This is a genomic window from Olsenella intestinalis (assembly GCF_023276655.1).
GTDB lineage: Bacteria > Actinomycetota > Coriobacteriia > Coriobacteriales > Atopobiaceae > Olsenella_J > Olsenella_J intestinalis.
Genome location: NZ_JALGRK010000002.1, coordinates 57,672 through 173,014, shown reverse-complemented (window position 1 = coordinate 173,014; position 115,343 = coordinate 57,672). Strand labels below are relative to the sequence as shown.

General features: G+C 68.8%; 37 protein-coding genes and 7 tRNA genes (2 of these 44 cut by a window edge). 13 read left to right on the top strand and 31 right to left on the bottom strand.

The annotated features are described in order from the left end of the window. From M5D76_RS05675 to M5D76_RS05660, 4 genes are all read right to left on the bottom strand, one after another. Positions 1-3,367: the start of an InlB B-repeat-containing protein gene (locus M5D76_RS05675; protein ID WP_248922423.1), read on the bottom strand. It extends 3,470 nt beyond the left edge of the window; only the first 3,367 of its 6,837 coding nucleotides appear in the window; the start codon lies at positions 3,365-3,367; its stop codon lies beyond the left edge, outside the window. A gap of 154 nt (positions 3,368-3,521) precedes the next feature. Then, a complete protein-coding gene (locus M5D76_RS05670) occupies positions 3,522-10,484 on the bottom strand; it encodes an InlB B-repeat-containing protein (RefSeq protein WP_248922422.1) in 6,963 nt (2,320 codons plus the stop codon). Positions 10,485-10,743: 259 nt separating this feature from the next. Next, entirely contained in the window at positions 10,744-12,903 is a 2,160-nt protein-coding gene (locus M5D76_RS05665) for a hypothetical protein (RefSeq protein WP_248922421.1), read from the bottom strand. Positions 12,904-13,127: 224 nt separating this feature from the next. Beyond that, positions 13,128-15,815, bottom strand: coding sequence for a valine--tRNA ligase (locus M5D76_RS05660; RefSeq protein WP_248922420.1), 2,688 nt, complete (start codon positions 15,813-15,815; stop codon positions 13,128-13,130). Positions 15,816-16,045: 230 nt separating this feature from the next. Here M5D76_RS05660 and M5D76_RS09275 point away from each other — a divergent pair, with 230 nt between their 5' ends. After that, the gene (locus M5D76_RS09275) at positions 16,046-17,800 is read left to right on the top strand and encodes a TatD family hydrolase (protein ID WP_346348399.1); all 1,755 of its coding nucleotides are present in this window, start codon (positions 16,046-16,048) and stop codon (positions 17,798-17,800) included. A 116-nt stretch (positions 17,801-17,916) separates the two neighbouring features. On the opposite strand, the gene M5D76_RS05645 is transcribed toward M5D76_RS09275, so the two are convergent. From M5D76_RS05645 to gdhA, 10 genes are all read right to left on the bottom strand, one after another. Then, positions 17,917-24,882: an InlB B-repeat-containing protein gene (locus M5D76_RS05645; RefSeq protein WP_248922419.1), complete on the bottom strand. Its 6,966-nt coding sequence runs from the start codon at positions 24,880-24,882 to the stop codon at positions 17,917-17,919. A 294-nt stretch (positions 24,883-25,176) separates the two neighbouring features. Further along, positions 25,177-31,956 (bottom strand): InlB B-repeat-containing protein, encoded by a 6,780-nt coding sequence (locus M5D76_RS05640; RefSeq protein ID WP_248922418.1) that lies wholly within the window; start codon positions 31,954-31,956, stop codon positions 25,177-25,179. A 368-nt stretch (positions 31,957-32,324) separates the two neighbouring features. After that, positions 32,325-32,903: a DNA-3-methyladenine glycosylase I gene (locus M5D76_RS05635; RefSeq protein ID WP_248922417.1), complete on the bottom strand. Its 579-nt coding sequence runs from the start codon at positions 32,901-32,903 to the stop codon at positions 32,325-32,327. Between the two features lie 198 nt (positions 32,904-33,101). Then, positions 33,102-34,388 (bottom strand): ATP-dependent Clp protease ATP-binding subunit ClpX, encoded by a 1,287-nt coding sequence (clpX, locus tag M5D76_RS05630; protein WP_248922416.1) that lies wholly within the window; start codon positions 34,386-34,388, stop codon positions 33,102-33,104. A gap of 22 nt (positions 34,389-34,410) precedes the next feature. Continuing rightward, positions 34,411-35,025 (bottom strand): ATP-dependent Clp protease proteolytic subunit, encoded by a 615-nt coding sequence (locus tag M5D76_RS05625; RefSeq protein WP_248922415.1) that lies wholly within the window; start codon positions 35,023-35,025, stop codon positions 34,411-34,413. 82 nt (positions 35,026-35,107) lie between these two features. Next, positions 35,108-36,427 carry a trigger factor gene (gene tig / locus M5D76_RS05620; RefSeq protein ID WP_248922414.1) on the bottom strand — a complete coding sequence of 440 codons (1,320 nt, stop codon included), beginning with the start codon at positions 36,425-36,427 and terminating at the stop codon, positions 35,108-35,110. Positions 36,428-36,492: 65 nt separating this feature from the next. Then, positions 36,493-36,579 (bottom strand) — tRNA-Leu (locus M5D76_RS05615). 551 nt (positions 36,580-37,130) lie between these two features. Then, a complete protein-coding gene (gene carB / locus M5D76_RS05610; RefSeq protein ID WP_248922413.1) occupies positions 37,131-40,346 on the bottom strand; it encodes a carbamoyl-phosphate synthase large subunit in 3,216 nt (1,071 codons plus the stop codon). Further along, the gene (gene carA, locus M5D76_RS05605; protein WP_248922412.1) at positions 40,346-41,602 is read right to left on the bottom strand and encodes a glutamine-hydrolyzing carbamoyl-phosphate synthase small subunit; all 1,257 of its coding nucleotides are present in this window, start codon (positions 41,600-41,602) and stop codon (positions 40,346-40,348) included. The genes carB and carA overlap by 1 nt, the downstream gene beginning before the upstream one ends. A 380-nt stretch (positions 41,603-41,982) precedes the next feature. After that, positions 41,983-43,314: an NADP-specific glutamate dehydrogenase gene (gene gdhA, locus M5D76_RS05600; RefSeq protein ID WP_248922411.1), complete on the bottom strand. Its 1,332-nt coding sequence runs from the start codon at positions 43,312-43,314 to the stop codon at positions 41,983-41,985. A 233-nt stretch (positions 43,315-43,547) separates the two neighbouring features. Between gdhA and M5D76_RS05595 the strand changes: the two genes are divergently transcribed. The 3 genes from M5D76_RS05595 to M5D76_RS05585 all read left to right on the top strand — a co-directional run bounded on the left by M5D76_RS05595 (position 43,548) and on the right by M5D76_RS05585 (position 44,865). Beyond that, a tRNA-Pro gene (locus M5D76_RS05595) sits at positions 43,548-43,624 on the top strand. Between the two features lies 1 nt (position 43,625). After that, a tRNA-Gly gene (locus tag M5D76_RS05590) sits at positions 43,626-43,701 on the top strand. Positions 43,702-43,905: 204 nt separating this feature from the next. Next, positions 43,906-44,865: a diacylglycerol/lipid kinase family protein gene (locus M5D76_RS05585; RefSeq protein ID WP_248922410.1), complete on the top strand. Its 960-nt coding sequence runs from the start codon at positions 43,906-43,908 to the stop codon at positions 44,863-44,865. 142 nt (positions 44,866-45,007) lie between these two features. Here M5D76_RS05585 and M5D76_RS05580 read toward each other — a convergent pair whose 3' ends face one another. The 10 genes from M5D76_RS05580 to M5D76_RS05530 form a co-directional block, all read right to left on the bottom strand. Continuing rightward, positions 45,008-50,602 carry an InlB B-repeat-containing protein gene (locus M5D76_RS05580; protein ID WP_248922409.1) on the bottom strand — a complete coding sequence of 1,865 codons (5,595 nt, stop codon included), beginning with the start codon at positions 50,600-50,602 and terminating at the stop codon, positions 45,008-45,010. Positions 50,603-50,875: 273 nt separating this feature from the next. Then, positions 50,876-56,512: an InlB B-repeat-containing protein gene (locus M5D76_RS05575; protein WP_248922408.1), complete on the bottom strand. Its 5,637-nt coding sequence runs from the start codon at positions 56,510-56,512 to the stop codon at positions 50,876-50,878. Between the two features lie 282 nt (positions 56,513-56,794). Next, positions 56,795-64,246 carry a glycine-rich protein gene (locus tag M5D76_RS05570; RefSeq protein WP_248922407.1) on the bottom strand — a complete coding sequence of 2,484 codons (7,452 nt, stop codon included), beginning with the start codon at positions 64,244-64,246 and terminating at the stop codon, positions 56,795-56,797. A gap of 450 nt (positions 64,247-64,696) precedes the next feature. Beyond that, positions 64,697-74,458: a BspA family leucine-rich repeat surface protein gene (locus M5D76_RS09155; protein WP_283102112.1), complete on the bottom strand. Its 9,762-nt coding sequence runs from the start codon at positions 74,456-74,458 to the stop codon at positions 64,697-64,699. Positions 74,459-74,638: 180 nt separating this feature from the next. Then, positions 74,639-81,238, bottom strand: coding sequence for an autotransporter outer membrane beta-barrel domain-containing protein (locus M5D76_RS05555; RefSeq protein WP_248922406.1), 6,600 nt, complete (start codon positions 81,236-81,238; stop codon positions 74,639-74,641). A gap of 111 nt (positions 81,239-81,349) precedes the next feature. Continuing rightward, positions 81,350-86,425 (bottom strand): hypothetical protein, encoded by a 5,076-nt coding sequence (locus tag M5D76_RS05550; RefSeq protein ID WP_248922405.1) that lies wholly within the window; start codon positions 86,423-86,425, stop codon positions 81,350-81,352. Between the two features lie 315 nt (positions 86,426-86,740). Then, the gene (gene ptsP / locus M5D76_RS05545; protein ID WP_248922404.1) at positions 86,741-88,444 is read right to left on the bottom strand and encodes a phosphoenolpyruvate--protein phosphotransferase; all 1,704 of its coding nucleotides are present in this window, start codon (positions 88,442-88,444) and stop codon (positions 86,741-86,743) included. Positions 88,445-88,576: 132 nt separating this feature from the next. Then, positions 88,577-89,503 (bottom strand): 1-phosphofructokinase, encoded by a 927-nt coding sequence (pfkB, locus tag M5D76_RS05540; protein ID WP_248922403.1) that lies wholly within the window; start codon positions 89,501-89,503, stop codon positions 88,577-88,579. 241 nt (positions 89,504-89,744) lie between these two features. Beyond that, positions 89,745-89,821 (bottom strand) — tRNA-Arg (locus tag M5D76_RS05535). A 6-nt stretch (positions 89,822-89,827) separates the two neighbouring features. Continuing rightward, positions 89,828-90,454 carry an NUDIX hydrolase gene (locus tag M5D76_RS05530; protein WP_248922402.1) on the bottom strand — a complete coding sequence of 209 codons (627 nt, stop codon included), beginning with the start codon at positions 90,452-90,454 and terminating at the stop codon, positions 89,828-89,830. Between the two features lie 283 nt (positions 90,455-90,737). On the opposite strand from M5D76_RS05530, the gene M5D76_RS05525 reads away from it, so the two are divergent. Further along, positions 90,738-92,534 carry a DEAD/DEAH box helicase gene (locus tag M5D76_RS05525; protein ID WP_248922401.1) on the top strand — a complete coding sequence of 599 codons (1,797 nt, stop codon included), beginning with the start codon at positions 90,738-90,740 and terminating at the stop codon, positions 92,532-92,534. Between the two features lie 229 nt (positions 92,535-92,763). Then, positions 92,764-95,571: a clostripain-related cysteine peptidase gene (locus tag M5D76_RS05520; RefSeq protein WP_248922400.1), complete on the top strand. Its 2,808-nt coding sequence runs from the start codon at positions 92,764-92,766 to the stop codon at positions 95,569-95,571. Positions 95,572-95,648: 77 nt separating this feature from the next. Here the strand turns inward: M5D76_RS05520 and M5D76_RS05515 are convergent. The 3 genes from M5D76_RS05515 to M5D76_RS05505 form a co-directional block, all read right to left on the bottom strand. Next, positions 95,649-95,724, bottom strand: a tRNA-Lys gene (locus M5D76_RS05515). An 89-nt stretch (positions 95,725-95,813) separates the two neighbouring features. After that, positions 95,814-95,889 (bottom strand) — tRNA-Lys (locus tag M5D76_RS05510). A 13-nt stretch (positions 95,890-95,902) separates the two neighbouring features. After that, positions 95,903-95,978 (bottom strand) — tRNA-His (locus tag M5D76_RS05505). Positions 95,979-96,283: 305 nt separating this feature from the next. Here M5D76_RS05505 and M5D76_RS05500 point away from each other — a divergent pair. The 5 genes from M5D76_RS05500 to M5D76_RS05480 all read left to right on the top strand — a co-directional run bounded on the left by M5D76_RS05500 (position 96,284) and on the right by M5D76_RS05480 (position 103,770). Continuing rightward, complete coding sequence (locus M5D76_RS05500; RefSeq protein WP_248922399.1) at positions 96,284-100,573, top strand: VaFE repeat-containing surface-anchored protein; 4,290 nt, start codon at positions 96,284-96,286, stop codon at positions 100,571-100,573. Between the two features lie 103 nt (positions 100,574-100,676). Beyond that, positions 100,677-101,348, top strand: coding sequence for a sortase family protein (locus M5D76_RS05495; protein ID WP_248922398.1), 672 nt, complete (start codon positions 100,677-100,679; stop codon positions 101,346-101,348). An 89-nt stretch (positions 101,349-101,437) separates the two neighbouring features. Next, entirely contained in the window at positions 101,438-102,304 is an 867-nt protein-coding gene (locus M5D76_RS05490) for a transporter substrate-binding domain-containing protein (RefSeq protein WP_248922397.1), read from the top strand. 52 nt (positions 102,305-102,356) lie between these two features. Continuing rightward, a complete protein-coding gene (locus M5D76_RS05485) occupies positions 102,357-103,001 on the top strand; it encodes an amino acid ABC transporter permease (RefSeq protein ID WP_248923059.1) in 645 nt (214 codons plus the stop codon). Next, positions 102,994-103,770: an amino acid ABC transporter ATP-binding protein gene (locus M5D76_RS05480; protein ID WP_248922396.1), complete on the top strand. Its 777-nt coding sequence runs from the start codon at positions 102,994-102,996 to the stop codon at positions 103,768-103,770. Before M5D76_RS05485 ends, M5D76_RS05480 begins: the two co-directional genes overlap by 8 nt. A 112-nt stretch (positions 103,771-103,882) precedes the next feature. Here M5D76_RS05480 and M5D76_RS05475 read toward each other — a convergent pair whose 3' ends face one another. From M5D76_RS05475 to M5D76_RS05465, 3 genes are all read right to left on the bottom strand, one after another. After that, complete coding sequence (locus M5D76_RS05475) at positions 103,883-104,896, bottom strand: aspartate-semialdehyde dehydrogenase (RefSeq protein ID WP_248922395.1); 1,014 nt, start codon at positions 104,894-104,896, stop codon at positions 103,883-103,885. An 82-nt stretch (positions 104,897-104,978) separates the two neighbouring features. Continuing rightward, positions 104,979-106,322 carry an aspartate kinase gene (locus M5D76_RS05470; RefSeq protein ID WP_248922394.1) on the bottom strand — a complete coding sequence of 448 codons (1,344 nt, stop codon included), beginning with the start codon at positions 106,320-106,322 and terminating at the stop codon, positions 104,979-104,981. Positions 106,323-106,325: 3 nt separating this feature from the next. Further along, positions 106,326-107,456 carry a homoserine dehydrogenase gene (locus tag M5D76_RS05465; protein WP_248922393.1) on the bottom strand — a complete coding sequence of 377 codons (1,131 nt, stop codon included), beginning with the start codon at positions 107,454-107,456 and terminating at the stop codon, positions 106,326-106,328. A 103-nt stretch (positions 107,457-107,559) separates the two neighbouring features. Here M5D76_RS05465 and thrC point away from each other — a divergent pair, with 103 nt between their 5' ends. Then, positions 107,560-109,044 carry a threonine synthase gene (gene thrC, locus M5D76_RS05460; RefSeq protein WP_248922392.1) on the top strand — a complete coding sequence of 495 codons (1,485 nt, stop codon included), beginning with the start codon at positions 107,560-107,562 and terminating at the stop codon, positions 109,042-109,044. Beyond that, positions 109,041-109,949 carry a homoserine kinase gene (gene thrB, locus M5D76_RS05455; protein WP_248922391.1) on the top strand — a complete coding sequence of 303 codons (909 nt, stop codon included), beginning with the start codon at positions 109,041-109,043 and terminating at the stop codon, positions 109,947-109,949. Before thrC ends, thrB begins: the two co-directional genes overlap by 4 nt. 133 nt (positions 109,950-110,082) lie before the next feature. Here the strand turns inward: thrB and M5D76_RS05450 are convergent, their stop codons facing one another. After that, a protein-coding gene (locus tag M5D76_RS05450; RefSeq protein WP_248922390.1) for an InlB B-repeat-containing protein crosses the window boundary here: on the bottom strand, positions 110,083-115,343 show its 3' end. It continues 9,886 nt past the right edge of the window; the window shows 5,261 of its 15,147 coding nt (coding positions 9,887-15,147); its start codon lies off the right edge, out of view — the gene reads right to left on this strand; the stop codon is at positions 110,083-110,085.

The following is a 115,343-nucleotide window of genomic DNA, read 5'->3' as shown; positions in this document are numbered from 1 at the left end:
CGGCGCCCGGCAGCGCGCTGCCGTAGACCGCAAAGAGGTCGACCTGCGAGTTGACGGTGACGGACTGCCCCACGAGGTAGGAGGCGTTGCCCCTGACCGTCGACCAGCCCAGGAAGGGCTCGTCGCGGGGCTCGCCGGTCGGCTGCTCGGGGGCGACCCTAGCGCGGGCGCCGTAGCGGTAGAGGGTGTCGTCGACGCCCTCGATCTCGGTGCCGTCGGAGTCGTGGTAGGCGATGCGGTAGGAGCGCCCCTTGACCCACTTGGCGTAGAGGGTGGTGGGGCCCTGCACCGTGGAGCTCGAGAACGTCCAGGGCTCGACATAGTCGGGGTCCTTGTACCAGCCGACGAAGGTGTAGTCGACGCCGCCGACGTTCTTGGACGGCGTGGCGGGCTTGGCGAGTCGCTCCCCCGACTCGATACCAGCAAAGGTGAGTACGCTCTTATCGCCAGAGAGCGTCGCGCCCTGTTCGGGTGCCATGACGCCGCCGCAGGAGTCGAAGCAGACGCTGAACGACAGAGGTACCCACCCTGCGTAGATCTCGGTATTGCCGCCAGGCATAACCCAGGCGGAGGGGTCTATGCGGTAGTCCGTGGAGCCTGGCGAGGTCGGGTCCTGCGCCGCAACCACGTTCGAAAACCAGCCCGCAAACGAGTACTGACGTCCTGCCGCGCTGCGCCGAGACCCATCGAGGTTCGGCAGGTAGCTCGAGACGGGAGCATTGTAGAGGACGCTGGCGGAGGTGGGCACGGAGCCCCCATCGGGCAGTGTCACGTTCTCAACGTTCCTGAACGTGAGCATGAAGGGCTTGCGGACCTCGTAGCGATTGACGTAGTAGACGCCGTCGTCCTCTCGCTTTGCGGTGAGGCCTCCCGTGTGGGCCCCAGGACTCATGCCGGTAGCGTCGTGGTAATTGCCGTTGTTGGTGTAACCGACCGTCCTGCTTCCCGCCGTCGTGTCCGAGATGTTGAAGTTGATGCTAGTACCGTTGCTGACCCACTTCTCGACATAATTCTCGGAAAAGCTGTAGTCGACTCCGTCGACCGTTCGTCTGTAGGCGCTGCTCGGGTCATATTCAAGATCGTTGATGAGCATGCGCAGGCCGAGCGTGTAGTTGTTATTGGTCTGTCGCAAGGAAAACGTAACGGTCGAGTTGTTCAGCGCGGAGACAGTCGGAGCGGGGTCCTCGCAGCCGCTCGTGACAACGTTGCCGGGCCTGCAGCCCCATGTTTCGTTGCCGCCGGAAATCCAGAACCTGCGATTGGTCGACGCGTTGTTGTAGGTCAGGGCTGAAAGGACACCGCCAGGATCCCAGGTCCGATAGGCCTGTCCGCCCTTGACGCCGCTCACCGTAAGGACGCGAGTGTCACTCATGTTGTTGAACCGATAGGTGTGCGTGTTTCTGGGCCAGAAGACGTACACGTAACTCGTTCCGTCGGCCTTGATAGTATCCGCGGAGACCGGAACGTCGGCACGGGCGGTAATCTTCTCCATCTCGGAGGCCGAGGCCCTGTGATGGTAGTAGGCGGACGGGTTGCTCTCCGACGAAGAGGACTCGGGCACCGCGCCCGATCGACCAGCGGCAGCGACCATGGAGTAGGTCGAGAAGGAGCCCTCGCATGTCAGGCCTTCGGGCCCCTCGACCATGTTGACGATCGTGTACGGGGTGTCGTCGCGCGGCACCCACTTTGCGTAGAGCGTGAGGTCGGACGAGACGTCCAGGTCCCCCTCCACCTTGTCGGAGTACTCGTAGCCCTCGTCGGCGCTCCCCGTTCGCGTCCGGTACCAGCCCTCGAGGGTCCAGCCCTGGTGCCAGCCGCGGTAGCCCTCGGCGTAGGAGCCGGTCGCGGGGTCGTAGGAGTCGCCCGCGAGGGACTGCTCGGTGGGAAGGCGGCCGAACTCCAGGGTGCCCGATCCCGACTCCGCCTCCTGAACGAAGAGGGACTCGAGGACCGAGGCCCCCGTGGTGTCGAGCTCGACGAAGAAGCCGGTGGAGAGGACCGGGTAAAGGTCGAGGTCGGAGTCGACGCCCGCGATGGCGCCGTCGGTCCCGTAGGCGGTCGGCCCGGCCGAGGCGTCCGCGTAGGAGGCCCAGCCCACGAGGTGGGCGTCGACGCCCTCGACGACGGGCGTGAACGAGAGGCTCGCGCCGGAGAGGGCGATCGAGCCGGAGGCGTCCGTGAGCGAGGAGAACGCGAGGGTCGAGTCGAGGGACGGGTCGACCCCGCACTCCTCCCGCGTGTACTGGTGGAAGCGGACCGTGTGGGCCGGCGCGAAGGCGGCGGTCGCGGTGACGTCGTAGAGGTTGGACGCGGGGTCGAGCGTGGAGTCGGCGGCCCTCGCGAGGGAGGCGATGTCGTCGTTGCTGAGCTCGCGGCCGAGGAAGTCGGAGAGGTCGGCGTCCTCGCCGACCGTCCAGTGGCTGAACACGCTCCCCTCGGCGGCCGCGGCGGGAGGGGCCGGGGCCTCGAGGGAGTCGCCCGCGCGGACGATCTGGGTCGAGAGCGTCGCGCCGGCGACGGCGCCGGAATCCGTGGCGGAGACGAAGGCGACGCGGGCGCGGACCTGGGCGTCCGCCCCGACGATGGCGTAGACGGAGAACGAGTCCGAGGCGAACTCGGCGTGGGTGGGGGTGGCGGTGGCCACGACCTCGGCCGACCCGTCGTCGGCGACGTGGACGCAGGAGAAGCGCGTGCCCGAGACGGGGGCGATGGAGCGGATCGTGACCTCGACGGCCGAGCCGGGCGCGGGCTCGACCTCGGCGCCGCCGCGAGAAAAGGAGACGTCGACGGCGAGCGCGTCGACGGGCTCGCCGTCGAGGAGCGCGGAGGAGGCGTCGAGCGCGGCGCGGGCCTGCTCGGGCGTGGCCGAGACGACGGACGGGACCGTGCCCTCGGGCAGGGCGCCCTCCGGGGCGTGGACGGAGACGATCGCGCCGTTGGTCGCCGATCCGACCCAGTCGAGGGCGGGGCGGGAGTCGAGCGCCACCGAGGCGTCGGAGGACGTGCCGGGATCCTCCCCTGCGGGGTCGGGGACGGCCGCGTCGGCAAACGCCTCGCCACCCGGCGAGGCCGGAACGGCAGCGTCGGCGGCCTCGTCGACAGGGAACGGCGCGTCGGGCGCGGAGGCGGTTGCCGCGGCGGGCCCCTCACGGAATGCGTCCGCGCTCTCCCCCACGCCGTCGCCGGTCGCGGCGGACCCAGCCGAGGTGTCGGAGGGGCTCTCGGGTTCCACGGCCCGCGTCGGGCCGGCGGGCGCGCCCTCCCCTGCCGCCCGGGCATGCGCGACGGGCGCCAGGCCGGGGCCCAGCGCGAGGACGCCCGACAGGGCGAGCGACAACGCGGCGCGAGCGATGTTTCGAGGGGACATCCGGACCTCCCCCATTGGCACGCTGAACTGGCAGAAATGCAATCACATTATATTTGAGGCGCGGGCGCACGGGAGGCATCGCCGCAGCATTCGGGCAGCGACCGCTCGAAGTTCGCCCGCGAGCGTCGCCGCGCGGCGGCGCGCCGGCGGAGGGCTACCTCGGCGACCTCCTGCGGCGGCGAAGCGACGCGGCGACGGCGGCGAGGCCCGCCGCGGCGAGGGCCGGCGCCGCGAGCGTCGAGGGGTCGTCGGTGACGGGCGTCGTCGGGTCCGTCGGGACCGCCGCGGGCCCGCCTGGGGCCGCCTCGGGCGCCGCCTCGGGCGCGGCGGCCGCCACGACGTCGAACTCGATCGTCACCGGGCGCGCGAGGGCGTGCTCGGTGCCGGGCAGAGGCGTCACCGTGACCGTCGCGCGGGGGCCTCCCGCGGTGGGCGCGAGGTTGTCCGCCCAGGAGAGCTCGTAGTCGACGCCCTCGGAGAGGACGCGGCCGTCCCAGCCCAGGACGGTCGGCCTCGGGCGGGCGCCGGACCCGTCGGCGGGGAGCGCGAAGGGGCCTCCCGCGAGCGCGGCGGAGATCTCGTTGACCTCCCATTGGGCGAAGAGGCGCTGGCCTCCCGCCACGAGCGTCACCGCGTCGCCGGGCATGACCCGCTCGCCGGAGCCGTCGGCGGAGCCGCTCCAGCCGGCGAAGCGACACCCGACGCGCGAGAACCCGCACGCGGCGGCGCGCACGACTTCGCCGGCATTGCCCAGGTTCGGGGGCGTCTCGCCCGAGTCGGCGCCGTTGCCCTCGTAGCGCAGCTCGCCGGCGGGCAGCCACTGCGCGTAGAGCACGTCGGGGCCGCCGGTGAGGGTGAAGGGGTCGCCGGGCAGGTACGCGTCGCCCGATCCGTCGGGCGCGGCGTTCCAGCCCAGGAAGGAGTGGCCGGGCCACGCGAGGCCGCCCGCGCCGGCGACCTCGACGGACTCGCCGACCGCGCCCTCGGCGGGCGGGACGGAGCCCTCGGCCAGGGGGCTGTTGGCGTCGTAGAAGAGCGTCGCCGCCGAGACGGAGAAGGGCACCTCGGCCGAGAGGCCGGTGTAGTTGGGCGTCTCGGCCACCTCGGCGCGCATCACGTAGGAGCCGGGCGCCGTCGGGAGGTCGGGCGACCATGCGTCCCCCTCGTCCTGCGCGGAGAGGGCGGGCGCGAAGGAGAGGGAGGCCTCGCCGAAAGCGGCCTGCGCCACGGGCGCAGGCACCGGCTCGCCGAGGGTCCAGGAGGCCATCGAGGGCCCGGCGACCCAGCGGTTCCCCGCGCGGGCGACGGAGAGCGCGCCGGGCACGAGGTCGAGCTCGTAGTTGGCGGTGGCGGTCACGCCGGTGGGCACGACCTCGTACTCGCCCACGTCCGACCAACGCGCGTAGGCGCAGGATAGCGAGAGCGTCCCCACCGCGGCGTCGGCGGGGCCCTCGCCGGGGGCGAGGTTCTCCCAGTCGGCCTCGTAGGCGGGCGGCTCGTCGCCGTAGGAGGCCGCGCAGGGGCGTGCGACGACCCTTGCGGGGCGCCTCAGTATGTCGGCCGCAGACGGCACGGGCTGGGCCTGGAGGAGGTAGTTGCCGCCAGTGACGCCGGAGAGCGACCAGCCGGAGAACGTCACGGCCCTGCCCGACCCCACCGAGGCGTTCTCGAACGAGGCCGTGCCGGGGGCCGCGGCGACGTCGTCGCCCGCGACGGGCCCCGAGGCGGGCACGCCCGGCACGCGCACGACGGCGGGCGTGCCCGTCACCGCGGCCAACGTCGTGCCGTCGTAGACCTTGTCGGCGGTGGCGACGCCCTCTATCAGGACGGGCCTGCGGGCGACCTCGAAGGCCTTGGCCGGGCTCTCGGCGCCCGCGTAGTCGGGCGTGCCCTCGATGAGGGCACACACCCAGTGGGTGCCGGCCGAAACGGGCGGATCTGGCGTGAACGGCCCCTCCTCGGAGTCCGCGTACACGAACGTCGCCGTTGCGGCGCCGAAGCCGGCGACGGCCGTGGGTACCGCGCGGCTCGTGCCGTCGTAGGTCCAGTCGTCGATCTGCGCCGTCGCGGAGTTGGCCGCCTGGGTGACCGACCAGGGGTGCGAGAGCCCCTCGCCGGGAAGGCTGTAGCTCGAGGACTTCGTGCCGGTGAGGCCCGTGACGGTCGCGACGTACTCGCCGGCGTGGGTCTCGGACGCACCCGAGAGGTCGCAGCTCACGACGTCGCCATCCCGGACGCCCGAGAGGGTCGCACCCGCGTAGGTGCGCGCCGAGCCCGTGTAGGGCATGGAGTCGGCGGCGGACCACTCGAGCGAGAGCTCCCTCCTCGCGACCGTGAGCACGCCCGGGACGTAGGAGATCTCGTAGTCGTCGGAACGGGCGCCCGAGACGGAGATGTGGTAGCTTCCCGCGGGGCTGCCGGCCACGTACTCCGACCCCTCGCCGCCGCCCAGCGAGGCATACGAATAGGAGAGCCCGGAGAGGTCGAGGTTCGACTCCGACTCCCCCGGCACGAAGCCCTCCCAGGAGACGCCGCCGTTGGCGGGCCCCTCGCCGTAGGTGATCGTGCGAGGCAGCGCCGTGGCGACGAGCGGGGCCGCGGCCACGGCAAGCTCGAGCGAACCCGCGCGGTCATCGTCATCGGGCTTGTAGCTCTCCGTCCCCTTGACGTAGTAGTAGACGGTCGTTGTGCCGGCGTGAGTGCGAGAGGGCACGTCAGTGGAGCCAGACGTGGAGTAGTTCGAGTCGGTGAGCGGCGTGGTCGTCGAGTAGTAGACGCAAGCTCCGTCGCGGACGGCCTCCTCGGGCGCAAGCGCGACCCGTGCCTGATGGCCCACGCCGTCGTAGGTGCCCGACCAGCCCTGGGCCGTGACGAGGAGGCTCGCCTCACTCACGCGGTAGGTGCCGGGCACGACGGTGACCTCGTAGTCGGGGTTCGCGACGTAGGAAACGAGGATCTCGTAGGTGCGGGCCCTCGTGGTGTCGATTTCGCCCGACACGTGGGCGGAGACCGTTCCGAGGTCACCCTCTCTGACGAGCGACCCCGCGGTGACCGAGGCGGTGAGGGGCTCCACCGGCTCTTTGACCCTGCTCGACTTGTTGTCGGCCGTGACCGTGACGGGTCGCCTCGTGATCGCAAAGTTCAGGGAAACGGGACCGGAGCGCCCGTAGTCGCCGACGCCCGAGACCGTCACGGTCGGGGCGTCCTCGCCCGACGCCGCGTGCGCGCGGACGTTATTTGACCAGGAGAGCTCGTAGTCGGTCCCGCGGGAAAGCGTCGAGCCGTCCCAGCCGGTCACGGTGGGCTCGGGCTCGCGCTCGGTGCCGTCGTAGACGAAGCTCACCGACAGGCCCGCGGAAAGCTGGTTGGCCTCCCAGACAGCGAAGAGGTCGGTGTCGGAGGAGACGGCGACCGCCTCGCCCGTGCCGTAGGTGTCGCCCGACCCGTCGGGCGACGAGCTCCAGCCGGAGACGTGGTAGCCCGTGGCATCTGCGCCGGCGATGCCGGAGGGCAGTGTGACCGCGGCGTTGGCGCGCTCGGCCTGGATGGTCGACTCGACCTCCGCGCCGGGGCGGTCGGCCTCGGGGAGGCTGGCGTAGTTGGAGTGCAGGGTCACCCTCGGCGCGCCCTCCTCGACGTCGCCGGCCGCGGCTCCCGGCAGCGCGCTGCCGTAGATGGCGAAGAGGTCGGTGTGCGAGTTGACGGTGACGGACTGCCCCACGAGGTAGGAGGCGTTGCCCCTGACCGTAGACCAGCCGAGGAAGGGCTCGTCGTGGGGCTCGCCCGGCTGCTCGGGGGCGACCCTCGCGCGGGCGCCGAAGCGGTAGAGGGTGTCATCGACGCCCGCGATCTCTGCGCCCTCGGACGTATGGTAGGTAACGTGGTAGGTGCGGCCCTTGACCCACTTGGCGTAGAGCGTGGTGGGGCCGTGCGGCGTGGAGCTGGAGAAGACCCACGGCTCGGTGTAGTCGGCATCCTTGTACCAGCCCGTGAAGGTGTAGTCGACGCCACCCACGGTCTTGGTGGGCGTCTCGGGCTTGGCAACGGTGGTACCACCCTCGACCTTGGGGAGGGTGAGCTTGGAGCCGTCCTCGGAGAGAACCGCGCCCTCCTGCTCGACCATCTGGCCGCCCACGGAGTCGAAGGTGACCTCGTAGGTCTTGGGCGTCCAGCCCGCGTAGAGAACGGTGTTGGCGTCCGGCATGGTCCAGGTGGCGGGGTCGATGCGGTAGTCGCCGCGATCTGGCTGGAGGTGGTTGGCCGCGGCCGAGGCGTCGACGTACCAGCCGTCGAAGACGTAGTCCCTGCCATTCGCCTCCCGCGTCGTCTCGCCGACGACGTACTTCGACACGGTCTCATTCAGGCTTGGGAGGGAGCCGAACTCGAGGCTGAGGCTCGTCTCCTCATTGTCGGTCCCATTGACCGATGACCCGACGGTATTGGCAAAGGAGAGCACATAGGAACTGGGCCAGTAGTACAGGCGACAGCCATACTTCCCGGTATTGCCAACATTGGATATGAGCGTGCTGCCCGAGTACCAGTAGCCGTTTCCGGTGGGAAGGTAGTGCATGCCGTCGCCCATCTCGGCGGCGACGAGATATCCTTGCGTGCCAAAGGGCTGGCCGCCCGTCCAGTGGTCGTCGGAGGCGCCCTTGTGACGCCCGGCGCTGAAACTGGTCGTCTCGATCGTGTCCTTGAGCAGGTAGTAGTCTGCCCTCTCCCCGTTGATGGTCATGGTGATGACGCCCTTGCCCGTGTAGTCGACGCCGGGCATGCACTTCATGTACTCGCGGGACAAGTAGCTACTGCGCCAGCTCCACGTATCTTCGGGCCAGTCGTCACCCGAGTACTTGTCGTAGAGCGTGTCGAACCTGACCCCTGCGGTGTCGCGCGCGTCGAAGAGGAACATGTCACCGTCGGAGTCGATGATGAATGGCGCCGTCTCGAACGTTCCGATAATGCGACCTTTACCACCCTTGTAGCTTGCAAGGAAGTTGGTGATGCAACTGTCGTGCTCGAAGTCCTTCACCTTCTGCTCGTACTTGACGTAGCGGTCGGTGGAGAACCTCGTGGTCTTGGCACCGTTCGAGTAGAACGTTATCGCGTAGCGGTCGCGGTTCCAGTAGAGCTTGACGGTGGTCGTGCCGGAGGGGTCGATGGTCTCCTCGGAGATGCGGGCGTTTGCCGAGTGCGCGTTCACGGGGACCGTATCGCCCAGGACGACCTCGGAGCCATAGGCGGTCTCCTCGGAGTCGGGAATGTGATAGCCCATGAAGCTCTCGTTGCGCGTGGTGCCGTCTGCGTTCGAGATCGCGTAGGTGGTCGAGCCCTCCGTCAGCAGGGGCACGTGCGTCCCGACGACGCCGTAGGCGACCTCGCTGGAATAGAAGGTGTAGCGACCCTCGCCCGGCTTGTTCTCGGGACCCTCGAGCATGTTGACGATGGTGTAGGTGACCGTGGCGGGGTCCCACTTGGCATAGAGCTTGATGTTCTCGCGGATGCCGGTGATGTCGCCCTCGACCTTGGTCTCGAAGGAGGCGTCGCGGTACCACCCGGCGAAGGTGTAGCCGGGGTTGAAGTTTGTGCCGAGGGACTCAGCGGTGGGAAGCCTGTCGAATGCGAGCGTGCCCGCGCCCGTGGCGTCCTCGGCGACGAAGAGCGACTCCAGCGTGGCGGCGCTGCGCGTGTCGAGCGTGACCGTGAAGCCGGTCGAGAGGACCGGGTAGAGGTCGAGGTCGGACGAGACGCCCGTGACGACGGCGTCCGTGTCGTAGGACGCGAGCGGGGCGGCACCTGCCGGCGCGCCAGGGGCGAACGAGGCCCAGCCCACGAGGTGGGCGTCGACGCCCTCGACGATGGGCGTGAAGGAGAGGCTCGCGCCCGAGAGGTCGATGGAGCCCGAGGCGTCGGTGAGGGAGGAGTAGGCGTCGGTGGCGTCGAGGTCGGCCTCGGCGACGGACTCTTCGTGGCCGTACTGGTGGAAGCGGACCGTGTGGGCCGGCGCGAAGGTGGCGGTCGCGGTGAGGTCGTAGAGGTTGGTCGCGGGGTCGAGCGTGGAGCCAGCGGCAGTCGCGAGTGAGGCGATGTCGTCGTTGCTGAGCGCGCGCCCAAGCCAGGGGGCGACGTCCACGACGTCCGCGCCCGTGCCGACCGACCAGTGGCTGAACACGCTCTTCTCGGCGGCAGCGGCGGGAGGAGCCGGGGCCTCGAGGGAGTCGCCCGCGTGGACGATCTGGGTGGAGAGCGTGGCACCCGTGACGGCACCGGCGGACGTGGCGGAGACGAAGGCGACGCGGGCGCGGACCTGGGCGTCCGCTCCGACGATGGCGTAGACGGAGAACGAGTCCGAGGCGAACTCGGCGTGGGTGGGGGTCGCGGCGGCCACGACCTCGGCCGACCCGTCGTCGGCGACGTGGACGCAGGAGAAGCGCGTGCCCGAGACGGGGGCGATGGAGCGGAGCGTGACCTCGACGGCCGAGCCGGGCGCGGGCTCGACCTCGGCGCCGCCGCGGGAGAAGGAGACGTCGACGGCGAGGGCGTCGACGGGCTCGCCGTCGAGGAGGGCCGCGGAGGCGTCGAGCGCGGCGCGGGCCTGCTCGGGCGTGGCGGAGGCGACGGACGGGACCGTGCCCTCGGACAGGGCGCCCTCGGGGGCGTGGATGGAGACGATGACGCCGTTGGTCGCCGATCCGACCCAGTCGAGGGCGGGACGGGAGTCGGGCTCGGGCGTGGGCGCGGGGTCGGCGGTGGTCGCGTCGGGCGCGGGGGCGGCAGCGGCGTCGGGCGTGGGGTCGGACGCGGGGATGGCGCCGGGCGTTGCGGTGGCGTCGGGGGTTGCGCTGGTCGGCTCGGAAACGGGATCGACGGATGCGGCGGACTCTCCCGCCTCGTTCGTGTCGGCCGAGAGCGCCTGCGTGAGCGCGGCGCCACCGGGGAGCTCTGCCTCGGGCGCGGTCGTGCCGGCGGCGTCATCAGGCGTGGACGCCGGGGCCTGTGCCGCGGAATCTGCGGGCTCGGCCGCGAGGGCGCGGCCTGCCGTAGCCGGCGTCTGGCCGAGCGCGAGGGCGACGGAGAGGACAATGCTGAGCATGATGCGGAAGCGACCGTTCGAGCGCATGTCCCCTCCCCTCCCGAGACGTTGGGAAATAATGACAGAAATCCAATTACATTATACGGATGAGCAGGGGTTTAGAACACATATGCAACAGAGGAATCACCATGCGGACGCCATGGGCGGCATGAGTGCCAGGTGCGTGGCATGCGTGCGGGCGGACGCGGCCGGGCGCATGCGTTGACGTGGGCGCCTCATGCAAGAGGAGGGCGCGGGGCGACCGATGGCCGTCCCGCGCCCACGAGAGCGTTGATTGCGACGGAGGCTAGGCGGCAGGCGCCAGGGCCTCGTCGGAGCCGGAGGCGTCGACGGGCGCACTCGCCTGCGGAGCCGCGGCGGGCTGCTGCTGGGAGGGGGCGTCGGCGGGAGCCGTGCTCTTCTCGGCGGCGGAATCGTCGGACGAGGCGTTGGTCGCAGTCGCGGCGTCGGAGCCCGTGGAGACGGTCGGCTTGCCGGTGACCGTCTTGCCGCCCGTGGCCATGGCCTGGTCGTTGGGGACCGTGGAGGGGACGTAGTCGTTGGAGTCGACCACCTGCATGTACTCGGAGCGGTAGACGCCCGTGCCGTTGAGGGGCGAGACGATGTCATTGTCGGCGTCGACGAGGATCGAGCCGTTGGCCCTGTACTTGCGGGCGGGGTCGGAGGAGACGTAGTCGAAGTAGTTGAGGTAGTCCACGACGAAGTGGCCCGAGTCGTCGTCACCGACGTAGTAGTCGCCGTCTTCGGAGGACTTGATGGTGCCCTTGACGAACTTGCTCTCGAAATCGGCCGTGTTGGCGTAGAGAGGCGCGCCGGCGGCGGGCGAGATCTCGGCGATCACCTGGTCGAGGGTCTTGCCGGCGTGGAGCTCGGCGAGGATCTTGTCGAGACCGCCACGCAGGTCGGCCATGGAGACGCCGGCGATGGAGTCGCCGTTGTACCTGATGGCGGAGTGCCCCGTCTGCTTGCGGGCCATGAGGTCGGACAGGTAGACGGTCGCGAGGTAGCCAGTGACGTACTTCGCGTTAACCGAGGGGATGGGGTTGCCCTTGTCGTCCTTCAGGTCCTCGGAGTACCTTATGTCGAAGTAGGCGAGATTGCCGCCAGAGTCGACGCCGTGGACGTAGTTGGCGAGGAGGTTCTTGAGCTCGTAGACGCCCTTTTCGGAGTTGTTGCGAAGGGCGCTAAACATGCCGTAGCGGAACTGGAAGACGTTCTCGACGGCGGAGGCGGACCCCTCGATGAACCACATGGGGAAGCGGGCGGCCTGATACCTCTCCCCCGCGCCTGGCTTGACGAACTGGAAGTTCTCGTCGACCACGAGCCAGCTGAGGTCGGTGCCGCCGGCCATGCCGACGCGGTTGTAGTCGAACATGATGGCGTGCAGTAGCTCGTGGACCATGGTGTTCTCGAAGGTCTCCAGCGCGGCGCCGTTGCGTACGAGCACGAAGTTGCCGGTCGTGGGGTCCGTCACGGGTTCGCCGTTGTCGTCTGTGAGCGCGAGGTCCTTGAGGTTGAGGCCCATCATATAGCGGTAGGTGGGCTCTTCTCCGGAAGCGTCGACGTCGTCTCGCACGTAGGCGAGGGTCTCGGGCGAGGTCTGCTTGTGCGAGAGCACGCCATCGTCGTCACCCTTTATGAAGTAGATGTAGAGGCCGATGCGGCTGCCGATGAGGCCCTGCTCGGCGCCGGCGCGGAAGCTGGGGAAGTTGTCGAGAAGGTAGTTGACTGCCTGCGGCTGGATCGTGTTGAGCACGTAGTCGAGCAGCCACTGGAGGTCGTCGTCGGAGAACGCTTCACGCGCGGTCTGCGAGCAGTGGATGTCGACGAGGGTGCGATGGGATTCCACCCCGTCGTCGGAGTCGTAGTCGGCGCCATCGTAGGCGTCGTCCGTCGCCTGCTGGGAGGCGGCGACAGGCGCAGGCGCCGCGGCGGCGGGAGCGGCCGCGGCGGACTTGCGCGAAGGCGCGAAGAGGTCGCGCAGGGACTCGGGCAGGATGTAGGTGACGCCCGTCTCGGGGTTGAAGACGGAGACGACGTCGGCGGTGCCGAAGAGTTCGCGGATCGAGTCGGAGAGCTCGATTGTGAAGCTGCCGCCCGAGATGCTCAGGCCCTCGGGCACATAGAAGGCGACGACGGGCAGGTAGGTGCGGTCGCGCTCGGCCTGCGTGGACAGGGCGAGGTCGTCGCGGACCCACAGGACGGGCACCTCCCAGTGCTCGCCCTCGGCACAGGCGACCTCGGCGGTGTCGTCGAGAGCGGTGTCGGGCGCGGGTCTGTCGATCTTGTCGAGCTTGAGCTGGCTCACGGTTCGATTGGGGCCGGCGGCGTGGTTCTCGACCGAGACCTCGTAGCCCTTGGCGGCGGCGATGGCCGGAAGGCCGGTCCCGAGTGCGAGCACGGCCGAGAGGGCGGCCGCGATGGACCTCTTGATCAGCTTTTGCATGACACCCTTCCTCGCAGGATGGAGTCGCAGTACACAGATTGCTTGGAGTATATTGTCGCAGGCGCCTGCGCACAAGTGACACGAGGTAGACAGAAAGAGGACTCGCATTCCGCGAGTCCAGGTGGCCCCAAAGCGCAATTGGAACGCTGTCGCAAATAGCAACCGGCCCGCGTGCAACTGGGCGCGCGGGCCGGTCAGAGGCGATTAGCTGAGGTCAGAGACGCTTAGCTGAGGTCGGCGATCTGCTCCTTGAGCTGGGCGATGGTCTGCTCGAGCTCGGCCTTCTGGTCGCGCTTCTTCTCGATGACGGCAGGGGCCGCCTTCGCGACGAAGCCCTCGTTGGAGAGGGTGCGCGTGACGCCGGAGAGCTCCTTCTCGGCCTTGGCGAGCTCCTTCTCGAGGCGCTTGCCCTCGGCCTCGAGGTCGACGAGGCCACCGAGGGCGACGAAGATCTCGAGCTTGCCGTCAGCGACGGAGACGGAGCCTGCGGGCTTGTCCTGGGCGGCGCCGAGCGCGAGCTGGTCGATGCGACCGACCGAGCAGATGAAGGAGCGCTGCGCCTCGAGGACCGAAGCGTCGTCGCCCGTGGTGCGGACGGCCACGTCGAGCTCGGCCTTGGGCGAGAGGCGATAGCGGGCGCGGGTGGAACGCACGGCGGAGACGACGCGCTTGGCGAGGTCGAAGTCGTGCTCGGCCTTGTCGTTCACGAAGCTCGCGAAGTCGGCGGGGTCGGGCCAGTTGGCGACCATGAGGAACTCGCTGTCGTGGGCGTCGAGGCCGGAGGCGGGAAGCGCGTCCCAGACGCTCTCGGTCACGAACGGCATCGCCGGGTGCAGGAGCCTCATCGAGGTATCGAGCACGAACACGAGGTTGCGCTGGACCTGCAGGCGCTCCTCGGGAGAGCCGTCGAGCAGGCGGCCCTTGCAGAGCTCGATGTACCAGTCGCACACCTCGCCCCAGAAGAAGGACTGGATGTTGCGGGCGTAGTCGCCGAAGTTGTAGGACTCGAGCTGCTCGGTCGACTCCGCGACGACCTTGGCGAGGCGCGAGAGCATCCAGGCGTCCTCGGGGGTCTCCGCCTTGGCGGGGCCGGGCTCGTAGCCGTCGAGGTTCATCTGGACGAAGCGGCTCGCGTTCCAGATCTTGGTGACGAAGGAGCGGGCCTGCTCGGTGCGCGGGCTGTCAATGAGCTTGCGGGTCTTCTTGTCGAGGTTCGCGTCGAACTTGACGTCCTGGTTGTTGGTGATGAGCGTCAGCAGGTTGTAGCGCATGGCGTCCGCGCCGTACTTGCCGATGAGGTCCATGGGGTCGACGCCGTTGCCCTTCGACTTGGACATGCGGCTGCCGTCCTTCGCGAGGATCGTCGCGTAGATGTAGACGTCGTGGAACGGCACCTCGTCGGTGAAGTAGAGCGAGCTCATGACCATGCGCGCGACCCAGAGCGCGATGATGTCGCGGGCGGTCACGAGGACCTTGGTGGGATGGTGCTCGGCGAGCTCGGAGGTGTCGTCGGGCCAGCCCTGCGTGGCGAAGGTCCACAGCTGAGAAGAGAACCACGTGTCAAGCACGTCCTCGTCCTGGTGGATGTGGTGGCCGCCGCACTTGGGGCAGACGTCGGCGTCCTCCATGAGGGCGTCCTCCCAGCCGCAGTCCTCGCAGTAGAAGACGGGGATGCGGTGACCCCACCAGAGCTGGCGGCTGATGCACCAGTCCTTGAGGTTCTCCATCCAGGTCAGGTAGGCCTGGGTCCAGCGCTCGGGGTGGAACTTGACCTCGCCGCTCTTGACGACCTCGGTCGCACGCTCCTTCAGCTTGTCGACGGCGACGAACCACTGCTCGGAGAGCCAGGGCTCGAGGGCGGTGTCGCAGCGGTAGCAGTGCATGACGGAGTGGTCGAGCTCCTCGATGTGGTCGAGAAGGCCAAGCTCCTCGAACTTGGCGACGACGGCCTCGCGGCACTCGTCGCGGCTCATGCCGGAGAACTCGCCGTAGCCCTCGACCACGTGCGCGGTCTCGTCGAAGATGTTGATCTGCTCGAGGTCGTGGGTCTGGCCCATGGCGTAGTCGTTCGGGTCGTGCGCGGGCGTGACCTTCACGAAGCCGGTGCCGAACTCGGCGTCGACGTGCCAGTCGGAGAAGATGGGGATCTCGCGGCCCACGATCGGCAGGACGACGGTCTTGCCGACGAGCTTCTGCTTGTCGGGGTCGGAGGGCGAGACGGCGACGCCGGTGTCGCCGAGCATCGTCTCGGGGCGCGTGGTGGCGACGGTCACGTACTCGACGCCGTCGACGGGCTCGGAGAGCGGGTAGCGCAGGTACCAGAGGTGGCCCTTCTCGGCGTGGTACTCGGCCTCGTCGTCGGAGATGGCCGTGCGGCAGCTCGGGCACCAGTTGACGATGCGCTTGCCGCGGTAGATCAGGCCGTCGTGGTACCAGTCGACGAAGACCTTGCGGACGGCGCGCGAGAACTCGGGGCTCATCGTGAACTTCTCGTCGTCGAAGTCGATCGAGCAGCCCATGCGCTTGATCTGCGAGACGATCGTGCCGCCGTACTCGCGGGTCCAGTCCCAGCAGGCGTCGAGGAACTTCTCGCGGCCGATCTCGAGGCGCGAGATGCCCTCGCCCTTGAGCTTCTTGTCGACCTTGGTCTGCGTCGCGATGCCGGCGTGGTCGGTGCCCAGGATCCAGCGGGTCGAGCGGCCGCGCATGCGGCTGTAGCGCACGAACGTGTCCTGGATCGTGTCGTCCATCGCGTGGCCCATGTGCAGGATGCCCGTGACGTTGGGCGGCGGGATGGTGACGGTGCAGTCGCCCACGCCCTTGCTGCGCTGGTAGCAGCCGGCGCTGATCCACTTCTCGATGAGCTCGGGCTCGGCCGACTGGGGGTCGTAGGTCTTTGGCATTTCTTCCACGGTGAAACCACCTTCTGACAGGCCCGGCAGACGGTGTTGGCACTCGTGTCATGGGCGCGCGCCTCTGCCCGGCGACTTATGTTGGGCCTGCGATCGCAGACCAGTTCATAAGGATAGCACGCCAAACGCCCCCGTCCGCCGCGCTATCATCTAGCAGAGATCATTCACGCATTCGAAACGAAACGAACCGAAGCGAACCGAAGCGAACCGGAACGACACACGGAGGACGCATGCAAGACGCCGCCGAGAAGAGCCTGGCCTCGGCCGAAACCAACCCTGGGCCCGCACCCGCCGCCGGCCCCACGCCCACGCCCGACCCCGCCACCGCGCTCGGCGCCGCAACCGCCACCGAGCGCCCCGAGACCGCCCGCGACCGCCTGCGCGTCGTCATGGGCGACGAGGCCCTCGCGCGCCTGGCGGCATCCCGCGTCATGGTGATCGGCATCGGCGGCGTGGGCTCCAACTGCGCCGAAGCCCTCGCCCGCGGCGGCGTCGGCTCGCTCGTGCTCGTCGACCGCGACGTCGTGGCGCCCTCCAACATCAACCGCCAGGCCCTGGCCTTCAACTCCACGGTCGGCCAGGTCAAGGTCGACGTCATGGCGCGCATGGTCCGCGACATCAACCCCGACTGCGAGGTCGAGACCCTCCACGCGTTCGTCCCCAAGGACGGCCTCGCCCAGACGCTCGGCGCGCTCCCCCGCCCTGACTTCGTGGTCGACGCGATCGACACCGTCTCGCAGAAGCTGCGCATCGCCGAGTGGTGCCAGGCCGAGGGCCTGCCCCTCATCAGCAGCATGGGCGGCGCCAACAAGCTCAACCCCGAGCGCCTGCGCTTCTCGACCATCGAGAAGACCACGTGCGACCCGCTCTGCCGCGTCATGCGCAAGGAGTGCCGCCGCCGCAACATCAAGGGCCTGCGCGTGCTCTACTCCTCCGAGGTGCCCCTGCGCCCCGAGGCCGCGCGCGCCGCGACCCCCGGCAACCGCCCCGACAGCAGCCAGATCCTCGGCACCATGAGCTACATCCCGCCCATCATGGGCCAGATGATCGCCGGCCGCGTGATCTGCGAGCTCGCGGGCCTCGAAAACCCCCTCGACGACCAGGCCCCCCCGCCGATGACCGCCGAGAAGAGCACACCCCTCGCAGGCACCGCCCCTGGGACCGAGCCCACGCCCGGCCCCCTGCCCACGCGCTTCCCGCCCGAGAGCTGCCGCCTCTTCGACGCGCACTGCCACCTCGACTTCATGGCGAATGCCGCCGAGGTCGCCACCGACGCCCGCCGGCTTGGCCTCGCCATCTTCGCCACCACGGTCGACGTACACGGCACCTCCGCGCTCGAGGCCGTCGCGTGCGACCACGACAACGTGCTCGTCGGCGCGGGCGCCCACCCCTGGTGGGTGGCCGACGGCCGCATGGGCGCCGCAGACGTCGCCGCCACCGCACGCGCCGTGGCGCACGGCATGCCTGCCGGCGAGGTCGGCATCGACCTCTCCCCCAACCATGTGCCCGACGGCTCGCGCGCCCTCCAGGAGCGGGCGTTTCGCACGATCTGCATGGCCGCGGCAGAGGCCTCACGCGCAAGCGGCCGCCCCACTCCCCTCTCGATCCACTCGGTCCGCGCGGCCACGGCCTGCCTCGACATCCTCGAGGACACCGGCTGCCTCGAGGCATGCCGCCCCGTCTTCCACTGGTTCAGCGGCACCTCCGACGAGCTCGCCCGCGCCGTCCGCGCCGGCTGCCGCTTCTCCGTCAACGAGATGATGCTCGAGACGCGCCGCGGCCGCGAGTACGCGCGCCAGATCCCGCTCGAGCGCCTGCTCACCGAGACCGACCTGCCACCCGAGCAACATGCGACCTTCTCCGCCGAGAAGATCTGCGCCTCGCTCGAGCGCACCCTCTCAAGGCTCGCCGACATCCGCGGCCTCGACAGAGACGCGCTTGCCGATGCCGTCATGGGCAACGCTCGCAGGCTCTTCTCGGCCTGAGAGACATCAGGCATCAGGGGCCCGGCCGCAAGCGGACGGGCCCCCCGAGTCCAAAGCGCCAAGCGTGCGATGAGCCAGGCGATGCAGTCGGACGCGGCGCCGAGTCTTGAGCTCACCTACCTCGAACGCCTGCGACGACGCCCGAGGGCGAGCGCGGAGGCGCCGAGGAGGCCGATCAGCGCGCACGCGGCCACCGGCGAGGCGTCGCCCGTACGCGGAAGCCAAGGCAGGCGCACGGAGGACGAGGCATCGGGCGAGGTCGCACGCTGCCCGTCGACGGCAGTCGCGTAGGCGACCTCGAAGAGCGAGAAGCGGTCGGAGCCGAAGGCGAGCGTCGCACCCGAGAGGGCGCCGTCGATGCGCTCGGCCCGGCCCCCGTGGGAGCGGGCCACGGCGAGCTCGCGGCCGTCGGCGAGGGCGGACGGGAGGCCGAGCGTGACCGTGACGGGACGGGCGAGGCGCGTCAGGCGCCGCGCGGGAAGGTCACCGACGGACACCCACGTCGTGACGTCGAGGAAGAGCCCTGGCTCGAAGGCGTCGCCGATCGCGTCGTGGAGCGCGGCGCGGTCGGCGGCAGAGACCGAGCCCGTGACGTCTGCGACCTCGACCCAGAAGCGGGCGTCGGCGCCCGACGCGACGGCCGCGGCCTCCTCCTCGGTGAGGGGGACGGCCTCGGCGAGGTACGCGTCGTCCTCGGCGACGAGGGCGCCGCCGAAGTTGTCGGGGCGGACCTCCTGCGCGAGGGAGCCGGGCACCGGGACGGGCGCCCACTGGGCGAAGAGCGTGTCGCCGGCGGCCGCGAGCACGAACTCGTCGCCGGGCGCGAAGGAGCCGCCGCTTCCGTCCGCGGCGGTGTTCCAGCCGAGGAAGCGATGGTCGGGGTAGTCCATGCGGCAGTCGGAGACGACGACGGAGTCGCCCGAGTGGCCGAACTGGGGCGCGGGCGGCTCGCCCGTGGCGCCGTTGCCGTCGTAGCGGAGCTCGGCGTTGGGATCCCACTGGGCGTAGAGCACGTCGGCGTCGGGCGTCAGCGTGAAGATGGATCCGGGCAGGTAGGCGTCGCCCGTGCCGTCGGGCTCGGTGTTCCAGCCGACGAACTCGTGGTGCTCCCAGGCAAATCCGGTATCCGGAACCCTGACGCCCGAGAAGGTCTTGCCCTCGACCGCAGCCGTGTCGCCGGTCGCGAAGGTGGAGTTGGGATCGAGGGTGAGCGAGTCGTCGTCGATGGTCCACGTGCCCACGACCCTGACGTCGGCGTCGGGCATCGAGAAGTCGGATGCCGGATCGCCCTCGACCCTCCAGCCGGAGAAGGTGTAGCCGGGGACGGCGGCGGGCTCCGCCGCGAGCGCGACGGGCGCGTCGTAGTCGTAGGTTGCGGGCGCGGGCAGGTCCTGGGCGTCCTCGGGGACGTCTCCCTCGTAGGCGTAGGCGACGTCGTGGCGACGGATTGTCCAGGAGCCGCTGAAGGAGACGCCGCGGGCGGGCATGGTGAAGGACCCGGCGGTGACGGTCGCGTCCGTGGTGGACCAGCCGCCGAAGTCGTAGCCGACGGCGGTCGGCGCGCTCGCGACGGCGACGGTCGAAGCGAACTCCTTGAGGGTGCCTGCGGGTGCGGCGGGCGCCGTCGCGGGCGCCGCGCCGTCGTAGGCGTAGCTCACCTGGTAGCTGAGGACCCTCCAGCGGGCCCTGAGCCGCACGTCGCGCGCGGGCATGTTGGTCGGGACGTCCGCGGGCAGGCCCGTCTCGGCGTCCTCCCAGCACACGAACTCGTGACCCTCGCGTGCGGGGTTGTCCGGCCGCGTGATCGCCGTGGCGTAGTTCTGGGAGATTGAATCGACGGGAGTGCCGCCCGCGGCGTCGAACGAGATCGTGTAGGAGTTGATCGACCAGGTACCCGTGACGGTGACGGGATCGCTGGGCATGGTGAAGGTCGAGCCGGGCTCGACGGGCTCGCCGTCGATGGCCCAGCCGCCGAAGGTGTAGCCGGCGACGGCTGCGGGGGCGGGAGCGACCGTGGCGTCGGTCCTGTAGGTGACGAACTGGAAGGCGGGTGCCGTGGCCGCGGCGGGGACGTCGCCGACGAAGAGGTACTCGAGGGTGTAGTCGTTGGGCGTCCACATCGCCTCGTAGGTCACGTCGCCCGTGACGGTGGCGGGGAGCGCGCCGGCGTCGTACGTGCGGCCGTCGTTGGAGCTCCTCCAGCCGTTGAAGGAATAGCCTTCGTCGTCGGCCGCGGGCGAGGCGGGGGCGGCCGGGGTGATGGCGCCCCAGTCGAGGGCGTCGGTCGACTGCTCGGCAAAGGTGCCGTGCAGGCCGGGGACGAACGAGACGCGGAACTGCTGCTTGAAGTAGACCGCGAGGCGCAGCGTGCCGTCGGCCGCGACCGTTCCCGCCCAGGCGGAGCCGCGGGTCTCGTCGAGGGCGTAGCCCTCGCGCGCGGGCACCTTGTCCGCGTCGGTCACGCCCACGGTCGACTCGGTCGTGCCGACGCGCGACTCGGTCGCCTCGGGCGCGGTGTAGACGCCGTCCGCCTGGTAGTAGAGCGAGACGACGTAGGGCGTGTCGCTCCTCGGCGTCCAGCGCGCGGTGAGGGAGGCGCCGCCGAGGGGCATGGTGGTCGGGAAGGAGAACTCGCGGCCCTCGCCGTCGAACCAGCCCGCGAAGTCGTAGCCCTGCCGCGAGGGGGCGACGGGGGCGGCGACCGGGGAGCGGTAGTCGGCCTCGATGGGGTCGACCGGCGAGCCGCCCGCGGAGTCGAAGGTGATGGCGTAGCGCCTGGGGGTCCAAGATCCCGTGATGCGGACGTCCTCGTCGGGCATCGAGAAGTTCGTGGCGCCGACGGAGCCGCGCCGCCACCCGCCGAAGACGTAGCCGTCGAGCGCGGGCGCGGCGGCGACCGTGACCGCAGACCCGAACGCGTGCGTCGCCGCGGCCGGCGGCGCGGGCGCGTCGTGCGGGACCGCGCCCTCGTAGGCGTAGGTGACCTCGTGGGTGTTGATGGTCCAGGTGCCCACGAAGCTGACGGGGTTGCCCGGCATGGCGAAGAGGCCGCCGGCGACGTCGGCGTCGGAGGTCCTCCAGCCGGAGAAGGTGTAGCCCGTCTGGCTCGGGGCCGACTCGACGGCCACGCCCTCGCCGTAGGTCACGCTCCTGGCCGCGGGGAGCGCCGGCGGCTCGGGCGGGACGTCGCCCTCGTAGGAGTAGGTGACGTCGAAGCTCTTGATCCGCCACTGCGCGTAGAGCACGTCGTCCTCCGGCGTGAGCCGGTAGGTCGCGCCGGGGGCGTAGGGCGCGCCCGTCCCGTCGGCCTTGGTGTTCCAGCCGAGGAACTCGTAGCCGACGCGGTCGAACCCGGCGGCGACGGCCACGCTCGAGTACGTCTCCCCCGTCGTGAAGTCGATCCCGCCCGAGACCTTGTCGTCGTCCGCACCCGCGTTCTTCACGTAGGCCAGGTGGTCGAGTCCGTCCTCCGGGTACCGCTCAAGCCAGACCGCGAAGAGGTCGGTGTCGCCGGCGACGCCCATGTAGTCGCCGGCGCGGTAGGTGGTGCCGCTCGCGTCCGCCGCGGTGTTCCATCCGCCGAAGACGTAGGTCACGCCGCTCGCGACGGGAGCCTGGGACGGGTCGGGCACGCGGTCGGCGGTGACGCCCACCTGGTCGTTCACGATGTCGGTGGGGACCTCGAAGAGGGCGACGTCGGAGCCGGCCCCGTCGGACTTCGCGGGGTAGTTAGACATGAGGCGGACGGTGGGCCCTCCCGGCAGCGGCACGTCCTGCGAGACGGCGTAGAGGTCGGTGTCGGCGTCCACCACGTAGGCGCTCGGGACGAGGTGGGACGAGTCGTCACGCACGGTCGACCAGCCCAGGAACTCGCTCCCCTCCTCCCCGAGCACGCCCGCGTCCTCCGCGGTCGCGAGCAGGACGTTGGCGCCGGAGTAGAGCTCCTCGTCGAGCCCCTCGATGTGGGTGCCGTCCGCCCTGTGGTAGCGGAGCGTCACGGGGTCGGAGGGGACCCACTTGGCGTAGAGCGTGACGTCGGAGTTGGTCACGCGGTTCGAGGTGAAGTCCCAGGGGACGGTCATGGCCTCGTCCTGGTACCAGCCCTGGAGGATGCTGTTCTCGCGCGACGTCGCGGGCGCGGCCACGTGGTCGCCCGCGTGGAGCCCCTCGACGGGCGCGACCGGCGTGGCGCCCTCCCCCGTGACGAACGTGCAGGTGAACTGGGGGCGCTTCCAGCCCGCGTAGAGGCTCAGGTTGTGCGAGGGCATCATGTCGGCGTCGGTGTACCTCCTGTCGAGGTGCTCCTCGGCGTCCTCGGCGTCGGCCTGGCCGCGGAACCAGCCGAGGAACGTGAGCGTCTCGCCGTAGTCGCCCGTCCTGGTGGCGGCGGAGAAGTCGGGCGTGGAGGCGAGGACCGGCCAGCCGAACTTCTGGGTCGAGTCGTCGACGGTGGACCACTCGCCGCTTCCGAGGTTGTGGAAGCCTATGGTGTAGGACTTGAGCTTGTTGTACTCTGAGATGGTCCAGCCCATGGTCCCGTCGAAGCGCGAGTGCCACGAGGTGTAGAAGCGCCTCATGCCCGTGTTGTCGTCGGAGATCCAGGTGATCTGGTTGGGCCCATGGTCCCTGGCGGTTGCAGACTCGTACTTGAAGACGTGGTGCCCCTCGTAGGCGTCGAACGGCAGCTCGACGTTCTTGACGCCAACCGTGCGCTCGGGCTCGTAGACCAAATCGATTGGGGTCCCGTCCTGGAGGGTGGTGCGGTGCGTCGGCGTCTCGCCGTACTTCGCCTCGCGGAACACCTCGACCATGTCGGTGAGGTCCTGCGAGAAGGCCATCCCATCGTTTTGGCGATAGTAGACGACGACCCCCAGCCCCCTCTTGTCCCCTACGTACGGGTACTCCTTGTACTTGGGAAGGGCGCCTCCGCCATGGTTCCACACGAACTCGCCGTTGTCCTGACGAAAGCCGTAGGAGTCCCGTGGCGAGGGATAGTTGACGAGGTTGTTGTCCACGAGGGTCTTCGAGTAGTCCTGACCCCACTTCATGGGCACCTCAAGGAGGAGCGTCCGCTGATCATTGCTCCAGTACTGACACGTCCACCACCAGCGGTTGAAGTAGACGTTGAGCGTCGTAGATCCGTCCGCGGCGAGGGTGGCCGAGGTCTCGGGCTGGTTGGCTCGCAGGTAGTAGCGGTGATGGGTTGGGTCGGAGGCCTCGACGGGCTCGATGGGGCCGCCCACCGTTGCGTCGCCCGCGAGGACCTTGATCGCGTACTCGTTCCCGTCCGCCTTCGCGACCGTGGCGGACTGGCCCGTCGTGCCCGTGAACTCCCAGCATCCGTAGGCCGTGTACTTGGAGAGGTCGGACTGGTCGGCGTCGAGGTGCTGCGGGCCGCCGGAGCCGTCCTCCACCCACACCACGACCGAGAAGGTCGTGTCGCCGGGGACCCACTTGGCGTAGAGGGTCTTGCTGTTCTCGGCGAACGTGTAGTCGGCGGTGACCCGCGTGTCGTCGGCGCACGAGGGGTCGGTGTACCAGCCGGCGAAGGCGTAGCCCCTGCGGGTGGGCGCGGCCTCGGAGCCGGGCGCGGGCAGGTCGGCGAAGGAGAGGGTCTTCGCGCCGCCCTCCCCCGCCGGGGCGAAGACGTTGTCGCAGGGCGTCGCGTCGTCGCCGGTCGAGAGGCGGACCCACACGCCGGAGCGGACGTCGGGGTAGAGGGAGACGTCCTCGGTGAGGGTGATCGTGTCGGACGTCGAGTACGCGTTTGTCTGATGACCCTCGGCGTCGAAGCGAAGCCAGCCGTAGAGCTTGGCGTCCTCGTCGACCCTGATGTAGTTGACGTCGGAGAAGGTTGCCGAGTACACGCCGGGCTCAGCGGTCTCGGCCGCGGCGATGGAGTCGCAGGACACGTTGCCCGCGGTGCCATAGGGGTACTCGAAGAAGGTGACGCGGCGGCCGCGCGACCAGGAGGCGTTGGCCTCGACGTCCCAGAGTTCCTGCTCGTCGCCGTCGACAGACTCCACGCCGAGCACCTTGAGAGCCTCGACGTCTGCGGCGGAGAGCGGGCCGGGATAGGCGTCCTCGAGGTCGACGCGGGCCGACTCGGGGCCGGCCAGCCAGTGGTAGATGAGCTCCCCCGTGCGCTTGGCGGCGGGGACCGGGAAGTCGATCGAGTCGCCCTCGCGCACGATCTGGCGGGCGACGATGCCGCCGTTCCTGAAGGTCAGGCGGACGCGGTCGTAGGTGTTGGGGTCGGTGCTGCCGACGATCGCGTAGACGGAGAAGGAGTCCGCGCTGAAGCGGGCGCCGCGCGCGTCGGCCGCCGCGGGGACGACCTCGGGCTCGCCCGAGTCGGGAAGGTGCACGACGGAGAAGGACGAGCCGGCGACGGGAAGCGACGGGCGCACGGAGACCTCGACCCTGCGGCCGTCGGCGGGCTCGACCTCGCGGCCCCCGCAGACGAAGGAGATGTCGACGGCGCGGACGTCGCAGGGGTCCCCCTCCACGACGGGGGCGACCCTGTCGGCGACGTCATCGCGGCGGACGTCACGCACGAGTGCGACCGTCCCCTCCGGGAAGGCGCCCTCGGGGGCGCGCACGTCGACCGTGACGCAGAGGTCGGTCACGGAGACGACCGACAGCGCCGGGCTGGCTGGCTCGGCGTCGGCGGCAGTGCCCCCAGCGGCGCCCGCCTGGGCGGGCGGGGCCCCGTCGGCCGTCTCGGCGGCGGCCGTCTCGGCGGTGAGGGCGGCGGCCTCGGTCGCGGCGGCGCCGGCGCCCGAGCCAGGCGCGTCCGACGCCTGGGGGTCGGACGGGGACTGCGCGTCGCCGGGGGCATCCGCGCCCGCCGGAGCGGCGGCCGCATCGGCGCCCGCGGAGGGGCCCGTCGGGGCCGCGGCGTCGCCGGCGGCCTCGGCGGCCACGGCCCTCTCGGCCTCGGGAGATGCGGAAGGCTGCGCCTGGGAGGGGACGGGGACTCCCTGCAGGGCAAGGGTGAGCGCAAGCAGGGTCGCGAGCGCCCTTCGCGCGGCGGCGCCGAGGGGACGCGAGGACCTGTTGCCGTGGCCGGGATTCAGCACGTTGACCGCCTCCTTGTTTCGAACGGTCGGCGTGAACATGACATAGTTGGATAAAAGGTTCGCACAAGCAGGGGCGCGAATACCCGACGACCTGGGGCTAATTCGGAGAAGCGGCAGGTAGATGGCCGTGGGCGGCACGGATCGCTGGCCGTTCCCATCAGCCCGACCAAGCCGCGCGCAGCACGAGCCAGGCGCTTCGTCCTCCGCTGCCGGATGGGCAGACAAAGGGGCCGGCCGCCATAGCGACCGGCCCCGAACAACACGCATGACGCGGGCAAGGCCCCGCGGCCTCCCCTACCTCGACCGCCTGCGGCGACGCCCGAGGGCGAGCGCAGAGCAACCGAGGAGGGCGGCCAGCGCGCACGTGGCCGCAGGAGCGGCGTCGCCCGTGCCCGGAAGCCCGGGCAGTCGCGCGGAGGACGGGGCATCGGGCGAGGTCGCATGCTGCCCGTCGACGACAGTCGCGAAGGCGACCTCGTAGAGCGAGAAGCGGTCGGAGCCGAAGGCGAGCGTCGTGCCGGAGAGGGCGCCGTCGATGCGCTCTGCCCGGCCCTCGTGGGAGCGTGCCACGGCGAGCTCGCGGCCGTCGGCGAGGGCGGACGGGAGGCCGAGCGTGACCGTGACGGGGCGGGCGAGCCGCGTCAGGCGCCGCGCGGGCATATCGCCGACGGACACCCACGTCGTCACGTCGAGGAAGAGCCCGGGCACGAAGCCGTCGCCGATCGCGGCGTGGAGCTCGGCGCGCTCGGCGGCAGAGGCCGAGTCCGTGACGTCTGCGACCTCGACCCAGAAGCGGGCGTCGGCGCCCGACGCGACGGCCGCGGCCTCCTCCTCGGTGAGGGGGACGGCCTCGGCGAGGTACGCGTCGTCCTCGGCGACAAGGGCGCCGCCGAAGTTGTCGGGGCGGACCTCCTGCGCGAGGGAGCCGGGCACCGGGACGGGCGCCCACTGGGCGAAGAGCGTGTCGCCGGCGGCCGTGAGCTCGAAGGCGTCGCCGGGTGCGAAGGAGCCGCCGCTGCCGTCCGCGGCGGTGTTCCAGCCGAGGAAGCGGTGGTCGGGGTAGTCCATGCGGCAGTCGGAGACGACGACGGCGTCGCCCGAGCGGCCGAACTGGGGCGCGGGCGGCTCGCCCGTGGCGCCGTTGCCGTCGTAGCGGAGCTCGGCGTTGGGGTCCCACTGGGCGTAGAGCACGTCGGCGCCGGGCGTCAGCGTGAAGATGGATCCGGGCAGGTAGGCGTCGCCCGTGCCGTCGGGCTCGGTGTTCCAGCCGACGAACTCGTGGTGCTCCCAGGCAAATCCCGTGTCCGGGACCCTGACGCCCGAGAAGGTCTTGCCCTCGACCGCGGCCGTGTCGCCGGTCGCGAAGGTGGAGTTGGGGTCGAGGGTGAGCGAGTCGTCGTCGATGGTCCACGTGCCCACGACCCTGACGTCGGCGTCGGGCATCAAGAAGTCGGATGCCGGATCGCCCTCGACCCTCCAGCCGGAGAAGGTATAGCCGGGGACGGCGGCGGGCTCCGCCGCGAGCGCGACGGGCGCGCCGTAGTCGTAGGTTGCGGGCGCGGGCAGGTCCTGGGCGTCCTCGGGGACGTCTCCCTCGTAGGCGTAGGCGACGTCGTGGCGACGGATTGTCCAGGAGCCGCTGAAGGAGACGCCGCGGGCGGGCATGGTGAAGGAACCGGCGGTGACGGTCGCGTCCGTGGTGGACCAGCCGCCGAAGTCGTAGCCGGCGGCGGTCGGCGCGCTCGCGACGGCGACGGTCGAGGCGAACTCCTTGAGGGTGCTTGCGGGTGCGGCGGGCGCGGTGGCGGGCGCCGTGCCGTCGTAGGCGTAGCTCACCTGGTAGCTGAGCGTGCGCCAGCGCGCGCGGAGGCGGACGTCGTGCGCGGGCATGTTGGTCGGGACGTCCGCGGGCAGGCCCGTCTCGGCGTCCTCCCAGCACACGAACTCGTGACCCTCGCGTGCGGGGTTGTCCGGCCGCGTGATCGCCGTGGCGTAGTTCTGGGAGATTGAATCGACGTCGCTGCCGCCGTTTGAGTCAAACGTGATGGTGTAGGAGTTGATCGACCAGGTGCCGATGATGGCTACGGCCTCGCTGGGCATGCGGAAGGTCGAGTCCGCCTCCACGGGCGCGCCCGCGATGGTCCAGCCGAGGAAGGTATAGCCGTCGATGTCGGCTGGAAGCGAGGCGACCGTGGCCTCCGTCCCGTAGGTGACGACCTCGGAGTCGGGCACCATGGCCCCGGCGGGGACGTCGCCGGCGAAGAGGTACTCGAGGGTGTAGTCGTTTGGCGACCACATCGCCTCGTAGGTCACGTTGCCGGAGACGGTGGCCGGAAGGGACTCGGTCGGATAGGTCCTTCCGTCGTTCGAGCTCCTCCAGCCGACGAAGCTATAGCCGGGGTCGTCAGACGAGGGCGAGGCGGGCGGCGCGGGCGTGTTTGCGCCCCAATCAAGGCCCTCCGTCGTCTGCGTCTCAAACGTGCCATGAAGCCCAGGCGTGAAAGAGACAGTGAGCTGCTGCTTGAAGTAGACCGAAAGGTTCAGCGTGCCGTCGGCGGAGACGGTGCCGGACCAGTCGTCAGATCGAGACGCATCCAGCGCGTATCCCGCATAGAACGACACCTTGTCGTCGTCGGTGATGCTCACGCTCGAGTCGGTTGTGCCCTCGCGGGATTCGATGAACTCGGGAACCGAGTAGGTGCCATCCGCCTGATAGAAGTAGGACACGACGTAGGGCGTGTCGCTTCTGGGCGTCCAGCGCGCCGAGAGGTGTGCACCGCCGAGGGGCATGGTGGTCGGGAAGCTGAACTCATGCCCGTCGGGGTCGAACCATCCGGCGAAGTCGTAGCCCCGTCGCGTGGGCGCGGCAGGCGCGGTCACGGATGAGCGGTACGCGCGCTCGATGGGCTCGACCGAAGACCCTCCCATGGAGTCAAACGTTATCGAATAGCGCTTGGGGGTCCAGGAGCCCGTGATGCGCACGTCCTCGTCTGGCATCGAGAAGCTGATCGCTCCGACCGCGCCGCGGCGCCAGCCGCTGAAGTCGTAGCCGGCAAGCGTCGGCGCGCTTGCGATGTCGACGTTCGTTGCGAACGCATGCGTCGAGGCCGCAGGTACCGCAGGGGCATCAAAGGGAACGTCGCCCTCGTAGGCGTAGGTGACCTCGTGGGTGTTGATGGTCCAGGTGCCCACGAAGCTGACGGGGTTGCCCGGCATGGCGAAGAGGCCGCCGGCGACGTCGGCGTCGGAGGTCCTCCAGCCGGAGAAGGTGTAGCCCGTCTGGCTCGGGGCCGACTCGACGGCCACGCCCTCGCCGTAGGTCACGCTCCTGGCCGCGGGGAGCGCCGGCGGCTCGGGCGGGACGTCGCCCTCGTAGGAGTAGGTGACGTCGAAGCTCTTGATCCGCCACTGCGCGTAGAGCGCGTCGTCCTCCGGCGTGAGCCGGTAGGCCGCGCCGGGGGCGTAGGGCGCGCCCGTCCCGTCGGCCTTGGTGTTCCAGCCGACGAACTCGTAGCCGACGCGGTCGAACCCGGCGGCGACGGTCACGTTCGAGTACGTCTCCCCCGGCGTGAAGTCGGTCCCGCCCGAGACCTTGTCGTCGTCCGCACCCGCGTTCTTCACGTAGGCCAGGTGGTCGAGGCCGTCCTCCGGGTACTGTTCGAGCCAGACCGCGAAGAGGTCGGTGTCGCCGGCGACGCCCATGTAGTCGCCGGCGCGGTAGGTGGTGCCGCTCGCATCCGCCGCGGTGTTCCACCCGCCGAAGGCGTAGGTCACGCCGCTCGCCGCGGGGACCTGGGCCGAGGAGGGCACGTGGTCGGCGGTGACGCCCACCTGGTCGTTGACGATGGTGGTGGGGACCTCGAAGAGGGTGACGTCGGAGCCGGCCCTGTCGGACTTCGCGGGGTAGTTAGACATGAGGCGGACGGTGGGTCCCCCGGGCAGCGGCACGTCCTGCGAGACCGCGTAGAGGTCGGTGTCGGCGTCCACCACGTAGGCGCTCGGGACGAGGTGGGAGGAGTCGTCCCGCACGGTCGACCAGCCCAGGAACTCGCTCCCCTCCTCCCCGAGCACGCCCGCGTCCTCCGCGGTCGCGAGCAGGACGTTGGCGCCGGAGTAGAGCTGCTCGTCGAGACCCTCGATGTGGGTGCCGTCGGCCCTGTGGTAGCGGAGCGTCACGGGGTCGGAGGGGACCCACTTGGCGTAGAGCGTGACGTCGGAGTTGGTCACGCGGTTCGAGGTGAAGTCCCAGGGGACGGTCATGGCCTCGTCCTGGTACCAGCCCTGGAGGATGCTGTTCTCGCGCGACGTCGCGGGCGCGGCCACGTGGTCGCCCGCGTGGAGCCCCTCGACGGGCGCGACCGGCGTGGCGCCCTCGCCCGCCACGAAGGTGCACCTGAACTGCGGGCGCTTCCAGCCCGCGTAGAGGCTCAGGTTGTGGGAGGGCATCATGTCGGCGTCGGTGTACCTCCTGTCGAGGTGGGCCTCGGCGTCCTCGGCGTCGGCCTGGCCGCGGAACCAGCCGAGGAACGTGAGCGTCTCGCCGTAGTCGCCCGTCCTGGTGGCGGCGGAGAAGTCGGGCGCGGAGGCGAGGACCGGCCAGCCGAACTTCTGGGTCGAGTCGTCGACGGTGGACCACTCGCCGCTTCCGAGGTTGTGGAAGCCTATGGTGTAGGACTTGAGCTTGTTGTACTCGGAGATGGTCCAGCCCATGGTCCCGTCACCACGGGTATGCCACGACGTGTATTGACGGGCTGAGCCGGTGTCGTCATCCGAAATCCAAACGATCCTATTTGCACCATGGGTCGATGCGCTGGACTCGTACTTGAAGACATGAAGACCCTCGTAGGCGTCGAACGGCAGCTCGACGTTTTCACAGCCTAGGTCGCGATCCTTCTCATAAATGAGCGGTACACGCGTGCCGTCCTGCAGCGTAGTGTAATGGGTCGGTGTCTCACCGAACTTCACCTCGCGATAGACCTCGTATAAGTTGGTAGTGTCCTCCGAGTAGCCACTTGATTCACTGCCGCGATAATACGCAACGTCTCCCAGTGGCCTCTGATCGCCCACGTACGGGTACTCCTTGTACTTGAGAAGACCACCCCCACCATGGTTGGCTGCATACCGTCCGCTGTTCAAACGGAAGTCATAGAGGTTCCACGGAAATGGGAAGTTGACAAGATTGTTGTCCTTGAGTGTCTTCACGTAGTCCTGGCCCCACTTGATCGGAACCTCAAGGAATCTCGTTCTCCCAGTCGAGCTATTGTACTGGCACCTCCACCACCAGCGGTTGAAGTAGACGTTGAGCGTCGTCGAGCCGTCCGCGGCCAGCGTGGCAGAGGTCTCGGGCTGGTTGGCGCGAATGTAGTAGCGGTGATGCGTGGGGTCGGAGGCCTCGATGGGCTCGATGGGGCCACCCACCGCGTCGTCGCCCGCGAGGACCTTGATCGCGTACTGGTTCCCGTCCGCCGGCGCGACCGTGGCGGACTGGCCCGTCGTGCCCGAGAACTCCCAGCTGCCGTAGGCCGTGTACTTGGAGAGGTCGGACTGGTCGGCGTCGAGGTGCTGCGGGCCGCCGGAGCCGTCCTCCACCCACACCACGACCGAGAAGGTCGTGTCGCCGGGGACCCACTTGGCGTAGAGGGTCTTGCTGTTCTCGGCGAACGTGTAGTCGGCGGTGACCCGCGTGTCGTCGGCGCACGAGGGGTCGGTGTACCAGCCGGCGAAGGCGTAGCCCCTGCGGGTGGGCGCGGCCTCGGAGCCGGGCGCGGGCAGGTCGGCGAAGGAGAGGGTCTTCGCGCCGCCCTCCCCCGCCGGGGCGAAGACGTTGTCGCAGGGCGTCGCGTCGTCGCCGGTCGAGAGGCGGACCCACACGCCGGAGCGGACGTCGGGGTAGAGGGAGACGTCATCGGTGAGGGTGATCGTGTCGGAGGTCGAGTACCTGCCGGTCTCGTGGCCCTCGGCGTCGAAGCGGAGCCAGCCGTAGAGCTTGGCGTCCTCGTCGCGCTTGATGTAGTTGACGTCGGAGAAGGTTGCCGAGTACACGCCGGGCTCTGCGGTCTCGGCCGCGGCGATGGAGTCGCAGGACACGTTGCCCGCGGTGCCGTAGGGGTACTCGAAGAAGGTGACGCGCCGTCCGCGCGACCAGGAGGCGTTGACCTCGACGTCCCAGAGGTCCTGCTCGTCGCCGGCGGTGGACTTCGCGCCGAGCGCCTTGAGCGCCTCGATGTCTGAGGCGGAGAGCGCGCCGGGATAGGTGTCCTCGAGGTCGACGCGGCCGGGCTCGGGGCCGGCCAGCCAGTCGTAGATGAGCTCGCCCGAGCGCTTTGCGGCGGGGACCGGGAAGTCGATCACGTCACCCTCGCGCACGATCTGGCGGGCGACGATGCCGCCGTTCCTGAAGGTCAGGCGGACGCGGTCGTAGGTGTTGGGGTCGGTGCTGCCGACGATCGCGTAGACGGAGAAGGAGTCCGCGCTGAAGCGGGCTCCGCGGGCGTCGGCTGCCGCGGGGACGACCTCGGGCTCGCCCGCGTCGGGAAGGTGCACGACGGAGAAGGCGGAGCCGGCGACGGGAAGCGACGGGCGCACGGAGACCTCGACCTGGCGGCCGTCTGCGGGCTCGACCTCGCGGCCCCCGCAGACGAAGGAGATGTCGACGGCGCGGATGTCGACCAGATCGCCCTCGACGACCGACGCGACCTCGTCGGCAACCGAGGCGCGAGGAATGTCACGCACGACCGCGACCGTTCCGGGCGGGAACGCGCCCTCCCCCGCACGGGCCTCGACCGTCACGCAAAGGTCGGTCACCGAGAGGACTGACAACGCAGACCAGACGGGTGTCGACGCGTCAGAGTCTTCGGACGTGTCGCCGAGAGTCGACGGGACAACGTCCTGAGAGGAGGAGTCGTCGCCCACCGGCATTGAGGGGTCGACTCCGTCCGGAGAAATGTCACCCATGCCATCCGAGGACGCGACCGGCGAAGCGGAGTCGGAAGGCTTGGCAGTTGCAGCAGAATCGCCGCCGACGTCAGCCGGAGAGCCGGCCCCACCATCGCTCGCGACAGCCTCGGGAGCCATGGCCTGGACAGCATCCCCTTCGGCCGACACGTCGGAGGACGCCATTGTGCGAACGGGCACGCCCTGCATGACCAGCGTGGCCGCAAGCAGGGACGCAAGCAGCCTGCGCGAGGCAGGAAAACCAGCGTGGCGCCTTTTCGAACCGGAAAACAGCACGTTGACCACCTCCGGGGCGACAAATGGTCGACGAGATAGAGACATTCGTATTTTTATGTTCGCACAGGCACCAGCGCCCAAACGCCAGCCTGCGCCCCCGAGACGAGAAACGGCAGCTCAACAGTGGCAAACGGCGTAGTTGCGAACGGGTGACGGGAGGTCGAGGGGCTCTTCTCGAAAGACCGAGAGCCGAAACGCGGGAAACGCCGGGGCTACCTGAAGGAGCATCCCACCAGATGGTCGTTCACCATGCCAATGGACTGCAAAAACGAGTAGGTGATGACGGGACCGACGAACGACATACCACGCCTGCGCAGGTCAGAGCTGAGGGCGCGCGAGACGTCGGACTGCGTGGGCATCTGCTCCGGCGAGCTCCAGCGCCCGTCGACCGGCATGCCGTCCACGAAGTCCCAGAGGTAGGCGTCGAGGCTCCCGAACTCGCGCCTGATCTCCTGGACGACGCGGGCGTTGCGCCGCACGCCGAAGACCTTCGCCCGGTTTCGGATGATGCCGACATTCCCCATCAGGGCCTCGAGCTCATCGTCGCCCATCGCGGCGCACGCGTCGACGTCGAAGTCGTGAAACGCCTCGCGATACGCCTCACGCTTGTGCAGGACGCAGCGCCACGAGAGGCCGACGCTCGCGCCCTCGAGGCAGAGCATCTCGAACTGGAACCGCTCGTCATGGCTGGGCTTGCACCACTCGTGGTCGTGATAGTCCACGAGCTCGACGTCACCCGCGCACCAGGCGCGGCAACGCTCGGTCGCCGACGCGACCTCAGGACCCTCCATGCAGCCCACCTCCAGACGCTCGCCCAATCGATGCGACAAGCGTAGCGCAGGCACCCCTCCCGCGCCACGGGACACGAGCGCGGTCGAGAAGAGCGCGCCCCATGGCCGCCGCATTCTTCGGCGGACGCGGCCCAAGCGAGACGAGGGGCCGGAACATCGTCCGACCCCTCGTCTCAAGCTAGATGCGATCCGTTGCCACTACGCGCGCTTCTTGCCCTGGTTGTGGCGGACGACCTCCGGGGAGGCGGTGCCGCCGACGCTCTCGGGCGTGACGGTGACCTTCGTGATGTCGAGGTCGCTCGGGAGGTCGAACATCGTCTCCTCGAGCGTGGACTCGCAGATGGCTCGCAGGCCGCGGGCGCCGGTGTTGCGGCTGATGGCCTGACGGGCGATCTCGCGCAGGCCCTCCTCGGTGAACTCGAGCTCGACGCCCTCGATCTCGAACATGCGGCGGTACTGCTTGACGATGGCGTTCTTCGGCTTCGTGAGGATCTCGACGAGGTCGTCCTCGGTCAGCTCGCGCGTGGAGGTGATGACCGGGATGCGGCCGATGAACTCGGGAATCATGCCGAACTTGTGCAGGTCCTGGGGCATGACCTGGGCCATGAGCTCGTCGGTGTCCTCCTCGACCTTGCGGTTGAGCTCGGCGTTGAAGCCGATGCCCTTCTTGCCGATGCGGTCGGCCACGATCTTGTCGAGACCGACGAAGGCGCCGCCACAGATGAACAGGATGTTGTCCGTGTTGATGTGGATGAGCTCCTGCTGCGGGTGCTTGCGGCCGCCCTGGGGCGGGACGCTGGCGTCGGTGCCCTCGAGGATCTTGAGCAGCGACTGCTGGACGCCCTCGCCGGAGACGTCGCGGGTGATCGAGAGGTTCTCGGCCTTGCGGGCGATCTTGTCGATCTCATCGATGTAGACGATGCCGACCTGCGCACGCTCCACGTCGCCGTCGGCGGCCGTGATGAGCTTGAGCAGGATGTTCTCGACGTCCTCGCCCACGTAGCCGGCCTCGGTCAGCGTCGTGGCGTCGGCGATGGCGAACGGCACCTCGAGGAAGCGCGCGAGCGTCTGGGCGAGCAGCGTCTTGCCGGTGCCGGTGGGGCCGAGCAGCAGGATGTTGCTCTTGGCGAGCTCGACCTCCTCGCCCTCGGCGTTGACGCCCTCGTCGCCCTGCATGATGCGGCGGTAGTGGTTGTAGACAGCAACGCTCATCGCGCGCTTGGCGGCCTCCTGCCCCATGACGTACTGGGACAGCTCGTCGTAGATCTCGTGCGGCGTCGGGAGGTTCTCGATGGGGCTCGCCGAGGAGGGCGCGTCGTCCTCGAACTCGACGTCGTCGTCGGAGATGATGTGGGAGCACTCCCCCACGCACTCGTCGCAGATGAAGACCCCGCCAGGCCCCTGGATGAGCTTGCGAACCTGGTCGCGGGACTTGCCGCAGAAGGAGCAGCGCATCTCGGGCGTGTTGTTGTCGTTCTGTTGCATTGGGCTTCTCCTAGGGATGCTGCTAGTCGACCTGCTCGGTGCGCGAGGCGATCACCTTGTCGACGAGGCCGTACTCGAGGGCCTCCTTCGCACGCAGGTAGTTGTCGCGCTCGGTGTCCTCGTTGATCTTCTCGACGGACTGGCCCGTGTACTGGGCGAGCAGCTCGTTGAGGTGCTCGCGGATGTACTTGGTCTCGTCGGCGACGATCTGGATGTCGGTCTGCTGGCCCTGGGCGCCCGAACTCGGCTGGTGGATCATCACCATGGAGTTGGGAAGCGCGAGCCTCTTGCCGGGGGTGCCCGCGGCGAGAAGGACCGACGCCATCGACGCGGCCATGCCGACGCAGATGGTGGAGATGTCGGGCTTGATGAAGTTCATCGTGTCGAGGATGCCGAGACCCGCATAGACCTCGCCGCCGGGCGAGTCGATGTAGAGGGAGATGTCCTTGTCGGGATCCTGGCTCTCGAGGTGGAGGAGCTGGGCGATGACGAGGTTGGCCGAGTCGCGGGTGATCTCCTCGCCGATGAAGACGATGCGGTCGTTGAGGAGCCTCGAGTAGATGTCATAGCTGCGCTCGCCGCGCGGGGTCTGCTCGACGACGTACGGGACCAGGGGGATGTTCTGAGGGTTGTGCATGCGTGCCTCCTATTGATGAAAAATGTGCGCTCCAGGAAACTGTACCCCCGGAGCGCACATCGTAGTCCCTTGGATTCGAGCGCTACTCCGCGTCAGCCTTCGAACGGGCCTCGGCGATCTCGTCAACCTCGGTGACCGTGGCGTTCTCGACGAGCCACTTGACCGCCTTGGTGCGACGGATGGACTCGCGAACGGCGGGCATCTGGCCGCTCTCGGTGAACTCGGCGATGCTCTTCTCGACGTCCTCGACGCCGGCACGCTCGAACTCGGCCTTCACGTCGTCCTCGGTCGCGTCGAAGCCCATCTTGCGGGCGATGGCGTCGAGGGCGAGCGACTGGCGGGCGCGCTCGGTGGCCTGCTCGCGGAGGTCGTTCAGGAAGTCCTCGCTCTTGATCTGGCGGGCGGCGAGGTACATGTCGAGGTTCATGCCCTGGCGGCCGAGCTGGCCGAGGAACTCGTTGGCGAGCTCAGAGAAGACCTGGTTCTGGTAGGCCTCGGGGACCTCGTCGAGCACGAGGCGCTTGCCGGCCTCCTCGACGACGCGATCCTCCTTGAGGTTCGGGAGGCTCGTCTTCTTGTCGTTCTCGATCTCCTCCTTGACGGCGTCGCGGAGCTCCTGGACGGTGTCGAAGCCGAAGGACTTCTTGGCGAACTCGTCGTCGAGCTCGGGGGTGACGGACTTCTTGATGCCCTTGAGGGTCACGGCGACGGCGTAGTTGTGCTCGTGGTCGCCGTGGGTCTTGCTCCAGGAGATCTCCTTGGAGTCGCCCTTGCTCATGCCGACGATGCCCTCGACGAACTCGGTGGGCAGGTAGGCGTTCTTGAGGCCGAACTGGCGGTCGGTGCCCTCGAGCTCGGGCACGCCCTCCTTGTTCTCGACGTCGAGCACGACGACGTCGCCCTCGACGACGGCGCGGTCCTCGGTCTCGTCCTCGAAGGTGACGTGGTAGCTCAGGAGCTGCTCGAGCTGCTGGTCGATCTCGGCCTCGGTGGCAGCCTCGGGCGGCATGTTGATCGCGGGGGCGTCGAAGGAGTCGAGCTCGCAGGTGGGCGGCACGGTGACGGTCGCGGTCAGCACGAGGTCCTCGTGCTCGACGACGGTGACGGCCTCCTCGCCGTAGTCGGGACGGTCGACGGGAACGATGTCGAGCTCCTCGAACATGGCGGGCTGGGCGTCGTTGATGACGTCCTCGGTGGCCTGCGCGAGGATGGCGTCGCGGCCCACGATGCCGTCGATGACGGGACGCGGGGCCTTGCCCTTGCGGAATCCCTGGAAGTTGTACTTGCGGGCGACGTCCTTGTAGGTGCTCGCGATGGCCTTGTCGACCTCGGCGGCGGGGACGGTGATGGTTGCGACGACCTTGTCGTTCTCGGGCCTCTCGGCAGTGACGGTGATGTTCAACGTTCCTCCAGTGCTTCTCCATGTCAGCGACCGGCGTCGCTGACCTATCTACCCTGCGGTGTTAGTGGTGCGGGCGAAAGGACTTGAACCTTCACGGGATTGCTCCCACTGGAACCTAAATCCAGCGCGTCTACCAATTCCGCCACGCCCGCAATTCACGCACAGCTTATGCACTATAGCAAACGAAGGGGGATTTGGCGCTCACGCGGGGAATCTTTCCACGTGGTATGCGCATAGGCGTCGGGCGGGCACAGGCTTCAGGACCCTCGGCCCGACCCCGGTGCGGCCCGATTCGCGAGATTACAGAAAGGACGCAGAAAATTACTCGAATTACAGATTTGACACGCCGGATTACTCGAATTACGGAAAAGTCACCTGAAATTACCGAGATTACGGATTTGACACCGCTCGTGGGAGAGGCCCTTTTGCAAATCTCGAGGTAGATGGGCCGTTGCCTCAAACGGGGCCTCCGTAGCGTGCGTCGATTCTGAAATCTCGGTAATCGACGGTGTCGATTCTGAAATCTCAGTAATTATCTGCGTCGATTCTGCAATCTCGATAATTTTCTGCGTCGATTCTGAAATCTCAGTAATTATCTGCGTCGATTCTGAAATCTGAGTAATCGATCGCCCGCGGCGACGTGCGGACGGACGAGCCGGGCGGGGTCGCACCGATGACAGTGGCCCCACCCGGCACGGGTTTGCTACACGGCGATGTCCTGGAGGGCGTAGGTCGAGCTCGCGCCGCCCTTTGCCGCGGCCATCGACTGCACGAGCGCCGTGGTCGCCGAGAGCGCCGTGACGCAGCAGATGCCGCGGCTGGCCGCCTCTCCCCTCACGCGGGCGCCGTCGCCTCGGGAGGCGTGGCCGTGCGGGGTGTTGATGACGAAGCCGACCTTGCCCTCGGCCATGAGGTCGACGACGTTGGGGTGCCCCTCGCTGACGCGCCTGACCACGCGGGCGTCGATGCCGCAGGCGCGCAGCGTCTTGGCGGTGCCGGCCGTGGCCACGATGTCGTAGCCCAGGTTCGCGATCGAGAGCGCGACCGGCGCGATGGCGCGCTTGTCGCGGTCGCAGACCGAGATGAACACGGCGCCGTCGCCGGGCATCTCGTACTCGATGGCCTCGCGGGTCTTGGCGTACGCCTCCGGGAAGGTTGGCGCGATGCCCATGACCTCGCCGGTCGACTTCATCTCGGGCCCGAGCACGGAGTCTGCGCCCGGGAAGCGCGACCAGGGCATGACGGCCTCCTTGACCGCGTAGTAGCCGCAGTCCCGCGCCTCGTCGGGGAGCCCGAGGCCTGCAATCTTCTCGCCAGCCATGATCTGGGCGGCGGCGCGGGCCAGGCTCACGCCGGTGGCCTTCGACGAGAAGGGCACGGTGCGGCTTGCGCGCGGGTTGAGCTCGATGACGTAGACCTGCTCGTCCTTCACGGCGTACTGGACGTTGAGCAGGCCCTGGATGCGGACGGCGAGCGCGAGGCGGCGCGTGGTCTCGCGGACGCGCTCGACGATCGCGTCGGAGAGCGAGAAGGGCGGGAAGCAGCAGGCGGAGTCGCCGGAGTGGATGCCGCACTCCTCGATGTGCTCGAGGACGGAGCCGACGTAGCAGGCGTCGCCGTCGCAGAGGGCGTCGACATCGAGCTCGATGGCGTCCTCGAGGAAGGCGTCGAGGTAGACGGGGTGGTCGGGCGAGACCTGGGTGGCCTCGGCCATGTAGCGGCGAAGGTCGGCGTCGTTGTAGACGATGGCCATGCCGCGCCCGCCCAGCACGTAGCTCGGGCGCACGAGCAGCGGGAAGCCGATCGCGCGCGCGACGCGGCGGGCGTCGTCGAGGGTCTCGGCCGTGGAGCTGGGCGGGTAGGCGATCTCGAGGCGGTCGAGCAGGCCCGAGAAGCGGTCGCGGTCCTCGGCGAGGTCGATGGCCTCGGGCTGGGTGCCCATGATCTTGACGCCGGCCGCCTTGAGGCGGTGCGCGAGGTTGATGGGCGTCTGGCCGCCGAGCGTCACGACGACGCCCTCGGGCTGCTCGGCCTCCACGACGTCCATCACGTCCTCGAAGGTGAGCGGCTCGAAGTAGAGGCGGTCGGAGGTGTCGTAGTCGGTCGAGACTGTCTCGGGGTTGCAGTTGACCATGACCGTCTCGTACCCGCGCGCCGAGAGGGCGTAGCTCGCGTGGACGCAGCAGTAGTCGAACTCGATGCCCTGGCCGATGCGGTTGGGGCCCGCCGAGAGGATCAGCACGCGCGGCCGCTCGGCGTGCGTGCGCTCGGAGGCGTCGCCGGCCTCGTAGGTCAGGTAGTGGTAGCTCGTACGGGCCGCGAACTCGCCGGCGCAGGTGTCGACCGTCTTGACGCAGGGTCGCACGCCCAGCACCTCGCGAAGCGCGCGGACGATCTCCTCGCTCGAGCGCGTGAGGTGCGCGATCTGGACGTCGGAGAGGCCGAGCTGCTTGGCCGCGAGCATGTGCTCGGCGTCGAGGCCGCCCAGGCCCAGCTCGGCGATGCGGCGCTCGGCGCGGCAGATGTCGGCGATGCGCTCGAGGAACCAGCGGTCGATGCCGCTCATCTCGTGGACGCGCTCGACGCCGTAGCCGCGCCGCAGGGCCTCGGCCACGTAGAAGATGCGCTCGGGCGTGGGGGTCGCGACCAGCTCGTCGAAGCTCTTCTCGTCGAAGTCGTCATGGCCGTCGGCGCCCAGGCCGGCACGCCCCTGCTCGAGCGAGCGCATGGCACGCTCGAGGGCCTCCTCGAAGGTGCGGCCCATCGCCATGGCCTCGCCCACGCTCTTCATGCGCGTGGTGAGCGTGTCGCTCGTGCCCTTGAACTTCTCGAAGGCGAAGCGCGGCGCCTTGACCACGCAGTAGTCGATCGAGGGCTCGAAGCAGGCCGGCGTGGCGCGCGTGATGTCGTTGGTGATCTCGTCGAGGGTGTAGCCCACGCTGAGAAGAGCCGCGGCCTTGGCTATGGGGAACCCCGTGGCCTTCGAGGCGAGCGCCGACGAGCGGCTCACACGCGGGTTCATCTCGATGACGACCACGCGGCCGTTCGTGGGGTTGATGGCGAACTGGACGTTGGAGCCGCCGCAGGCGACGCCCACGCGCTCGAGGATCGCCAGCGACGCGTCGCGCAGGTCCTGAAGCTCGTCGTCGGTGAGGGTCTGCGCCGGCGCCACCGTGATGGAGTCGCCGGTGTGCACGCCCATGGGATCGACGTTCTCGATGGAGCAGATCACGATGCCGTTGCCCTCGGCGTCGCGCATGACCTCCATCTCGATCTCCTTCCAGCCCTCGATGGACTCCTCCACGAGCACCTCGTGCTCGGGCGAGAGGGCCAGGCCCTGGCCGGCGATGCGCTCGAGCTCGGCGTCGTCGTGCGCGATGCCGCCGCCGGCGCCGCCCAGGGTGAACGACGGGCGGATGACGACAGGGTACCCCAGCTCGGACACGACGGCGCGGGCCTCGTCGAGGGTGTGGGCCACGTCGGCGCGGGCGACCTCGAGGCCGATGTCGGCCATGGCGCGCGAGAAGAGCTCGCGGTCCTCGCCGGTGCGGATGGACTCCAGGTCGCAGCCGATGACCTCGATGCCATAGCGGTCGAGCACGCCCGCCTCGCCCAGGGCCACCGCGCAATTGAGAGCGGTCTGGCCGCCCATGTTGGCGAGAAGAGCGTCGGGGCGCTCGCGCTCGATCACGCGCTCGACCGAGCTCGCCGTGATCGGCTCGACGTAGGTGCGGTCGGCGGTCTCGGGATCGGTCATGATCGTGGCCGGGTTGGAGTTGACGAGCACGACCTCGTAGCCCTCGCCGCGCAGCGCGCGGCAGGCCTGGGTGCCGGAGTAGTCGAACTCGCAGGCCTGGCCGATCACGATGGGGCCGGAGCCGATGACGAGGATCTTGCTTATGTCGGTGCGCTTGGGCATTAGCGGGCCCTCCCGTCTCGAACGTCGATGGACAGGTAGTCGTCGCGTCCGTCCATCAGGCGGCAGAACGACTCGAAGAGGTAGGACGAGTCATGCGGGCCCGGCCGCGCCTCGGGGTGGTACTGCACCGAGAACGCCGGGATGTCGAGGAAGCGGATGCCCTCGGGCGTGCCGTCGTTGAGGTTGACGTGGGTGAGCTGGATGCGCCCGAAGCGCTCGGTGGCGACGACGGGGGCGACGCGACGCTCGCTCCAGTGGCGCAGGTCGCGCACGTGCTCGCTCTCCCCCGCCGAGAGCTCGGCCACGAGCGGCCCCAGCGCGTCGTCGAAGGCAAGGCCGTAGTTGTGGTTCTGCGCGGTGATCTCGACCTTGCCCGTGAGCAGGTTCATGACGGGCTCGTTGCCACCGTGGTGGCCGAAGGGGAGCTTCTCGATGCGAGCGCCGGCGGCCATCGAGATCATCTGGTTGCCCAGGCAGATGCCGAAGACCGGCACCTGGCCGAGGATCTCGCGGGCAGCCGCGGCCGTGGCACCCACGCTCTCGGGGTCGCCCGGGCCGTTCGAGAAGAACACGCCGTCGGGCTCATAGGAGAGCGCCACGCGCGCGGGCGTGTCCCAGGGGACCACGCGGACCTCGCAGCCCGCGGCCGCGAGGCCATCCACGATGCCACGCTTTTCTCCGCAGTCGTAGGCGACCACGGTGTGGCGCCTCTCGCCGGCGGCGGCCACCACGTAGGAGTCGGCGCACGAGACGTCGGGCACGAAGTTGTGGGCCGAGATGGGCTCGGAGGCGCAGACGCGCGCGACCAGGCTCTCGGGGTCGAGGTCGACCGTCGAGATCGCCGCGCGCATGGCGCCGTGCGAGCGGATGCGCAGCGTCAGCGCGCGGGTGTCGACGCCCTCGATCGCGACCGTGCCGCTCTTGCGCAGGAGCTCTGGCAGGCTTCCCTCGCTCGTCCAGCTGCTCGGCGTGTGGCACATGTCGCGCACGACGAGCCCGCGCAGGTGCAGGCCGTCGGACTGCATGGCGGACGCGCTCACGCCGTAGTTTCCGACCTGCGGGTACGTGAGCGTGACGATCTGCCCCGCGTAGCTCGGGTCGCTCACGATCTCCTGGTAGCCGACCATCGAGGTGTTGAAGACGACCTCGCCGAAGGCCTCGCCCTCCGCGCCGGCGCACCACCCGGCGAAGGTCGTGCCGTCCTCGAGCGCCAGAAGTGCGCGCGGCCGGTCGCTCTGCGCAGCCAATAGGTTCATGCAATCCTCCCTCTCGCCCTGCAAAAAATGGAGCCCACCTAGGAGGGCTCCACCGTCTGCTCGATCATGGGCGCCTTTTCGGTATCTCGTACCGTCCTTTAAAGGTCGAATTGCATTCTAGAGTATCGCGCATGCAAATCCACGTAATTCCAATGGTGCGTTATTAGATGGACATATATACATCGCGACCTTTTGCCTATACACTCCCGCACGCATCGGCGCAGGATGTCGCAAGGCAGGCCGCACCCTGGTCCGTATATGCCACCACGCGAAGGACATTGCCCGAGCGTAACAACGACCGCCGCGACACAAAAAAGGTCCGCCCTCGCAGGAGGACGGACCCACGCGGGTCGCAGGCGACCCGACCTGTTGCGCGCTTGCTAGCAGACGCCCTGGGCCATCATGGCGTCAGCGACCTTGAGGAAGCCGGCGATGTTGGCGCCGAAGACGAGGTCACCCTCGTGGCCATACTCCTTGGCGGCGCTGGCGGCAGCCGCGTAGATGGAGTCCATGATGCCGTGGAGCTTCTCGTCGACCTCCTCGAAGGTCCAGGAGAGGTGCTCGTGGTTCTGGCTCATCTCGAGGCCGGAGGTGGCCACGCCGCCCGCGTTGGCAGCCTTGCCAGGCGCGAAGAAGACGTCGTTCTCGAGCAGGTAGACGGTTGCGTCGGTCGTCGTCGGCATGTTGGCGCCCTCGACGACGTACTTGCAGCCGTTCTCGACGAGCTTCTTGGCGTCGTCGAGGTCGAGCTCGTTCTGGGTGGCGCAGGGCATGGCGATGTCGCACTTCTCGCCCCAGGGACGCTCGCCCTCGTGGTAGACGGCGTTCGGGCGGGCGTCGACGTACTCCTTGATGCGGCCGCGACGGACCTGCTTGATCTCGACGAGGGTGTCGAAGTCGATGCCGTCGGGATCGTAGACGTAGCCGTTGGAGTCGGACACGGTCACGACCTTGCCGCCGAGCTGCTCGGCCTTCTGGGCGGCATACTGCGCCACGTTGCCCGAGCCGGAGATGGTGATGACCTTGCCCTCGATCGACTCGCCCTTGTCCTTGAGCATGTTGAGCAGGAAGTAGACCGCGCCGTAGCCGGTGGCCTCAGGACGGGCGAGGGAGCCGCCGTAGGAGAGGCCCTTGCCGGTGAGCACGGACTGCCAGCTGTTGGTGAGGCGCTTGTACTGGCCGAACATGTAGCCGATCTCGCGCGCGCCGGTGCCGATGTCGCCGGCGGGGACGTCGGTGTCAGGCCCGATGTGACGATAGAGCTCGGTCATGAACGACTGGCAGAAGCGCATGACCTCGGCGTCGGACTTGCCCTTGGGGTCGAAGTCGCAGCCGCCCTTGCCGCCGCCCATGGGCAGCGTGGTGAGCGAGTTCTTGAAGATCTGCTCGAAGCCCAGGAACTTGAGGATCGAGAGGTTGACCGACGGGTGAAGGCGCAGGCCGCCCTTGTAGGGCCCGATGGCCGAGTTGTACTGGACGCGGTAGCCGCGGTTGACCTGGACCTTGCCCTCGTCGTCGACCCAGGGGACGCGGAACATGATGATGCGCTCGGGCTCGACGAGGCGCTCGAGCAGGCCGGCCTCCTCGAACTCGGGATGGGCGTCGAGCGCGGGCTGAAGGGTCGAAAGGACCTCCTCGGCCGCCTGAATGAACTCGGGCTGGTCGGCGTAGCGATCCTTGAGCTCGGCGATGACCTTCTCGGAATAGTTCATGCTATGTCTCCTTTCGCAGTGCGTTGCGCACATGCCTTCTCTGGCATCAAAGAATAGGAGGAATCGTCCGCCCGTCAGAAACGACGACCTGCCGCGTAACATAATGTATACGCGCCGTCGGGGCGCACCCGCCAGCCCACGCCCCGCATCGCCGCACGTAGCCGCAGGTAACCCGTCCGCAAAACTCCGACGTTGCCCAATTGGGAAGACTCGCCTATACTTTATCCGCGCTCCGGGGTGTGGCGCAGCTTGGTAGCGCATCTGCTTTGGGAGCAGAGGGTCGCTGGTTCGAATCCAGTCACCCCGACCACGCGGCGGTAGTTCAATTGGTAGAGCAGCAGCCTTCCAAGCTGCCTGTTGCGGGTTCGAGTCCCGTCCGCCGCTCCATGAAAGCCAAGGGCCAGGTCACCTTCGACCTGGCCCTTTTCTTGTGTCGCGCATCGCCACGAAGCCCCGCGCGCGAAACCGACTCCAGGACAGCTCGCGCACGTGAGGCGCCTCAGCCAGGTCCGCGCGACCGACCCAGCCCGACTACAATGGTGGGGCGAACCAACAAGGGCGCAGACGCCCGGCACTATCCAAGGAGCCCACATGCCCCAGCAACTCGGCAAGACCCTCGTCATCGCAAACCCCATGGCGCACAGCGGCAAGGGGGCCTCGGCCGCCGACTTCGTCGAGCGCCTGCTCGGCTCCTACGAGAGCGCGACCGAGGGCTTCGAGGTCTACCGCACCACGGCCCCGCTCGACGCCACGCTCCGCGCAGCCGAGGCCGCCCCGTACGACACGGTCATCGCGCTCGGCGGAGACGGCGTCATCCACGAGGTCGTCGTCGGCCTCATGCGCATCGCGCCCGAAGAGCGCCCGCGCCTGGCCATCGTGGCCATGGGCTCGGGAAACGACTTCGCGCGCACCCTCGGTGCCACCTTCAACGACCCCGACGCCGCGATCGCCGAGGTCCTCGCCGGAGAGGAGCGCGCCCTCGACCTCGGCAGGGTCAGCGCCGACGGAGGCGAGGCCACCTACTTCGCCGAGACCCTCTCCTTCGGCCTCGACGCCGCCATCGCCCTCGACACCACCGACCGCCGCGCGCAGGGCACGAGCCAGGAGGGCGCCGGCCTCTTCGCGACCTCCGGCGTGCGCCTCATGACGCAGGCCCGCCGCGGCTGGAGCTACCACGCGACCCTCGACGGCACGGCCGCCAAGGGCTCCACGGTGATCTTCGCAATCCAGAACGGGCCCACCTACGGCGGCGGCTTCCGGATCACCCCGCAGGCCGACCCCACCGACGGCATGCTCGACGTCTGCCTGAGCACCAAGGTCCCGGGCCTCGCCCGCGCACTTGCGCTCTTCGGCCTCGCCCGCGTCGGCCGTCACGTCAGCTCGAGCATCATCGACATCCGGCGCGCAAGCTCGATCACAGTCGAGTTCGACGAGAAGAGCGTGCCCTGCCAGGTCGACGGCGAGCGCCTCGAGGGCAGCTCGTTCGAGGTCGAGGTCGTACCCGCGGCGCTCCGCGTCATTGTGCCCGCCACCACACGCTTCTCCCGGTAGCAGACGCGCCACACGGCATCGCCGCACCAGCTCCAGGCGCACCGCGCACCCACGCCCAATCGATGCCAAAGGCAACGGGGCCGCAGGCACAAGCCCGCGACCCCGTCTCAGTCACGCGTCACGCGCAAACGCCCCAGGCGCCCTACTGCCTGCGCCGGCGCCTCGAGCGCACGCCAAGCGCGACCGCCGCGCCCGCGATCACGACTAGGACGCCGACGAGCGCCAGCGACGTCGGGTCGCCGGTTAGAGGCGACCCGCCGCCTCGCGGCGCGCCCTTCGGCGCCTCGCCGCCGCCGGCCTCGGAGCCGCCCTGCGCGGGCTTCTCCTTCCACTGCGCGAAAAGCGTGATCTCCTCGCCCGTCTCGGCAAGGTCGAGCACCTCCTCGCGGTCGGGAAACGCCGTGCCTGACCCATCGGCCGCCGTGTTCCAGCCCACGAAGTCGAAGCCCTCTCGCTCGAACGCGTTCTCGGAGAGCGCAGTCTTGACGCCCAGGTCCATCACCTGCGGCGCCATGTCGCCCTCTCCCCCGTTCGCGTCGAAGATCACGAGGTACTGCTTGTTGTCGAGCCAGACGGCCTCGGCGGTCGTGGCGGCCTGCTCGCGCAGGGACGCCTTCCAGGCATACTTCTCGCCCTCCTTGCCCAGGCTCCACGAGACGAACGCGTGGCCCTTACGCGCGAACCCGTTCTCAGCAAGCGTGACGTGCGCCTTGCCCAGGACGCCCGCGGAGTTGTAGACCTGGCTGCCGAGCGTCGGCTCCGTCGAGCCCGACGTCGCGCCCGCGCCGTCGTAGCTCACGCTGGCCGTGCGCGAGTACACGCCATACAGGGTCGTCTCGGCGCCCGTCCACTCGACCTCGACGCCCGGAGCGAGGTTGATCGACCCGCTCACGTCCTCGCCGTCGATGCTCCAGCCAACCTGCTCGAAGCCGTCGATGCCCCTGAGGTCGGGCGTCTGGATCGGGCCAAGCTCGTTGTTGTTGCTGTACTGCGTGACCTCGTCGGTCTCGAGCGCCTGCGTCCCAAGCGAACGCCCGCCGGCCGCCTCGGACGCCGCGTCAATCGGCTCGAAGCCGTCATCGACGCCGGAGACGAATGAGATCGTGCGCTCCCAGACCGCGAACATCCGCACCTTGCCGGTCGGCGTCGCGAGGTTCTCGATCCTAGCACCGTCCGCGTACTGGGTGTCGAGCGAGCCCTCCTCCATGGTCCAGCCGCTGAACTCCCAGCCGGGGTGGCTGAGGTGCAGCTCGCTCGACGTGGTGAGCGAGAAGGGCGTGTCGTACGCGCAGTCGGGCGTCGTGCCGACCTTGACGTTGGCGTCGTAGTACTCGACGTCGTACTCGAGGGCGCTCCACTGCGCGTAGAGCTTCGTGTCCGACGTCGGCTGCATCACCGTCTCGCCCGGGTTTCCGATCCTGGTGCCTCCGGTCGGCGCCGTGAACCACCCCTCGCAGCGATAGCCGTAGCGCTCCGGCACAGGCAGCGTCACGGCGCGCCGCGTCGCGTACTCGCGCCACTGGGCGTGCAGGGTCGCGGCCTCGTTCGCGGCGTAAACGTGGTTGGTCGCGTCGTACCTCGTCCCGGAGCCGTCGATGTGCGTGTTCCACGAGTCGAAGGTCCAGACGCTGTCGATCACGCACACGATCTTGTCGCCCTCGACGCCCGTCGTGCTTCCGTTGTTCGCGTCGAACGCGATCGTCGAGCCGTCGCTCTCCGAGTTCGCGCGCACGGGCACCTCGCCAGGCGCGACGCCCTCAAGCTCGAGGTCAACGTTGTAGCCCTTCACCTGCGAGGGCGGCGCGGAGACCCCGCCGTTGGCGGAGTACGCGACCACGTAGGTGGGCTGGTCATAGACCGCATAGAGCTGCTTGTCCGCGGCAAGCGGGATCGAGTCGCCCGCAAGGTAGGTCGGCGAGGCGGCCTCCCGGTCCTCGTCCCATCCCAGGAACCTGAAACCCGCGGCATGGCTCGTGTACGAGGCAAGCGTGGCCGAGCCGCCCGTCCACTTGGCGAACAGCCTCGGGTTCTCGGCGTCGCCGCGGAAGAACGTGTTGGAGAAGGCCGCCTGGCGATGCCCCGTGCTCGAGATGAGCTGCGTCCCTGCGCCCTCGGGCTCGGTGTAGTAGCCGCCAAAGGTATAGGGCGCCGGCGTTGCCGCAGGCGTGTCCTCGCCCTTGCCGTTCAGGTCATAGGTGACGGAGAAGGACTTGACCGGCAGGGCGATGGGGTTCGCGCCGTCCTCGCCCGTGCCCATGGCATCGGTGTACTCCGTGCCGTGCATGGTCTTGTAGACCTCCTGGTCATAGGCCTGGTAGACGGCGGTGGAGCCCGTGTCCAGGTTCGCCTCCTGGTTGTCGAGGACGACCTCCTTGGTGATGGGCTTCCACTTCGCCGTGAACGTGACCTGCGCCTTGTCGGTGGTCTGGAGCCTCTTGAACTTCGTGGCCTTGCTCTTCGAGACCGAGGTCGCCATCGTCGAGACGCCGTCGATCCAGTGCTCCTCGCCCGTCATGTCCGAGATGTCCCAGCCCTCGAACTCGTAGCCCGGCCGCACGGGGTTCTCGACCGTGAACTCGGCGTTGAGCGCCTCGCTGCTCGACAGGTCGATTGCGTTGGGCGGGTTGAAGCCTACGGCCTTGTCCACGTCCTGGTACCTGACGGTGTACCAGATCGTAGCCCACAGCGCATGCAGCGTCTGGTCCTGCGTGGGCGTGTAGCTGCTGCCCGCCGCCATGCCGGAGTGCGCCCCGTCCGTGGCCGACCAGCCCAGGAAGTGCAGATCATCCGACTTCGGCACGGGCGTGGGCAGCGTCGTCGACTGCTGGGTCCAGTGCGCGTGCAGCGTCGTGTCCCTCAGGAAGAACGTGTTCGAGAAGAGCGTCTCGAACGAGCCGTCGCCGCCGATCAGCTTCGACGTTCCGCCGGACGGCGTGAAGTAGCCGTCGAAGGAATAGCTCACCGGCCGCGGGTTCTGCTGGCCCTCGGGAAGCGTCCCCTGATCGGTGGGGTCGAAGGTGACGTTGTAGGTGCGCTGAGGAACCGTGATGCGCGACATGGGCGTCTCGCAGGCGCTGTCCTGGTACTTGCCGTTCTCGTACTTGACGAAGACCGAGGACGAGCCAGCCGTCGTCGCCGCGTCGTTGTCGAGCCCAATGTTGAACACGAGCGGCTCCCACTTGGCCTTGAGCTGCACGGCGAGCTTCGTGGGCGTGTAGGCGTCACCCGCCGCGCCCACGAACTCGTCACCCTCGTACCAGCCCACGAGCCTATAGCCGGTGCGCGTCGCGCCGGGCAGCGTGCAGGTCCCTCCCGACCACTTGCCGGTGAGCGTGACGTCCTCCATGAAGCGGTCGTTGGCAAAGTTGCCGGTGATGGCGCCGTTGCCGTCGATGAGCATCTCGTCGCCGTCGAAGTAGCCCTCGAAGGTCTGGTAGACGTCCTCGCGCGTGCGCAGGGCGGTGCCGCCGTTCGCGTCATAGCCGACCGTGGCCTCCCTCTTGGGGATGATGATGGAGTACACCTGCGGCTTGTTCGCCACGAGCTCCTTGTCGGCGTAGATGCCGGTCTCGAAGCGCTCGAAGACCTGCTCGGTGCCGCGCTCGCTCGTGGCACCAGGGTCGAGGGTGACCTCGTACCAGTTGGGGTCCATGTGGGCGAAGAGGGTGTGCGTGCCCCTCGTGTAGAGCAGCGGCTGGCCCTCCTCGCACATGATGTTCGCCTCGTCGTCCACGTACTCGTGGCCGGAGTGGCCGTTCTCGCTCCAGATGTCGTAGCCGGACTCGGTCCAGTAGCCCTTGTAGGTCCAGCCGAGCCGCGAGGGCGGCGTGATGCTCGTCTCCTCGGGGCCAAGACCCTCGGTCGAGTAGGTGAGGTGGTAGATGTCGTCGACGGGCTCGGGGTAGATGGCCTTGGTGCCCTGTACCGTCGCGTTCTGCTTGTCGAGCCTGACGACGCTCGCGATGTACTCGATGCTCGCGTTGCCCGCGCCGGCGTTGCCGCCGCGCGTGGTCGTCGCGACCGTGGTCGTGACCTCCTGGCTGTTGGTGGTCACGAAGTCGTTGGTGGACGAGCCGCCGTCTGAGGCCTTGGTTCCCTCGACGAAGGCACCGTTCAAGAAGCCGGAGCCGCCGCCGCCGCCGGCGTTGCCGTTGTCCCTGTTCGCATAGGCGCGCGCCCCGCCGCCCCAGTAGCCGCTGCCACCGCCGCCGCGGCCCTGCATGGAGTTGGACTTACTCGATGTCGTGCCCTGGGCGCCGTCCTGGCCGCGCCCAATCGCAAAGCCACCCGTCTGGGTACCGCCCATCGGGGTAACGTAGTGAGCGTGCCCGCCACCGTTCTCTGCGGTCGCGCCACCGCCTGCACCGCCGCGATAGGCGTTGTTGGTACCGCCGGCACCGCCGCCACCGCCCGCGACGGCAAGCACGCTGCCGTTGACGGACTCCCTGATGTCATAGAGCTCTCCAGGGATGGTCGCGATGTGGGTCGCGCCGCCACCGCTCGCGCCGCCGGCCCACCCGCGCGGGCTCCTCCCGCCGGCGCCGCCGCCGTTCGCGCCGCCCTCGGTCGCTTCCGCGCCGTTCTGGTCCCTGCCGGCGCCACCAAGAACGGCGTAGAGCGTGGGGGCACTGTCGTTGTAGATGGGGGTCACGACCGTCGTCGTGCCGCCGGCACCGCCGCTCAGGCTGACGTTTCCGCCCTTGGCGCCCTGCATCGTCATGCGGAAGAGTCCCGAGTCAAGCAGCGAGATCGTGTTCTCAGTGCCGCCCGCGTCAAAGCTGGCCTCGCGTACCATCGTGCGCGAGAGCTCGGCCGAACCGCCCGGAACGACAGCCGTCGACTGCGGCGCCAGATCGTCATCGGCAACGTCAAGCCTCTCGTCAGAGTCGATGGAGCCGATGCCGTAGACAGAGAACGAGGCCGCCGAGAAGGTCGCCCCCGTGGCGGTGGCCGTGGCGGCGTCGACCGACTCCGCGTCTCCGGAGTCGGCGAGGTGCATGACGACGTAGCTTTGGGCGGGCAGCCCCTCGACGCTCTCGTCGCCCGCGACCGGTGCGCTCGCGGCGACCGGCTGCTCGAGCGACAGGCGCACCGAGACCGCAAGGCCATCCCTGGGTTCGACCTCGCGGCCGTCCTTCTCGAACGAGACGTCCACGGCAGCGGCGCCCCTCACGGGGACGGCGAGTGCCTCGGCCGCCGCGGTCGCGAAGCGCAGCGCGTCCGCGTCGCGGACGACGAGCTCGGTGCCCTGCGGGAAGGCGCCCTCGGGCGCGTCCACGCGAACCGTCACGCCCGACTCGGTGCGCCCCTGCGCGGAAAGCGCCGGGAAACTCACAGGCGCGACCTGCCCCGTGGCAGCGGGCGCGCTCGCAGCGGCGTCAGTGGCCGCGGCCTCGACGGTGGGGGCGGTGGCAACCGGCGTGGCGTCGGTCTCGCTCGCTGCCGGCACGCTCGCGTCAGGTGCCGGCGCGGCCGTACCATTCTCCTCAGAGACGGCAGGCACGTCGGAGGCCACGGGCTCACTCGAGACGCCTGCGGCCGAGGCGTCCTCGACCGGATCGCTGGCCTCGACGGCCGATGCGTCCGCCTCGCGCACCTCGACCACAGCGGCCGCGGGGTCGGACGCGTCCTGCACCTGCGAGGTCGCGCCTGCGTTGGGCAGCGGCCAGAGGCCGGCAACCAAGGTTACGGAGAAGAGGATCGAAAGCGCCGCCCTCATGCGGGATTCACGTTTCATGGCCCACCTGCGCCTTCCGTGTCGACGTGTCCACGATTACCTAATAATACTGTGCTTGAGCTGGGCTGATTCAATCCATTGACGATTTATCGGATAGCGGCACCACAGTTCGCCAAGTGGTTGCCGGCGAACCGCATATGAACGGGCTACAAGCGTCCAATCAGCCCGAAATCAAACCCACGTCCTAGGTCGTAGCACCCAACGCAAACGGGGCCGCAGGTACAAGCCCGCGACCCCGCCTATCTCACGTCACGCCCAGCCGCCCCAGGCGCGCTACTGCCTGCGCCGGCGCCTCGAGCGCACGCCCACCACGATCGCCACCGCAGCGACGACCAGCAGGATGCCGATCAGCACCAGCGGGGTCGGGTCGTTCGTGGCCGGGCTCGGCGCGGCGCGCACGGGCGACCACTGCGCAAAGAGCGTGACCTCCTCACCCGTCTTGGCGAGGTCGAGCACCTCCTCGCGGTCGGCGAAGGCCTTGCCCGAACCGTCGGCCGCCGTGTTCCAGCCCGCGAACGTAAAGCCGGCGCGCTTGAACGCGTTCTCGGACAGGGCCGTCTTGACGCCCAGGTCCATGACCTGCGGAGCCATCTCGCCCTCTCCCCCGTTCGCGTCGAACGTCACAAGGTACTGCTTGAGGTCGAGCCAGACCGCCTCGGCCGTCTTCGTGGCAGGCTCCTCGAGCTTGGCCTCCCACTCGTAGGTCTCGCCCGGCTTGCCCAGGCTCCACGTGGCGAAGGAGTAGCCGCGACGCTCGAAGCCGTTCTGGGCGAGAAGAGCAGATGCCTTGCCGATGGTGCCGGAGGCATTGTAGTACTGCTGGCCGACGCTCATCTCGGTCATGCCGTCGGTCGCGCCCGCACCGTCATAGGTGATGGACGCGTCGCGCGAGTAGACGCCGAAGAACGTCGTGTCCTCGCTCGTCCACTCGGACTCGGTCTCGGCCGCGAGGTCAACCTTGCCCGAGACGTCCTCGGCCTGCGCGACCCAGCCAAGGCTCGCGAAGCCCTCGATGGGCTCGATCTCGGGAGTATCGATCTTGCCGATGGTATGGCCGTCGGTGAACTGGTGGACCTCGACCTCGGCGAGCGACTGCGGGCGCAGGGACTCGGACTGAGTGGACACGGCGTCGGTGGCCTCGTCGACGGGATCGCCCTCGCCGGAGACGAAGGTCAGCACGCGCGACCAGATGGCGTGAGCGCGAACGGTGTCGTCATGGTCCGCAAGGTTCTGCGCCCGGACGCCAGCCATGTAGTCGACGGTGAGCGAGCCGTCCTCGAGCGACCAGCCCTCGAGCTTCCAGCCGGTCTTGCTGATGCCGAGGCTCTCCGCGGTCTCGACCGTAAGCTGTTCTCCGTAGGAATACTCCTGCGAAGTCCTCACGAGCGTGTCGCCGTCGTAGTAGGCGATCTTGTAGCGCGCGGGGGTCCACTGGGCGTGGAGGGTGTGGTCGGTCTCGGGCGTGTAGGCATCGCCGGGCTGCCCGACGATATCGCTGCCCTCGACGTCGGTCGACCAGCCCTGACAGATGTGACCCTCATAGTAGGGAGTTGGCAGCTCGATCGAGCGGCGCGCCCTCGTCTCGTCCCACTGCGCATGCAACGTGACTGCCTCGTTGGCCGTGTAGTCGCCGCGCGGGTTGTAGGTCTTGCCGCCAGTGCCGCCCTCGGGCATGGTGTTCCAGCTCGTGAAGCTCCACGTGCTGTCAACGATGCCGGTGATGGCGTCACCGGTCGCGCCGGTCGAGGACCCCTGGTTGGCGTTGAAGGTGACCGTGGCGCCATTGCTCTGGCTCACCTCGCGGGTGGGCTTGTCTGCACTCAGGACGAGCGTGGCGTTGTGGCGCTTGCTCTGGGGGTCGGGCGCGCCGGATCCGCCGTGCGCAGAGTAGGAGACGACGTAGGTCGGCTGGTCGTACACCGCATAGAGCGTCTTCGCGCCAGTGAGCTTGATGGTGTCGCCCGGCAGGTACGTAGGCACCTTAGCGCCCTCGGTCTCGCTCCAGCCGATGAAGCGATAGCCCTCGGTGGTGCTCGTGTTGCCACGAAGCTCGACCGTCCCGCCGCTCCAGGCGGCATAGAGCGTGGGGTTCTCCGCATCCGCCGAGAAGTACGTGTTCGTGAACGAGGACGTCACCTTGCCGTCAGAGCCAAGCAGCTGCTGGCCCGTCCCGTTGGTGTCGGTAAAGTAGCCGCCGAACGCGTACTCGGCATTCTGAGTACGCTCATCCTCATCGAGCGTGCCGGTCTTGCCGGCGCCGAGGTTGTAGGTGAGCTGATAGACCTTCTGGGGAAGATTGATGGCGGCGTCTCCGGTTGTGGTGCCGTGGTCCATGGCGTCGGAGTAGTCGGGGTCGCCACCGGCCACATCGGTCTTGGTCTTCCAGATGTTCTGGCCATACGCCTCATAGACGGCCTGCGAGCCGGACGTGGTGGCACCCTGCTCGTTGAGCGTGACCGGAAGCGCAATGGACTTCCACTGGGCCTCAAACTTCACCTGTCCCTCCGACGCACTCAGATTCTTGAAGTAGGTGCCGAGGATTCCCTCCGCGGTGGCCTCAGTCGTCGTGACGTCCGTTGACCCGATGTAGTGAGTCACCCCGTCACGCATATCAGAGATGTCCCAGCCGGTGAAGGCATAGCCGGGCCTCTTCGGGTTGGGGACGTCGAAGGGCTCCTGCCACGTCTCCTCAGACTCGTTGAAGCCGATCGTGTTCGGGGGGTTGAACCCGACGACGCCGACGAGCCCCTCGTACGCAATCGTGTAGGTATTCGGCGCGTAGACGGCATAGAGAGTCACGTCCTTCGTGGGCGTGAAGAAGCCGGTGCGACCGGAACGGGCGTCCTTGCTGGTCGACCAGCCGAGGAACTTGTTGCCAGTGGGCGCCGTGGGCGTAGGAAGAGTAACCGACTTCTCCGTCCAGTGCGCGTTGAGCGTGCGGTTCTCGCGGAAGAACGTGTTGGTGAAGGCCTCCTGGCGCTGGCCAGACGCATCGAACATCTTGGTCGAGCCGCCCTGCGGCGTGTAGTAGCCGTCGAAGGTGTAGGAGACGTCGTCGTACGTGGCAGAGTGCCCAGCCGGCATCGTGCCGCCGTTCGTGAGGTCGTAGGTGACCCTATACGTGCGCTCGGGGGGCACGATCGTGTTCGCGGGGGTCGTGCACTCGGCATCGGCGTAGACGCCGGTGTTGTACTTCTCGAAGACCTGCGTCGTGCGTCCCTCGGGGCCCGTGGCACCCTGGCCGTCGAGTGTCACCGTGTAGACGATGGGCGTCCAGCGCGCCTCGAGGTTCGCCGCGGGCTTGGTGGGCGTGTACGTGTCGTTCGCACCGCCCACGCGCGTCCCGTCGTCCGTGTCATACCAGCCGTCGAAGGTGTAGCCGTCGCGCGTGGCGCTGGGAAGCGCGGTGCTGGCGGTCTGCCACTGCGCCTCGAGCGTCACGTCCGTGAGGAAGCGGTCGAAGCCAAAGGACTCGAGGATGACGCCATTGCCATCGATGAGCTGGGTTTCGCCGTCATAGTAGCCGCGGAAGGTCTGACTGATCTTCTCGGACGTGCGCGTCGTGGAGCCCTCCGCGGCGTCGTAGGTGATGTCGCAGTTGCGCTCCGGGATGGTGATGGTGAAGATCTGCGTGGGAGAGGAGCTCTTCACGTTGTAGATGCCCTGCTCGTAGCGCTCGTAGACCGCGGTCGTGCCCGCGGCGCTCGTGTCACCGGGGTTGAGCGTCACCGTAGCCCAGATGGGGACCATGTGCGCGTAGAGCGTGAGCGAGCCCTGCTTGTAGAGCTCGGCCGAGATGGTACCGTCGGCCGCGATGTACTGGGTCCCGTCGTGGTGGTCGGTCCAGATGTCGAAGCCCTTCTCGGTGTAGTAGCCCTCGAAGGTGTAGCCGGTGCGCGTGGGAATCTGGATCTTGTCGGACTTGTTGGCAAGGCCGTCGACCGAGTAGGACAGGTAGTAGTCGGCAGCCTTCGGGGCGGCGTAGACGTTCTCGGTGCCCTGCTCGGTGGCGTCCTGCTTGTCGAGCTTCACGATGCTGGCGAGGTACTCGACCGAGGCCGTGCCCGCGCCGGAGTTTCCGCCATTGGCCGTGCGGGCGATGGTGACGCCGTCGAGGACGACGGTGCCGCCGTCCGAGGACCTGTCGCCGTGCACGAAGGAGCCGTTGAGGAAGCCGGAGCCGCCAGCGCCCGCGGCGTTGGAGTTGCGGCCGCCGTAGGTGCGGGCCGTGCCACCCCAGTAGCCGCCGCCACCGCCGCCCTTGCCCTCGGATCCGCGCTGCACGTTGTAGGTGCCACCGATGCCGTCCTGGCCCTGGCCCATCTGATAGCCCGTGGTCTGGGTGCCGCCGGGGACGGAGCCGCTGTAGACTCCGCCGTTGCCGCCGTTGACACCACCGCCGGAGCCACCGCCCTTGTTCCAGCCGGCGCCGCCGCCACCGCCGGCGACGAGCATGATGTCGCCCGCGCCGACGTCCTTGAGGGCGCCCTGCGACAGGGCGATGTGGCTCGCGCCGCCGCCCGAGCCACCCGCGGAGCAGTTGCCCACGTTGCCACGCCACCTGCCGTTGCCGCCGCCACCGCCGCCGTTCGCGGCGCCGGTGGTCGCACCGTTGCTGCCACCATTGCGACCTGTGACGCCCTGGCCGCCCGTGACGACGTAGAAGGTGTTCGCCTCGCCGTACGGCTGGACGACGGTGGTGACGCCGCCGTAGCCGCCACCCGCTGCAGAAGAACCGCCGCCGCGCCCGCCACTCACGGCGAAGCGCCAGAGGCCATAGTCGTCGCTGGTGCTGACCGTGAACTGCGTGCCTGCGGCCCCGGAGCTCCAGACGGACGTGCCCTCGCGCGAGACGCTGTTGACCGTGCCGTCCACGGCGATGTCATACGTTGCCTGGGTCGAGAGCTGGACGCCAGGCTCGTCGTTGGGGCCGACGGCCGCGAGGCCGTAGGTGGAGAAGCTCGTGGCCTCGAACTCGGCGCCGAGGTCCGTGGCCGTCGTGGCGCTGACGCGCTCGGGGGCGCCGGCCGCGGGGATGTGGACCACGACGTACTGCTCGCCCGTGTCGGCCGCAGCCGCCTCCTGACCGAAGAAGTCGAGGGCGTCGATGCCCTCGTAGTCTGAGGGGCCGTCAAGCGACTCGGAGAGCAGGAGGCGTACCGTGACCGCGCGTCCGCCGCGCGGCTCGACGACCTTGCCGTCGTACGTGAAGGTGATGTCCACGGCGACCGCCGCAAGCGTCTTGCCGCCGGTCATCTGGGCCGCGGCCGCCATGACGCGCGCCGCGTCGGCGGCGCCGACCGAGGCCTGCGTACCCTCGGGGAAAGCGCCCTCGGGCGCGCTCACGACCACGGTCACGCCGTTGCCGGCGTGCAGGCGCGCGTCGAGCGAGGGATAGCCCTTGGCGTCGTCGGCCTTGTCGTCTGCCTTCTCGTCGGACGCGGCCTTGTCGTCGGCCGCAGGGGTCGCGTCGGCGGGCTTCGCGTCCGCGTCGGATCCCTGGCCGTCCTCGGAGGGCGCGGCCGCGGGCGTGGTGCCCTGCTGCGCCGCGTCGGTCGCGCCCTGGTCGGGCGTCGCGCCTGCGGCGTCGCTCTTCTCGGTGTCCTGGCCCTCGGCGGGAGCCTCCGCGGAGCCTGACGACGAGGCTGCGTCTCCGTCGGGCGTCGCGTCCGACGGTGCGGCGGGGTCGGCCTCTGCCGGGGTCGCCGGCTCGGGATCGGCCGCGGCGCCGGCGGCATCGGCCGCGGGGGCCGCGTCCTGGGGGGTACCCTCGTCGCTCGCGACGCCCGCCTGCTCGGCGGGGTTCGCCTCGGCCCTCGCCGGCGTGGCGGGCGCGGGCCAGAGACCCGCGACCAGCGTGACCGAGAAGAACACGGCCAGGACCTTGTTGAGCTTCGCATCACGTCTCATGGTGTACCTGCGCTTTCCTCACGAGACATCTCATAACTAGTTAATCGTACGTGACCGCTACCACACTTTATGCTGGTGGCACCACGTCAATCGGAGGACGGTCGCAAATAGGCGGCAACGGAGGTCACATTTGGCATGGGCCGCCATGCGGATGCGCGCGGGGCGTCGCGGGGCGTCGCGGACGAGAGGAGCGTACCCTCGCGCCCCGCGCCCGCCCGTCATAGAAGGGCGGTCGCGACCCTGGGGCCGCGACCGCCGACGCGATTCGTATGCGAGGGTGCGCTACGCCCTGCGACGCCTGATGGCGCGCGACGCGACGATCGCCGCCGCGGCGAGCGCCACGACGGACGCGAGTACGATCGGGAGCCGTGCGAGCGGGTCGCCCGTGGCTGCCGTCGGCGCCAGCCTGCCCGAGCCGTCCCTCCACCGCGCCGTCGCCACGTGCTCGGGCGCCTCGTCGACGGCGGGCTTCCACGTGGCGTAGGTGGTGCCGGCAGCACCGAGGTCCCAGCCGTCGAACGCATAGCCGTCGCGTTCGAAGCCGTTCTCGGCGAGCGTGAACGCCGGCGTCGTGAGGACGCCTCCCTCGGCCGCGCTGGCCTGCTGCGCCTGCGTGGTGGGGGCGGTCTCCCCCGCCGTCGCGCCACCGCCGTCGTAGGTGATGGTCGCCGTGCGCTCGTAGCGCGCGAAGAAGGTGGTGGGGCCGTCGGCCGCAGGGGCGAACGTGTCGCCGGCCGCGTGCTCGACCGCGGCGTCCGCTGCCGTCGCGGAGGTCCAGCCGACGTGCGACCAGCCGCGATCCGCGGCGGGAAGCTCGGCGTCGGGCGCCGTGACGGAGGAGAGCGCGCTTCCGTTGACGCGCTGGACGACCTCGGTCGCAGGAGCGCCCTCGGCCTGGGCCGACAGGGTCGACAGCGCGGCGCCGGACGCAGACGCCTGCTGCGAGGCCTCCTGCGACGCCTGCTGCGCGTACGAGACGAACTCGATCGGGCGCTCCCACACGGCATAGAGGCCCACGGTCGCGCCGTGCTCGTACGTGAGGTTCTCCACCGTGGCCGCGTCGGCGTAGGCGACGTCGGTCGAGGTGGGCGACGTGGCCCAGCCCACGAAGGTCCAGCCCGGGCGCGCCAGCCCCTCGATCTGGGAGGCGGCCGTGAGCTGCGCGGACTCCATCACGTTCATGGGCGACGTGGCGAGGCTCTTCTCGCCCTCGTGGTAGGCCACCTGGTAGGTGAAGGGCGCCACGGCGATGCGCACGTGGATGGTGTAGTCGGCGTGGTTGGCCATGCCCGTGACGCGCACCGGGACCTCGAAGGCCTGGCCGCCGAGGGACTCGTCGTCGTGGAGGCGGAACTCGAGGCCGTAGTCCTCGTTGACGTCGGCCTCCTCTGCGAGCGGGCCCGCCGGCCACACGAGCGACGCCGTGCTGTCGAGCTCCAGCTCGCCGCCCTCCATGACGAGCGACTCGAGGCTCAGCGTCGCGGACTGGCCAAAGGTCACGTACGCGTCGGTCATGCCGCGCTCGGGCCACCAGCCAGCGTAGGCGTCCTCCACGGGCGCCTTCTCGACGTTGACCGTGAGGCTCGCGTGGTCATCGTCGCCGCTCACGAAGGCGTAGCCGTCCGCAAGGATCTTGTAGTAGACGGTGTCCTGCCCGGCGTCGGTGAAGCTCGGGAACTGCTCGCTGTAGGTGCCGTCGGGCTCGAGCGAGTAGACGAAGGTGCCCGGCACGCCCGCAGGCGAGGTGACCTTGGTCGTGACGTCGGCGACCTGCGGCTCGCCGGTGTAGGTGAGGGGCTCGGCCTCGGCGACGCCCGTGATGGCCGGCACGACCATGTAGGGCAGGTACTCGCGAGTCGGGTCCTCGTCGGAGTCGGTCGTGTAGTAGTTGGGGACCGTGAAGGGCCTGGGGTTGGAGCTGTAGTAGCCCTGGTCGACCTGGATGGTGCCGCCCGTGGCGCCGCGCTGGCCGAGCGCCGGCCCGTTGACGGTGGCCTCGGGCGTGGCGAACTGGCCGCCCGAGGCGGTGCGGAGCCGGTCCGCCGCGCTCTTCTCGGCACGAGTCGGAGCGGGCATGCCCAGCTCGCTTGCGACCCGGAGCGCCCGGACGAGAGGAGCCTCTCCGTCGCTGGCGCCCGTGAGGGAGCGCGCGTCGCCGGTGTAGGCGCCCACGTGCGGGATCGGCGCGATGGCCTCCTGCCCGGCGGACGCGTCGTCGTTGGCGCGCAGGATCTCCATGGCGCCGGCGCCCTCGTTGTAGAGGCCGTAGGCGACGAAGCCCTCCTCGGGAGAGCCGACGGAGTTGGCCGAGACGTTGCTCGAGCCGCAGACGACGGTCGTGCCCGTGGAGTTGCTCAGGACGCCGTAGGCGATGGGTGCGGCGTTGGTCAGGCCGTCGATGGCCGAGACGTTGGCCTTGACCTCGGTGTCGCGGATCTCGACGATGCCCGAGCCCTCGTTGAAGACGCCGGAGGCCGCATAGCGGTGCTCGTCGCCGTCCTCCACGACGGAGGTCGAGCCTCCCGTTGCCTTGGAGGTGATCTCGCAGGAGTCGAAGGTGGCGTCGCCGAAGCCGAAGACGCAGGCGCCGTCGCTGTGGCCGAAGAAGGAGGTCGCCTCGACGGCGGCATTACGGGCCGTGAGGGCCGAGCCGTAGTCGAGGTTGACGCCGGCCGCGAAGCCGTTGGTGGCCGTGGCCGCGAGCTTCAGGCCGCCGGAGCCGTCGACGTCGAGCGACGAGAGGGGGTTCGCCTCGTCGGCCGCATCGCCCTTGGCGTAGACGCCGCAGACGTCGCCCGTGCCGCGGTCGAGCACCGCGATTGTGGTGGCGCCGGACACGTGCGCCGAGCCGAGCGACTGGACGCCGACGGTGTTGTAGTTCTTGCGGGCGTCGGGCGCGACGTTAGAGCTGACCGAGAGCGTGCCGGCGGCGACCGTGACGTTGCAGCCGCGGGCGCCGTAGACGCCGATGGCCTCGTAGCCCGAGCTGGCGCCCGTGGTGGCCGAGATGGTCGCGCCCTCGACACGGACCTGCGTGCCCTGGGCGTCGCACTCGATTCCGTAGGCGTTCCTGCCCGTGGCCGTGATGCGCGTGCCCCCGGCGACGACGGGCGCGCCCGTGCCGGAGGCGCTCGGGCGGACGTGCACGCCGTAGGCGTCGGCGGGACTGGTTGCGGTGAGGGTGCCGCCCGTGAGGGTGACGGCCTGAGCCGCCGTGGAGACGGCGCGCGCGAAGACGGGCGCGGCCGTGGCGCCATCGACGTGGCCGGCCGCGAGCTCGCCCCCGCTGACGGAGACCGAGCCGGCGGCCGCGTCGGCGAGGAAGACGGCGTCCGCGCGCGGGGCGCTCGCGTTGATGGTGCCGCCGCTCACGACGACGTCGCCCGCGCCGCCCGCGAGCCAGATGCCCGCGGCGTGGTTGGCGGTCTCCTTGAGGGAGGCGTCCTCGAGGGGCTGGCGCGACGTCGCGCTGAGCGAGCCGCCCGAGACGGTGACGTTTCCGCCGGTCACGTAGAGGGCCGCCGCGTCGGTGCCGCGCGCGTAAGTCTTGTCGGTCGTGTAGGTCTTGGCGTTCGTGACGCTGACGCTGCCGCCGGTGACGTCCACGTTGACGCCCTTGGTGGCGAGTGCGTACTGCTCGTCGCCGGCGTCGTCGTTCACGAGGTAGGTTTTGGTGGTCTCGCCGCCGACGATGCTGGCGCCGTCGGAGACGTGGATCGTGGGCGCCGAGTCCGACGTCGAGACGATGGCGTGGCCGTTCATCTGGGTCGTCAGGCCAAAGTCGATCGTAGAGTCATTCGAGAGCGGCGCGTCCCGGATGAGCGACAGGCGGAGGTCGCTCTTCTCGGCGTTTGCACGCGCTGCGGCGAAGGCCTCGTCGGCCGTCGGGAAGATGAGCTCGGTCTCGCCGGAATCCCCCTGGAAGGCAACGGTTGCCACGCCGCTGCCGAAGACGGTGCGCAGGCCCGTGTAGGGGGCCTGAACGTGATCGCTGTAGGCGAAGAGCTGCTCGTAGGGAACGTAGGGGTAGAGGTTGAGGGGCTGGGCGGCGTCCTTGTTGTAGCCGGGGAGGACGTTCGCGTACGGAAGGCGGTACTGCTCGGGAAGCGTCGTCTCCACGAACTTGTCCGCATATCCGGGGATGGGTCGCTTGGAGCTTAGCTGTCCGTACGTGCCGCCATGGATGGAGATGCTGCCGGCCGTGTACTCGGCGGGTAGGTGAAGGAACGTCTTGAGCACATCGAATGACGCGATTGCCGCCTTGTTAGGCAGGGTGCCGAGGAGACGACCTCTGACCTGGTCATCCTCGGGATTGGTGTTGTCGCCGTCGTTCACGACGAGCTTGCAGTTCGCGATGATGTCGAAGTCCGCCTCGAGCGTCTTGCCATTGAGGTCGATGACCATGTCGGTCTGGCGCGTGAAGGCGAACGGGCGGATATGGTTGGGCTCGACGGTGGCGGGCGGCTCGGGGTACTGCGCCTTGATCCAGCCGTCGATGTAGTTGTTGAGGTTGACGTCCTTGAGCAGCGTGATCTCGAGGCGCGAGGCACCGAGCATGCCGAGGGCCGCGCTCGAGTACGACGCCATCGCCGACTCGGCCGTGGTGGGGACGTCACGCCAGTAGAACTCGCCCATCTTCACGTAGGAGCCGTCCGCCTTGAAGATCGACACGAGGACGTTCGCCTCGGAGAGCGTCACGAGCCAGTTGTAGGCGACGCCGTCCTGAGTCTTGGTCTCGGGCAGCACCGAGAGGTCCTGCAGCGAGGGCGACCAATAGTCCATCTTCTGATCCTTGTGCCAGTCGCCCAAAAGCGAGTGGTTGTAGTACCCGCCGCGAAGGTCGAACTTGTCGCCCGCGAGGGACTCCTCCCCCGCCCAGGCGACCTCACCGCAGACGAAGGGCTGCGCGTACTGGTAGACGGTCTGCTCGCTTCCGAGCACGGTGGTCGTGACGCCGTAGCGCGAGCCGTCGACGTGGACCTTGCAGGACGCAGACTCGTTCGTGATGCCCTGGTTCTCGGTGCCGCCCAGGGCGCCTACCGTGGGGACCTTGCTCTGCGAGAAGGCATAGGCGAACTCGCTTTGCGGCACCCAGCCGGTCGTGCGATCCGTCCACGCCTCGTACTCGGCGGGGCTCACGCCGACCGGGGTGGTTCCCGTGGCGAGCGTGAAGATGTAGATGACGGGCTCGATCGTCGCGTTTCCGGCCTCGTCGGCGAACCTGACGCCCTGGTTGGTGGTGGCGCCCGACGCCGTGACCGTGGCGGCGCCGCGGATGGTCGTGGTGCCCGCATTGACGAGAAGGGCGAGCGCCTCGGTTCCTCCCGTGGCCTTGACCGCGCACGCGAACTGGTCGGTCATGCCTCCCGCGGCCTCGACGGTGATGCCGTTGTTGGCGACCACGGCGACCGAGCGCGCCGACTGGCCGGTCGAGGTTGCCGTGACCTGCGCCTTGTCGGCGACGCGGATCGCTCCGATTCCGTCACCGCCGATCGCGTAGATGGTGCCGGTTGAGCTACCCTCGATACGGACCGCGGCCTGCCCGGTGACGGAGATGTCACCCCTGGCGTCCGCGTTCTGCAAGATGGCGTAGCTCGTGGCGCCGTCGGCGTTGGTCGTCGAGATGGTGCCGCCGCTCATGGCAAGCGGCGACGCGCCCGAGAGCGAGAGCGCGCTGACGGTGTTGCTCGACGCGGTGCGCGCCGAGAGTGTGCCGCCGCTCATGGTGACCTGGGTGTCGCTGACAACGACGGCGCTTCCCGTGGTGGCCGAGACCGAGCCGCCCGTGACGGAGAGCGAGCCGCCCGCAAGCGACAGCGCGAAGGGGTTGGTGGACGACCCGGAGGCGCTCACCTCGGCGCCCTCGGCCACCGTGAAGGTGTGGTCGGTCGCATCGATCGTGTGGCCGCTCGCGATGGTCGTGAGCTTGTAGTCGACCGTGATGTCGCCCTTCATGGCGAGCTCGCCCACGCAGTCGGTCAGAAGCTCGAGGCGCACGATGTCGGTCGAGCCGGCCTCCCTGACCTTGCCGGCCTCCTCCTTGGCGGCCGCGAAGGCCTCGTCGACGCTGAGGTAGGGCGTGGTCTGGCTCACGTTGCCGTCGGCGTCGGCGATGCTGACCTCGGCCACGCCGAAGCCCGCGTAGAGGTCGACCGAGCCGAGCTCGTAGAGCCCCGCCAGAATCTTGCCGTCAGAGTCGATGCAGCGGCGGGCCAGCTTGCCCGAGTCGTTCTTCGCGTAGTAGCCGAGGAAGATCGCACCCGTAGGCGGCTCGAGCTTGTCGACGTGGGTGATCGCCTCACCCAGCCCGTCGGCCGAGTACGACTTGTAGTAGGTGTCCTCCTTCGGTGCCGAGAAGAGCTCGCTCTTCTCGCCCGTGCCCTCGGCGTTGTCGAAGAGGGTCACCACGCTCGCGGTGTACTCGATGGAGATGCGCCCGCCGCCGGAGTTCTGGCCGTTGGCCATGCGCGCGACGACCTCTCCGTCGTAGGTGACGGTCGAGCCGTCGCCGGCCTTGTCACCCTGGATGAGCGTGGGGCTCAGGAAGCCGGAGCCTCCCGCGCCAGAGGAGTTGGACTTGCCGGAGGTGTTGGTCGCGGCGCATCCGCCCCAGTAGCCGCCGCCACCGCCGCCGCGGCCCTCGGCCGAGTAGGAGGCGTTGTAGACGCCGCCGGCGCCGGTCTGGCCCTGTCCCATCTGGTAGCCGCCGGTCTGGGAGCCGCCGGCGGGATGGCCGCCGTTGTACTTGGTGCCCCTGCCGCCTGCGACACCGCCGCCGGCTCCGCCGCCGTACTTCCAGCCCGCACCTCCGCCGCCGCCCGCGACGACGAGCACGTCGGAGTCGCCGCCGGAGAGGACCTCGGCGAGGGTTCCGCCGGCGGTCGCGATGTGACTCGCGCCGCCGCCCGAGCCGCCGGCCGAGCAGATGCCGTGGCCCTTGCGGTAGCGGCCGTTGCCGCCGTCGCCGCCGCCGTTCGCGCCTCCGATGGTGGAGCCGGCCTTGCCTTCGCCGGCGCGGCCCGTGACGCCCGCGCCGCCGGTAACCGCGTAGAGGGTCTGCGCGTCAAGCGGGGTGACGGCCTTCGTGCGGCCGCCGTAGCCGCCGCCGGTCCAGGAGTTGCCTCCGCCGCGGCCGCCCTCGGCGACGAGCGTGTAGAGGCCCTTGTCCTTCAGCTGGATGGTGTTCTCGGTTCCCGCGGCGGACGAGTTCCAGACCGTAGTGCCCGCGCGCTCGAGGTCGACGGTCTCGCCGGGGTTAAGCGCGCTCGACTGCACGCCCAGGCCGAAGCCGACGTTGTTGAGCCAGTCCTGGAACTCGGTGGGATCCTCAGGGCCGAGCGGCTCGTCGGACACGTCGTCCTCGAAGACGGTGGGGTCATGCCACTCATCGTCCTCCTGCGCGGCGGGTGCGGACTCGGCCTCGCTCGCGGCGGGGGCCGGCTGCTGCGCCTCGGTTGCGGAAGGCGAGGAACCGGAGGCTGCGGGCTCGCCGGAGGCTGCGGGCTGCGATGCGCCGTCTGCCGAGGGCGTGCTCTTCTCGCCCAGCTCCTGGGTGGGCGTTGCGGACGCAGGAGCCTCCGTGTCGCCCTCGGCCGTGGAGGACAGCATGGTGTCGCGCACCACCACGGGGTTCGAGGTGGTTCCTGCGGGTGTGGGCGCGGCCGGCCACAGGCTAGCCACGAGCACGGTGGAGAGGAACGCCGCCGCGATCTTGCTGCGTCTGATGCGCCTCACGATCATCGCCTCGCCTTCTAGTTCAAGACATCGACTCGAGACGTCGATTCGTTTGAAGCCATATCTAAACTACTATCGCATAGAGGTGCCTAGCAGGCCGTGAACTGTCCTTTTCTTGCAGTTAAGAGGGTGGAAAAACGTGGTAGGCGTAGTAACGTATGGACGGCATGGTGGAAACGGTATGCCGGAGAGCGCCATCGACGGCGTGACGGGAATGGCTGCGTGCGCACGGTTGCCTCGAGTGCGCGGCGGTCCCTGCGGGCATCGAGCCCGGCAACGCCGCGAGCAGGCACCGGTCGCAGCGTGACGGCGACGACCGGCGACGCCGTGAGCAGGTAAATTCATAGATGCCTCAGAGGGCGGGGCCAGCGCGGCCCATGCGGCCGACAGGGGGACGCGGGCGGCCGCGTGGCCGCCCGCGTCGTTGTTGAGTGCGTGTCCCGGTGTGCGCTACCCCGCCGCCACGGCCATCCAGCCCACGCCCTCGAAGTTCCAGCCGTTCCTCACGAGCGCGTCGTTCTCGGCCTCGGAGGTCGTGAAGTTGTGGGTGCCGACGGTGGCGTAGGGGTTGTACTGCCGGAGCACCGGCACGTCGCCGCCGGAGTTCCAGCCCACGCCCTCGTAGTTCCAGCCCGCCGCCACGAGCGCGTCGCGCTCGCCGGGCGACGGCGTGTAGTGGTGGTCTCCGGCGTAGGGGTTGTAGAGGCGGTAGACGGGCTCTCCGCCCTCGATGGGCGCCCACCAGCCGACGCCCTCGTAGTTCCAGCCCACGCGGCTCAGGAACTCGCGCTCGCCGGGCGAGCTGGTGTAGAAGTGCTCGCCCGAGTAGGGGTTGTAGAGGCGGAACATCGGGATCGCGTCGGGCCTGTCGGGCACGACCTGGAAGGTGGCCTGCGCCGTGCCCGTCCAGTTGCCGGTGCCGGAGATCGTGACCGTCGCCGTGCCTACGCCCACGTTGGACTCGTAGGCGGCCTCGTAGTCGACGCCGGCGGCGAGGGTGCGGCCGAGGGCCGTGACGTCGAGGGCGGGCTCGATCGGCTCGCCGGTCTCAACCTGGTCGGCGATGGGCGCGATGGTCGCCTGGGAGATGCTAGCGGGGTCGATCGAGAAGGTCACGGTGACGGGGTCAGTGCCGCCTCCCGCCCACGCACTGTTGCGCGGGTCAGCGAGGGAGACCGTGGCCACGTGCTCGCCCGCGTCGACCGCGGAGCCGCCCTCGACCACGCAGAGGTTGAGGGCGGCGGTGACGCCGGCCTGCTCCGTGCCGTCGTAGACGAGGCCGAGCACGGCCGTGGGCAGGTTGACCGTCGTGGGCGTGATGGTGAAGGACGTCGTCACGGAGGAGTCGGACCTGAAGTTTCCGCGGCCCGAGATGGTGACCTTGGCCTCTCCCGCCTCGACGTTGTCCTCGTAGGAGCACTCGAAGTCGGTGCCGTGCGCGAGCTCGTGTGCCTGGCCGCGGGAGTCGGTCCAGGAGACGGAGGGGACGGGCGTGAGCGGCACGGCCGCGAACGACTGGTCCGGAATGGGCGCGACCGAGGTCGAGGCGTCCGTGAGGGAGGCCTGGGCGACGGTGAGGTCGGCCGTGGCGGTGGCCGCGGCGAAGTTGCGCGACGCCTTTGCGGTCGCGCGCACGACGTAGGCGCCGGCGTCGGTCGGGACGGCGGTCGCGTAGGCGTCGTCAGGCGCGTCGGCGGGCCTGTACTCGACCACAAGCTCCTGGCTCGCGTCCTGGCCCGAGACGCTCGGGGCGACCGGCGCGTCGCCGTAGGTCCAGCCGGTAACGGAGAGCTCGAGCGTAACGGGCACGGGCTCGATCGTGAACGTAGCGGTGGAGGCGCTGACCTGGTAGTTGGTGTTGGCCTCGTCCCACGAGGCGGAGATCACGTAGGTCCCCGCGTCGCCGCCCGCCTGGCGCGAGTAGGCCACCCCCAGGTCGTCGCCGGCGACGACGCCCGTGACCGTGCCCGTGAGCACGGGGTCGGCTGCGCCGAAGGCCTTGGAGGCGTCGTTGGGCGCGATGGTGACGGCGGCCTTGGCCACCTGGAATCCCGTGGTGGCCGTGGCCTCGTTGTAGTTTGCCGTCTGCGCACTCGTGGCACGCACGACGTAGGAGCCGGCCTGCGTGGGGACGTCCGGGCCGAATGCCGTGTCGGGCTCGCCCTCCCGCTTGTACGCGAAGGCCACGGACTCGCCCTCGGAGTTGCCGCTGACCGTGGGCGTCGCAGCCGACTGCCCGTAGGTCCAGCCGTCGAGGGCGACGGCAAAGTCCGCCCTGTCGGCACGCCCAATAGCGAACGCCGCGGACGTGGTGCCCTGGAAGTTGCCCCTGCCCTCGAGCGTCACCGTCGCCGTGCCTGCGGCCACGTTGCCGGAGTAGGTCAGGGCGTAGTCGACGCCCTCGACGAGCGTGGCACCCTTGAAGGTCACGGACGGCTTGGGCTCGTGTTCGGACCCCGTGTAGGTCTCGCCGGGGATCGGGGCGACGGCGACGTCCGCGATGTCGGCAGGCTCGATCGTGAGCGAGGCCTTGCTGACCTCGACGGCGTAGTTGGGGTTGTCCCACGCGGCGGAGATCTCGTAGGTGCCCGCGTTCTCGCCCTCGGCGCGCGAGTAGGTCAGACCCGTGGCCTCCTCGCCCGGCGCGAGGCCGTCGACCGTTCCCGTGAGGGCGGGGTCGTCGTCGCCGAAGGACTTGGTCTTGGAGTCGCAGGTGACGGTGAGTGGGCGCGGCGTGATCGAGAAGGTCACGGGGCTGCTCTCGGCACCCAGGTAGTTGGCGGTCTGCGCTACCGTGGCGCGCACGACGTAGTCGCCCACGGCCGCGGGCGCCTCGGGCGAGAAATCCGCGTCGGGCGCGCTCGCACGGCGGTACTCGTAGGTGACCTCACCGGAGCCCGGGTTGCCCGTCACGCTCGGCGAGGCGGGCGAGCCGTAGGTCCAGCTGGGAAGGACGACCTGCGGCTCGATGGTCGCGCGCTCGATCGTGAACGAGGTGCTCGCGGTGCCGGCGAAGTTGCCGATGCCCGTGACGGTGGCCGTGGCGCCGCCGTCGGTCGCGTTGACGTTGGCACGGTAGGAGACGGTGTAGTCGACGTCCGGGGCGAGCGCCTTCCCCCCGTAGGTGACCGACAGGTCGGGCCTCTGGGCGCCGCCGTCGAAGGTGCGCGGCTCGATCGTCGCGATGGTCGCCTCGGAGATGTCGCGCGGCGCGACCGTAAAGCTCACGGTGCGCGGCGACGTCGAGCCGTCGTCGGACCAAGGCTCCGCCGGGGAGGCGAGCGTCGATGTGGCCGTATACGTGCCCGCGTCGGTCGCGAAGGCGTTGCCCGAGGCGTCGACGCCGCAGCCTGCGGTCGAGCCGTCCGCGCGGCTCACGCCCGAGAGCGCGTAGCCGGCGCTCGCAGGGACGCCCACCTGGGCGGAGCCGTCGAACGAGAGGCCATCCCGTGCCTGCGCGGGAATGGCGCGCCAGAGGGCCCTGAGCGTCGCGTCGGACGTGCCCATCGTGAGCGTCGAGGCGCCGTCGCCCTCGGAAAGCGATGCGGCCTCGCCGGAGAGGGCCCAGCCGTAGAAGGAGAAGCCCTCGCGCTTGGGGTCGGGAAGCTCGAGCGTCGTGCCGAAGCCCATGGCCTCGGGCACGGACGCGGTCGTGGTGCCGCCCGCGAGGTCGACGGAAAGGCCGTGCGGCGTGGGCGTCGTGTCGTAGCAGGCGTAGTAGGTCTCGGTGCCGTCGGCGAGCATGCCGCTCTCGAACGGCGTCCCCACGCCGGCGGTCGAGGGGTAGAAGCCCTTGAACGCGTAGGCGTACTTGGCGTCGGCGGGGCGGGTGGGCGTCTGGGCGGGCGAGAAGGTCACGCGGCTCGTGCCCTCGGTGAGCTCGGTGTGTTCGCCGGTGCCCTCGACCGCGCTCATGTCCCAGTTCCTGAACGCCACGTCGTAGGTCGTACGCTCGTAGTACAGGGTCAGCGTGTTCGCCGCGCCGCTCGCGACGGTGAGCGTGGCCGACGCCTGCTCGGAGCCGCCGTTGACCTTCGCCTTGTCGAAGGCGTAGGAGCCGATGGGCGTCGTGGCGAAGGTGTCGGAGGCGAGCTCCTCCCCCGCGACCGCCTTGCCGGTCACGCTGGGCGCGAGCTCGGGGGCGGTGACGGCCCCGTTGTGGCGGCCGACGTAGGTGATGGTGTAGGCGTAGGTGGGCTCGAAGGTGAGGGTGAGCACGTTGTCTGAGGCCGAGGTGCCGATCGTGAGGGGGCTCTTCTCGGCCTCCTTGAAGCGGTACGTGACGCCGCCGGTCGTGATGTCTGCGGCGTAGTCGTCGGCGGAGACTGTGCTAGCGAAGTCGGCCTCGCCCGTGGTCGCGGCCTTGAGCGTGGCACCCGTGGTGTCGGCGTAGCGGACCTCATAGCCGTACCTGATGGGGGTGTAGGTGATGGTCATGAGGTTCTGCTCGGGGTCGTCCGTGATGGTGAGGGTCTCGGGCGAGGCGGCCGGGCCGGGCGCGTAGCCCGCGGGCGCGGAGGACGGGGCCTGCTCGGAGGCGACGAGCGTGCTGTCGAAGCCGGCCGTGCCGCTCTTGGTGGGTGCAACCGTGTTGCCGTTGGTGTCGACGTAGGTGACGGCGTACTCGTAGTCCTTGGGCGCGAACACGAAGGTGATGACGTTGGCGAGCGACGGGTCCGCGGCCGCCTGGGCATCCGTGTGGACGGTGATGTCCGCGCCCGCGGTCGCGAGCTCGTAGCCGCGCGGGGCCTCGATGGCGAAGTCGGAGGCCGAGACCGCCTGGCCGAAGGGTGCGCGGCCGGTGGCCGCGGGCGCCACCTCGCGCGCGGGGTCGGCGGAGCTCACGTAGCGCACGGTGTAGCCGTAGCCGCCGTCGCGGGTGTAGGCGAGGTCGATGGCGTTGGCCGCGGGGTCGGCGGACACGGTGACGGACGGCGCGGAGGCCGCGTTGAAGGTGTAGCCGGCGATGTCGGCCGCGTTGTAGTAGTCGGCCGCCAGGACCTCGGTGCCGAAGGGCGCCTCGCCGGTGCTCGCGTCGGCTATGGGCAGGCCGGCCTCGTCGAGGTACCTGACCGCGAACGCGTAGTCGTTGCGCGCGTAGGTGACGGTGACGGCGTTGTCGGCCTCGTTGCTGGAGATGGCGAGTGACTCGGGCGAGGCCGTCGGCGCGGCGTATCCCTCGCGGGGCGAGAGGTGCGACGCGAGGTCGAGCTGCGTGCCGAAGAGCTGGGTGCCCGTGGCGTCGGGCGCCACGGTTGCGCCGGCGTCGTCGACGAAGCTCACGCGCCAGCCGAAGCTCAGGCGGTCGTAGCGAAGCTCGACGACAGTGGCGCCGTCGTTTCTGACCGTGGGGGCGGCCTCGGTGCCGCCGGCGTTCGTGTAGACGGCCCGAGCGTAGGTGAAGCCGTCATAGAAGCGGGGCTCGAGCGCCATGGCCGAGCCGGCGTCGGCGGGGACAGTCTGGGAGGCGCCGTCCTGCTCGTAAGTGGATCCGTCGGCGGCCATCCTCATGTGGCGCACCTCGTAGGAGGTGGCGATGGGCTCGTAGTCGACCTGGACGTCAAGCGAGGGGCTCGTGCCAACGGTGACGGACGCGACCCGGAGCGACGAGGCCGCGACGGAGACCGTAGCGTCGCCGACGGCGGTCGAGGCGGACGCCGGCAGCTCGCCATCCTGGGCCTCGATCGTCACGCTGGCGCCACCGAGCTGCCTGACGGTGACGCGGGCGAGCCGGTGGTTCTCGTCGACGGGGGCGAAGGCGATGCCCGCACCAACGATGCCGGTGGCGTCCAAGCCGTCGACGGAGGCGGTCGAGGAGGCGCCGGGCGCGGGCACGCCCGTGGCCGAGACGCCGACGCGCCCGTCGGTCGCACGCGCGGCGACGTAGGGCGGGGCGGCGAAGTCGGCGGTGAAGGTGACGGGGCCGGTGAGCGCGAGGCTCTCGTAGTCCTCGACGAGGCCCGAGCTGACGGCACCCGTCTCGGCGTCGGTCATCTCGTAGCGCCAACCGAGCAGCGTCTGGGAGGCGAAGGCCGTCTCCTGCCCCGGCACCGCGACGACGCCCTGCCCCGCCTGGGCGAAGGAGCCGTACGCGAGCCCCTCCTGGACGGGATCCGCGGCAAGCGCGGCGAAGCCCTGCGAGGCCTCCTCCACAGCGAACGTCGCGGCGTAGGCGTCGACCGACCAGCGGGCACGCAGGGTCGTGGGCACGGTGAGGGCGAAGGACGCCGTCGTCGAGCTGGTGGCCTTGCCCTCCCCCGCCGTGACGTCGGAGGCCGAGAGGACGGGGGCGTCGTCCGGCGCCCCGTCGACGTACCAGCCCAGGAAGGTGCGGCCAGGCCACGAGGGATAGGCGGGCAGCGACCAGGTGGTGCCGTAGGTCTGCGCGATCGTCACGGGGGCCTTCGCACCCGCGAGCGCGCCGCCCGCCGGGTCGAACGCGATGTCGTGGGTGTCAGCCTCCCACCTCGCATGCAGGGTCGCTCCCTCGGCCTTGTCCCAGGCGCGCGCGGACGTGCCGTCCGCGTTGTAGTACTTGCTGCCGCCGGTGGCCGCGTCGAAGTAGCCGAGCAGGGTGTGCCCCGTGCGGACGGCGGGCTGGACCTGGGGCAGGGCGGACTCGTAGGTCGCCGTGGCGGAGGTGGTGCCGGGCTCGGTGGCCTCGCCTGGGTCGAGAACGAGGTCGTAGGTGTTTGCGGTCCACTGTGCGAAGAGCGTGGTCGCGGCGGGCTTGTCCCAGACGCGTGCGGACGTGCCGTCGGCGTCGTAGTACTTGCTGCCGCCGGTCGCCGTGTCGAAGTAGCCGGCAAGGGTGTAGCCCGTGCGCGCCGGCATCGTGGCCGCGGGCATCGCGGCGCCGAAGGTGGCGCTCACCTTTGCCGTGCCCGCCGTGGTGGCGTCGGCCGCGGAGAGCGTGACCTCGTAGGAGTTGGCCTCGAAAGTCAGCGTCATCTGGTTGGAGGTGTCATCGGGCTGGACCTTGCAGGTGTTGGCGGGGTCGGCGCGGTAGGTGTAGCCGGGAATCGCGGGTGCGAGGTCGTCGGCCGCGACGGTCGTGGCGTAGGTACCCTTCGCCTTAGTGGCCTGGATGGTCGCGCCCGAGGCGTCCTTGCAGGTGAGGGTGACGTCGAACTCTGCAGGCACCCAGTCGGCAAACAGCTTGCGCACGCTCGTCTCGTCCCACTTGGCGCGGCTCGAGCCGTCGGGGTTCACGTACTGGGTGCCGAGGCCGCCCGGCTCGGTGAAGTAGCCGCCGAAGTCGTAGCCGGTCTTGGTGGGGACCACGACCGCGGGCAGGTCCTGCCCCATCGTGGCCGTGACCGTGGTGCTGCCCGCGGTCGTGGCGCCGCGGCTGTCCAGCGCGACCGTCGTGACGGCGGGATCCCACTTTGCGTAGAGCGTGACCGAGGCGTTGACGATGTAGGACCCGCCGCCGTTGCCCGCCCTGGTCGCGAACTGCGCGTCGGAGTACCACCCGGCCAGCGTGTAGCCCGCGCGCGTGGGCGTGGGCAGGGTGACCGAGGCGCCGCTGGTGGCCGTGACGAAGGCGGCCTGGGTCGACTCGCCGCCGTTGCACCGGTACTGGACCGCGCAGGTCTTCTTGTTCACGGAGTAGAGGTTGTAGCCGGCCACGGACTCCTGGAAGCCGGGGACGGTCGCGGAGGCGGCGTAGGCGGCAAAGGAGCCGTCGTCCAGGCGGTAGGCCGCGCGCGGGAACGTGGGCTTGGACGACGAGGACGCCGTGGACCAGGTGGGGCCGACCAGCAGGGAGTTCAGCGACGAGCACCCGTCCAGGACGTTGCCCATGGACGTGACGCGCGTGGTGTCGAAGCTGGAGAGGTCGAGGTCGACCAAAGACGAGGCGCCGGCGAGCATGCTGGCCATGGAGGTGAGCCTGGGCGTCGCCCAGTTGCTCACGTTGACCTCGCGCATGGCCGTCATGTAAGAGAGCATGTAGTCGGCGCGCTCGAGCGACGCGGTGCTGAAGGTGGCGAGGTTGGCGCGGGTCAGCTGCGTGCCGTAGAGCATGTAGCTCATGTCGGTGACCGACGAGGTGTCCCAGGTGCTCACGTCGAGGCTCGTGAGCTTCGACTTGGAGGAGCTCGTGGGCTTCGCCATCTGGAAGCAGCCGGCCATGGTCGTGACGCGGCCCGTGCTCCAGGACGTGAGGTCGAGGGAGGTCAGGGCCATGCACTGGGCGAAGGTGTGCGAGAGGTTGGTGCAGTAGGACGTGTCGAGGTTCTGCACGTTGTTTATGGCCGTGACCTTGGTGAAGCCGTTGAACCAGTAGGCCAGCGACTTGGGCAGGATCGTGGACATGCTGCCGTCGACGTAGACCTTGGTGACGGTCGAGGCGTAGGAGCGCCAGGGAAGGGTGGACGCGTTGTAGACGACGTCGGTGTTGCCCGTGGCGTAGGTCGCGCCCGAGGCGGGCCTGACCGTGGTGAGGACCATGTTCGAGCCGCTCTTCACGGCGTAGAAGTCGTGCGGGGCGGTCGAGCGCACCGTGAAGGTCGTGGACTTGGTCCCGGTGTAGGGGGCGTAGAGCGCCTCGTCGCGGTGCCCGTCGACGTCGAAGAGGGCGGTCACGACGGCCGTGGCGGTACCCGACTTGTCGTTGTCGACGTAGGTGGTCACGAAGTCGCCCTCCCCCGTGTTGGGGTCGTACTCCTGCAGGGTGACGTCGAGCCCGGCCGAGGGGATCGAGAGGTCGACGCGGACCTCTGGCTCGGGAAGCTTCGACCCGTCGTAGACGACCGAGTCGTACTCGAGCGAGAGCGTCGCCAGGCTCAGGTCGTACTTCCACTGCGCGTAGAGCGTGGTGGCGGCGTCCGGAAGCTCGTCACCCGGGAAGTACCAGGTGCCGGGGTTGTCCCGAGTCGGGCTGGCGAGCGTGTTCCAGCCGACGAAGACGTAGCCCTCGCGCTCCGCCGTGCAGCGCGGCGCGTATGACGTGACGCCCGAGAGTGACTTGAACATGTAGGTGCGAACCGTGTTCGAGCCACCGGGGAAGTTGTCGCGATAGGTGATGTTGAATGAGTCGTAGGAGTTGGCCGAGGTGAAGTAGCCCTTGGTGGAGGTAGTCGCCGCTCGCGCGCAAGTCAAATTAATGTCACTGTTGTCATACCCGCCGGGATTGTTATAGGTATAGGACTTCAGGATGGAGCCCCCCGCCCCGTAGACCTTGCCGACGAGCTTGTCTGAGCAGCCAACGAAGACGCGCTGGATGTTACCACCAGACGCAACACCCCAAACGCAGTTATTGGGAACCAGGACGGTCTCCAGTGACCTGCAGCCGGCCAGCATGCCAAAGTAGTTCGAAACGCCCTGCGGCGAGAACTTGCTCAGGTTCATGAACTTCAAGGATTGACAGCCTTCGAACATGCCGTTGACAATGAGCAGACTCTCTGCAGTAAAGCCGGAGAAGTCGGCGTTCACGAGATGCGCATTGAGGTAGAAGGCCGCACACATGGTCGTCACCTTGCTGGTGTCCCAACCCGACAGGTCGATCTCGTAGAGGTCCGCGCCCGAGAATAGACCCTCTATGTTGGTTAGATTGGGTGTAGAGAGCTGCGCGATGTCAAGGTGATGCAGGTTATTCGTGCCATAGAATGCGCACTTGAGAGACGTCGCCTGGCTCGAATCAAGGTACTCGATGCCCTTCACGTCCTCGAGATGGTAGAGCCCGTAGAACCATGCCTCCAGGCTCGGGATGCCGTGGAAGTCGGCAAAGCTCGGGTCGAAGACGACGTGCTTGCAGATGGCGTCGCGCGACACGATCTCGTTCTTGTAGGTGTCCTTTGCCTTGAGGATGGTCGAGTAGTCGTACGACCCTGACGCTCCAGAGGCCGTCTCGCCTGGCTTATACGAGACGTGGTTTCCACTGCTGTCGAGGGCCCACTCCAGGGCACCGAGGTACTTGCCGCTCGAGTTGTACTTTGCCCAGTCAGGCCTGCCCACGAACTTGTCAGCACCCGACCAGACCCACTTGACGAGGTTGCCGTCAAAGGAGCTCATTCCCTCGACGTACTCGTTTTCGTCATACACGAAGTAGAGCGTCTGGCTCTGCGAGCTGTAGAGCGCCTTGGGCGTCTTGCTCACGGCAAGGGCGCGCTGCGGGGCAAGCACCCCCGCAAGGACGGCCACCACGACGGCCACCACAAGGGCGGCGAGCCTGCAGGCGCGACGCGAACGAACGATGGTGCGGGGCATTGCGTACCTCCGTTGCCGGACACACGACCCCCCAACTGCGGAGGTCACCTATCTCATCAAATATGGCACACGACCACCCGCCAGGTCACAGAAAGCCCTCCTCCCGCTCGCAGGAGGAGGGCAAAACGTGGCAAGCGTAGTAACTTTTATATGCCGGAGCCGTCTGACGACAGCCCCTCGCTACGACATCTTGCGCAGGCGCACGCCAAGGCCGACGACCACGATCGCCGAGACGCCGAGAAGAGCCGCCGTCGCGCCCGAGGTCGCGTCGCCGGTCGCGGGGCTCCTCCGCTCGCCGCCCGCGTCGCCTTCTGCCTCCACGACCCTGAGGGTCGCGCGCGCCGGCTCGCCGTCGTCGAAGAGGGCCTGCACCTCGTGCTCGCCCAGGTCGAGCCCCTCGAGGTAGTCGGCGTAGAACTCGACGATGGCGCTGCCCGAGCGCGCGTCAAAGCGCTCGTCGTCGACGACCTCGCCGTCGACCGTCACGCCCACGAAGTGCGAGAAGGTCGTCTCGTCGTCGACGCTGCGCTTGAAGGTGAAGGTCGCGCCCTCGCCCGAGCCGCGCTCCCAGACGACCTCGTCGGCCTCGGCGCGATACGTCGGCGTCGCGTCCGCGTCCGGCCACGCCAGCGCGCGCTCCTCGGTGATGCCGCAGCGCGAGCACGTGTGGCGCTCGAGGCCGTCGGCGTCGGGAGTCGCCTCGCGCACGACCTCCCAGTCGCTCCAGTCATGCCCGTAGGCGGGCGTCACCACGGTGCGCTCCTGCACGGCGAAGCCGGGGTTCTCGAACCATGCGGTGTAGCGGGTCTCCCCCGTCTCGGTGCACGTCGGGAACGTGATGACCACGGGCACGACCTGCACCCGCCCGCCCGAGCCGGGCTCGACCACGGCACGTGCGACCTCGGTCTCCACGTGCTCGGCGTCGTCCTTGCAGACGCGCGTCGCCGTGACCTCACTCAGGTCGTCGGACCACGTGTAGGTGGGCTCCTCCCACGCGTGCTCGTGGTCGGGCGTGAGCATCGGGATGGCGATGGCCTCCTTGTGCGACGCGTCCCTGTTGCAGAAGCGCGCGATCTCGCCCTCGGACGTCTTCGTCGCGGGGACCGTGACGGACCAGTCGCCCCAGTCGTGCCCGAGCGCAGGCGTGGTCCTCAGGAGGAACAGCAGCGTCTGGTGGCAGCGGTCGCAGCCGAGCTTCGACCACGAGAACCCGGGCGCCACGCAGGTCGGGTCAAGCAGGTTCGTCACGACCGTCTCGAACGGCCGGTGCCCGAGCGCGTCGACGTTCTCGACCTTGGTCGCGTCGCATCCGTCGCGCTCGCAGCGGAAGGTCGCCTGGCCGCCCATCGTGCAGGTCGCCTCGTGCCCCTCCACGGGAGTCCCCTCGTCCCACGCGTGCCCGAGCGGATCGAGCACGACGCTCAGGGGGTCGACCTTCCACAGCCGCGTCCCGTCCGTCAGCGTGAGCGTGGGCTCGCCCTCGCCGAAGTTCACGAAGGTGCAGGTCTGCCCCTCGCACGCCCAGTGCTCGATGCAACCCGCCTCGGTGCAGGTGGCGGCCTTCGCGTCCACGTGCAGGGGATGGTGCTCATGATTCGTCGGGGCGATCGTGCGCGTCTCCGCGTGAGTGCCGTCGTGCAGGCACGTCCTCGTCTCGACGCCCTGCTCGGTCTCGGTGGGCGGCGTGGTCTGGGCCCAGTTGCTCCACTCGTGGCCGGTTGGCGCGACCGCACGCGTCTCCTTGTGCTCGGGGTCTCGCTCGCAGATGCGCTCCTCGACGCCCTCGTCGGTGCAGGTGGGCGCCTTCGTCTGTGTCCAGGAGTCCCAGTCGTGGCCGAGCGGGCCCTGCGCCACGTGGACCGGCTCGCCGATCCTGGCGCCGCAGGTCAGGCAGTAGGTCTCGGCGTCGTAGCCCCCACCCGCCAGGCACGTCGGGACCACCACGTTCGTGTGGCGCGGCTGCATCGCCGGCGTGTGCCCGAGCGCGGGCTCCGATATGGTCTTGGTCTGCGGCTCGAAGGCCTCGTTCGCGAAGGCCGCACGATAGACCGTCGTTCCACCGGTCGTGCAGGTCGGGCTCGACTTGACCTCGACCGAGGCGGCAGCCGTCTCCTCCTCTACGTGCGCGGCGTCGTTCAGGCAGACGCGCCGCGCGGTGCAGGTGCCGTCGTCCTCGCTCCACTCGTAGGTCGGCGCCGCCCAGTTGTGGCCCAGCGCCGGCACGTCGATCTCGCCGTTCGAGAGCTCGCGCAGGCCAAGCGGGTCGGCAAACGCACGCCCGCAGGGGTCGCTGCCCTTGTCGCAGACCCAGTAGGCCACGCGCCCGGGCGCCACGCAGGTGGCGGCGATCGCCTCGGTGAGGCTCATCTCGTGCACGTGCGAGGCGGCAGGCACCGCACGCCTCTGGACCGTGTCGCAGCGCATGCAGGTGCGCTCCTCGACGCCCTCCTCGGTCTCGGTCGGGCCCACCACGGTCGTCCAGTCGCCCCACTCGTGGCCAAGCGGCTCTACGGCCCTGGTCTTCACGTGCGACTCGTCGTGCGAGCAGCGCGAGACCTCCTCGCCCGCCGTCTCGCAGGTGGGCTCGACCGTCCGCTCCCACTCGGCGAACTCGTGGCCGATGGGCGCCACCTCGGCGTCGCGCGACTGGGGCGCGAACGCCGGGTTGTCGAACGTTGCGGTGTAGACCGTCTCGCCCCACTCGGTGCACGTCGGCGCATTCAAGACGTCCTCGCTCGCCGCCGCGTACCCCAACTGGAAGTGGAGCGGGTTTCGCGTGCACCGGCGAATCGCGTAGGCAGCCTGCCCGTCCTCGCTCCACTGGTAGGTCGGCTCGCCCCAGCTGTGCCCAAGCTCGGGCAGGAACACGTCGTCGAAGAACAGCTCCTCGGTCGCGGCCTCGTCGGCGAAGTAGTGCCCGCAGCCGTTGTCGCCGGCGCAGACCCAATGCTCGCGGAGGCCGACGGTGGAGCACGTCGCAGCCGACCCGTTGACGTGCCGCAGCGTGTGCACGTGCCCTTCCGCGGGAATCGTCGTGGTCTGGACGTGCGACGAGTCATGCGCGCACACGCGCGACTTGAGCGGCGCGCCCGACGGGTCCGGGACCCACTCGCCCCAGGCATGCCCCTTCGCTGGAACCTCCACCGAGAGCTTCTGCGTGCCAAAGGCCCTGTTGGCGAATGTGGCCGTGTATATCTTCTCGCCCGGAAGCATGCACGTCTCCGCCTTGATCACGCTCTCCTGGGCGAGAAGAGCCTCCTCCTCGACGTGGGCGTGGTCGTTTTGACAGACGCGCCGTGCCGTGCAGAGCTTGCCCTCGGGCGTGTCAGACCAGGTGAACGTGGGCTCACCCCACGCGTGGGCCGACGGGTCGACGTCTTTGACCTCGACGACCTGTGTCTCGAACGCCTCGTTGTCAAAGGTCGCGGTGTAGGTCACGGTTCCTTCCTGCGAGCACGTCGCCCCCGAGCGCACCACGGTGGCATTCGCGACCTCGGTCTCCTCGTCGTCCTCGTCACGAGCGCAGACGCGCCGTGCGGTGCAGGTCAGGTGATCGTCGCTCCACTCGTAGGTCGGCTCGCCCCACAAGTGCCCGAGGGGCTCGCCCTCCTCGACCGTCTTGTGCTGCGTCTCGAAAGACTCGTCCGAGAAGAGCGCGACATGTGATGAGGCCTTGGCCTTGGTGCAGCTCTGGTCAATCGTCCAGGAGATAACGCGCGCTTCCTCCGTGCCGACGAAGTTGCACCTGGCACAGGTATGCCTGGCCTCGCAGGAGTCATTGTCCTCGAACCACGTGTATGTGGCCTCGCCCCAGTCGTGCCCGAGGGCCGGGATGACGGTGTCCTCGTAGCTGACGGGCACAAGGAAGCCCTCCTCATCCTTCACGAAGAGACCGCCGCAGGGCTCCGATTCACCGCTTGCCTCCTCGCACTTCCAATAGAGTATGTTCCCGTCGGTCGTGCACGTGGGCTCCGTCGCCGGATGCTCGACGAGGCCGTGCTGGTGACGGTCCGTCCACTGAGCGGTAGCGACAATGCCCTCCGCGCCCCCGTCGAGCTTGACCTCTATCTCGGTTCCAGCACGCAGCGTGCCGGGATAGGAGGTCTCGGTTCCCGTGACCTGCCAGCCCACGAAGTACTTATCGAGAGAAAGCTTGTACGGAAGTCGATACGTCAGGCCCTCCGAGACGTAGCTCGTCTTGCCCGCATCCTCTGCCCCGTCCTTGAGCGTGATCGCAATCTCTCTGTGACCGCAGGGGCAGACATGCGTGTTGGGGTCAAAGGCATGCGACTCCTCACGAGGACCCTCGGCGGTGCAGTAGAGACAATTCGCCAGGCGGTGCACCTCGGGGCCGAGATCCGTGTACACCTTTGCGTCCGGATGCGTGCACGGCTCAATCTTGACGTAGTGCCAGCTGCAGCCCTCCACGCGATAGCCCGCGTCTACGACGTACGCGTCCTTTCCGTCATGGTAGTGACTGACGGTCACCATGGCCGAGTCGTAGACCTGTTTGGACCCCTCGTGGTAATCCTTGTGACCAGCGCCGATCGCGGTCGAGCAATTGTTCCCCGCAAGGGCAAAGATCGTGCCGCCCTCTGCGATGAACTGTCCCCCGCAGCCGTCCTGACCACCGCCGATGGCCGCGGCCTCCTTGCCGCCGAAGGCGTTGACCGTGCCGCTCTTGACGGTAAGCGTCCCGCCATCATCGCAGTCCTGGCCACCGCCGATACCAGCGCCCTCGGAGCCGCCCTCCGCATAGACGTCAGAGTTCGTAATGGTGACGTTTCCGCCGTCACCATCCTCGCCACCGCCGATACCGGCGCCGCGGTCCTTGCCGTACGCCTTGACCGTGGAGTTCTTAATGGTGACCTTACCGCCGTCGGCACCACCCCTGTCGGAGTCGCCACCGCCGATGCCGGCCCCATGCTTTCCTCCATAGGCCTCGACGTAAGCGTTCTCAATCCTGATGGGATTGTCCTGGTCGCCGCCCTGGCCACCGCCGATGCCAGCGGCCCACTTGCCACCCTTGGCGATGACGTGCCCTCCGAGGATCTTGATGGGGCCGTTGCCATGGTTCTCGACGCCGCCGATGCCGGCGCCCTCGTGGCCGCCGTAGGCCTCGATCCAGCCGCCGACGATGGTGACAGAGCCTCCCCTGCTGTTGCCATGCCTGAAGCCGATGCCCGCGCTACGAGAGCCACGGGCGTCAGCAATGAGCTTTCCGTACTCGTCGTCGAAGCTGTTGTAAATCGTGAGTTGGGCACGAACCTTGTCGTCGGTGCGGTTGAGCTCGATGCACTCCGTCTTGAGGGTCTTGCCCGCCACCAGGATGAGGTTGACGTCTCCCCTGACGCCGATGTAGTCATTGATCTTCTTGTCTTTCCTCGCGACGAACCAGACGGGGTCCTTCTCGTCCCAGTCGCCCCAGTGGTCGGTCGTCGCCTCCCTGTACCAGATGCACTCCTGCTCGCCACCGTTCTCATCCTTGTAGTGGATGACGATGACGCACTGGACCTCACCATAGACGTCACCCTCGTCGACCATGAAGAAGCGGATGTCCTCCTGCTTGTCGTTGGGGTTGCCGAAGAAGAAGGTGGAGGGGTCCGCGCCCTCGTTGAACTCAGAGAAGTTCGTCGTGAAGATCTGATGCGCGTCATCGCAGAAGACGCCGATCTTCGCGCGCGACGTGAGCGCCGCCTCAAGGGTGAGCGTGTGCTTCTCCTTGATGTAAACGTCGTTGTCGACGCCATCCGCATCGGTATTGCCCTGGACAACGAGCGATCCGGAGATCAGGAACGTGCCGTTCTGATAGATGCCCGCACCGCCCATGGAGGCGGAGCGGTTCTTGGTGACGGACCCGCCCGACGAGGCCATGGTGCCATCGTTGTAAATCCCACCACCGTTCCTGCCAGCCTCGTTCTCGGAGATGGTGCCGGCCATGAAGGAGAGCTTGGAGGACTTGGAGCCAGACTCGTTGTAGATCGCGCCGCCAAAGGTCGTTGCGACGTTCTTCTGAACGCGCGTCCTTCCCATGAGAACCATGACTTCGCTGTTGGACTTGATGTAGACGGCCCCGCCACGCTCGGCATGGTTGGAGGAGACGTTTCCGCCCGAGAGCGTGAGGTTTCCCCCCTTGCCGTTATAGATGGCACCTCCGTACCCGGTGGAGTCCACGGCGGTATCCGTAGAGTTGTTCTGGATGAGGCCATTCGAGATGTTGGCCTTGCCGTAGTTGCAGATGCCGGCACCGTCATGCCCCTTCAGGGACACGTTCTCCTCGATGACGCCGCCGGCGATCGTGAGGCTTCCGTCCTCCGCGTTGTAGATGCCGTTGCCATCGCATGCGCCGGTGTTGCCGTAGATCCTTCCCGTCATGATCGAAAGGCTGCCGTGGTTCTCGATGCCGCGCTCGCCGGCCGTCACGCGACCTGCATTCGAGCCGCTGCTGTCTCGGAGCGTACAGGTCGTGCCTGCCCGGACGAGGATGATGGTCTTGGCGGCCGTGGGCAAGACCTTGCACCCCGAGAGCGAGTGCCCGGCGAGGTCGAGCGTCAGCGTTTTGGCCGAGATCTCGAGCGTGTTGGCAAGAACGATGTCTGCCGCAAGCTTGATATCGGTAGAGGTGGAGCCCTCGGAGACGGCGGCGCGCAGCTCATCCTCGGTCGAGACCGAGGTGGGCGCCGCAAGGGCAGGCCTGGGGAATAGAGCCGCCGCAAAGGCGAGGGCGACGGCAAGAAGCGCCGCCCTTCCTGCGAACCCGATGCGTCTGCTGGCGTCCATGATGGGCCCATCCCGTCCTATCCTTCGGGACCGCCCGACACCGCCTCGAGCAAGCCCCGCATGTGACGGCGGGCGCCCGAATGGCCCGGACGTCCGCCGACATGCTATCTATTACTCCTCTTCCCCCGGCTCACCGCCCTCGACCTCGGCGCGCCGCTTGCCGTAGGCGGCAAGGGCCGCACCGGCGAGACCGAGTCCGACCGGGAGCGCCGACGCGGGGTCAGCGGTATCCGGCAGCCGCGAGCGACGCGCGGCGTCGGAGTTGGGATCGATGTCCGTGACGGTCGTCGGCGAGTCGGCGTAGCCGAAGATGCCAGAGGTGGGATCGCCGACGGAGACCGAGTGCTGGAAGGTCCTCGTCTTGCTGGCGTCCGGCGTGAGGCGGTTCTGGACGACCGGGTAGGTGCCCGGCTCGACCGAGTACTGCTGGAAGACGGGCTCGTCGTCGTCCATCGCGGCAAGTCCGCCACCCTCCGCCATGACCGGGTCGGTCGCGTTGAAGGAGATGAAGCAGACGCCGGCCCAATCTTCCGGGATGTCGACCTCGACACGGTAGATGGAGCGCTTTCCGGGAGGCAGGGCGTAGTCAGGCTCGATGTCGGTGGGCTTGCCCTCGTCGTCGGCAGGGTTGTAGGAGGACGCCTGCAGGCTGTTCTCGTCGAACGTGAGCGAGAAGGGGGCGTTCACGGGCGTGACGCCGTGGTCGATGTAGTTGCCCTCGGCGTCGCGGATGGGATTCTCGTCCGCGTCGATCTCGATGTCATGGCGATACATCTGCAGCGTGCAGCCGCTAAGGAAGGAGTTGCCGTCGTTTCTGATCGTGACGTCGAACTTCGCGGTGCCGCCCGCGGGGACCGCGGGAAGCGTGCACGCGGAGCCGACGACGGTGCAGCACTGCAGGTTGGGGACGGACGTGTACCAGAGGCGCGCGGCGTGGTAGAGGACGACCGTATTATCCGGGTCCCGCGGGTCGGTCATAGTCTCGCCCGTGTCGACGAGCTCCGAGCTGAGTACCTCGAAGGGGGCGTAACGGTCGTGCGTCGTGACGGCGGCGAGCTGGTCCATGCTGTGAGGCACGTCAGCCGCGACGAAGGGGTCGGAGAAGTGCAGGACGCCCTCGTCGTTCTTGCGGACGCGGCACGCCATGATGTGATACACCGCGTCGTCGGTGCCGACGGGGTCCAGACGTTCGCCGTTCTCGTCGTAGAAGATCTCGTCACTGCCGGTGCGACCCTCGGGCCAGAAGATGAACGAGCCGCTGCTGTTGAGCGCGAACCGGGAGAAGCTGAAGCCGTCAGGCCCGATCTCCTCGAAGTGCAGCACGTAGGTGTCGAGGGCGCTATGCGTCGGGCTCCATGTCGCCTTCTGAAGCACCCACTGGGTGTAGTCCCAGGTGTCGGGACCGCCGTGCAGGAACTCGGCGGTCGAGCGATAGTCTGCATTGGCGAACGACGTGAGGAAGCAGTTCTGCTCGACCCAGGGAATGAGGCTGATCGTGCCGTCGAGCATGGGACACTGGCTCGCCGTCGTGAAGAGCCCCGTCTCGGGGTCGAAGTCGAAGACGAAGAAGTAGCCCTCGCTCGGCCCAAAGAGGGTCAGTGTGTAGAGCTCGCCGATACGGGGGCTGAGCGTCATGCGCAGGACCGAGGCGAAGTCGAACTTGGCAAATTCCAGGCGCTCGTCGAGCTTGTCGCTGTTGGGAATGTTGACCTCGACGTAGCCCGTGTCGGTCCTCAGCAGCATGAAGCGGGGGCGCACCGTGACGACGTCATTGCTGTCAGAGAAGACGCCTTCCGCCGTACCCGAGCAGCGTTCGAGGAAGCTGACGAACAGGGCGCCGTTGGTGTCGGCCTCGTCGGACGGCATGCAGTAGATGTTCGAAATGTTGTGGAACTTGCCGTCAGGGTCCTCCTCAGGGGCAAGAACGCTCGAAGACGGCAGGGTGTACTGGAGGTAGGCAGCACTGGAGAAGTCCTCGGCCAGCAGGTCCTGTGCATAGAACTGCAGGTAGGTGAAATAGAGATCGGTTGCCGCCGCCGCGATCGACGTGCCATCGCCGCTGGCGCGCTTTCCGGAGACGAGAACGATGTCAACCTGGTCGATGTTGGCCGTGACGCCGCCGGCTGAACTTGTGAACTGGGAGAACGAGAGTCCGAACTCGTAGTCGAAGAGGTCCTTGTGGTTGACGTCCGTGCGGTCCGTGATGTCGAAGTCGATGACACGCTGCATGCCCATGAGGGTCGCGTAATCGCCGTCGGCATCGAGCACCGTCATGATCAGGCGGGAGCGGACGCCCGCACCATCCACGTTGACCGTTCCGATGCGGAAGGAGCAGGTGGCCCTCGTCGAAGAGCCGGTCGAGCTGGAGGTGCTGATGTCGATGACCCTCATGCGCGGGTCGCCGGCGACGAGGTTCTCCCCTCCCTCGGACGCGGTCGAAATGATGACGTCCGAGGAGGGCGTGACGCCGCCGGTCGGCTTGACGCCCTTGACGCCCGGGTCGGGCAGGTAGGGGCCATCGGCCTGTGCCGAGAGGCCATCGGCAGAGGGCGCGATGAAGGCGTCAGGATAGGAGACGCTGCTGCCGACATGCGCGTAGAGGGTGGCTCCCTCGGCCTTCGCCTCGGACTGCACCTCGGGCTGCACCTCGGGCTGGGCCTCGACCTTCGGGGCCTGAGCCTGGGAGGCGTCAGAGTTCGTCTGGGCGGCAGGCGCCTTGTCGGTCTCGGAGGCGGCAGGCGCACCGGCCTCGGCTTCCGCGGTACCGGCGGTCCCAGGGTCGGAGCTGGCGACGCCGGCAACTGCGCCGGCGACGGCGGCACCGGTCACCTGCGAGGTAGCCGGCTCGTCCGCCGCGGGGCTGGCGACGCCTTCGGGTGCCGAGGAGGATGCTGCCGTGGGCGCGCTCTTCTCGGCCTGGGTCGAGAGGGGCGCCGCACCTGCGGGTGCCGAGGCATCGGGCTGCGCGTCCGAGGCCCCATCCAGATCGGTGCCGGGGGCGGGCCTGACGACGTTGATGCGATACCTCGCGTAGGTGATGCCGTGGTCCCCTTCGACGGGATCCTCCACCTTGGCAGCCTCCCAGTCGATGGGCCTCGTGGTGGGTGTGGCGGGGTCGCCCTGGGGGACGAGGCTGCCGTCGGCGGCAGTGGAGAGCGGGGCCGCGAGAGTGCCCGACGCCTCGGTGGTCTTGGAGAGCATGGCATCAGTCACGATGGCCATGCCGTCGACGAGGTGGGAGATGTCTTCCGTGGCGCCCTCGACCTGGGCCTTCAGGTTTTCTGCCTGAGACTGGACGCTGCCGTCCCAGTTGTCGAAGAGCTTGGTCTCCTTGAGGGAGAGACCGTCGAGCGAATACGTCTGGGTGTAGAAGATGAACTGGAGGACGACCTCGACCTTTGCGGCCATGGTGCCGATGACGTGCGGCAGGGGCCTGTTCTTGGCGGCGGTGAGGCCGAAGTAGAACGACAGGATGAACTTGCCGCGCGCCGAGGCGCTCGCGACGCCCGCGATACCGACGCCGAACGAGAGGAACGGCGAGAACGTGACGGAGACGGAGAGGCCGGTGTTCGTGAAGTCGATGTCCCAGCTGGTGGGGTCGAGCAGGAACCCGGGCAGGAAGCTGGCGAGATCCGACCCCGAGAGGCCGTCGACCATCTTCGAGGTAATGCCGAACATGAGCGAGGCGACGGCGTCGAAGTTGAAGCCGCAGGTGAGGAGGAACGGGATGGGACCGGCCCAGAAGTTCCACGTGAAGGTGTAGTTGCAGGAGAGGTGCAGTTGGCCGCCGCCGTCGCCCTGGAAGATGCCCTTCTCGGTATCCCACTTGGAGACCGCCATGACCTGCAGGTAGACCATGATGTCGAAGACGGAGCCCATCGCGATCTTGGAGTAGCCGTACTTGTTCTTGTTGGCATACGCGGTGGGCGCCTTCTGGTCGACCATCTCGCTGAACTTCTTCTCGTACTTCTTGTACGCGTCCTTCGCGGAGTCGTAGGGCTGCTTCTTCCAGCCGGCCTTGTCCGGCTCGCCGCTGTCGTACTTGTAGCCGTAGAGCGGGATGGTGTAGGTGATCTGGCAGAAGCCGTAGGGGTCGAGGTTGATCGCAAGCGGCGTCTTGATGGGCGACATGATGTTTGCCTTCTGGCCGCCGAAGATGGGAACCCAGTCCGGCCAGGTGATGTTCAGGGCCGACTTGTCGCCGCTCGTGTTGGCCATCTTGAAGATGGAGTACTCGGGTGCGGCCTCAGCGGCCTTGGAGAGCACGCCCTCCTTCATCTGGAGCTGGACGGGCCAGGTGTAGACCTTGCTGGACTGGATGACGGCGACCTCGTACTCGACGCCCTGCTTGAAGGCGTTCGCGCCGCCGAGGAGGCCGAACTGCCCCATGAGCGTGGCCGTGAGGTTGCCGCCGCTCGGCGCGGCGGTGACGCTCGCGAGCTCGGTGCCGGCATCCTTCTCGCGAACGATGACCGTGGCGGCGCCGTCGGGGAAGTTGCGTCCCTCGACGACCACCGACATCTCGTCGGTGTTCTCGGTGCTGGTGAGGAAGGTGTTCCTCGTGTAGAGGATGTCCCACTCGTCGTAGGAGATCATGTGCGGGTACGGCGTGCTGTCACCTGCTTCGATGCTGCGCGTCGTGGCGACGAAGACGCCGGTTCCTTCCGCGCGGAAGAGAGCCGTCTGGAAGGTGCGGTAGCCGGCGAGCTCGATCTGGAGCGTGGCGTTGAAGGCGTACTCGTCGAGCTTGTTGATGTCCTTCTTCTCGAGGTTCTCCGACAGCTCGCGGATGTCGAAGATGATCTTGCCCTCGGCGTCGGTGACGCCCTCGACGGTCTTGCCGTTGTAGCGCGACGTCACGCGGACCTTGGCGCCAACGACGTAGGCCTCGGGCGGGATGGTGCCACTCTCGAGGCCCTCGCTCGTGACCACCGTGGTCGATGGGATCTTCGCGACGTCGACGGCCACGACCGCCATCTCGGTGCGCGTGACGACCGTGATCTTGGCGAGCTCCTCATTGGTGAAGGCGCCGCCGGCTTCGTCCTGCACGGTGAGAGCCTGGGCGACGCGCGCCCTGCTGAAGATGCCGACGCCGCCGATGGCGGGAAGCGCGATGAGCGAGCCCGCTCCGGCGCGCAGGAAGTTGCGCCTCGTGATGGTGTGCGTCGTCTTGGTGTCGTCGCTCATGTTCGCCTCGATCTCCTCGAAGGGTGCAAGGTCGCGAGCGCGTGCGCTGGCGAACCCTCAACACGGTGCCGTGCAAAGTCCACACACTAGGTGACAATATGCAAATTTTAGTGAGGCACGAGCAAAACAGGCGTTTGAGCAGCGCTTTTCGTCGATGTAAGGCACGTTTCAGGAGGTCAGCGGCGATTTTGGGGTGCGAGGGCAGGCTCTTCTCGGCCACGCCATGAAAAAGCCCGTGGGACGCCGGAATCCGGACATCCCACGGGCGAGGCCTCGCGACAAGGCGCGAGGCGATGTGAACGTTGTGGTGCGGCGCTACTTGACGGCAGCCTGGAGCACGGCCTTGACCTCGGCGGCGGTCTTCAGGGTGACGACCTTCTCGGCGAGGGCGTCGGCCTCCTCCTTCGTCCACTCAGAGATGATGCGGCGCGTGCGCAGGATCGACGGGGCGGAGACGGAGAACTCGTTCAGGCCGAAGGAGAGCAGGACCGGGATGAGCAGCGGGTCAGCCGCGGCCTCGCCGCACATGCCGACCATGATGCCCGCCTTGCGGCCCTCATTGATGATGCGCTTGAGGGAGCGCAGCACGGCCGGCTGGTAGACCTGGTAGAGGTAGGAGACGCGGTCGTTGCCGCGGTCGGCGCACATGGTGTAGCCGATGAGGTCGTTGGTGCCGATGGAGAAGAAGTCGCACTCGGCGGCGAGGTCCTCGGCGATGAGGGAGGCCGCGGGGGTCTCGATCATGGTGCCGACCTCGATGTTCTTGTTGTACTCGACGCCACGCTCGTCGAGCTCGGCCTTGCACTCCTCGATGAGGGCCTTGGCCTGGCGGACCTCGTCGAGGGAGGTCACGAGCGGCAGCATGATCTTGATGTCACCGAAGGCGGAGGCGCGCAGCAGGGCCGTGAGCTGCACCTTGTACTGCTCGGGGTTGTTGAGGCAGTAGCGGATGGCGCGGAATCCCATGAAGGGGTTCTCCTCCTTCTGGAGGTTGAGATACGGGATCTCCTTGTCGCCGCCCACGTCGAGGGTGCGGATGATGATCGGCTGGTCCTTGAGGCGCAGGGCGACCTTCTGGTAGGCCGCGAACTGCTCGTCCTCGGAGGGGAGCTCGGTGGCGTCCATGAAGAGGAACTCGGAGCGGAAGAGGCCGATGCCCTCGCAGTCGTGGTCGGCCGCGGTGTTGGCGTCGTCGGGGTTGCCGATGTTGGCGACGAGAAGGACCTTCTCGCCGTCGCCGGTGACGGTCTCCTTGCCGCGGTAGGCCTCGAGGGCCGCCTTCTCGTCGGCGTACTCCTTGGCGAGCTTGCGGTACTGCTCGAGCTCGTCGTCGGAGGGCTCGACCAGGACCTTGCCGTTGGTGCCGTCGGCGATGACCATGTCACCGGTCTTGATGTTGGTCGTCGCGCCCTCGACGGAGAGGACCGCGGGGATCTCGAGCGCGCGGGCGATGATGGCGGAGTGGGAGGTGCGGCCGCCGGTCTCGGTGACGATGCCGGCGACGTTGGTCTTGTCGATGTCGGCGGTCATCGAGGGGGTGAGCTCCTCGACGACGACGATCGAGTTCTCGGGGAGCTGCGAGAGGTCGACGACCTCCTTGCCGAGAAGGTCGGCGAGCAGGCCGGTCTTGACGTCGGCGACGTCGGCCGCGCGCTCACGGAAGAGCTCGTCCTCCATGTTGGAGAACATCGTGTAGTAGGTGTCGTAGGCGTCGCTGACGGCCTGCTCGGCGCACATGCCGGAGTCGATGGCGCCGTTGACCATGTCCTTGATGCCCTCGTCCTCGGCGAACTCGATGTGGGCGCCCATGATGGCCGCGGACTCCTCGCCCACGGTCTGGATCATGCGCTCGATCTGGGCATTGGTCTGGTCGACGAACTTCTTGAGGGCCTCCGCGTAGCGGGCCTTCTCGGCCTCGGGGTCCTCAGGAGCCGTCGGGGTGAAGGACAGGTCAGGGGCCACGGCCACCTGAGCCACGCCGATTCCGTACCCGTCGGAAGCGTTAACGCCTTTGTACATTAGGTCCTCCCGTCATTCGGCACATCGCTGTGCCTGCCACATACATGCCCGAGCCAAGACGACTGCGGGCAAAAATTGCCTTGCTAGCGGCACGCACCCGCTGTCAAAGGGCGCGTGCGGAGCGAGCGCCCGTTACTTCTCGGCGGCGATCAGCTCGTTGAGGTTCTCGTAGATGCGGTCGATCGTCGCGCGCTTCGCGATGCCCTTGCTGGCCGCGGTCGCGGTGCCGCAGGCGGAGGCGAAGCGGAGGGCGGTCTCGTAGTCGGCGCCCTCCTGGCACTTGGCGACGAAGCCGGCGACCATGGAGTCACCGGCGCCCGTGGCGTTGACCAGGCGGATCTTGGCGGTCGGAACCGTGTGGGTCTCGCCGTTCTGGTCGTAGAGCAGCGCGCCGTGGCCGCCGCAGGAGACGATGACGTTCTGGGCGCCGCGCTCGTGCAGCTCCTTGGCGAAGGGGATGCACTCCTCGGGCGTCTCGGGGCGGGCGTCGAAGATGCGGCCGACCTCGTGGTTGTTGGGCTTGATGAGGAAGGGCTCGGCGTCGAGCGCCTCGAGCAGGAGGCTGCCGGGGGCGTCGACGACGAAGCGGATGCCGCGGCCCTTGAGTCGCTTCATGATGATGTCGTACATGTCCTCGGGCAGGGACTTGGGAATGGAGCCCGTCAGCACGAGGGTGTCGCCCTCGCCGATGTAGTCGATCCTCTCGAGCAGCTCGTCGACCTTCTTCTCGGAGATCTTGGGGCCCATGCCGTTGACCATGGTCATGACGATGCCGTTGAGCTTGACGTTGATGCGGGTGAACCCGTGCTCGAGGCGGACGAAGTTCGACGAGATGCCGTTCTTCTGCATAGTCTTGACGAGGTAGTCACCCGTGAAGCCGGCGACGATGCCGAAGGCGACATTGACGACCTTCAGCTCGTTGAGCAGGGTCGAGACGTTGATGCCATTACCACCGCAATAGAGTTCCTCGCTCGAAGAGCGGTTGGTGAATCCCATGTCAAGCGTGAGGGGATGCATGACATAGTCGATTGCAGGGTTCAACGTGACGGTGTAAATCAACGGAAGCTCCTTCCAGCGCACAATGTAGATTCCATTATGCCGCAACGTCGATGCACGCGGACGCAAAAACCTAGGCATCTCTTCCACATAGACAAATTTTCTTATAGCGACACTCGCACAGCAAGATTTCGTGCGGCAACGGGCCGAGTCGTCGGCGCACGGAGGCGAGGCAAACGAGGGCACGCGCGCAGCATATGGCATAAAAAAGAGCCGCAGGGCTTGGCCCGCGGCTCGTATTTGCTGGTGCTCCCTAGGCGATTCGAACGCCTGACCTGCGGTTTAGAAGACCGATGCTCTATCCAACTGAGCTAAGGGAGCGTGCCGCTACATAGTATCACTAACGTGGCCGCGGTTTGCGGCGACGAGCGCCGCGATGATCGTCTTGGAGTCGATGATGACCCCTTGCGCGATCGCGTCGAGCACGTCGGCAAGGTCGACCCAGAGGACGTCGACGAACTCCCCCTCGTCGGGGCGGGCGGGATGCGCCTCGAGGCCGTGTGCAAGATATATATGCGTCGACTCGTCGGTGAAGCCGGGCGAGCCCGCGGAATGGGCGACGAGCTCGAGGCTCTCGGCCACAAGGCCCGTCTCCTCGAGAAGCTCGCGGGCGGCGCAGTCGAGGGGGTCCTCTCCCCCGTCGAGCTTGCCCGCCGGGATCTCGAGGGTGTGGCGGCCGAGCGCCACGCGATACTGCCTGACCAGGCAGATCCTTCCGTCGCGCACGGCGCAGACGCCGCAGCCCCCGTGATGCCGGACGATCTCGCGGTAGCCGCGGCTGCCGTCGGGCAGGTCGACGTCGAGCGTCACCGCCGAGAAGATCTTGCCCTCCCACCTGGTCTGGGAGGCGCGAATGGGCTCGGCCAGGCTTGCCCCCGACTCGAGCAGGGACCGCACGCGCTCGGCGCCGCCCGCCCGCCTGGCGCGTCCATCCGCCTGGTGCTCGTCATCCATCACGTCGCTCTCCCCTTCCCGCTCTCATCACGGCGCCCGCGCAGAGGCGAGGCGCGCGGGCACAGACTTCCACGCACAACTATAGAAGATGGCACGCGGCGCAGGCGGGCCGCAGGTTGCGGGTTTTATCGGAAGATGGCCCCGCGCGCGCCCTCGAAGCGGGCCGTGCGCCTATCATCGCTTGAGTACGCAGGCCGCGCATGGGCGCAGGCCGCGACAGATCCGCAGCGCGAAGCCGGCCGCAGCACGCCGCCGCGCACCCCTATCGATTGGAACGCACCGCATGACCCAGCACCAAGGGGGACGTCGCGTCCCCAGACGACACCTGACCAAATCCGCCGAGAAGAGCACGTCCGCGCCCGCAGGCAAGCGCACATCGCGCCGCTCTGGCGCCCACGACAACGCGACCACCGAGGCAGGCGCCGAGACGGACTTCGACGAGCTCGGTCTCAGCGACGCCGTCCTGGCGGCCGTGGCCGACATGGGCCACACCACGCCCACGCCCGTCCAGGCACAGGCCATCCCGCTGGCGCTCGCCGGCGGCGACGTGCTCGCGGCGGCGCAGACCGGCACCGGCAAGACGGCCGCGTTCCTGCTGCCCTCCCTCGACCGCCTCGGCCACGCGCGAGGCGGCCAGGGCCCGCTCATGCTCGTCATCACGCCGACGCGCGAGCTCGCGCAGCAGATCGACGACGTCGCCCAGACCATCGCGCGCCACACGCACCACCGCGTGACGACCGTGGTTGGCGGCGTGGGCTACGAGCCGCAGAAGGACGCGCTCAGGCGTGGCTGCGACGTGCTCGTCGCGACGCCGGGACGCCTGCAGGACCTCATCGACCAGGGCTGCTGCAACCTGTCGCAGGTCGAGGTCCTCGTCCTCGACGAGGCCGACCGCATGCTCGACATGGGCTTCCTGCCTGCCGTGAAGAAGATCGTGGCCAAGACGCCGCAGTCGAGGCAGACGCTGCTCTTCTCGGCGACGCTTGACGACGACGCGATGAGGAGCACGGCGGGTCTCGTGAGGAAGCCGAGCCGCGTGGAGATCGCGCGCAAGGGCACCGTGGCCGAGACCATCGAGCAGTTCGCGCTGCCCGTGTCGCTCGAGGCGAAGAACGCGCTGCTCATCGACCTGCTGAGGCAGGAGGGGTCGGCGCGCGTGATCGTGTTCTGCAAGGGCAAGCACCGCGCGGACGGCATCTGCCGCAGGCTGCGCCGCGCGAAGATCTCGTGCGCGCCGATCCACGGCAACCGCAGCCAGCGCCAGCGCGAGAACGCGCTGCGGAACTTCCGCGAGGGCGAGGTCGACGTGCTGGTGGCGACCGACGTGCTCGCGCGCGGCATCGACGTGCCCGAGGTCTCGTACGTCGTGAACTTCGACGTGCCGGCCGACGCCGAGGACTACATCCACCGCATCGGCCGCACGGGCCGCGCCGGCGAGAGCGGCTGGGCGATCACGTTCGTGACCGAGGACGACTACCTGAGCCTGCGCGACGCCGAGCAGCTCATGAAGGCCGTCGTGCCGCCGTTCCCGCACGCGGGCTCGCTCGAGCTCGGCGAGAGGCCGCCGGTGCTCGACCCCGACCGCGACCCGATGGAGCGCCTGCCGGGAAAGAAGGCCCGCAAGAAGATGGCCGAGGAGCGCGCGGCGAGGCGCGAGGCGGGCTCGTCGTCGACCTCGCGCGGCAGCCAGGGCGGGCGCAAGTCCCGCGACGGGCGCGGCAGGTCCGCGAAGGCCGAGAAGGCGTCCGCGCCCGAGGCGCGCGCAGGCGAGAAGAGCGCGCCCAGCCAGGGCTCGAGGGACGGCCGGGAGAAGCAGGACGACGAGGGTCGGGCCCGCAGGCGCTGCCGTAGGGGCGAGCGCACGGGCGAGGGCTCGCGCAGGCAGACCCAGCAGGCCGAGGCCGGGCGCAACCGTGCCCAGCGCGACGGCGGCCGCGATCACGCGCGCTCCGGCAGGGGTCGCGCGCGCGGCCAGGAAGGCGGCTCCCGTCAGGAGACCAACCCGTTCGGCCCCACCAAGCCCAAGGCCAAGCCCCAGCGCCTGAAGCGCCACCCGGGCGACCGCGGCGGCAGGCGCTAGCAAAGGAAGCCAGCTCCTCTCCCCCGCGGCGACACATATGGCTTGATAACCAATCACGGCGGCCCGCGCGACAACGTGCGGGCCGCCCTCTTGTCTGGGACCACACGCGGGCTCGTGAGCTCGAACCGTTCGCTGACACAGGCCGCACCGTGACCGTGCGCGATAGGATAATTCGGGATAATTCATCAGATGAAACGACACAGAGGAACGCACCAACAAGGAGCCAAACATGGTTTTCAGACCCACGCGAAAGGCAAACAGACTCCTGGCCACGCTTGGCGTGGCGCTGGCGGCTGCCGCGACGACGCTCGCCCTGGCCTGCCCGGCCACCGCCCTCGCGCGCGAAGGCGCAGGCAGCCCAGGCGCCAGTCTGACGCCCGAGAGCGACCCCGCGCGCACGATCATGATCTACATGGATGGCGGCGCCTCCGAGGCGAACACGGGCGTTTGCAGCACCATAATCAAGGAGTACCTGCGCGCGAGCTTCGACCGGGACAACTTCCGCATCATCGTGATGACCGGCGGTTCGAGCGAATGGCACCTCGAGTCGAAGTACCTGAGGGACAAGGACGGCGGCGGCACCCTGACCGGGATCAGCAACGAGTACAACCAGGTCTGGGAGGTCTACGGAGCCCAGGGTGAGACGGAGGGCTACCTGCGGCTGCTCGACGGCGACGGCGTGTCCGGCGACGGAGACGACGCCAAAACGTCCGAAAACGAGCTCATGTACGACAAGGACACGCTGAAGAACTTCATCGGCTACGCGAAGCAGGTCGCACCTTCCGGGAAGTACGACCTCATCCTCAACGACCACGGCTCGGGTCCCGCGCACGGCTACGGCAGCGACGACCACGGCGACCCGAGCATGATGATGTCCGTCCTCTCCATCAGGCAGGCGCTTGCGGAAAGCGCCGTCGTGGGGGAGGTCGGCAAGTTCGACTTCGTGGACCTCGACTGCTGCTTCAATGGCAACCTCGAGATTGCGCTTGCCCTGTCAGACTACACGGACTACTTCCTGGGCTCCGCGGACGTCGACCCCCACGCCACGGTGGACTACACCGCACTCTTCAACTACCTGAACAAGAATCCCAACGTTGACACCAAGACGTTAGGAAAGCATCTCGTGGACCTCTTCGCCGACTACTACAACGAGCACCCCGACGACATATCGGTGGGCAGCGCAATCGTCTTTTGCGTGGTCGACACCCAGAAGCTCAAGGAGAGCGATATCGTGAGCAAGATGCAAGCGATCGCGGAAGAGCTTCGCGCCCAGGCCACGACCGGCAGCTTCTACGACGAGATTCGCACCACGAAGGACGACTATCACTTTGCCTACCAGAACCATCAGGACCTCTGGACGGTGGCTGAGCAGCTCGGCCTGAACGTATACGAGACGGACTGGAGCGACCCCGAGCTCAGAAACGCCTACACGGACGCGGCGCTCGAGGTGCAGAGGATCCTGAGCGACGAGGACGTCATCTACTCGAGGTACGCGGATTCCTCGAAGGTGACACAGGTCACCTTTGGCAGGGAGCTCAACGGGTCCGTGACTGTGAGGTCCGCAAGCGTCCCGGAGGGAGGGCTGAGCCTCTTCCACACGTGGAACCCCACCAAGGGCTCCTGCGCATATGACGTGCGCCATTACGTCAACGCGATGCCTCAGCTCGCGACCGCCATGGGCGAACGCCCAGAGACGACCTTCTACACCACGTACCTGCAGGCCATCATCGACTACGAGCTCATCTACGAAGCCGGCATCGCCGTCTCGCGCCTCGCCGAGGCGGGCACGCCCGTCAGCGAGATCGACTACGACAAGGTCGCCGCGAGTGTCATGGCTTCGGAGAACGAGAGGGCCAAGGGAACCTTCGAGACGCTGGTTGAGAAAAGCGATAGGGACGTCAGGGCGTGGCTAGGCCAGATAATCGACATCCAGAAGAAGGAGGTCCTGGACCACGAGAAGACCTCGCTCGCGGTGGAGACACGAGACGGAGTCGAGGGATACCGCATCGACGTGCACGACACCCCCAGACGCACCATCGGCGTCCCGGTGCTTCGGGCGACGGCGAGCGTGGAGGGCAGCCCGCTCGGCAGCCCGACCATGACGTTCTATGGCCAGGCGATTTCTAGCGAGGGGGACGCGCGGGTCGCCACGGACTCCTCCTACTTCATCCCCAAGTTTGACGGGCAGTGGTACGCCGTGAGGGATTCTGCCGGGGAGACCCACGTAGCAAGCGCCGCGTCCGACCATTCGGTCTTTGCGAGCATCAACATCGACGGCTCCAAGCCCGCCCCCGGCGAGTTGGGCTTTGACAGCGACGGGAAGGCGAAGTACGTCTACGTGTACGGCAACACGAAGCCCTTCGAGCTCGCCGACCTTGACGCCAAGGTGAACGTGATGATGCTCACCGACCCGTTTGACGCGATCTCGAGCCCCACGTCGATGCCGTTCGAGATCGATGCGAACAACACCACCCTAATAAAGGACACGTACGCGAACCTTGGCATCACGGGAGTCGAGCTCAAGCTGGCGATCTCGGACATGTACGAGGTCGAGCACGAGATCAAGCCAAGCCTGAGCTTCGATCCGAGCGGCGGTACGTGGGCCGACGGCGGAAGCGACGTCCGGAAGTACGACGCCGGCCTCGAGACCGACTTCCAGGTCGTCGACGCACCGACTCGCGACGGCTACACCTTCGTGTGCTGGAGGGGCTCCGAGTTCCAGCCTGGAGACGCCTACCACGCCGACAGCGACCACACGTTCGTGGCCGAGTGGAAGAAGAACGACACCGGTGGAGACGACCCAGGCGACGCCGACGATGGTGACACCGACGGGACCGACGCAGACGAGAAGAGCGACACGTCCGGCACGAAGACCGGCAGCCAGAAGCAGGACGCGGTCGAGAGCGCACGTGCGGCCGCGAGGGCGACCGCGCTTCCGGGCACGGCAGACGGCCAGGACGCGGCAATGCCCGCTCTTCTCGCGCTGGCGGCAGCCGGAGCGCTCGCTGCCGCAACGCTGCGTCGCAGGAGCGAATAGGCGCAGGGGCACCGGACGCCGCAAAGCCGCATGAGATGCAAAAAGGCCGGGGCAGATGCCCCGGCCATTGCGTTAGATGGTGGATCGTGAGGGGGTCGAACCCTCGACCTTGGGATTAAGAGTCCCCTGCTCTACCAACTGAGCTAACGATCCATATTCGGTTGTGCGAGAAAGGCCCGCCATCTGACGCGCCGGAAGGCGCACAAAGAAGCCGGGGCCTGAGCCCCGGCCGCTGTGTTAGATGGTGGATCGTGAGGGGGTCGAACCCTCGACCTTGGGATTAAGAGTCCCCTGCTCTACCAACTGAGCTAACGATCCATGCGAGTCGAAATGGGGTGGGTAGAGGGGCTCGAACCCTCGACCTACGGAGCCACGGTCCGTCGCTCTGCCAACTGAGCTACACCCACCATTTAGGCCCACCTCGTAACGCGCTAGACCATAATGCCCAAACCACTCTCGCGATGCAAGGGCAAATCCAAAAAAAGTCGGGTGGGTCAGTTTTCATCACAATTTCGATACGCCAGACGACGCGCGCGGGCAGTCGCGGGCAAGGCTTCGACAAGTCTCGCGCGAGCCTTCGCCCAGTCAGGAAAAATATGCGGAAACGAGCCTCCATATGGCCAATCGCCACGCGGAAATGGCGGACGAGAGCGCGTTCGCGGTGCCATAATCGCTCCCCACAAAGCACCCATGCCGACGGGATGGAGACGATATGGACACCAGACTGCACTGCCCGAAGCCAACACACAGGGGAAGGCCGCGGCGCCTTCGGGAGGGGCCCGCGGCCTCCGCGGGCGCGAGGGACGCGCGGTGGAGGCGCGAGCGGCGAGAGGGACGGCAGGCTCTTCTCGGCGCCGTGCTCTTCGCCCTTGCGTGCCTCGCGGTCGCGATCCTCATGCCGGCCCTCACGCAGGCGCGCGGCGATGCGCTGGGGTCGATGTCGGAGGCCGTCACCTTCGAGGCGCAGGACATCGGCGCCGAGCAGATGGGGTACCGCTCGGGGTCGCATGACGTGGCGTTCTGCCTGGACGGCAGCATGCGGGGGCCGGAAGGGACGACCTACCAGCTGACCGACGAGCGCGACCCCGTGGCCGGCTACATCGTCTACCACGGGTTCCCCAACACGACGACGATCTGCGGGCAGCCGCTGACCGAGACCGAGGCCGAGGTCGTGACCCAGCTGGCGCTGTGGATGCACGGCGGGTTCCTCTCGCGCGAGGGCGTGATCTGCGAGACGAACGAGGCCGAGGGCTACGAGGCGGGCATGACCTGGGGGCCGTTCGCGGCACAGACGGCCGAGGCGCAACGCGCGTGCGTGGCCCTGCTCGACGAGGCGCAGGCCTTTGCCGACGGCGGGGCGCGGGGTCCCGAGGCGACGTGGGTGGCAATCTTCGCGCCGACGGACGGCGTCGCGCGACAGCGGCTGCTGCTGGCGCGCAGGTCGGGCGCGGCCGCGCTCGAGAAGCGCTCGGCCAGGCCGGCCACGAGCGACGGCAACGCGTCGTACGACCTTGCGGGCGCGACCTACACGGTCTACCTGAACGACGCGTGCACGGTGGAGGCGAAGACCATCTCGGGCGACGTGGCGCGGATCGTGTGCGACGCGGGCGGCCACGGCGAGGTCGCGGGGCTCGCGCCGGGCACGTACTTCGTGCGCGAGACCGCCGCGCCGCGCGGCTACGAGCGAGACGAGCGCGTCTACACGGTTGGCGTCGAGGCGGGGCAGACGGGCCTCGTGGCGGGAGGCGCCGTCGCCGACGAGCCGATGACGACCACGGGGGCCGTCGTGCGCAAGGTGGACGGCGCGATGGTCGCGCTTGGCTCGGAGCTCGCGCAGCGCGGCGAGGGCGACGCAAGCCTTGCCGGGGCGCTCGTGAGGCTGTGCCAGCACGTGGGCGCAGAGGGCGACACGGGAGGTACGCCCGCGCGCACCTGGACGCTGAGGTCGGACGCGACCGGGTCGATCCTCTTCGACGAGGCGCACCTCGCGGGAGGCGACAAGCCCTACCGCGACGCGCGCGGAGCGATGGCGCTGCCCCTGGGGACCTACACCCTGCAGGAGGTCGGCGCGCCGGAGGGCTACGAGCTGAGCGACGGCGAGGCGCACGTCATCGTCGTGCGGCAGGAGGGCAACTCTGCCGTGGTGGAGCGGCGCGGCTGGGGCTGCGACGCGGCAGGCTGGGACTTCGCGGGCCGCGGCATCGCCGACGAGCCCGTGCGCGGCGGCATCGCGGTGCGCAAGGTCGACGCGGAGACCGGCGAGGAGCACGCCCTGGGTGGGGCGACGCTTGCGGGCACGGTGTTCGAGGTGACCAACGAGTCGGCGCTGCCCGTGGTCGTGGCGGGACACCTCTACCCCAGGGGCGCCGCGATTGCGGAGGCGCGCATGGTGACCGACGCCGAGGGACGCGCGGCGACGGCGGAGGCTCTTCTCCCCTACGGGACGTACCGCGTGAGCGAGGTCACGCCGCCGAGGGGCTACCTGCCCTGCCGCGGCGAGCGCGACCGGGGCTCGCAGGTGGTCGAGGTCAGGCAGGCCGGCGTCGTGCACGCCCAGCCGCAGGGCAGCACGCAGAACCAGGTGAGGCGCGGCGACATCTCGCTCAAGAAGAAGGAGGAGGGCAGCATGCGGCCGCTGGCGGGCGTGGCGTTTCGCGTGACGTCGGCCACGACCGGCGAGTCGCACGTGCTCGTGTGCGACGAGAACGGCATGGCGGACACGTCGGCGTCGTGGGTGGCGCACACGGCCCAGACGAACGGGAACGACGCGGCGCTGTCGGAGGGCGGCGCGGCGAAGGCGGGGCTCTCGTCCGAGCGCGGCGTGTGGTTCTCGGGGCGCGGCGAGACGGGCGCGGGCGGTATCGTTCGAGACGACCTGGGGGCGCTGCCGTACGACACATACGAGGTCAGCGAGCTGAGGTGCGCCGCCAACGAGGGGCACGAGCTCGTGAGCTTCGAGGTGTGCGTGACGCGCGACCACGTGACGCTCGATTTGGGGACCGTGAGCGACGCGATGCTGCCGCGGCTCGAGACCGAGGCGTGGGGAGACGGTGGGGCGAAGTCGGTCGACGCGCGCGAGGACGCCAGGATCGTGGACACGGTCTACTACGCCAACGTGACCCCCGGCGAGCGCTACAGCCTGACGGCGACGCTCAGGGACCGCGACACGGGCGAGGAGATCGTGGACGAGCAGGGCGCGCCCGTGACGGGGAGCGCGACGTTCGTGGCGAGCGAGCGCCACGGGACCTGCGACGTGGAGGTGCCGCTTGACGCGAGGCGCCTCGGCGAGAGGTCGGTCGTGGTGTTCGAGACGCTGAGCGACGCGGGCGGGCGCGAGCTGGCCGTCCACGGCGACCTGGGCAACACGGACGAGACCATAGGCGTCTCCCCCACGATGTCGACGCGCGCGGACTCCGGCGTCGACGGCGAGACCGAGCTGCCAAGCACGGGAGTGGCGCACGTGCGCGACGCGGTCGACATGGCGGGGCTCGTGCCGGGATCCGAGTACCGCCTCGTGGCGACCCTCGTGGACGCGACGACCGCGCAGGTGGTGGAGACCGACGCCGGTCCCGCGCGGGCGGAGCGCACCTTCGTGGCGACAGGCGAGACGGAGACGCAGCTCATGGAGCTCGATCTGCCGGCACCGGCCCTCACGGGAAAGAGGCTCGTGGTGTTCGAGCGGCTCCTGAGGGGTGACGAGGAGGTCTGCAGCCACGAGGACCTCGAGGCGCAGGAGCAGACCGTGCGCGCCTGCCGCATCGCCACGCACGCGACGACGGACGCGGCGGAGGGCGAGGGGACGTCCACCGAGGGCCCGACGCGGGTGCGCGACACCGTGGACTTCGAGAACCTGGTGCCGGGCGCCACGTATCACCTGGTGGCAGGACTCTTCGACAAGGGCGCCGGCCTCATGCTCGCGGACCAGGACGGACGCGAGGTCACGGTCGACCACGAGTTCACCTGCGGCGCGGCAAGCGGCAGCGAGGTCGTGGAGATTCCCCTCGACGCGTCGCTCGCGCGCGGGCGCACCCTCGTGGCGTTCGAGACGCTGACGCGCGACGGCGTGGTCGTGGCGGAGCACAGGGACGCCAACGACGAGGGCCAGACCGTGAGCTTCCCTGCGATCCGCACGCTCGCGCACGACGCGGGCGGCGAGTCGAAGCACCTTGCCGGCATCGGCGGGGTCGCCGTCGTGGACGAGGTGAGCTACGAGGGGCTCGTCCCCGGCAGGACCTACCGGCTCGTGGGCGAGCTGCACGACCGCGAGACCGGCGAGGTGATGGAGGCGCCCGGAGGCGGCAAAGCCGTCTTCGAGCACGAGTTCACGCCCACGGAGGAGTCGGGCAAAGAGAGCGCCGAGTTCGCCGTGGACGCAGGGAAGAGCTCCGGCCGGGCCGCCGTGGCCTTCGAGACGCTCTACGACGGCGGCGAGGTCGTGGCGCGCCATGCGGACCTCTCCGACGAGGCCCAGACGGTGTGGCTCGCGAGCATCGGGACCGAGGCGCGAGACGCCGACGGCGGCGACAAGGAGGTCGAGGCGGACCTCGCGCGCGTGGTCGACACCGTGCGCTACGAGAACCTCGAGCCGGGCGTGGAGTACGAGCTCGAGGGGACGCTCATGGAACGCGAGAGCGGCGAGCCCGTGCGCGGCAGCGACGGGGAGCCGTTGAGGAGGCGCGTGGCGTTCACCCCGAGGGAGGCCTCTGGCGAGACCCAGGTCGAGTTCGAGCTCGAGGCCGGCGAGGCGTCCGGCCAGACGCTCGTCGCGTTCGAGCGGCTCACGCGCGACGGCGACATCGTCTGCACGCACGAGGACCTGGGCGACGAGGCGCAGTCGGTGCGTGTGACAAAGGCTGCGGGAGGCTCTCCCCTGCCGCAGACGGCCGCGGGCCTGGGCTGCGCGCTCGCGATGGTCGCCGGCGTCTGCCTGCTGACGTCCAGTCGCGCCTCCGCACGAGGCGCTCGCAGGCGCCGCAGGGCGACGCGCGGCAGGAGGAGATAGCGTGCGTCGACGCATGACGCGAGGCGCGCGGGGGCGAGCCAGGGTCAGGACGTGGGCCCTGGCCGCCCTCGGCCTTGCGCTGGTCGCTTTTGCGGGGGCGCACATGTGGAGGGGCGCGGCGACGGTTGCCGCGTCCGCGGAGGCCGCCCGCTCGGTCAGGACGGACGGGGCCGTGAGCCCGGAGCTGATCGGGGACGTCGCCCCCGGGGCCGTGGCGTGGCTCGAGGTGGGCGGGACCGGCGTCGACCTCCCGATCATGCGTGCGCCCGAGGGCGACGAGGGGTTCTACCTAGAGCACGACCACACGGGCGCGGACTCGGACGTGGGGGTGCCCTACGTCGCGCCCGACGCGCGCCCGGACGGGCCTGCCGTCATGGCGTTCGGGCACCACGTCGCGCTCACCGGCGGATCGTTCACGGAGCTGTACGACCTGTGGAGACCCGATCGCTTCGCCGCGATCGAGCATGCGAGCGCGCGCTGGACGACGCCCGCGGGCGGGGTCTGCGAGTTCAGGCCACTCTGCGCGGCGCGTATCGACGGCGGAGAGGAGCTCGCGACGGCGCTGGCGGCCGAGCGCACAGAGGTGCCGCGAGAGGGGCTGCACGCTCTTCTCGGCCGCACGGAGGCCAAGGCAGGGGGTGCCGAGGAGGCGCTTGCGAAGGCACGGCGGTCGCTCGTGCTCGTGACCTGTGCGTCGGTCGTGCCGGGACGGAGCGAGCGAACGCTCGTGGCGTTCGTCTCGGCGGAGGCGCCGCGCGACGAAACACACATGTAACTGCGAAAAGGTTGAACGGCCGGGGCACAGCGGCTATGCTTACTCCATTACGCTAAAGTATCGTGACCGACGCGACGACGGAGGCAGGCATGAAGCACATCACCAGGACCATCGACCGCAGGCAGTTCCTGAGCGCATCGGCGCTCCTTCTCGCGACCCCGGCGATCGGCGCGCTCGCGGGATGCGGCGCCGCACCCGCCCAGCAGGGGCAGGCCCCGGGCAGCGAGTTCAACGGGCAGTTCATCGTTGGATTTGACCAGGACTTCCCGCCCTACGGCTACGTGGGCGACGACGGCCAGTTCACGGGCTTCGACCTCGACCTCGCGCGTGCCGTCTGCGAGCTCGAGGGGTGGAGCTACACGCCCAAGCCGATCGCGTGGGACGCGAAGGACGGCCTGCTCAACAGCGGCCAGATCACCTGCATCTGGAACGGCTTCACCATCGAGTCGCGCGAGAACGACTATGCGTTCACGAGCGCGTACATGGAGAACCGCCAGATCGTTGTCGTCAAGGCGGACTCCCCCGTCAAGACGCTTGCGGACCTCGCCCAGAAGAACGTGATCACGCAGGCGGACTCGACCGCCTACCACCTGCTCTCCCAGGGCGGCGAGCAGGCGTCGCTGGGCGCGACGTTCGCGCAGCTCCAAACCATCGGCGAGTACAACACCGCCTTCATGATGCTCGAGAGCGGCGCCGTGGACGCCATCGCCGCCGACTACCCCGTCGCGACCTTCAACATCGGCGACAAGAAGAGCAGCTACCGCATCCTGGACGAGAGCCTCTCGAGCGAGCACTACGGCGTCGGCTTCGCGAAGGGCGCGACCGGAAGCGACCTCGCCAAGAAGGTCGAGGCCGACCTCAAGAAGCTCGACCAGCAGGGCAAGGTCAAGGAGATCTGCGAGAAGTACAAGGACAAGGGCGTCAGCTACGACCTCTGGGTCCTGCCGAAGGACTAGCGAGACGCGAGGCGGCCGATCGCGGCCGCGCGAGGAGAATCACGTGAACACGATGACGATCGGCGGCATGCTGCTGCAGGCATATGCCGTCTCGATGCAGATATTCGCCCTGACCCTGCTCGGCGCCGTGCCGCTTGGCGTCGTGGTGGCGCTCGGGCGCCTCTCGCGCTCGCGCGTGCTCTCGGGCATCGTGGGGCTCTACATCTCGATCATGCGCGGCACGCCCCTCATGCTGCAGATGTTCGCGGTCTTCTTCATCCCCTACTACGTCTTCGGGATCCAGACCGGACCGTCCTACATGTTCGTGGCGGTCATGATCGCCTTCGTCATCAACTACACCGCCTACTTCGCCGAGATCTACCGCTCCGGCATCCAGAGCATGCCGCAGGGCCAGTACGAGGCGGCCGAGGTCCTGGGCTACACGAGCGGCCAGACCTTCTTCCGCATCATCCTGCCGCAGGTCGTCAAGAAGATTCTGCCGGCGATGGGCAACGAGGTCATCACCCTGGTGAAGGACACCTCCCTCGCGTTCTCGATCGGCATCGCGGAGATGTTCACCGTCAGCAAGGCGCTCGTCGCGGGCCAGCGCACGATGGTGCCCTTCGCCATCGCCGCGCTCATCTATTGGGTCACCTGCCTGGTCATCGAGTTCGCGCTGCGCAGGGTCGAGAAGAAGCTGGATTACTACCATGACTAGCAAGACCACCGCACCGGCCGTCAGCCTCGAGGGCGCCTCGAAGAGCTTTGGCGAGAAGAGCGTGCTCTCCGACGTGTCACTCTCCATCTCCGCGGGCGAGGTCGTCTCGATCATCGGCTCGTCGGGCGCCGGCAAGTCCACGATCCTGCGCTGCCTGACCCTGCTCGAGACCCTTGACGCGGGACGCCTCGCCTACGGCGACCTCACCGTCTGCGAGAACGACGCCACCGGGCGCGCCCGCTACGACCGTGCCGCGCGCACCGAGGCGCACATGCGCTTCGGGATCGTCTTCCAGGACTACAACCTCTTCCCCCACTACAGCGTCCTGAGGAACGTGACCGACGCGCCCGTCACGGTGCAGCGCCGCGACCCGTCCGAGGTCGAGGCCGAGGCCCGCGAGCTGCTGAGGCGCCTCGACCTTCTCGAGCACGCCGACAAGGTGCCCTGCGAGCTCTCCGGCGGGCAGCAGCAGCGCGTGGCCATCGCGCGCGCACTCGCGATGAGACCGAGCGTCATGTTCTTCGACGAGGCGACCTCCGCGCTCGACCCCAAGCTCACCAACGACATGCACGCGCTGATCCGCGAACTCGCGCGGGACGGCATGGCTGTCGGCATCGTCACGCACGAGATGGGCTTCGCGCGCATGGTCTCCGACCGCATCTGCCTGCTGCATGACGGCCGCATCATCGAGAGCGGCACTCCCGAGGAGGTCATCGACCACCCCAAGAACGAGCTGACGCGCGAGTTCCTGGCGAACGTCGCCGACTAAGCGCTGCCGCAAGACTCGGCGATACCGTACGAAGCCGTAACAAATGGGCCTCGAAGGCGCACGTCACGCCCTCGAGGCCCGTGTTTTGGCTGCGGAGTGCCCGCGTGCCTCCCTAGACGAGGTGCTCCGCGATCTGGACGGCGTTGGTCGCCGCGCCCTTGCGGATCTGGTCGCCGCAGCAGAAGAGCGTGAGCGCGCTTACGCCCTCGGGGGCCGACGTGTCGCGCCTGATGCGGCCGACGTAGACGAGGTCCTGGTCCGAGGTGTCGAGTGGCATCGGGTAGCGAAGCGCGTCGAGGTCGTCGACGACCTTCACGCCAGGGGCCGAGGCGAGAATCTCGCGCGCCTCGTCGGGCGTGATGGGGCGGTCGAACTCCGCGGTGATCGACTCGGAGTGGGAGCGCATGACGGGGACGCGCACGCAGGTGCAGTTGACGCGCAGCTCGGGCAGGTGCATGATCTTGCGCCCCTCGTGCAGCATCTTGACCTCCTCGGAGGTGTAGCCCTCCTCGCGGGCGCCGCCGATCTGCGGGATCAGGTTGTAGGCCAGCTGGTAGGCGAAGGGGTCAGTGTCGCCGACCTCCTCCCCCTCGGCCAGGGCGCGCATCTCGCGCTCGAGCTCGCGAAGGCCCGGCATGCCAGCACCGGAGGCCGCCTGGTAGGTGCTCACGACGAGGCGCCTGAGGCCCGCGGCCTGGTGGAGCGGGAAGATCGGCACGAGGCCGATGATGGTTGCGCAGTTGGGGTTCGCGATGATGTTGCGCGGGTGGTTGGCGATGTCAGCCGCGTTGATCTCGGGAATGACCAGGGGGACGTCCTCGTCGAGCCTGAAGGCGTGCGAGTTGTCGACGCAGACCGCGCCTCGCGCGGCGGCCTCGGGCAAAAGCTCCTTGGCCTGCGCGTCGCCGGCGGCGCCGAGCACGATGTCGACGCCCTCGAAGGCCTCGGGCGTGGCCTCGCGCACGGGCACGTCCTCGCCGCAGAAACGCACGGTCTTGCCGACCGAGCGTGCGCTCGCAAGCGGGACCAGGCGCGAGACGGGGAAGTCGCGCTCCTCGAGGCACTCGAGCATCTGCGCGCCGACGACACCCGTCGCGCCGAGAATTGCTACAACCTTGTCTGCCATGAAAAGCTCCAATCGTGTGCGCCGCGTCGGCGCGGACCGAGCCCGCGGACGCGGGCGAATGGGAGGTGCGGCGGCGCCGAGGCTACCTGTCGGCGTTCTCGGCGGTCACCATCTCGTTAGCGACGAAGTTCTCGTAGATGACGCCGATGGCGCGCTTGAAGTCGTCGTTGTTGACGCCGAGGATGATCGAGATCTCCTTCGAGCTCTGGGTGATCATGCGGATGTTGATGCCGGCCTCGCCCAGGACGCCGAAGATGCGACCCGACGTGCCCGCACGGCGGCTCATGTTGCGGCCGACGACGGAGATGAGGGCGAGCTTGTCGATCACGCTGATGCTGTCGGGCTTGAGCTCGTGCTGCAGGTCGCTCGTGATGGAGTAGATGGAGTCCTTCACGTCGGCGCCGTTGACGACGACGCCGAAGGAGTCGACGCCGGTGGGCACGTGCTCGACCGAGACGCCGTAGCGTTCGAAGATCGCGAGGGCGCGCTTGAGGAAGCCCACCGAGTTGGACATGTGGGCCTTCTGGATGTGGACGGACATGAAGTCCTTCTTGCCCGCGATGCCCGTGATGAGGTGCTCGCGCTCGCGCTCGGCGGCCGTCTCGCGGATGACCGTGCCGCGCGCCTCGGGGTCGTTGGTGTTCTTGATCTGGATGGGGATGCCCACCTCGCGCACGGGGAAGATGGCCTCCTCCTGCAGGACGGAGGCGCCCATGTAGGAGAGCTCGCGCATCTCGTCGAAGGTGATGCGGTGGATGGAGCGCGGCTCGTCGACGATGCGGGGGTCGGCCGCCATGAAGCCCGAGACGTCGGTCCAGTTCTCGTAGAGGCCGGCGTCGAGGCAGCGCGCGAGGATGGCGCCCGTGATGTCGCCGCCGCCACGCTCGAAGAGCTTGACCGTGCCGTCGACGGTCGAGCCGTAGAAGCCGGGCAGCACGAAGGTGCCCAGGCGCGCCACGGCGTCGCGCACGTAGGTCGCCGTGCGCTCCATGTCGACGGTGCCATCGTGGTGGAACACGATGACGTCGGCCGCGTCGAGGAACGGGATCCCCAGGTACTCGGCCATGAGGCGACCCGTGAACCACTCGCCCCTCGAGACGATGTACTCCGGCGAGAGGCTCTTGATGACGGAACTGAACTCCTCGAACTTCTCCTCGATGGGATACTTCAGGCCCAGCTCGTCGCGGATGTCGACGAAGCGCTGCTCGATGTCCTTGAGAAGCGTCGTGCAATCGACGTGGTACTCCAGGTGCGCGTTGACCAGAAGCAGCAGGTCGGTGAGCTTGTTGTCACCGTCGAAGCGCTTGCCGGAGGCGGAGACGACCACGAAGCGGCGCTCATCGTCGGCCTTCACGATCGACTTGACCTTCCTGAACTGCTCGGCGTTGGCGACGCTCGAGCCGCCGAACTTGGCAACCTTGATCATCTGCTAGACCTCCTGCGGAACGGCGCACATGAAACTGGTGGGATCGGTCTCGAGGGCCGCGTCGAGCACCTTGCGCGCGGCCTCGCTGGTGAGCGAGAAGAGCATGCCGTACCCCTCGCAGACGGGCTCGGCAGCGGCGGGCAGCTCGGTGCTGCGAATCAGGTAGTCGCTCGTGAGAAGCGTCGGGTCGTATGCGTGGCCCGCCGAGAAGTCGTAGTGCGGCACGCGGCCGTGCGCGAAGTCGATGACGTCCTGCACGATGGCGTTGCCCGTCGGCAGCATGCCCGCGCCCTGGCCGTAGAACTTGAGGGGACCGATCGTGGTGCCCTCGAGCGAGATGAGGTTGAAGTTCGACGGCACGTTGGCCTCGAGCGACGCAAGCGGCAGCGCCACCGGCTCGACGGAGACGGCGTAGCGGCCATCCTGCTGCACGCCGCGGCCGAGCAACCTGAGGCCTCGGCCCATCGAGCGCAGCTGGTCGAGGTCGCCCTTGGCGAGCGTGCGGATGCCCATGACGGGCAGGTCGTGCGTGCAGGCGACGTCGAAGGCGACGCTCGCGGAGATGATGGTCTTGTTCTTGACGTCGATGCCGTCGATGTCGGCCGACGGGTCCCTCTCGGCGTAGCCGAGGCGCTGCGCGTCGGCGAGCACCTCGTCGAAGTCGGCGCCATGGCGCTCCATCGAGTCGACGATGTAGTTGGTGGTGCCGTTCATGATGCCCGAGAAGCTCGAGACCTCGTCGATGCGGCGGACCTTCTCGATCGACGCGATCCAGGGGATGCCGCCGCCGACGGACGCCTCGATGAGCAGGCCGGCGCCGGAGACGCGCGCCTGGCGGGCGAACTCGTCGAAGTGGGCCGCCACCACGGCCTTGTTGGAGGTGACGACGCTCTTGCCCGCGGCGAGCGCCTCGATGATGAACGTGTGCGCGGGCTCGAGTCCGCCCATGCACTCGACCACGAGGTCGATCTCCCCGTCGCCGACGATCTCGCGATAGTCCGAGGTCATCCTGTCGTCCGTGAGGCGGTCGGGCAGCTCGAGGATGCGCGCGACCTCGACGTCGTCGACGTGCTCGGCGATGATCTTGTCGACGCCGCGCCCGACGGTGCCGTACCCAAGGATGGCAATCTTCATCTGGTACCAATCTTTCTACTCTGTGTCATAAGCGGTGGGCCAAAGGCTTCCAAGCTAGAATGATATCCAACCGATGGCCCAACCACCGAGGCAAGGAGCGCTCGTGAAAACGTTCTATCACAGTACGCGTGGCAATGACCAAACCGTAACAAGCAAGCAAGCAATTCTGGCCGGCATCGCGCCCGACGGCGGGCTCTTCGTCTCGGACCAGCTCGGCGAGAAGAGCCTCGACCTTGCCCGGGTGTCGTCCCAGACCTACCACGAGACGGCCCGACAGGTCCTGTCCACCCTGCTCGGCGACTTCTCCGACGACGAGGTGGCCTCCTGCGTCGCCGGCGCCTACGCCGACAACTTCGACACGCCCGCCATCACGCCCGTGACCCCCATCGGCGACGACTGGCTGCTCGAGCTCTACCACGGCCCGACCTGCGCCTTCAAGGACGTCGCCCTCCAGATGCTGCCGCACCTCATGTCGCGCGCCCGCGTCGGCGACGGCCGCGACGTCATGATCGTGACCGCGACCTCCGGCGACACCGGCAAGGCCGCCCTCGCCGGGTTCGCCGGCGTCGAGGGCTGCGGCATCTGCGTCTTCTACCCCGAGGGCAAGGTCTCCGACATCCAGCGCCTCCAGATGGCCACCCAGCAGGGCGAGAACGTCAGCGTCGTCGCGATCCGCGGCACCTTCGACGACGCGCAGACCCAGGTCAAGCGCATCTTCGCCGACGAGGCGCTCCGAGGGCGCCTTGCCGAGAAGAGCTGCGTCCTCTCCAGCGCAAACTCCATCAACGTCGGCCGCCTCGTGCCCCAGGTGACCTACTACGTCGACGCCTACGCCCAGCTCGTGCGCTCCGGCGCCGTCAGCGCGGGCGACGAGGTCGACTTCTGCGTCCCCACGGGCAACTTCGGCGACGTCCTCGCCGGCTACTACGCCAAGAGGCTCGGCCTGCCCGTCGGCAGGCTCATCGTGGCCTCCAACACCAACAAGGTCCTGACCGACTTCCTCGAGACCGGCACCTACGACCGCCGCCGCGAGTTCAAGAAGACGATCTCCCCCTCGATGGACATCCTCGTCTCCTCCAACCTCGAGCGCATGCTCTACTACCTCACCGACGGCGACTGCAAGCGCGTCGCGAGCCTCATGGCCGACCTCTCCGAGAAGGGTCTCTACACGCTTGATGCGGCTCTTCTCGACCGCCTGCGCGAGACCTTCGACGGAGGCTTCGCGACCGACGACGAGACGCGCGCCACGATCCGCTCGGCGTGGGAGCGCGACGGCGTGCTCATCGACCCGCACACGGCCGTGGCCAAGTGCGTGCTCGACCGCGCGCCGCGCGAGGGCCGCGCCCGCGTGTGCCTCTCGACGGCCAACCCCTACAAGTTCTCGGCCGACGTGCTCGCCGCGCTGGGCCGCGACACCTCCGGAATGGGCGGCTTCGCCTGCATGGACGCCCTCCAGGAGCTGACCGGCGTCACCGCGCCCGCACAGCTCTCCGGGCTGCGCGACGCCGCCGTCCTGCACGAGGCCGTCTGCGACCAGGCAGAGATGACCGCCGCCGTCGAGGCCGCCTGCGCGAGGGCCTTCGCATGAGCGCCCCCACGCGCTTCGCGGTGAGCGTCCCCGCGACCTCCGCAAACGTGGGAGTCGGCTTCGACTGCCTGGGCATCGCGCTCGACCTCGCGGCCACCTTCACCTTCGAGGTCGCCGACGAGCTCTCGATCGACGGATGCCCCGAGCAGTTCCGCGGCCACGACAACCTCGTCTGGACCAGCTACCTCGAGTGCTGCAGGCGCCTCTACGCGCGCCCGCAGCCCCTGCACATCACGATCGACTCCCCCATCCCGCTCTCGGGAGGCCTCGGCTCGAGCTCCGCCTGCGTGGTCGCCGGCGTCGCCGCGGCCCAGGTCCTGCACGCAGGCGGGCTCGACGCGAGCAGCGCGCTCGACGTCGCCTGCGCCCTGGAGGGCCACCCCGACAACGTGGCGCCGGCCCTTCTCGGCGGCCTCGTGAGCTCCTTCGTCGACGAGGGCGACACGCACCCGCTGCGCTTCGACGTGGCCGACAGCGTGCGCTTCGTCGCGATCGCGCCTCCCTACGAGGTCCGCACCGCCGACGCGCGCCGCGTCATGCCCGAGACCGTGCCCACCTCAACGGCCGTCTGGCAGATCGGCCGCTGCGTCGCGACCGTGCGCGCCCTCGAGACCGGCGACTGCGACCTGCTTACGGCCGCCTGCCAGGACCGCCTGCACGAGCCCTACCGCTCCCGCCTGATCGCCGACTGGGAGCCCCTGCGCCGCACCGCGCTCGCGGCCGGCGCCGCCGCCTTCGTCATCTCCGGCTCCGGCTCCACGATGCTCGCGATCGCCGACGGCGACGAGCGCGCCCAGCGCGTGGCCGACGCCGTCGCCAACATGGTCGAGAACCGCGTCGACGGCCTCTGGGTCCGCGTGCTCTCTGCCAGCGCCGAGGGCGCCACCGTCACCACGCTCGCCTGACGCGGCCGAGAAGAGCGCGCCCGTCGCAGGCACGCGCCCATGAAACGACCAAGGGGAGGGAACCACCTTCGGTTCCCTCCCCCTTTTTCGCTGCAGCGGTTGGACCTGGCAGGGCGCCCCGGAAGCTCGTCGCCTAACCGGCCATGACGGCCATCCAGCCCACGCCCTCGAAGTTCCAGCCGTTCCTCACGAGCATGTCGTTCTCGGCCTCGGAGGTCGTGAAGTTGTGGGTGCCCGACGCGGCGTAGGGGTTGTACTGGCGGAGCACCGGCACGTCGCCGGCGGAGCGCCAGCCCACGCCCTCGTAGTTCCAGCCCGCCGCCACGAGCGCGTCGCGCTCGCCGGGCGACGGCGTGTAGTGGTGGTCGCCGCCGTAGGGGTTGTAGAGGCGGTAGACGGGCTCTCCGCCCTCGATGGGCGCCCACCAGCCGACGCCCTCGTAGTTCCAGCCGACGCGGCTCAGGAACTCGCGCTCGCCGGGCGAGGCGGTGTAGAAGTGCTCGCCCGAGTAGGGGTTGTAGAGGCGGAACATCGGGATGGCGTCAGGCCTGTCGGGCACGACCTTGAAGGTGGCCTGCGCCGTGCCCGTCCAGTTGCCGGTGCCGGAGATCGTGACCGTCGCCGTGCCTACGCCCACGTTGGACTCGTAGGCGGCCTCGTAGTCGACGCCGGCGACGAGGGTGCGGCCCAGGGCCGTGACGTCGAGGGCGGGCTCGAGAGGCTCGCCGGTCTCCACCTGGTCGGCGATGGGCGCGATGGTCGCCTGCGCGATGTCGGCCGGGGCGACGGCGTAGGCGACCTCGATCGCGTCGGCCGGGTCGATCGTGAGGTCCTCCCAGACGATGTTACCGGGATCGAGGAGCCGGACGGTGGCCACGTGCTCGCCGGCGTCGGTCGCGCGCTCGCCCTCGGCGACGCAGAGCGCGTCGTCGAAGTCGACGCCGAGCTGGGAGGTGCCGTCGAAGACGAGGCCCACGAGGGCGGACGGGATGCGCGCCACGGCGGAGTCGATGGTCAACGTACCGTCCGCAAGCGTGACCTCGTAGCTGCCCTGGAGCCTCTCGCCGGTGGCATGGATGACGTAGGTGCCCACGTCCTCGCCGACGTCGCGCGTCAGCTCGTAGTCGACGGAGTCGGCACCGACGAGCCCGGTCACCGTGGCCGTGAGGTCAGGGTCCTCCTGGCCGAAGACCTTTGACTTGCCATCGGCGGTAACCGTGACGGCGGCACGATCGATGCGCACGGTCGCGTCGGCGGAGGTGTGCGTCTTGTAGTTGGGGTTTGTGGCGCGGGCGCGGACGGCGACGTCACCGTCGGTCGTCGCGGTGAAGGACGGGGCGTCCGTGGACCATGCGCCCTCGCCCACCTGGTACTCGACCACGGTGAGGGCGGAGCTGCGGGCGTCGACGCCGGTGACGTCGGCCGAGAGCGCGTGGGCGGCGCCGTCGTAGGTCCCCGCGTAGCCGGCGAGGCCCACAGCCATGGAGTCGGCCTGGTCAACCGTGAACGGCTGAATGGCCGTCGCCGTGCCGTCATAGTTGCCGCGACCGGTGGCCTGCACGTAGTAGGTGCCGGCGTCAACGACGTCGGTCGCGGGGTCGATCTTCTGGGCGCCGGCCGCGTCGGCGAAGAAGGTGAGCGTGTAGTCAGTGTCGGCCGAAAGCGGCGGCTGCGTGCCGATGCGAACGCTCACCTGGGGCTGGAGCGCCTCCCCCGTGTAGGTCAGGGGCTCGACGGCCACCGTGGCCTCGTCGAAGGTGGCCGGCGCGATCGTGAAGGAGGCGACCTGTTGCCCCGCGTTCCAGTTCGCGCTGCCCGCGACGGTGCCGCGCACGTAGTAGGTGCCGACCGTGGTCGGGGGCGTGGTGCTCGTGCTCGTGGGCGAGAAGGTGGGGGTCGACGAGAAGACGAACGTCGCCTCTCCGAAGGAGGGCGTCCCCACCGCCGTGTAGACGTCGCCGTAGACGGGCCGCGCGGGGCTCACGCCGACCGGCGGGTCCCAGGTGATGTCCGCGGGCACCACGCGGAACTCGGCCTGGGCGCCCGTGAAGCGGTAGTTGGGCGCGGAGAGGCCGTCGACCTGGGCGCTCACGACGTAGTCGCCCGCGTCGCTGCCCGCGTTGCACGTGAAGGAGAACGTGGGCTCGCCGGACACGCCCGCGCTCGCGCGGTCCTCGCCCGCCACGAAGCCCTCGAGGTCGTAGCCCTCGCAGGCGGGCTCGGAGCCGTAGGGGGCGCTCGAGGCGTGCGGGCGCACGACGAGCTCGGCGGGGGCGATGGCGGCGGCCGTGGACGCGGTCGCGGCCGTGAGCTCGTAGTTGGCGCTCGAGGGAAGGGCGGCGTCGAGAGCGAGTCCCGTGACCGTCGCGGCCACGGCGTCGCCGGCGCCAGGCGAGACGAAGGCGGCAGACAGCTTGGATCCGTCGAGGGCAAGCTCGTCGCCGGCGACCGAACCCGGGAAGGTCACGCCGGAGACGGAGGCCGTGGCTGAGGTCGTGCCGTCGTAGGTCTTGCTCTCGACCGACACGCCTTCGACGGAGACCGGGCGGCGCGAGATCGCCACCGGGAGCGTGACGGTGGGGAGCGCGTAGTTGGCGTTTGCGGGCGCGGCGGGGTCGAGGGCGAGGCCCGAGACGGTCGCCGTGCGGTCGCCGGAGCCAGCCGAGTCGAGCGTGCCCGAGAGCGGAGCGTCGGCAAGGCCCACCGTCTCGCCGGCCACTTCGCCGGAGAGCACGGGCGTGCCCGTCACCTCAACGACGGTCGTGCCGTCGTAGGCGCGCGGGGTCGCGGCGAGGCCGGAGACCGAAAGCTCGCGCGGGTCCACCTTGCACGATGCCGTGGCCTGGGCTCCGCCCTCCCCTGCCGCGATACGGTAGTTGGCGTTGGCGGGGTTGCCCGCCGCGAGCGCGACGCCCGTGACGGTGGCCGTGCGGTCGCCGACGCCAGGGGCATCGAGCGTCGCCGCAAGCACCGCGGCGTCGAGGGTCGGGCGCTCGCCCGCAACAGCGCCGGAGAGCGAGAGCGCGCTCTTCTCGACCTGGGACGTGACGTCGGTCGTGCCGTCGTAGGGGCGCGTGGCGACGCCTCCGTCAGCGACCACGAGCTGGAGTGGGGCCGGTGCGATGGCGTAGGTGCCGACGGCGAAGGAGGCATCTGCGCCCTCGGCGGGGGCGTAGTTGCCCAGGCCGTCCGCGCGCACGTAGTAGGTGCCCGCGGCGACCAGCTCGTCGGATGCGAGCGGCTGCGTGAGGGCCGCGTCGGCGAAGTAGGAGATCTCGTAGTCGCGGCCGGCCACGAGGGTCGTGGCCGAGCCGATCGACACCGTCACGGCCGGCGGCTGCGCGAAGCCGTTGTAGGTGGCGGGCGCAGACGACACCGTGGCCAGCGCGATGGTCGCGGGCTGGATGGTGAACGGGACCGTTGCCTCGGCGGCCTCCCAGTCGTCGCCGACGGGGACCTGGGCGCGCACGTAGTAGGTGCCCGCGGCCGTGGGTCGCTGGGACCCGAACGTGCCCGTCGCGGTCGCGCCCCACGTGACCTCGGGAGCGCCGTCCGACCACGTGGCGGTGGCGACGCCCTGGTAGGGATCGCCAAAGATGGGCGAGGCGGGGTCGGTCCCCACGGACTCGATGGCGTTGGCGGCGCGCGCGACGCTGACCGGGACGCTCGCGGCGGACGTGGAGCCGTCCTCCCAGGCAAGCAGCGTGGCGTCGACGTCGGGAAGCGACGCGGAGCCGAGCGAGCAGCTGACGTCGTAGGTGCCCGCATGCCTGACGAGCGCGTTTCCGCCTCCGTCGAGCTGGACGCCATCGGACTTGGCGGTGGTTCCCGCGCGCGGGGTGGGCGTGCCCAGCGTGTAGCCGGCGCCCGCGGCGACGGCCGTCTGCGAGGTGCCGTCGAAGGTGAGGGAGGTTGCGGTCGGAACGCTCACGCGCCAGCTCGCGCAGAGGCGCGTCGCGGTCGTGCCGCCGACGTAGGAGGTGGCGCCGCGCGTGGCGACGACCTCGCCTGGGTCGCCCAGGGCGGACTCATCGACGGCACGGGCGACCCAGCCGGCGAACGTCCAGCCGTGCTCGTTGACGGGCTCGAGGAGCTCGAGCGACTCGCCGAAGGCCACCGTTGCGGGCTGCTGCTGTCCGTCCGCGAGGCGGCCGCCGTTGGCGTCGAGCGTCACGTCGTAGGAGGCGGCCTGGCCGGTGAAGCTCGCGAAGTAGGTGATGTCGGAGCGCACCGGCAGCTCCTGGTTGTCGAAAGCGTTGCCCGACTCGTCGAGCCAGCCGGCGAAGGAGTAGGAGTAGTCAAGCCCGCCGGCGCGCTCGGGCGTGCCCGCAGGCGCCGTGGCCGTGGCCCCCCAGAGCTCGCTGGTCTGCGCGAACTGCGCGCCGTCCACGACCCAGCGCACGTCGAGCGAGACCAGGTCGTAGTAGAGGCTCACGACGGAGGAGCCGTCCTCTGCGACGAGAAGAGCCGCCGCCTGGGCCCCATGGGCGGAGTCGGCGTAGGTGGTTGCCGTCGTCGCGAGGGCGTGGCCCTCGGCGTCACGCGCCACGACGTCGATCTCGTCTCCGGGAATGCCCTGCATCTCGTCGACGTAGGTCGGCTCCGTCGGGTAGCCCGGCGCGTCGGAGAGCCCCTGTACGAAGTGGCGCACCGTGTAGCCGACCTTGGCCTCGCTCGTCTCCCACTTGGCGTAGAGCGTGGCGTCGGCCGTGAGCGGGCAGGTGGCGCCGGCCTCGACGCGCTCGCCCCAGTCGCCGTCGGCGGCGCCGTTTCTGGTCCACCAGCCGGCGAACGTGTAGCGGAACTCCTGGTCGCCCTTGGTGTAGGTGCGGTCGGGAGATGCGGGCAGCGACCAGGCGGCGGAGTACTCCTGGGCAAGCGTTGCCGTAGCGGACCCTCCGGCGAAGCTGCCGCCGTTGGCGTCGAAGGTCGCCGTCGCGGTCGCGTTGCGCACGACGATTCGCAGGTCGCGGGTGCCGCTGAAGCTGCCCTGGCCCTGGAGGCGCAACGTGTAGGAACCGGCGGCGCGAATGGCGTCGACGGCCGCGGAGCCGGAGCCGAGCAGCGTCGCCGTGTAGTCGGACATGTCACCCTCGCCCAGGTCGCGCGTGACCGCGGAGGCGGCGAGCGCCAGGTGCGGCGAGGGGACGATGTCGGCACCCGTGAAGGTGTAGGCATAGGCATTGGCGGAGGCGTCCCACGTCCCGTCGGTGAGCGTCGCCGTCACGGCGGAGTCCGAAAGGGCGCGCGGGTTAACCGTGAGCGTGCCGGGCGTGACGTCGAGCTCGTAGTTCGCGTCTGTGCAGGACGCCGTGAGGGTGCGCCCGTAGGTGCCCGCATCGGCATCCGCGGGCGTGTCGCACGCATAGGTCAGTCCGATGCTCGTCGCGGACT

Bases quoted from the DNA above. Each gene is read 5' to 3' on its own strand.
- M5D76_RS05500 (WP_248922399.1), top strand. From the start codon at position 96,284: ATGGACACCAGACTGCACTGCCCGAAGCCAACACACAGGGGAAGGCCG.
- carB (WP_248922413.1), bottom strand. From the start codon at position 40,346: ATGCCCAAGCGCACCGACATAAGCAAGATCCTCGTCATCGGCTCCGGC.
- M5D76_RS05580 (WP_248922409.1), bottom strand. From the start codon at position 50,602: ATGAAACGTGAATCCCGCATGAGGGCGGCGCTTTCGATCCTCTTCTCC.
- M5D76_RS05485 (WP_248923059.1), top strand. From the start codon at position 102,357: ATGACGATCGGCGGCATGCTGCTGCAGGCATATGCCGTCTCGATGCAG.
- M5D76_RS05585 (WP_248922410.1), top strand. From the start codon at position 43,906: ATGCCCCAGCAACTCGGCAAGACCCTCGTCATCGCAAACCCCATGGCG.
- M5D76_RS05470 (WP_248922394.1), bottom strand. From the start codon at position 106,322: ATGATCAAGGTTGCCAAGTTCGGCGGCTCGAGCGTCGCCAACGCCGAG.
- M5D76_RS05670 (WP_248922422.1), bottom strand. From the start codon at position 10,484: ATGCGCTCGAACGGTCGCTTCCGCATCATGCTCAGCATTGTCCTCTCC.
- clpX (WP_248922416.1), bottom strand. From the start codon at position 34,388: ATGCAACAGAACGACAACAACACGCCCGAGATGCGCTGCTCCTTCTGC.
- M5D76_RS05625 (WP_248922415.1), bottom strand. From the start codon at position 35,025: ATGCACAACCCTCAGAACATCCCCCTGGTCCCGTACGTCGTCGAGCAG.
- M5D76_RS05490 (WP_248922397.1), top strand. From the start codon at position 101,438: ATGAAGCACATCACCAGGACCATCGACCGCAGGCAGTTCCTGAGCGCA.
- M5D76_RS05635 (WP_248922417.1), bottom strand. From the start codon at position 32,903: ATGGAGGGTCCTGAGGTCGCGTCGGCGACCGAGCGTTGCCGCGCCTGG.
- M5D76_RS05475 (WP_248922395.1), bottom strand. From the start codon at position 104,896: ATGGCAGACAAGGTTGTAGCAATTCTCGGCGCGACGGGTGTCGTCGGC.
- M5D76_RS05525 (WP_248922401.1), top strand. From the start codon at position 90,738: ATGACCCAGCACCAAGGGGGACGTCGCGTCCCCAGACGACACCTGACC.
- M5D76_RS05465 (WP_248922393.1), bottom strand. From the start codon at position 107,456: ATGAAGATTGCCATCCTTGGGTACGGCACCGTCGGGCGCGGCGTCGAC.
- M5D76_RS05640 (WP_248922418.1), bottom strand. From the start codon at position 31,956: ATGGCTCCCGAGGCTGTCGCGAGCGATGGTGGGGCCGGCTCTCCGGCT.
- thrB (WP_248922391.1), top strand. From the start codon at position 109,041: ATGAGCGCCCCCACGCGCTTCGCGGTGAGCGTCCCCGCGACCTCCGCA.
- ptsP (WP_248922404.1), bottom strand. From the start codon at position 88,444: ATGTACAAAGGCGTTAACGCTTCCGACGGGTACGGAATCGGCGTGGCT.
- M5D76_RS05495 (WP_248922398.1), top strand. From the start codon at position 100,677: ATGTGGAGGGGCGCGGCGACGGTTGCCGCGTCCGCGGAGGCCGCCCGC.
- gdhA (WP_248922411.1), bottom strand. From the start codon at position 43,314: ATGAACTATTCCGAGAAGGTCATCGCCGAGCTCAAGGATCGCTACGCC.
- carA (WP_248922412.1), bottom strand. From the start codon at position 41,602: ATGAACCTATTGGCTGCGCAGAGCGACCGGCCGCGCGCACTTCTGGCG.
- M5D76_RS05480 (WP_248922396.1), top strand. From the start codon at position 102,994: ATGACTAGCAAGACCACCGCACCGGCCGTCAGCCTCGAGGGCGCCTCG.
- M5D76_RS05550 (WP_248922405.1), bottom strand. From the start codon at position 86,425: ATGAGCGACGACACCAAGACGACGCACACCATCACGAGGCGCAACTTC.
- M5D76_RS05530 (WP_248922402.1), bottom strand. From the start codon at position 90,454: ATGGATGACGAGCACCAGGCGGATGGACGCGCCAGGCGGGCGGGCGGC.
- M5D76_RS09275 (WP_346348399.1), top strand. From the start codon at position 16,046: ATGCAAGACGCCGCCGAGAAGAGCCTGGCCTCGGCCGAAACCAACCCT.
- M5D76_RS09155 (WP_283102112.1), bottom strand. From the start codon at position 74,458: ATGCCCCGCACCATCGTTCGTTCGCGTCGCGCCTGCAGGCTCGCCGCC.
- M5D76_RS05575 (WP_248922408.1), bottom strand. From the start codon at position 56,512: ATGAGACGTGATGCGAAGCTCAACAAGGTCCTGGCCGTGTTCTTCTCG.
- M5D76_RS05555 (WP_248922406.1), bottom strand. From the start codon at position 81,238: ATGGACGCCAGCAGACGCATCGGGTTCGCAGGAAGGGCGGCGCTTCTT.
- M5D76_RS05520 (WP_248922400.1), top strand. From the start codon at position 92,764: ATGGTTTTCAGACCCACGCGAAAGGCAAACAGACTCCTGGCCACGCTT.
- M5D76_RS05665 (WP_248922421.1), bottom strand. From the start codon at position 12,903: ATGCAAAAGCTGATCAAGAGGTCCATCGCGGCCGCCCTCTCGGCCGTG.